Annotated in this window: 105 protein-coding genes, 2 pseudogenes and 1 CRISPR repeat array (2 of these 108 only partly in view); of the genes and pseudogenes, 92 read left to right on the top strand and 15 right to left on the bottom strand. The window is 46.2% G+C overall.

Going from position 1 to position 115,343, the window contains the following annotated elements; translation table 11 throughout:
- The 3 genes from MHB54_RS02140 to MHB54_RS02130 form a co-directional block, all read left to right on the top strand.
- Positions 1-269, top strand: partial view of a DUF2087 domain-containing protein gene (locus tag MHB54_RS02140; protein WP_023988258.1) — the 3' portion only. Its footprint begins 328 nt before the window's first position; only the last 269 of its 597 coding nucleotides appear in the window; the start codon falls outside the window, past its left edge; its stop codon occupies positions 267-269.
- A gap of 483 nt (positions 270-752) precedes the next feature.
- Positions 753-1,850 (top strand): ribosome small subunit-dependent GTPase A, encoded by a 1,098-nt coding sequence (rsgA, locus tag MHB54_RS02135; RefSeq protein WP_023988259.1) that lies wholly within the window; start codon positions 753-755, stop codon positions 1,848-1,850.
- A gap of 82 nt (positions 1,851-1,932) precedes the next feature.
- Entirely contained in the window at positions 1,933-2,271 is a 339-nt protein-coding gene (locus MHB54_RS02130; protein ID WP_023988260.1) for a L,D-transpeptidase, read from the top strand.
- Between the two features lie 118 nt (positions 2,272-2,389).
- On the opposite strand, the gene MHB54_RS02125 is transcribed toward MHB54_RS02130, so the two are convergent.
- Positions 2,390-3,409, bottom strand: a complete 1,020-nt coding sequence (locus tag MHB54_RS02125) for a hypothetical protein (protein ID WP_023988261.1) — start codon at positions 3,407-3,409, stop codon at positions 2,390-2,392.
- Positions 3,410-3,625: 216 nt separating this feature from the next.
- Here MHB54_RS02125 and MHB54_RS02120 point away from each other — a divergent pair, with 216 nt between their 5' ends.
- The gene (locus MHB54_RS02120; protein ID WP_023988262.1) at positions 3,626-3,775 is read left to right on the top strand and encodes a hypothetical protein; all 150 of its coding nucleotides are present in this window, start codon (positions 3,626-3,628) and stop codon (positions 3,773-3,775) included.
- Between the two features lie 128 nt (positions 3,776-3,903).
- Here MHB54_RS02120 and MHB54_RS02115 read toward each other — a convergent pair whose 3' ends face one another.
- Positions 3,904-4,143, bottom strand: coding sequence for a hypothetical protein (locus MHB54_RS02115; RefSeq protein WP_013370782.1), 240 nt, complete (start codon positions 4,141-4,143; stop codon positions 3,904-3,906).
- A gap of 389 nt (positions 4,144-4,532) precedes the next feature.
- Here MHB54_RS02115 and MHB54_RS02110 point away from each other — a divergent pair, with 389 nt between their 5' ends.
- The 19 genes and pseudogenes from MHB54_RS02110 to MHB54_RS02020 all read left to right on the top strand — a co-directional run bounded on the left by MHB54_RS02110 (position 4,533) and on the right by MHB54_RS02020 (position 25,936).
- Positions 4,533-4,853, top strand: coding sequence for a hypothetical protein (locus MHB54_RS02110; RefSeq protein WP_023988263.1), 321 nt, complete (start codon positions 4,533-4,535; stop codon positions 4,851-4,853).
- 67 nt (positions 4,854-4,920) lie between these two features.
- Positions 4,921-8,916, top strand: a complete 3,996-nt coding sequence (gene essC / locus MHB54_RS02105; protein ID WP_264453873.1) for a type VII secretion protein EssC — start codon at positions 4,921-4,923, stop codon at positions 8,914-8,916.
- Positions 8,917-8,932: 16 nt separating this feature from the next.
- Positions 8,933-9,775, top strand: coding sequence for a hypothetical protein (locus MHB54_RS02100; RefSeq protein ID WP_023988265.1), 843 nt, complete (start codon positions 8,933-8,935; stop codon positions 9,773-9,775).
- Between the two features lie 5 nt (positions 9,776-9,780).
- The gene (locus tag MHB54_RS02095; protein WP_023988266.1) at positions 9,781-10,317 is read left to right on the top strand and encodes a WXG100 family type VII secretion target; all 537 of its coding nucleotides are present in this window, start codon (positions 9,781-9,783) and stop codon (positions 10,315-10,317) included.
- 248 nt (positions 10,318-10,565) lie between these two features.
- The gene (locus tag MHB54_RS02090; protein ID WP_013309990.1) at positions 10,566-10,841 is read left to right on the top strand and encodes a WXG100 family type VII secretion target; all 276 of its coding nucleotides are present in this window, start codon (positions 10,566-10,568) and stop codon (positions 10,839-10,841) included.
- A gap of 200 nt (positions 10,842-11,041) precedes the next feature.
- A complete protein-coding gene (locus tag MHB54_RS02085; RefSeq protein ID WP_264453872.1) occupies positions 11,042-13,087 on the top strand; it encodes a hypothetical protein in 2,046 nt (681 codons plus the stop codon).
- A gap of 84 nt (positions 13,088-13,171) precedes the next feature.
- Positions 13,172-13,924 (top strand): vWA domain-containing protein, encoded by a 753-nt coding sequence (locus MHB54_RS02080; RefSeq protein WP_013309992.1) that lies wholly within the window; start codon positions 13,172-13,174, stop codon positions 13,922-13,924.
- A gap of 12 nt (positions 13,925-13,936) precedes the next feature.
- Positions 13,937-14,773 (top strand): hypothetical protein, encoded by an 837-nt coding sequence (locus MHB54_RS02075; protein WP_264453871.1) that lies wholly within the window; start codon positions 13,937-13,939, stop codon positions 14,771-14,773.
- 265 nt (positions 14,774-15,038) lie between these two features.
- Positions 15,039-15,848, top strand: a complete 810-nt coding sequence (locus MHB54_RS02070) for an SDR family oxidoreductase (RefSeq protein ID WP_023988269.1) — start codon at positions 15,039-15,041, stop codon at positions 15,846-15,848.
- Positions 15,849-16,560: 712 nt separating this feature from the next.
- Positions 16,561-18,045 carry an aminotransferase-like domain-containing protein gene (locus tag MHB54_RS02065; RefSeq protein WP_254348142.1) on the top strand — a complete coding sequence of 495 codons (1,485 nt, stop codon included), beginning with the start codon at positions 16,561-16,563 and terminating at the stop codon, positions 18,043-18,045.
- 108 nt (positions 18,046-18,153) lie between these two features.
- A complete protein-coding gene (locus MHB54_RS02060; RefSeq protein WP_254348143.1) occupies positions 18,154-19,083 on the top strand; it encodes a D-alanine--D-alanine ligase in 930 nt (309 codons plus the stop codon).
- A gap of 1 nt (position 19,084) precedes the next feature.
- Positions 19,085-20,269, top strand: coding sequence for an aminotransferase class I/II-fold pyridoxal phosphate-dependent enzyme (locus MHB54_RS02055; RefSeq protein WP_264453870.1), 1,185 nt, complete (start codon positions 19,085-19,087; stop codon positions 20,267-20,269).
- A 484-nt stretch (positions 20,270-20,753) separates the two neighbouring features.
- A CRISPR array of direct repeats spans positions 20,754-21,190; the repeat unit is 32 nt.
- A gap of 137 nt (positions 21,191-21,327) precedes the next feature.
- Positions 21,328-21,890: pseudogene (gene cas1 / locus MHB54_RS02050) on the top strand (CRISPR-associated endonuclease Cas1); the annotation flags it as partial.
- A gap of 7 nt (positions 21,891-21,897) precedes the next feature.
- Positions 21,898-22,188 (top strand): annotated as a pseudogene (gene cas2, locus MHB54_RS02045) (CRISPR-associated endonuclease Cas2).
- A 566-nt stretch (positions 22,189-22,754) separates the two neighbouring features.
- Positions 22,755-22,937: a hypothetical protein gene (locus MHB54_RS02040; protein WP_034095018.1), complete on the top strand. Its 183-nt coding sequence runs from the start codon at positions 22,755-22,757 to the stop codon at positions 22,935-22,937.
- A 332-nt stretch (positions 22,938-23,269) separates the two neighbouring features.
- The gene (locus tag MHB54_RS02035) at positions 23,270-24,685 is read left to right on the top strand and encodes a helix-turn-helix domain-containing protein (protein WP_071558835.1); all 1,416 of its coding nucleotides are present in this window, start codon (positions 23,270-23,272) and stop codon (positions 24,683-24,685) included.
- A gap of 280 nt (positions 24,686-24,965) precedes the next feature.
- On the top strand, positions 24,966-25,133 hold the full coding sequence (locus tag MHB54_RS02030; protein WP_071558834.1) for an aspartyl-phosphate phosphatase Spo0E family protein: 168 nt from the start codon (positions 24,966-24,968) through the stop codon (positions 25,131-25,133).
- A gap of 110 nt (positions 25,134-25,243) precedes the next feature.
- Positions 25,244-25,438, top strand: a complete 195-nt coding sequence (locus MHB54_RS02025; protein WP_053326560.1) for a Rha family transcriptional regulator — start codon at positions 25,244-25,246, stop codon at positions 25,436-25,438.
- 123 nt (positions 25,439-25,561) lie between these two features.
- On the top strand, positions 25,562-25,936 hold the full coding sequence (locus MHB54_RS02020) for a DnaJ family domain-containing protein (protein WP_053325287.1): 375 nt from the start codon (positions 25,562-25,564) through the stop codon (positions 25,934-25,936).
- A gap of 64 nt (positions 25,937-26,000) precedes the next feature.
- Here the strand turns inward: MHB54_RS02020 and gluQRS are convergent, their stop codons facing one another.
- Positions 26,001-26,996 carry a tRNA glutamyl-Q(34) synthetase GluQRS gene (gene gluQRS, locus MHB54_RS02015; RefSeq protein WP_023988291.1) on the bottom strand — a complete coding sequence of 332 codons (996 nt, stop codon included), beginning with the start codon at positions 26,994-26,996 and terminating at the stop codon, positions 26,001-26,003.
- A gap of 321 nt (positions 26,997-27,317) precedes the next feature.
- Between gluQRS and hrpB the strand changes: the two genes are divergently transcribed.
- The 6 genes from hrpB to MHB54_RS01985 all read left to right on the top strand — a co-directional run bounded on the left by hrpB (position 27,318) and on the right by MHB54_RS01985 (position 34,445).
- Positions 27,318-29,846, top strand: coding sequence for an ATP-dependent helicase HrpB (hrpB, locus tag MHB54_RS02010; RefSeq protein WP_340981378.1), 2,529 nt, complete (start codon positions 27,318-27,320; stop codon positions 29,844-29,846).
- A gap of 117 nt (positions 29,847-29,963) precedes the next feature.
- On the top strand, positions 29,964-30,548 hold the full coding sequence (locus tag MHB54_RS02005) for a general stress protein (protein ID WP_028542417.1): 585 nt from the start codon (positions 29,964-29,966) through the stop codon (positions 30,546-30,548).
- Between the two features lie 270 nt (positions 30,549-30,818).
- Entirely contained in the window at positions 30,819-31,991 is a 1,173-nt protein-coding gene (locus tag MHB54_RS02000) for an acyltransferase (protein WP_076294863.1), read from the top strand.
- A 164-nt stretch (positions 31,992-32,155) separates the two neighbouring features.
- The gene (locus MHB54_RS01995; protein ID WP_340981377.1) at positions 32,156-32,794 is read left to right on the top strand and encodes a CatB-related O-acetyltransferase; all 639 of its coding nucleotides are present in this window, start codon (positions 32,156-32,158) and stop codon (positions 32,792-32,794) included.
- Between the two features lie 264 nt (positions 32,795-33,058).
- Complete coding sequence (locus MHB54_RS01990) at positions 33,059-33,421, top strand: helix-turn-helix transcriptional regulator (RefSeq protein WP_013310011.1); 363 nt, start codon at positions 33,059-33,061, stop codon at positions 33,419-33,421.
- A gap of 19 nt (positions 33,422-33,440) precedes the next feature.
- Positions 33,441-34,445 carry a Gfo/Idh/MocA family protein gene (locus MHB54_RS01985; protein WP_023988295.1) on the top strand — a complete coding sequence of 335 codons (1,005 nt, stop codon included), beginning with the start codon at positions 33,441-33,443 and terminating at the stop codon, positions 34,443-34,445.
- 92 nt (positions 34,446-34,537) lie between these two features.
- On the opposite strand, the gene MHB54_RS01980 is transcribed toward MHB54_RS01985, so the two are convergent.
- Positions 34,538-35,107 carry a TraR/DksA C4-type zinc finger protein gene (locus tag MHB54_RS01980; protein ID WP_340981376.1) on the bottom strand — a complete coding sequence of 190 codons (570 nt, stop codon included), beginning with the start codon at positions 35,105-35,107 and terminating at the stop codon, positions 34,538-34,540.
- A gap of 144 nt (positions 35,108-35,251) precedes the next feature.
- Between MHB54_RS01980 and MHB54_RS01975 the strand changes: the two genes are divergently transcribed.
- From MHB54_RS01975 to MHB54_RS01945, 7 genes are all read left to right on the top strand, one after another.
- Complete coding sequence (locus tag MHB54_RS01975; protein ID WP_023988297.1) at positions 35,252-35,629, top strand: DivIVA domain-containing protein; 378 nt, start codon at positions 35,252-35,254, stop codon at positions 35,627-35,629.
- A 97-nt stretch (positions 35,630-35,726) separates the two neighbouring features.
- Positions 35,727-36,161, top strand: a complete 435-nt coding sequence (locus MHB54_RS01970) for an Rrf2 family transcriptional regulator (RefSeq protein ID WP_013310015.1) — start codon at positions 35,727-35,729, stop codon at positions 36,159-36,161.
- Positions 36,162-36,184: 23 nt separating this feature from the next.
- Entirely contained in the window at positions 36,185-36,685 is a 501-nt protein-coding gene (locus MHB54_RS01965) for a metallophosphoesterase family protein (RefSeq protein ID WP_023988298.1), read from the top strand.
- Positions 36,686-36,720: 35 nt separating this feature from the next.
- Entirely contained in the window at positions 36,721-37,047 is a 327-nt protein-coding gene (locus MHB54_RS01960; protein ID WP_023988299.1) for a (2Fe-2S) ferredoxin domain-containing protein, read from the top strand.
- 130 nt (positions 37,048-37,177) lie between these two features.
- The gene (locus MHB54_RS01955) at positions 37,178-37,456 is read left to right on the top strand and encodes a hypothetical protein (protein WP_013310018.1); all 279 of its coding nucleotides are present in this window, start codon (positions 37,178-37,180) and stop codon (positions 37,454-37,456) included.
- Positions 37,457-37,562: 106 nt separating this feature from the next.
- The gene (locus MHB54_RS01950; protein ID WP_025722870.1) at positions 37,563-38,165 is read left to right on the top strand and encodes a nitroreductase family protein; all 603 of its coding nucleotides are present in this window, start codon (positions 37,563-37,565) and stop codon (positions 38,163-38,165) included.
- A gap of 236 nt (positions 38,166-38,401) precedes the next feature.
- Complete coding sequence (locus MHB54_RS01945) at positions 38,402-39,325, top strand: NAD(P)/FAD-dependent oxidoreductase (protein WP_340981375.1); 924 nt, start codon at positions 38,402-38,404, stop codon at positions 39,323-39,325.
- Between the two features lie 10 nt (positions 39,326-39,335).
- On the opposite strand, the gene MHB54_RS01940 is transcribed toward MHB54_RS01945, so the two are convergent.
- Both MHB54_RS01940 and MHB54_RS01935 read right to left on the bottom strand, forming a co-directional pair.
- On the bottom strand, positions 39,336-39,665 hold the full coding sequence (locus MHB54_RS01940) for a hypothetical protein (RefSeq protein ID WP_340981374.1): 330 nt from the start codon (positions 39,663-39,665) through the stop codon (positions 39,336-39,338).
- A 142-nt stretch (positions 39,666-39,807) separates the two neighbouring features.
- On the bottom strand, positions 39,808-40,128 hold the full coding sequence (locus tag MHB54_RS01935) for a winged helix-turn-helix transcriptional regulator (protein WP_007430161.1): 321 nt from the start codon (positions 40,126-40,128) through the stop codon (positions 39,808-39,810).
- Between the two features lie 290 nt (positions 40,129-40,418).
- Between MHB54_RS01935 and zwf the strand changes: the two genes are divergently transcribed.
- The 8 genes from zwf to MHB54_RS01895 all read left to right on the top strand — a co-directional run bounded on the left by zwf (position 40,419) and on the right by MHB54_RS01895 (position 48,542).
- Positions 40,419-41,921 (top strand): glucose-6-phosphate dehydrogenase, encoded by a 1,503-nt coding sequence (gene zwf, locus MHB54_RS01930; protein WP_340981373.1) that lies wholly within the window; start codon positions 40,419-40,421, stop codon positions 41,919-41,921.
- Positions 41,922-41,975: 54 nt separating this feature from the next.
- Positions 41,976-42,869: a phosphogluconate dehydrogenase (NAD(+)-dependent, decarboxylating) gene (gnd, locus tag MHB54_RS01925; protein WP_053325295.1), complete on the top strand. Its 894-nt coding sequence runs from the start codon at positions 41,976-41,978 to the stop codon at positions 42,867-42,869.
- Between the two features lie 156 nt (positions 42,870-43,025).
- Positions 43,026-43,700 (top strand): SOS response-associated peptidase, encoded by a 675-nt coding sequence (locus MHB54_RS01920; RefSeq protein WP_071558831.1) that lies wholly within the window; start codon positions 43,026-43,028, stop codon positions 43,698-43,700.
- Positions 43,701-44,080: 380 nt separating this feature from the next.
- A complete protein-coding gene (locus MHB54_RS01915) occupies positions 44,081-45,289 on the top strand; it encodes an MFS transporter (RefSeq protein WP_340981372.1) in 1,209 nt (402 codons plus the stop codon).
- 55 nt (positions 45,290-45,344) lie between these two features.
- Complete coding sequence (locus MHB54_RS01910) at positions 45,345-45,791, top strand: OsmC family protein (RefSeq protein ID WP_013310026.1); 447 nt, start codon at positions 45,345-45,347, stop codon at positions 45,789-45,791.
- Between the two features lie 69 nt (positions 45,792-45,860).
- A complete protein-coding gene (locus MHB54_RS01905; RefSeq protein WP_025723669.1) occupies positions 45,861-46,946 on the top strand; it encodes a lactonase family protein in 1,086 nt (361 codons plus the stop codon).
- Between the two features lie 757 nt (positions 46,947-47,703).
- Entirely contained in the window at positions 47,704-47,859 is a 156-nt protein-coding gene (locus MHB54_RS01900; RefSeq protein ID WP_023988309.1) for a hypothetical protein, read from the top strand.
- A gap of 173 nt (positions 47,860-48,032) precedes the next feature.
- Positions 48,033-48,542, top strand: a complete 510-nt coding sequence (locus MHB54_RS01895) for a hypothetical protein (protein WP_071558829.1) — start codon at positions 48,033-48,035, stop codon at positions 48,540-48,542.
- A 145-nt stretch (positions 48,543-48,687) separates the two neighbouring features.
- Here the strand turns inward: MHB54_RS01895 and MHB54_RS01890 are convergent, their stop codons facing one another.
- Positions 48,688-49,314 carry an FMN-dependent NADH-azoreductase gene (locus MHB54_RS01890; RefSeq protein WP_025723667.1) on the bottom strand — a complete coding sequence of 209 codons (627 nt, stop codon included), beginning with the start codon at positions 49,312-49,314 and terminating at the stop codon, positions 48,688-48,690.
- Positions 49,315-49,554: 240 nt separating this feature from the next.
- On the opposite strand from MHB54_RS01890, the gene murI reads away from it, so the two are divergent.
- The 6 genes from murI to MHB54_RS01860 all read left to right on the top strand — a co-directional run bounded on the left by murI (position 49,555) and on the right by MHB54_RS01860 (position 55,075).
- A complete protein-coding gene (murI, locus tag MHB54_RS01885) occupies positions 49,555-50,409 on the top strand; it encodes a glutamate racemase (protein WP_053325296.1) in 855 nt (284 codons plus the stop codon).
- A 92-nt stretch (positions 50,410-50,501) separates the two neighbouring features.
- Positions 50,502-51,350 (top strand): phosphotransferase, encoded by an 849-nt coding sequence (locus tag MHB54_RS01880; protein WP_338533503.1) that lies wholly within the window; start codon positions 50,502-50,504, stop codon positions 51,348-51,350.
- Positions 51,351-51,364: 14 nt separating this feature from the next.
- The gene (gene fosB, locus MHB54_RS01875) at positions 51,365-51,787 is read left to right on the top strand and encodes a metallothiol transferase FosB (protein WP_340981371.1); all 423 of its coding nucleotides are present in this window, start codon (positions 51,365-51,367) and stop codon (positions 51,785-51,787) included.
- A 71-nt stretch (positions 51,788-51,858) separates the two neighbouring features.
- Positions 51,859-53,253, top strand: a complete 1,395-nt coding sequence (locus MHB54_RS01870; protein WP_023988315.1) for an MATE family efflux transporter — start codon at positions 51,859-51,861, stop codon at positions 53,251-53,253.
- Positions 53,254-53,454: 201 nt separating this feature from the next.
- Positions 53,455-54,435 (top strand): S8 family peptidase, encoded by a 981-nt coding sequence (locus tag MHB54_RS01865; RefSeq protein ID WP_053325298.1) that lies wholly within the window; start codon positions 53,455-53,457, stop codon positions 54,433-54,435.
- A gap of 154 nt (positions 54,436-54,589) precedes the next feature.
- Entirely contained in the window at positions 54,590-55,075 is a 486-nt protein-coding gene (locus MHB54_RS01860) for a tetratricopeptide repeat protein (RefSeq protein ID WP_061830331.1), read from the top strand.
- A 156-nt stretch (positions 55,076-55,231) separates the two neighbouring features.
- Here MHB54_RS01860 and budA read toward each other — a convergent pair whose 3' ends face one another.
- Both budA and alsS read right to left on the bottom strand, forming a co-directional pair.
- On the bottom strand, positions 55,232-55,978 hold the full coding sequence (gene budA / locus MHB54_RS01855) for an acetolactate decarboxylase (protein ID WP_025722973.1): 747 nt from the start codon (positions 55,976-55,978) through the stop codon (positions 55,232-55,234).
- A gap of 162 nt (positions 55,979-56,140) precedes the next feature.
- Positions 56,141-57,844, bottom strand: coding sequence for an acetolactate synthase AlsS (gene alsS, locus MHB54_RS01850; protein ID WP_172828313.1), 1,704 nt, complete (start codon positions 57,842-57,844; stop codon positions 56,141-56,143).
- A 518-nt stretch (positions 57,845-58,362) separates the two neighbouring features.
- Here alsS and uxaC point away from each other — a divergent pair.
- From uxaC to MHB54_RS01835, 3 genes are all read left to right on the top strand, one after another.
- The gene (gene uxaC / locus MHB54_RS01845) at positions 58,363-59,787 is read left to right on the top strand and encodes a glucuronate isomerase (RefSeq protein ID WP_071558825.1); all 1,425 of its coding nucleotides are present in this window, start codon (positions 58,363-58,365) and stop codon (positions 59,785-59,787) included.
- 150 nt (positions 59,788-59,937) lie between these two features.
- Positions 59,938-61,338, top strand: coding sequence for an MFS transporter (locus MHB54_RS01840; RefSeq protein ID WP_071558824.1), 1,401 nt, complete (start codon positions 59,938-59,940; stop codon positions 61,336-61,338).
- Positions 61,339-61,425: 87 nt separating this feature from the next.
- Positions 61,426-62,430, top strand: a complete 1,005-nt coding sequence (locus MHB54_RS01835) for a LacI family DNA-binding transcriptional regulator (RefSeq protein ID WP_028542397.1) — start codon at positions 61,426-61,428, stop codon at positions 62,428-62,430.
- Positions 62,431-62,528: 98 nt separating this feature from the next.
- Here the strand turns inward: MHB54_RS01835 and poxB are convergent, their stop codons facing one another.
- A complete protein-coding gene (gene poxB, locus MHB54_RS01830) occupies positions 62,529-64,253 on the bottom strand; it encodes a ubiquinone-dependent pyruvate dehydrogenase (protein WP_053325300.1) in 1,725 nt (574 codons plus the stop codon).
- A gap of 314 nt (positions 64,254-64,567) precedes the next feature.
- On the opposite strand from poxB, the gene MHB54_RS01825 reads away from it, so the two are divergent.
- The 3 genes from MHB54_RS01825 to MHB54_RS01815 all read left to right on the top strand — a co-directional run bounded on the left by MHB54_RS01825 (position 64,568) and on the right by MHB54_RS01815 (position 68,670).
- Positions 64,568-66,061 (top strand): tagaturonate reductase, encoded by a 1,494-nt coding sequence (locus MHB54_RS01825; protein ID WP_023988325.1) that lies wholly within the window; start codon positions 64,568-64,570, stop codon positions 66,059-66,061.
- A 17-nt stretch (positions 66,062-66,078) separates the two neighbouring features.
- Positions 66,079-67,578: a UxaA family hydrolase gene (locus MHB54_RS01820; RefSeq protein ID WP_053325301.1), complete on the top strand. Its 1,500-nt coding sequence runs from the start codon at positions 66,079-66,081 to the stop codon at positions 67,576-67,578.
- A gap of 234 nt (positions 67,579-67,812) precedes the next feature.
- Positions 67,813-68,670 carry a DNA-binding protein gene (locus MHB54_RS01815; protein ID WP_340981370.1) on the top strand — a complete coding sequence of 286 codons (858 nt, stop codon included), beginning with the start codon at positions 67,813-67,815 and terminating at the stop codon, positions 68,668-68,670.
- Positions 68,671-68,865: 195 nt separating this feature from the next.
- Here MHB54_RS01815 and MHB54_RS01810 read toward each other — a convergent pair whose 3' ends face one another.
- On the bottom strand, positions 68,866-69,756 hold the full coding sequence (locus MHB54_RS01810; RefSeq protein ID WP_028542394.1) for a hypothetical protein: 891 nt from the start codon (positions 69,754-69,756) through the stop codon (positions 68,866-68,868).
- 253 nt (positions 69,757-70,009) lie between these two features.
- Between MHB54_RS01810 and MHB54_RS01805 the strand changes: the two genes are divergently transcribed.
- The 6 genes from MHB54_RS01805 to MHB54_RS01780 all read left to right on the top strand — a co-directional run bounded on the left by MHB54_RS01805 (position 70,010) and on the right by MHB54_RS01780 (position 77,262).
- Entirely contained in the window at positions 70,010-70,972 is a 963-nt protein-coding gene (locus tag MHB54_RS01805; RefSeq protein ID WP_053325304.1) for an ABC transporter permease, read from the top strand.
- Between the two features lie 14 nt (positions 70,973-70,986).
- Positions 70,987-71,874 carry a carbohydrate ABC transporter permease gene (locus MHB54_RS01800; protein ID WP_028542392.1) on the top strand — a complete coding sequence of 296 codons (888 nt, stop codon included), beginning with the start codon at positions 70,987-70,989 and terminating at the stop codon, positions 71,872-71,874.
- A 26-nt stretch (positions 71,875-71,900) separates the two neighbouring features.
- On the top strand, positions 71,901-73,547 hold the full coding sequence (locus MHB54_RS01795; protein ID WP_028542391.1) for an extracellular solute-binding protein: 1,647 nt from the start codon (positions 71,901-71,903) through the stop codon (positions 73,545-73,547).
- Between the two features lie 46 nt (positions 73,548-73,593).
- Positions 73,594-75,558 carry a sensor histidine kinase gene (locus MHB54_RS01790; RefSeq protein ID WP_340981369.1) on the top strand — a complete coding sequence of 655 codons (1,965 nt, stop codon included), beginning with the start codon at positions 73,594-73,596 and terminating at the stop codon, positions 75,556-75,558.
- Complete coding sequence (locus tag MHB54_RS01785; RefSeq protein WP_075154112.1) at positions 75,530-76,318, top strand: response regulator transcription factor; 789 nt, start codon at positions 75,530-75,532, stop codon at positions 76,316-76,318. Before MHB54_RS01790 ends, MHB54_RS01785 begins: the two co-directional genes overlap by 29 nt.
- A gap of 131 nt (positions 76,319-76,449) precedes the next feature.
- Positions 76,450-77,262: a DUF3891 family protein gene (locus tag MHB54_RS01780; RefSeq protein ID WP_028542388.1), complete on the top strand. Its 813-nt coding sequence runs from the start codon at positions 76,450-76,452 to the stop codon at positions 77,260-77,262.
- 115 nt (positions 77,263-77,377) lie between these two features.
- Here MHB54_RS01780 and MHB54_RS01775 read toward each other — a convergent pair whose 3' ends face one another.
- The gene (locus tag MHB54_RS01775) at positions 77,378-77,515 is read right to left on the bottom strand and encodes a hypothetical protein (RefSeq protein ID WP_023988334.1); all 138 of its coding nucleotides are present in this window, start codon (positions 77,513-77,515) and stop codon (positions 77,378-77,380) included.
- A 257-nt stretch (positions 77,516-77,772) separates the two neighbouring features.
- Here MHB54_RS01775 and MHB54_RS01770 point away from each other — a divergent pair, with 257 nt between their 5' ends.
- The 7 genes from MHB54_RS01770 to MHB54_RS01740 all read left to right on the top strand — a co-directional run bounded on the left by MHB54_RS01770 (position 77,773) and on the right by MHB54_RS01740 (position 88,671).
- Positions 77,773-78,918 carry a glucose-1-phosphate adenylyltransferase gene (locus MHB54_RS01770; RefSeq protein WP_023988335.1) on the top strand — a complete coding sequence of 382 codons (1,146 nt, stop codon included), beginning with the start codon at positions 77,773-77,775 and terminating at the stop codon, positions 78,916-78,918.
- A gap of 23 nt (positions 78,919-78,941) precedes the next feature.
- Positions 78,942-80,045, top strand: a complete 1,104-nt coding sequence (glgD, locus tag MHB54_RS01765) for a glucose-1-phosphate adenylyltransferase subunit GlgD (RefSeq protein ID WP_023988336.1) — start codon at positions 78,942-78,944, stop codon at positions 80,043-80,045.
- A gap of 45 nt (positions 80,046-80,090) precedes the next feature.
- A complete protein-coding gene (locus MHB54_RS01760; RefSeq protein WP_340981367.1) occupies positions 80,091-82,544 on the top strand; it encodes a glycogen/starch/alpha-glucan phosphorylase in 2,454 nt (817 codons plus the stop codon).
- Between the two features lie 190 nt (positions 82,545-82,734).
- Positions 82,735-83,286: a DUF2062 domain-containing protein gene (locus tag MHB54_RS01755; RefSeq protein ID WP_279830686.1), complete on the top strand. Its 552-nt coding sequence runs from the start codon at positions 82,735-82,737 to the stop codon at positions 83,284-83,286.
- Positions 83,287-83,439: 153 nt separating this feature from the next.
- On the top strand, positions 83,440-84,456 hold the full coding sequence (locus MHB54_RS01750; RefSeq protein ID WP_340981366.1) for a hypothetical protein: 1,017 nt from the start codon (positions 83,440-83,442) through the stop codon (positions 84,454-84,456).
- Positions 84,457-84,613: 157 nt separating this feature from the next.
- Positions 84,614-87,289 carry a YhgE/Pip domain-containing protein gene (locus MHB54_RS01745; RefSeq protein ID WP_340981365.1) on the top strand — a complete coding sequence of 892 codons (2,676 nt, stop codon included), beginning with the start codon at positions 84,614-84,616 and terminating at the stop codon, positions 87,287-87,289.
- 407 nt (positions 87,290-87,696) lie between these two features.
- Positions 87,697-88,671, top strand: coding sequence for an aldo/keto reductase (locus MHB54_RS01740; protein WP_023988341.1), 975 nt, complete (start codon positions 87,697-87,699; stop codon positions 88,669-88,671).
- A gap of 146 nt (positions 88,672-88,817) precedes the next feature.
- Here MHB54_RS01740 and MHB54_RS01735 read toward each other — a convergent pair whose 3' ends face one another.
- The gene (locus MHB54_RS01735) at positions 88,818-89,798 is read right to left on the bottom strand and encodes a DMT family transporter (RefSeq protein ID WP_053325309.1); all 981 of its coding nucleotides are present in this window, start codon (positions 89,796-89,798) and stop codon (positions 88,818-88,820) included.
- Between the two features lie 192 nt (positions 89,799-89,990).
- On the opposite strand from MHB54_RS01735, the gene MHB54_RS01730 reads away from it, so the two are divergent.
- Entirely contained in the window at positions 89,991-91,181 is a 1,191-nt protein-coding gene (locus tag MHB54_RS01730) for a GTP-binding protein (RefSeq protein ID WP_023988343.1), read from the top strand.
- 2 nt (positions 91,182-91,183) lie between these two features.
- On the opposite strand, the gene MHB54_RS01725 is transcribed toward MHB54_RS01730, so the two are convergent.
- A complete protein-coding gene (locus tag MHB54_RS01725; protein ID WP_071558822.1) occupies positions 91,184-92,083 on the bottom strand; it encodes a LysR family transcriptional regulator in 900 nt (299 codons plus the stop codon).
- Between the two features lie 94 nt (positions 92,084-92,177).
- Between MHB54_RS01725 and MHB54_RS01720 the strand changes: the two genes are divergently transcribed.
- From MHB54_RS01720 to MHB54_RS01700, 5 genes are all read left to right on the top strand, one after another.
- A complete protein-coding gene (locus tag MHB54_RS01720) occupies positions 92,178-92,507 on the top strand; it encodes an antibiotic biosynthesis monooxygenase family protein (protein WP_025722950.1) in 330 nt (109 codons plus the stop codon).
- A 177-nt stretch (positions 92,508-92,684) separates the two neighbouring features.
- Positions 92,685-93,704, top strand: a complete 1,020-nt coding sequence (locus MHB54_RS01715; protein ID WP_340981364.1) for an ATP-binding cassette domain-containing protein — start codon at positions 92,685-92,687, stop codon at positions 93,702-93,704.
- Positions 93,701-94,516 carry an ABC transporter permease gene (locus tag MHB54_RS01710; protein ID WP_028542381.1) on the top strand — a complete coding sequence of 272 codons (816 nt, stop codon included), beginning with the start codon at positions 93,701-93,703 and terminating at the stop codon, positions 94,514-94,516. Before MHB54_RS01715 ends, MHB54_RS01710 begins: the two co-directional genes overlap by 4 nt.
- 61 nt (positions 94,517-94,577) lie before the next feature.
- Positions 94,578-95,252 carry a response regulator transcription factor gene (locus MHB54_RS01705; protein ID WP_023988348.1) on the top strand — a complete coding sequence of 225 codons (675 nt, stop codon included), beginning with the start codon at positions 94,578-94,580 and terminating at the stop codon, positions 95,250-95,252.
- Positions 95,249-96,373: a sensor histidine kinase gene (locus MHB54_RS01700; RefSeq protein WP_023988349.1), complete on the top strand. Its 1,125-nt coding sequence runs from the start codon at positions 95,249-95,251 to the stop codon at positions 96,371-96,373. Before MHB54_RS01705 ends, MHB54_RS01700 begins: the two co-directional genes overlap by 4 nt.
- An 87-nt stretch (positions 96,374-96,460) precedes the next feature.
- Here MHB54_RS01700 and MHB54_RS01695 read toward each other — a convergent pair whose 3' ends face one another.
- Positions 96,461-97,330 carry a DUF421 domain-containing protein gene (locus MHB54_RS01695; protein ID WP_023988350.1) on the bottom strand — a complete coding sequence of 290 codons (870 nt, stop codon included), beginning with the start codon at positions 97,328-97,330 and terminating at the stop codon, positions 96,461-96,463.
- A gap of 271 nt (positions 97,331-97,601) precedes the next feature.
- Here MHB54_RS01695 and MHB54_RS01690 point away from each other — a divergent pair, with 271 nt between their 5' ends.
- From MHB54_RS01690 to MHB54_RS01610, 17 genes are all read left to right on the top strand, one after another.
- Positions 97,602-97,871 (top strand): glutaredoxin family protein, encoded by a 270-nt coding sequence (locus MHB54_RS01690; RefSeq protein ID WP_023988351.1) that lies wholly within the window; start codon positions 97,602-97,604, stop codon positions 97,869-97,871.
- A gap of 142 nt (positions 97,872-98,013) precedes the next feature.
- Positions 98,014-99,354: an LLM class flavin-dependent oxidoreductase gene (locus MHB54_RS01685; protein ID WP_023988352.1), complete on the top strand. Its 1,341-nt coding sequence runs from the start codon at positions 98,014-98,016 to the stop codon at positions 99,352-99,354.
- Between the two features lie 17 nt (positions 99,355-99,371).
- Positions 99,372-99,902, top strand: coding sequence for an NADPH-dependent FMN reductase (gene ssuE, locus MHB54_RS01680; RefSeq protein WP_029519116.1), 531 nt, complete (start codon positions 99,372-99,374; stop codon positions 99,900-99,902).
- A gap of 108 nt (positions 99,903-100,010) precedes the next feature.
- A complete protein-coding gene (locus MHB54_RS01675; RefSeq protein WP_013310069.1) occupies positions 100,011-100,901 on the top strand; it encodes a LysR family transcriptional regulator in 891 nt (296 codons plus the stop codon).
- Positions 100,902-101,061: 160 nt separating this feature from the next.
- Positions 101,062-101,910, top strand: a complete 849-nt coding sequence (locus MHB54_RS01670) for a transporter substrate-binding domain-containing protein (protein WP_023988354.1) — start codon at positions 101,062-101,064, stop codon at positions 101,908-101,910.
- A 76-nt stretch (positions 101,911-101,986) separates the two neighbouring features.
- Complete coding sequence (locus MHB54_RS01665; RefSeq protein WP_023988355.1) at positions 101,987-102,766, top strand: amino acid ABC transporter permease; 780 nt, start codon at positions 101,987-101,989, stop codon at positions 102,764-102,766.
- Entirely contained in the window at positions 102,763-103,473 is a 711-nt protein-coding gene (locus MHB54_RS01660; RefSeq protein WP_061830372.1) for an amino acid ABC transporter permease, read from the top strand. Before MHB54_RS01665 ends, MHB54_RS01660 begins: the two co-directional genes overlap by 4 nt.
- Complete coding sequence (locus tag MHB54_RS01655) at positions 103,470-104,222, top strand: amino acid ABC transporter ATP-binding protein (protein WP_023988357.1); 753 nt, start codon at positions 103,470-103,472, stop codon at positions 104,220-104,222. Before MHB54_RS01660 ends, MHB54_RS01655 begins: the two co-directional genes overlap by 4 nt.
- 15 nt (positions 104,223-104,237) lie before the next feature.
- The gene (locus tag MHB54_RS01650; protein ID WP_340981363.1) at positions 104,238-105,254 is read left to right on the top strand and encodes an LLM class flavin-dependent oxidoreductase; all 1,017 of its coding nucleotides are present in this window, start codon (positions 104,238-104,240) and stop codon (positions 105,252-105,254) included.
- 56 nt (positions 105,255-105,310) lie between these two features.
- Complete coding sequence (locus MHB54_RS01645; RefSeq protein ID WP_023988359.1) at positions 105,311-106,468, top strand: amidohydrolase; 1,158 nt, start codon at positions 105,311-105,313, stop codon at positions 106,466-106,468.
- Positions 106,469-106,655: 187 nt separating this feature from the next.
- A complete protein-coding gene (locus MHB54_RS01640; RefSeq protein WP_023988360.1) occupies positions 106,656-107,591 on the top strand; it encodes a dockerin in 936 nt (311 codons plus the stop codon).
- Between the two features lie 371 nt (positions 107,592-107,962).
- On the top strand, positions 107,963-109,372 hold the full coding sequence (locus tag MHB54_RS01635; RefSeq protein WP_338533519.1) for a discoidin domain-containing protein: 1,410 nt from the start codon (positions 107,963-107,965) through the stop codon (positions 109,370-109,372).
- 250 nt (positions 109,373-109,622) lie between these two features.
- Positions 109,623-110,558: an ArsR family transcriptional regulator gene (locus MHB54_RS01630; protein WP_028542373.1), complete on the top strand. Its 936-nt coding sequence runs from the start codon at positions 109,623-109,625 to the stop codon at positions 110,556-110,558.
- A 200-nt stretch (positions 110,559-110,758) separates the two neighbouring features.
- Positions 110,759-112,480 carry an ABC transporter substrate-binding protein gene (locus tag MHB54_RS01625; protein WP_209435658.1) on the top strand — a complete coding sequence of 574 codons (1,722 nt, stop codon included), beginning with the start codon at positions 110,759-110,761 and terminating at the stop codon, positions 112,478-112,480.
- A 107-nt stretch (positions 112,481-112,587) separates the two neighbouring features.
- Positions 112,588-113,541, top strand: coding sequence for an ABC transporter permease (locus MHB54_RS01620; RefSeq protein WP_023988364.1), 954 nt, complete (start codon positions 112,588-112,590; stop codon positions 113,539-113,541).
- Positions 113,542-113,556: 15 nt separating this feature from the next.
- A complete protein-coding gene (gene opp4C, locus MHB54_RS01615; protein ID WP_023988365.1) occupies positions 113,557-114,483 on the top strand; it encodes an oligopeptide ABC transporter permease in 927 nt (308 codons plus the stop codon).
- Positions 114,484-114,496: 13 nt separating this feature from the next.
- Positions 114,497-115,343: the 5' portion of an ABC transporter ATP-binding protein gene (locus tag MHB54_RS01610; RefSeq protein ID WP_023988366.1), read on the top strand. It continues 137 nt past the right edge of the window; 847 of the gene's 984 nt are visible here — the first part of the coding sequence; the start codon lies at positions 114,497-114,499; the stop codon falls past the right edge of the window.

The following is a 115,343-nucleotide window of genomic DNA, read 5'->3' as shown; positions in this document are numbered from 1 at the left end:
TACGCAATTTTTTTTCCAAGGACGGCAAGTTGCGCCAAATCCCTGCGCAGTATAAGAAAAAATTAATCGTCCTTCAGATGCTGGCAGAAAAGCTGGAGCCAGGCCGCATGTATCCTGAACGTGAATTAAACGAGTGGATCAAGCAATACCATGAGGATTTTGCAACGATTCGGCGTGAGCTGATTATGCATCAGTTTATGTACAGGGAACGGGAAATGTACGAATTGAACCCGCGTGAGATGTGGACGCGCTGGGATCAAGTACACTAAACAAACTTGACAAAGATTTCAAAAAAGTTTCGTGGGCAGCCTTGACAGACAATTGATGGACTTGTATGATAAAGGAAATTTTAGGAGGAGGCGATGTTATATGCGTACGAACATGAATGGATGGGTTCAGCAGCAGAATGACTTGTCTCCCGCACGGACGATGCACGGTTAAAGACTGTATAGATCTATAGTCTTGGCTTAGCAGTTGGTTGGCAGTAGAACCAACGAAATCCGCAGGGAGTGATTCCCTGCGGATTTTTTATGGTTAGGCATCTTGTTATCCAGTTGCTGGTTCTGGGGAGTGGTCTGTGAAGACTGCTTGCTTAAGTGAACGAACGGATCACATCGGCCTGAATCGTATACCCTCCGCAGGGAAACCCCTGCGGATTTTTTGCGTTGTTTGCATGCGGGGAGAAAAATGTATACCGATCGATCGAATAACACTACGATCAAAAAAATAATAATGATTTCAGGAGGAAAACAATGAGTATACATGAATACGGTTGGTCTGATTACTGGAACGGTTTTTGGGACCAATGGAAGCAAAGTTTTGAGGAACGCGTAGGAAATACACAGATACGTCCTGCCCGCTTGATTGCCGATTATGGACAAAAGGTGAAGCTTATCACAATGGATGGAGAACGCTGGGGAGCGGCTTCAGGTAAGCTACGACATGCTATTGTCGATCCGGCGGAAATGCCTGCCGTAGGGGACTGGCTAGCAATCACTACGCCAGATGAAGTGTCGGATGCAGTCATCCATGCCGTCTTGCCACGGAAAAGTCGAATATCTAGACAGGCCGCGGGCTTTGAGACGAAGGAGCAGCTGATCGCTACCAATGTGGATACGTTGTTCCTTGTTAATGCGTTGAATCATGATTTTAATATGCGCAGACTGGAACGGTATTTAATTATGGCTTGGAACAGCGGGGTAAACCCAGTTGTCGTTTTGAGTAAGAGTGATCTTTGTGAAGATGTCGAACAACGGGTTGCTGAAGCGGAGGGAGTTGCCCCTGGTGTACCTGTTATCGTTATTTCTGCTTTGCAGAACGAAGGCAGAGAGCAACTGGAGGCGTTTCTTCAACCTGGCTGTACAGTTGCTTTGACAGGCTCTTCCGGTAGTGGAAAATCCACGATAGTAAACTGGCTCTCTGGGTCTGAAGTTCAACTGACACAGGATGTGAGGGAGGAAGACAGCCGGGGCAGGCACACAACCACTCACCGACAGCTTTTTCCCATCGCAAAGCAAGCCGTTTTGCTGGATACACCTGGTATGCGCGAGTTAAATCTGTGGGATGATTCCATGGGGGTCGCTCATACCTTTTCGGATATTATGGAAACGGCGCAGCAATGCCGTTTTGCAGATTGCAAGCATAAGGGCGAAGCTGGATGTGCAGTGGAGGAAGCTATAGAGAGAGGGGAATTGTCGGAATCCAGAGTGAACAATTATCGCAAAATGCAGCGGGAACTGGAATATCAGGCGCGTAAGGAGGCAGACCGGCGCAGGAAAGATAGCCGTTCAAGCACAACCCCGGGTCGTAGGGATCAGCGAAGCGGCTGGCGACGTGATGTGGAGTGGTAAGCCGAACTGCAGTGAAGCATCAAATGTAAAAATATAAGAAAATCTATGTTGTAGTCGGCATATGGTATAAAGGGGTGAATATATGCCGAACTACAGCATTGTGGTGGATTTATCGGATCGTCGTTTATATTTGAAAGATGGAGATCAGATTGTTCTTAGTTATCCAGTCGGTATTGGCAAGCTGGCTACACAGACACCGCATGGGCAATTTACGATTATTAACAAACAGCCCAATCCCGGCGGCCCTTTCGGAGCGTTCTGGATGGGGCTGTCCAAGCCGCATTATGGCATTCACGGCACCAATGAGCCATGGTCCATTGGCAAGATGGTGTCACATGGCTGCATTCGAATGCAGAATAAGGATGTGCTTGAGCTTCAGGAAAAGGTAAGTATAGGCACGCCAGTCACGATACAGCCGTAGCGGCTAGACGATACTAGATTCTGTATCTACTCAGACGTGGATACCGCGTCATAGGCTGTATCTGTGAAGTATATTTCATGGCGAACGGCCGTAACTTTAAGTTAGATGCTGCGTTTAGTTACGATTTGGGTTGGATAGGGATACGGGCTTCAATCTGTTTGGAGCCCTCTTTGTCGTCTGCGGATTTGACTAACGGTCCCGAAAGACGTTCTCCTTGTGTACCGTATGCCTGTTTGGCGTTGGTCCACATATCTTCGTTTGGTTCGAAACTTATGACTATGGTGTAGCGGTTGGCAAGGCTCGGCTTTTTGACCCTCATGCTGAAGGAGCCGTCAGGCATAACTTTGGTTTGATCATCGTAGCCGAACTGCCATCGTCCCGGAAAATCAATCGTGAGTTTGACGTCCGACCCTTCCAGCAAATTGCTGCGCGCATATACATGATAATAGTTACCTTCTTGCTTCACATCAGGCTTAATCCACACTTGAGGACTACCGTAGTCCTTAGGTTTGTTCCAGACGGGCTTAACTAAAGGGGTATTGCGTTCTTGTTCAGGATCAAATTCAGCCCCAATCCGAACTTCATGCAGAAGCTGTTTGTTTTCTTCGTATTGATATACATAAGGACCTTCCAACTTGTTGCCACCGCTGCCATACAGATTTCGTATTTCATTGTCTTGGTCATCCGGACGGAACAGAACAGTCAGATCCATACTGCCCTGTATTCCAGGGCGTTGCACTCGGAGTACAAAACTTCCGTCCTTTTGAATAGTGGTCTCATCCGTGTACCCAGTTAACAGGGAGTTTTTGACCGCAAGATTCCCTTTGATCCGTGCTCCGGCTGGGAGGTTGGAATGTCCTGTAACTTTCACGGTATTTTTATCAATGCTAACGCCACCTGATATTTCGACATAGCTGCTGCCTTGCTGATGAACAGGTGTATGATTGGCAGCTCTTTCATCAAGGGATGATGCGCCTTGGTTGGGATTACCCGTTACGGTGTAGGCACGTGCTTCAGCTTCATGTTGGGCCATACTCCGGGTTGAAGCTTTTTCCCTGCTGCATGCAGCCAGCATCGTTAGGATTAAGAATGCACATAAAAGGTTCCAGCCTATTTTGGTAATCATGTGTTTACTCATGGTTTCTGCTCGCTCCTTGTCCATAGCTTCCAGGCTTAACGTGATAAAATTTTCGAAACTTTATGTATTTACCCTAATTAAAGGGTATGTAATCCCGCCTGCTTTATCCTATAAGGAACGTACCTGTTTAAACAACGTACAGAATGGTTAAAAATGGATAGCCTGATCATCCCCTTGAAAAGCAGGGGCAGCTTGCTGTAAAGGAGCCTGAGTCATATGTCCATTGACCGTTTTATCTTAAAAAAGCTGGACAACTGCCGGGAAGAGCATACACGCGCTAATTTACTAGAACTGTTTAGAATACGGATTGAGAAGGCGCAGAATAAGGAACGAGGCGGTAAAAAAGGTTATCGCAGAATACTTTAAATAGAGTCTGATCAAATGCATAAGCTGCGGTAAGTCACATGTATCATGTTTCAAAGCTGCTGATATGGAGAGGGTGCTGAAATGCCCCTCTCTTTTTTGTGTCTAATATGGACAAAAAAAAGTCCCTCTTAATAGAGGGACAATGCCAATGAATCATTTTCACTAACGCTATGCAGGATGGCTTCACAACCGACAATCTCTATACTGATCAAAGAGTTAAGACATTTTTGAAGGGCACGCTTGCCGCTGGAGATTTTATTCTCCAAAGTGTTACTTAGAAGTTTTAAAGTTTTTTGTACCGGTTGCTTATTTTCTTGATTGAAGTATACGGGAATACGTTTGTTTTGAAATGTAATTAATGTTCTCACAAAAATCACCTCGCCTGAGTTATTTCATGGCTTTATTGTAGTGCCCGTTTCTTAAAATTACCTTAAAAACACCTTATAAAAACATAAAGGTCTGAAAAATTTACAAAGTGTTCACAACAATCTAGGGAACAATCGAATTTAGTTCTAACTAATCGACAAAATGACGTATATAGCCGTATTAGAAATGATTAAATACATATTATTGATACCAATGACTCTACTAATGTGAGAGAATATGACTAAAGTCGCTGTTTTATTTTTAGAGTGGGTATTTTGTAACAAATTGACAGTCTAATAGTCGGATGCTACAGTTACGATAGCCATATTTCCGTTGAAATAGGCTTTTTGCGTGAACTTTGCTATATATTAAGGATCGGGAGGGATGACAGATGATCCTGACCGTGCTTTCAGGACGACAGGAAACAGAGTGGTTTGACATCGAGGTAGCTGATGAATACTCGGTGGAACATTTAAAGCTGATGCTGGGTGTGCGCATTTTCGGCGAGCCTCCGGCGGAAGGCATGCAATATATTATGGAAGCAAAGTTCCCAGAAGGGCTTTGGTTCAGGGTGGGGGATAACCAGCTACTCACAGGATCAGGCTTACGGGAAGGCTGTACTGTGCGTATTCAGCGCGCTTTTTCGACAACTCAGGACGAAGCGCCTGTGTATGGAAGGCGTTCTCTGTTTCAAAGTGAAAAAAATGGGTAAATACACACATGAAATTATATGAAACCTTGGTAAAATGAAATAGTAAGCGAAAAGGGGGACTTTTGTCTTGAATGCATTATACCAGCGATCCCCGAGATTAAGGCCGGCGCTCCGAGAGGAGAAGCTGGAGATTTTACGGCCTCCGGCTGAGCCGAGCAAGCCGTCTTTTTCTATTATATCTATACTTATTCCGTTAATGATGACGTTGGTGACTATAGGCTTTTACGTATATATGAGCAAAACAGGCAAGATGGGTAACAGTAACTATTTGATGTTCCAGATGGTCACCGTGGTCATGATGCTTACATCTTATACGATTCCTTTTTTCGTCTATTTAAATAATAAGAAGGAATACAAGCGTAAGCTGGAGGAACGGGACCGGATGTACCGAGAACAACTCCAAAAGCATCGTGAAGAACTTGAAATGAAACGCGAGGAGCAAATTCGCACACTATATGAAATTCACGGTGACCCGCAAATATGCACTCAAATCGTCAAAAACCGCAACAGTTCACTTTGGGAACGATCACCGGAGGATGAGGACTTTTTGCAGGTGCGTATTGGGACTGGACAAGTTCCCTTTCATATTAAATTGCAAATTCCACGCCCAGACGGTTATGACCGAGATCCTTTGTTGGGAGCTGCGGATGAACTGGAAGAGGAATTTCGTCTGGTAGACGCTGCTTCCATTGCATTACCGCTGTTTCAATCCAAAGTGGTTGGATTGGTCGGCGACCGGGAGCATACCCTTGCTGCGTTAAGAGTCATTTTGGCACAGGTGACGGTTCGTCACTCGCCAGATGAAGTGAAAATTGCTTCCTTCTATGACGAGCGAGAGGAAAGTGAATGGACTTGGATGCGCTGGCTCCCACATGTGTGGGATGATGACCGCATCCAGAGAATGATGTCAGACCGCAGTAGCAGTGCACATCAATTAGCTGATTTTCTGTTTGCCAGACTGAACCGTCGTAAAAATAATCGCAATGATCGCCAGGGCAAAGGAATGGAAGTCCCGTGTTATATCGTTGTTTTATCTGACACCCAGCTGATTGAGGAAGAACCGTTGCTGCCGTTGTTACTGGAGGACGGTCGAGCCATTGATGCGTGTACGATTGTGCTGGCTTCTCGTAAAGAGGCTTTGCCGATGCAGTGTCAGCTGATTGTGGAGGCTTCCAAAGAGCAGGGCGTATATGCCCGCAAATCAGAATCGGCGGAGGTTGAACAGCAAAGTTTTAAACCGGATCGTTTGTCAAAAGAGGAAGCCGATGCATTGGCGAGGTACATGGCTCCTATTCGCTTGAAGCGTTCCTCTGCTTCTGACATTCCCGCTGTGCTACCTCTGTTTGATATGATGAGCGTAGCGAGTGTGGAAGAACTGGACGTGGCAGATCGGTGGCGACGTAACCGCCATCCCGATACCTTACCTGTGCCGATGGGCGTGCGAGCAGGCGGTAAGAGGATTATGATTAACCTGCATGATAAGATAGAGCGTCAAGGACATGGTCCCCATGGCTTGATCGCCGGTACAACGGGTTCAGGGAAGAGTGAGGTTATCCAGTCCATCGTAGCCTCGCTTGCTGCCGAGTTTCATCCACATGATCTTGCTTTTATGCTGATCGATTACAAGGGTGGAGGCATGTCCAACACGTTCGTTAACTTGCCGCATGTTGTGGGTACGATCACGAACTTGGACAATAATTTGATTGAACGTGCCAAAATATCTCTTAAAGCAGAACTGGTTCGTCGACAGAAGATATTGAACGATGCAGGCAATTTACAGCATATTGATGAATATTACAGACTACTCCGGCAGCGGCAGGAACAACCGCTGCCTCATCTGGTTATTATTATTGATGAATTTGCACAATTAAAGCGAGATCAGCCAGAGTTTATGGACGAGTTAATCAGTATTGCCGCGATTGGGCGGACACTAGGTGTCCATTTGATTTTGGCGACGCAAAAGCCCGCAGGTGTCGTAGATGATAAGATCTGGAGTAACTCCAGGTTCCGCATCTGCTTACGGGTGCAAAGCGAAGGTGATAGCCGTGACATGTTGAAAATACCGAATGCCGCGTGGATTACGAAGCCGGGACGAGGATATTTCCAGGTCGGTAGCGACGAGGTGTTTGAAGAGATGCAGTTTGCTTGGAGCGGTGCGCCGTATATAGGCAACAGCGATATTTCTTCTGCACTACCTGTACATGAAGTGAGACTGAACGGGAAACGTGAAGCGCTACTGACGGGCGGCGAACGGGCAAGCTCAGGCTTAAAAGGAGAAGAAGCCCCTAAACAGCTTCAAGTATTTATTGATTATATTGCGAATGAGGCTGCTAAGGCAGGGATCGAACGACTTCAGGGACCGTGGCTTCCACCGCTGCCTGAATTGCTGGATTTAACAAATCTGCCGGTATGCACCGAAATAGATAGTACATCATCACCTTTGGAGCTGAAGGCTCTTATTGGTCTGGTGGATGATTTGCCGAATCAGCGGCAGGAGCCAATTTATGCATCGCTGGATCATGGTCATTGGGCTGTGTATGGCATGCCGGGTATGGGAAAAACGACCTTTTTGCATACATTGCTGATGTCCACGGCTCAGCGTTTTGCAGCGAATCATTGGAACGGGTATATCATTGATATGGGTCGAACGATGCGCGACTTTGGGGAACTTCCCCAAATCGGGGCTGTTATGATGGCTGAGGAGGATGACCGGATCAAGCGACTGTTCCGTTATCTGTTCAAGATGGTGGCCGTACGCAAGGAAATGCTTTCCGAGGCTGGTGTCAAAACAATAAGCTCTTATCGACGTTCTGCTGTTGAGGATGTTCCGCAAATTGTCGTAGTTATTGATGGATATCTTAATTTCCGTAATGCTTATCCAGATGAAAATGAACTGCTGGAATCTCTTTTGCGAGAAGGAGGCAGTCTAGGTATTACTTTTATCATTACAGCGAACCGGATTACCGATGTGTTTGAGAAATTCCGCAGTAACATACCGAATGCTGTTTCTTTTGAAATGTCCGACCCGAGTGACTATTACTATGCGGTAGGACGACCAGCCAAAACGCCAGGACCGTTAATTCCAGGCCGCGCTCTGGTTAAAGGGCATGTTCCTCCGCTGGAGTTCCAGACGGCATTGCCTTCACCAGGAGAAGATGAGGCGGAGCGATCAGCACGGTTACGCCGCAATATTGCTGGCATTGTGCAGGAATGGAAAGGCAAGCACGCACCAGCCATCCTCCCATTACCTGAGCGGATTCCATTGTCGGAACTGCTTCAGCAGTGGGATCAGACGAGTGGACCTTCGGGTGCACTTCCTTATGAAGTACCTGTAGGTCTACAGAGTGACGATCTTGAGCCTTTTCTCCTGAATCTGAAAGAAGGGCCCAATTTTATAGTGGGTAGTCCAATGGAGGGTGGAAAAACCTCTTTTCTAATGAGCTGGATTATATCGCTTGCTTATTACACATCACCCGATCAATTGGAAGTCTATACGATCGATACACGCTATGGAGGCGGAGGACTATCTAGATTACGGCATCTTCCTCATGTTAAGGCTGCTGCCGAAAGCGAGGAAGAAATGGGACCTCTGGTACAGAAAGTGTATGATATCGTTCAACAGCGGAACAAGGAGGGGAATGATCCCGAATTGCTCCTGGTCATTGATGATGCGGATATGTTAAGTAAGCAACTGAACGATTTTATGATAAAGGATCAGCTCTCCGCCATTGTACGGTTGGGACGTGATCGCAATGTGCATGTCGTGCTATCGGGTGTGCCATCTGATTTCCCTACCTTTGGTGTGGACTGGTTTAATGATGTCAAGGCAAGCCAAAGCGGTATGCTATTTGGAACACTAGATTCGAATGATCTATCGTTCTTTCGTATCCCTTATTCGGAGGCGAACGCCGCTGCTGGTGGCCTAAAAGTCCTGCCACCTGGGCAGGGATACTACGTACGGCGCAAATTTACCAGGATAAAAGCGGCAATTCCCTTCTCAGAGCAAGTGAGCTGTGAGGATTGGATAACGAAAATTCGTGACCGATGGCATGTTGTAGTTTGAAGGGAGGTGGCTCATAATGTTAACGTTTCAAGCTTCCAAGCAGAAGTTAATAACCCTCAAGGCGAAGGAACTGTTTTTTCTGGCAGGCGTATTGGGTTCTGACAGACTGCTTGGGGTGGAAGATCCGTTTAAGGGCTATCTAGCAGAGGAGTTGGCGGAAGAGTGGGAGCAGGTAAAAGCTACTCTTTTGGAAAAGGGGTATCTAAAGCGGGTAGATAAGGGCAAAGAGCTAGCAATGCCTCCTACCGTTTTTTCAAGAGTCGCTATCGCGGGATTATCCAACAGGGCTTGCCGTATACGCTATGCGCGGGGAGGTAAGCGGTTTGAAGGCTATCTCCATTGCACGAACGAGCGTGTAGTGGAACTCGTGAAATCCGCTGATGAACCCGATGAGTATCGACTGTACGATCTGGGTAATGTGGAAAAGGCTTGCGAGACATTGATTGATAAAATGGGTTGGGTAGATCGACTTGTGCCTGAATCCCCCGCACTTATGTTCTCCAAGCAGGCATTTAATAAAATTTATGAGCAATCGGCAGGAGAAAGTGTGTCTCTGATCAGCAGTAAACTGACCGAGGCTAGCGGAGATGCAGAGGGGGCTGCAAGACTGGCTCAGTCTTTGAGTTCTCGTGTAGCCGAAGGAGAACTGCAATTGCTGGTATGGAATGGCAGGGAGTGGGAATCACAACGGGCAGCCTTTGTCCTGTGTCCTGCAATGAACTGGATATTTCGGATGAGCTCAAGTGGTAACGGAGACTGGCTGATTGCAGCTATGGCTTCAAGGGATCAGTTTGTGGATTTATTATTAAATTGGTTGAAACAGTCGGCAGTGAATGAAGAAGTGACAGAAGAAGGGTGATGGATATGCGCATTCGAGTTGAACCGGATGTGCTTCGGGGGCTTAGCGGGCAGCTACAGCATGCGGCGGAGCAAATTCAACAGTTAACAGCAGGTTTGGAGCAGGCGTTACAATCGCTGGATTGGGATGTATCTGCACGCGAGGCGATCTTGAATCATTGGATGCAGGCCAAGCGGATGTCAGAACAGATTCATGCTTACCTCCATACATCAGGTACACAACTGAACCGAAAGGCAGAGCAGTTTCAGTCTGTTGACCACAACTATCAAACGATTCTGTCATTTGCCAGCCAACCATTGGGACGACCCGTCACAATGCTCGATTGGTCGAATCAGCAATCACCGTCTATTCTGCCTGGGCAAGCTTCGGAAACAGGCAGTCTGATTTCAAACCCGCAGTCTGTCGTACATGCCATTGCTGGTGTACAGTCTTCGGATGTAGAAACGTTGCATCAGGATATTCTGATGCAGGCGTCTTCTAGCAGTCCGCAGGATTGGTATTTTACTGATCCGTCTACAACAAGAGATCAGCCTGTCGCTTAGTTGGGATCGCGTTCCGGGACAATCTGGATCGACTGCAAAATTTACTTGATTCGTTTCGCAATTCCCGACTTTATGGGACTTATTAGGTGGTTGTTTTGTTAATATTATACTGTTAGGTGCTGTTTTATAGTTAAAAAGTGGGATTGTTACAATTAGGTCCTTTGCCTTTTGTAGGGAATTAAATAGCCATAGTACAATTTGAACTAGATAAAACAAAAACATTTTTATCATCAAGGAGGACGCAAAAAATGGCAGGACGCATTTTAATTACCCCAGAACAGGTTGATCAGGTGGCTAACCAATTTAAACAAAGTGGTGAGCAAAGCCAACAGATCGTTTCCAGTTTGACACAGTCCATCTCAGGTATGGAAGGTCAATGGGAAGGTATGACTAAACAACGCTTCTTCCAAGAGTTTCAGGAAGCTAGCAAACAAATGCAAGCTTTTGTAACGACTTTGAACAGCATCAGCCAAGAATTGACAGCTATCGCTAACAAATTCCGTACGGTTGACCAAACGAAATAAGTTGCCTTGCCTGATAGGCATTAACTTGTCATATACCACTCTATAAGAAGCAATATGTGAGCCATTCCTCACGGTTTGGCACAGGATGTTCAGGAAAAACCGGGCGATCTTCGGATACCCGGTTTTCTTGCCATCCATAGATGTATATAATAAGGTGAGGAAAACTAGCATACTGAATGATGTAAGGAGAGGGATGTTTCATGTCTTTTCAACCGAATCCGGGAGACGAATTGATCATAAACGGCACAGCTTATGTGGTTGGACGACATCCCGCTGCACCCGGTTTAGCCTATGCTCAAGCAGGGCGGCAGGGAATTGTATACCAACTGAATGCCAAAAACGGAGCACCGCATGAGGCAAAAGCCCTTAAAGTGTTTTTTCCGAAGTTCCGCATCCCGGCTATGGTTTATCAATCTGAGCATATGGAAGCATACGGGGATATTCCCGGTTTGCAGGTATGCAAGCGTGATGTGCTCACTCCAGAAAGAAACGGAAGTCTGATCGCCGAGCAGCCTGATTTGCTGTATGCGGTGCTGATGCCATGGGTTCACGGTATGACATGGTTCGATTGTCTCACAGATCAGCGTCAGCTTGAGGCTTCCGATAGTCTGGCTTTAGCCAGAGCATTGGCAGGGATCGGTTCAGCTATGGAGCAAAAAGGATTGGCGCACTGTGATTTATCGGCGCCGAATGTGATGCTTCCGTTTTTTTCTGAAGTGGAACTGCCTCAAGGCACGTCAGCTGTGGAATTGGTGGACGTGGAACAAATGTATAGTACTAAAATGGATCGTCCAGACGCTCTATTGGCAGGTTCGCCAGGGTATGCCGCACATCGTACCGTCCACAGCGGTTTATGGAGTGCGTATGCAGACCGTTTTGCAGGGGCAATTATTATAGGAGAAATGCTAGGCTGGTCTGACCGTGTTGTAGTCGACAAAGCGTGGGGCGAAAGTTATTTTGATCAGCATGAAATGCAGACGCCTTGCGAACGTTATTTTATTTTACGAAAATCACTTGAATCCCGCTGGGGCAGCAAGGTGGTAGAATTGTTCAGCCGCGCCTGGGATAGTCAGGATTTAAGCAGTTGCCCTACTTTTGGCGAATGGTTGGTTGTACTTAATGCAGTTACTGAGCAGGAAATTCCAGTTGAGGCTATAGAACCGGAGCCTGCTGCGACAGAAACAATAGAATCGGCAGCGGTGAGTGGCCTTTCCAGTGAAGCTGCATCTTCTTTGTCAGCACCTGCACCGCTCAAGGCTGAACAGGCTGCCCTGCTAAATCAGGCTGCCCTGGAGCAGGGAGAGCGTGGGGTAACGGACAAGCTGTTCCGACAGGCACGTGATTTGGAGCAGCAGAACAAACCTGCTGCAGCGCTGGAAGTATACCGGTCGTTGTATCATTTTGTAGAAGACGGCAGTCCTCTGCATGTGGAGGTGTCGGCTGCGATCACAGGGCTAGAGGAGCAGTTGAATCCCAAGACGCCGGAGCAACCTGAAAAATCAAAAGCCTGGTATCGCTCCAAAGCGTTTATCGTGACAACTGCGGCCGCAGTCGTTCTGTTGGCAGCTGGAATCCCAGCCGTGAATATTCTTGCAGATCAGTCCAGTCAGCGACAAATCGAGGCAGCCAAGCAGGAAGAGGCAGCGAAGGCTGCAAAGGCGGCCGAGGAAAAGCTGGCAGCCGAGCAGGAAGCCGCTCAAAAATTGCTGACGGAGAAACAACGCCAGGAAGCGGAACAGCAGGCCAAACAGCAGGTACTTGCCGCTCAAAAGCAACAGGAAGAGCAGAAGAGACAGCAAGCCCTTATCGATCAACAGGTTAAATATGAAGCTTATCTCGCCCAAAAGGAACAAAATAAGCAGGCGGCTGCCAAGTTGGCGAAGCAAAAAGCGTATGATCAACAGGCAAAGTATGAAAAATACTTGGCTTTGAAAAAGGAGCAGGAAACCCGTGCCGCCCAGGAAGAGGCAGCTCGTAAGGCAGCAGCCGAGGCGGAACAAAAGCAAAAAGAGTCTATGCATGCACGAAACAAGGAGAACGTTCTTCAGCTTATTTCCCTGTACAACAAGGCATATGCCTCTCAGGAAGGTGGAAGCGCTGCGAAGGCAAAGAGCTTTGCGAAGCGTTTTAGAACACTATATGATAGTAATCCTTCTTATTATCGTTCGGTAGGCGAAGTGGGATATCGGGCTTCCTCGATCTATAATTTTTTAGGCGATACGAATTTTAGACTGCCTAAAATTTAATATTTCATATGTTTATATATGGGCGGAATGATAGCTACAAAACAGATGAAGATAGAAGGTAACTGAGGGGAGCATGTACAAACCATGAATTATACAATACAGGCTTCACAACGCACTCCCGCCCTGATCATTTACCTGATTGACATCAGCGCGTCGATGAACATGCTGATGGAGGGGCGGCGGCGTATTGACGTTGTATATGAAGCTATATCGTTGGCGATCCGGCAGATGGTTTTCCGTTCAACCAAAGGAAATCGGCTGACAGCACGCTATCGGATTGCGATTTTAGCTTATAGTGACGACGTGTATGACCTGCTGAATGGTGTCAAGGGAATTGATGAAATCGCGGCCATTGGTTCGTTGCCCGATTTGACACCCAAACGATTTTCAGATTCAGCAAAAGCCTTCCTGCAAGCTGAGCGTATTTTGCAGGCAGAATTACCAGGGATGCAGGACTGTCCTGCACCTTTGGTCTGTCATATGACAGATGGGGTTTCCACAGGCGATGATCCGGAACCGATTGCGAAGCGTATTATGAGCATGAGTGTACCGGACGGTAATGTACTGGTGGAAAATATATTTTTATCCGACAGGTTGCTGGAAACGCCTATTCAGGACCCCCGTCGCTGGAAAGGTCTGACGCATAATACGCCTTTGCAGGATGAACATGCTGTGAAATTGCGTGATATGTCTTCTGTACTGCCTGAAAGCTATCGAGAAATGCTGTTTGAGGCAGATTATCAGTTAGGTGAAGGAGCCATTATGATGCTGCCCGGAACCTGTGCGGAACTGGTGTCCATTGGGTTCCAAATGTCGGCTGCAACGCCTGTACGGTAAGGAGGTAAAAGCATGAATCCACTGCTGTCCCTGCTCCCCGCGAGCAAAAAAAAGGGAATGAATGCAAGGCTGACTCAGCAATTTGCTTACATAAGCTCTCAGACAGGCGATCAGCCTTTATCATCTCATCACAGTCGTTTTATGTGTCGTTATGGCTATGGAAGATCTGCCGAATCTGCCAGTATGGGGGAAAGCGGACAGGATTTCGCCGCAGTACGTATTCATAAATCCGTCTGTTGTTTTGTCTTGTGTGATGGTGTCGGGCTCAGTTACCGAGGAGATTTTGCAGCCCGCTATCTGGGTTCCTCTTTACTGGATTGGATGGAACGGGGACAAGATCTGTCTGTTGATCAATTAAGAGTGTACCTTGAACGTTTGGCAGGTACAGCGGCAGAGGAACTGGATCGGCAGCCTTTGGATCATGAATCAGGCTTAATGCGCTCGGTATTGGAAGATAAACGTCGTCAGGGAAGCCAGTCCATGTATATTTGCGGTAAAATCGAACTGCCGAAGCGTGGTAGCCGTGGCCGTCTCCGACTTGCCTGGCAAGGGGATTCACGTTTGCGACTATGGAACGGTGCCGAGGAAATTAGCGAGCTGTTCGATCATACTTTTTCTACAGCGGAGCGCTGGTCAACAAGTCGTGGGCCGATTGGTGGGAAGCCTCATTGGTACGAAAGAAGTATACCCGCAGATATGCCGATGAGATTACAGGTGTATACGGACGGTTTATCCGATTTGGACCCCATTCGCGAGCCTGTCCCTGATGAGCAGATACAGGTATTGCTGGACGCATCCCATACCGGGGGACTTGATGATGATGCTGCATTTATTGAGCTTCAGTGGTAAATGAATAAGCAAAAGGACGTATGCATCCATATCCATGGTTGTATAACGTCCTTTTTTTGATGAATACATAGAAAAATACGATTCGTTAAGATATTTATAGAATGTAACGAGGAGGAGAAGGAAATACGCGCTAATGCGCGTAATATTCGTCCTTTTCTCAAATATCGCAAAGGAATAGCAAAAAATGCGCAAAAATGGTGATTATAAAGTATATCCTTTTGGGTAATCTTGTGATTATACAGATTACTGAAAGGGAGCGATACATATGAGCTACACATATGCAGGAGGCGCACGCTTTGAAGGCAAAACGGCTCTGATCACGGGGGCTGGTTCTGGCATTGGCAAGGCAACGGCCATTCAAATGGCTAGAGAAGGAGCGAATGTCGCTCTTTTTGACGTAAGTAATGAGCGTATTTTGGAGACAGAAAGAGAAATTAATGCTATACGTGAAGGGTCGGCGCGGGCATTTGACGTGGACATTGCCGATCCGGTGCGTGTGGAAAAAGCAGTTCTGGAAGCGGTTGAATTATTTGGCGGTCTGCATATCATTTTTGCTAATGCCGGGATTAACGGGGTCGTCGGACCGATCGAGGATCTGAGCATTGAGGATTGGCGGCAAACATTGTCCACGAATCTGGATGGTACCTTCCTGACGGTGAAGTATACAATACCACATTTGAAAAAGAACGGTGGCGGCAGCATTATTATTACCAGCTCCATTAATGGAAATCAGCGCTTTACCAGCTTTGGAATGTCAGCCTACAGCACATCGAAGGCGGGTCAAACCGGTTTTGCTAAAATGGCTGCGCTGGAGCTGGCTAAGTTCCGTATTCGTGTCAATGTCATCTATCCTGGGGCCATTTCGACCAATATTGATGAAACCACGGAGAAATCGGAAGGGTTAAAGCAAATTACCATCCCCGTCAAGTTTCCCGAAGGAGGGCAACCGTTGGCAGATGGACCGGGTCAACCCGAGCAGGTAGCTGATTTGGTAACATTTTTGGCCTCAGATCATTCGCGTCACATTACTGGTGCACAAATTGTAATTGATGGGGCAGAGTCGTTATTGTTTTAGAAAATAGAGCATGCTCTGGGACGGAGAAATGTTTTGTGGTATCCTGAGTGTATTGTCTTGGTTACGGTGCGAATGTGAAGCTCACATAAAAACCCCGGGTCCTTCGCACCTCGAAATTTGTCGAAATGGATTCGGATTAGCTTTCTTCGTTAGAAGTCAATAGTCGATTCAAGCTTTTTTAGCATCGTTTTTTTCGAAAATGCATGGAATTGATATCATTAGGGTATGAATTCCTTCATTTTCGCTGTCGCACTCCATATGAGTGCGTGGATTGAAATCGACCATTCAGCGGTAGTCGCTCATGTATCCGGTCGGGTCGCGCTCTATATGAGTGCGTGGATTGAAATATGATGAATGGAGGACGTCCTCAAGAAAGAAATAGGCGCACTCCATGTGACAATTGACGATGCGGCAGGATTCACGGTCAGTCGTTACGGCATATGGTTTTGTTTGACTGGTATGCTTTGCATAGTTCTCAGGGCTTCAGCCGCAGAAGGAAGAAAATAAAATCGAAGTGAAACGATCTTTGTGATATGTACAATGCTCGCAATGGGCGCGATGAGAGGCAATGATGCGGGGGAATGAGGCAAGAATATGAGGGCGTACAGGGGATAAAATGCGGAAGAACCACCGAAGGATGAAAAATCCAGTGCGGTGGTTCTTTTTTTTCACTCGTCTTGTATGCCATCATTATAGGGGGAGGCGATGAAGAATGTTCCAGGATTTCAAGCTCGTAAGTGACCGCCCGGTCTCGATACAAGTAAAAGAATACGTCAATCGTTTAATTATAAAAGGGGCGCTTCAGGCGGATCAGAAGCTGCCTTCCACACGAGAAATGAGCGTTCTGCTTAAGGTGAGCCGCAATACAGTCATTGCAGCCTATGAAGGCTTGGAGGATGACGGATTTACGTATGCGATTCCCGGAAAGGGGAGTTATGTGGCCGCCATGGTGGGCCAGTCGGCCGTAGATAACGGAGGATCTGACGGTTCTGCCACCTGGGAGGTCGACTGGAAGGCAAGAATGAACGAGTATGCTGTATCGGCTGTTGATCTGGATATGATGAAGCAGGGCATTCGTGCCCAAAAGGGAACTATCTCGTTCACAAGCATCGCTCCGGATGAGCAGCTGTTTGATCTGGGGGATGTAAGGCGAGCTTTTATGGATCGGATGGCAATCGAAGGGCAGGTGCTGCTCAACTACGGCTATGCCAAGGGCTACAAGCCGCTGATTGATTACCTGATGCATTATATGGAGAACAAAGGCGTCGATATAATTGGCAAGGATATGCTGATTACAGGCGGGTTTACAGAAGGCTTTGACATTGTGCTGTCGGCTTTACGCCCTTCTGCACGCCGTGGAGCGGCAATTTGTGAAAATCCGACCCATCACACAGCGATCAAAAATTTGAAGTTGCAAGGATTTGAGATTACCGGCATTCCGATGAAGTGTGACGGTATTGATGTAGAGCGGCTAGAGGAGGTATTACAGACCAATAGCTTCGATTTGGCCTATTTGACTCCTTCCTATCATAATCCGACAGGCATCGTCATGTCGCCAGCAAAGCGTAGCGCTGTTATGAAATTAATGATGCGCTATCAGATTCCGGTGATCGAGGATGGATTCAATGAGGAGCTACGCTACTCGGGAGCGCATGTTGCGCCCTTAATAGCGACAGCAGGCCAAGGGAACGGAGTAATCTATATTGGCAGCTTTTCCAAGGTGCTGTTCCCTGGCTTGCGTGTAGGCTGGGTGCTTGGAGACCGAGCACTGATTGACACTCTGGAAAGCATTAAGCGTGCGCGCACCATTCATACCTCAACAATCGATCAATCGATTTTATACCAATATATGCTTAACGGAAATTTCGATAAACATGTAAAAAAAGCACGTACAGAGTATAAGCGCAAATATGAGCTGACAAAGGCATGCTGTGAAGCACATCTTCCTGAGGCGCATGTGTCAGGTGACGGGGGCTTGCATTTGTTCCTTACCTTCCCGACAGGCGTAAATACACGCCAGCTGCTAGAAGCTTGCACAGAACAGGGCGTCATTTTCACACCGGGAGACAAGTTTTTTATTCAAGAAGGCGAAGGGACGAATACATTGCGGCTTGGGTTTTCACGAGTAACAGATGAAAATATCGAACGGGGTATTCAAATAATCGGTCAACAGACGCGTAACTTTCTTAAGGCATAAGGATTAAGAAAAGAGCTATAGAGACGGAATATTGTTCTGAAGAAGCACTAGCGATCGGATGAACATCCGTAGCCACATAAAGATTTTGAAGAAAAATGAGGTGTCATGATGAAAATTGGCGTTATTATGGGCGGTATTTCCTCTGAGCGTGAGATTTCTCTGCAGACAGGTCAAGAGATGATCAATCATTTGGATCGCAGCCGTTATGAAGTGGTTCCAATGGTGATCGAGCAGCGAGCGGATTTAATCGCGCAGGTCCAGCAGACAGGCATTGATATCGCGCTGTTGGCACTGCATGGTCAGTATGGCGAGGACGGCACGGTGCAGGGAGCGCTGGAGACGCTGGGCATTCCCTACACAGGCAGCGGTGTCCTGGCAAGCAGCTTATGCATGAATAAGCAGTTGTCCAAGATGCTGTTGAAGGCAGCGGGTGTGCATACGCCTTCAGGCCTTTACTGGCAGGGGATGGACGATTATGATCCGCAGGTGGTGGAGCGTTTGGGCTACCCGGTTATTGTGAAGCCGAATACGGGGGGATCCAGCATCGGCATCCAGCTTGTACAAAATGAGAAGGAACTGCTGTCGGCTGTTCAGGGGGCTTGCAGCTTGGATCAAGCGATCTTGATTGAGTCCTATTATGAAGGGACGGAGATTACCTGCTCCATCGTAGATGGCGAGGTATTACCAATTATTAGCATTAGCTCCGCTCGTTCGAAGTGGTTCGACTACAAAGCAAAATATGAGGTCGGCGGTGCTGAGGAGAAGGTGGTCGAGCTTCCCACCGTTATTGAACAGCGTGTGCGCGAGGCGGCACTGGCCAGCTACCGGCTGCTGCAATGTAAGGTCTATGCAAGGGTCGATATGATTTTGTGTCAGGATAGACCTTACGTGCTGGAAGTGAACACATTACCGGGAATGACCGCCAACAGCCTGCTTCCGAAGAGTGCGGCAGCTGCGGGTATAACCTTTACACAGCTACTGGACCATATTATTGCCAGCTCGCTCCATGAGCGGAAACAGGAATGGGGGATGGCGTAATATGTTTAGTGAAAAGGGGACAGGGCGGTTTGTATCCTCGCGTGTACGGGATATTCGGCCATCGGGAATTCGCGCTTTTTTTGATCTGAATGCAGCAGGCGGAGGTACAATCGCCCTTGGGGTCGGAGAGCCTGATTTCGTTACACCGGAAAAGGTACGTGAAGCTTGCATTCAGGCATTGCGTGAAGGACAGACGAAATATACTTCGAATGCCGGCTTGATGGAGCTGCGGGAGGAGATCTCGGCTTATTTTTCCAGCAGCTTCGCGCTTTCCTATGACCCTGAGCAGGAAATCATTGTGACGGTGGGGAGCAGTGAAGCCGTCGACCTGGCGCTGCGAGCAGTGATCGATCCGGGTGACGAGGTGCTGATTCCAGCACCAAGCTATATTGCCTATGAACCCATTACCCATCTGCATGGCGGTAAAATTGTAGAGGTGGCGGCTACGGCAGAGGAGCAATTCAAGCTGACCCCGCAAGCGCTGCAAGCGGCAATTACACCTCATTCAAAGGTTTTAATGATCAATTATCCCTGTAATCCGACTGGAACAGTTATGACGGAGCAGGATTGGCTGCCGATGACAGAGCTCATTATCAAACATAATCTGGTCGTCATTTCGGATGAAGTGTATGCCGAACTGACTTACGGGAGAAAGCATGTCAGTATCGCCTCTTTGCCGGGCATGAAGGAGCGTACGATTGTCATCAGTGGTTTTTCCAAAGCATTTGCGATGACAGGCTGGCGGGTAGGCTATGCGTGCGGTCCGCATGAGCTGATTGCCGGCATGCTGAAAATCCACCAGTACACAGCCATGTGTGCGCCCACCATTGCACAGATTGCCGCGCTGGAATCATTGCGCCATGGCTTGGCTGCCAAGGATGAGATGATGGCGAGCTACAATGAACGTCGCAAGCTATTTGTGGCCGGCTTGAATGCAATCGGGCTTGCTTGTCATGAGCCTGAGGGGGCTTTCTATGCCTTCCCTTCAATTACTTCTACTGGCATGTCATCTGAGCAGTTTGCACTTCGTATGCTGAAGGAAGCAAAGGTGGCGGTCGTACCAGGACATGTATTCGGATCAGGCGGAGAGGGCTTTATTCGCTGCTCATATGCAGCCTCGCTCGTCGATTTGGAGAAGGCGCTGGAACGGATGGGAAGGTTTATGCAGGTAATGCAGCCGGTATGATGAACAGGATTAATAACTCAACTTTTGCCGAACGTTTTCATAAAATATTTTACAAATACCTTTATGATTTTCGAAAATATAAAGGTATTTTTCTGATCAATGTAGTCGATATTTCCGGATGTATTTACCCAAAGCCAGAACGTTCAGCTTTGGTGTTAACTGGTGGGACCCTGCTTTTAAAAGCGCTATCGATGAATTAAATATATTCGAATGTGCGCTTACTCCTTCACAGGTGGCAGAACTGGCAGAGGTGAAATAAGTCCAGGCAGGTATTTGTTGCTAAGCCAAAAAGCGAGTCTGTCCAGGTGCGAATGTGAAGCTCACATGAATTCTCCGAGAGATTCGCACCTCAGATTTTGTCGAATTATATCGAATATGAACAAGTTTTAAACGATCGCAAGAGGATGAGGTAATATTAGATGCGTTTTTGCCAAAATAACGCTAGAATGGTACTTAAATAGGGGGCATTTGACCCATTTTCGCTGTCGCACTCTATATGAGTGCGTGGATTGAAATTTCCTGGATGTGAATGTCCATTTAATGCGTCCAAAGGGAGTCGCACTCTATATGAGTGCGTGGATTGAAATTTTGCGAAACAAGCCCTTTTTGATGGTACGTTCAGAGTCGCACTCTATATGAGTGCGTGGATTGAAATTGAAAAATTCGTCCAGGGTGTCCGTGGTCTGGACGTCGCACTCTATATGAGTGCGTGGATTGAAATACAGATGGAAGTTATGTAGTGATCAGAAAGAAGATGTCGCACTCTATATGAGTGCGTGGATTGAAATACGAACAGCGTTCTCGCTCATGCCTTCGGTGTTGAGTCGCATTCTATATGAGTGCGTGGATTGAAATCTTCAACGACAAAAAAGGCTCATACCGAATAATTGTCGCACTCTATATGAGTGTGTGGATTGAAATGTTTCTCTGCCATCTCTGCTTTTAAGAGTTTCGGTCGCACTCTATATGAGTGCGTGGATCATGACGGAGCAGCCGCCACTTGGTCGTACGAGTGGAGAGCGCCTCTTTATCCGAAATCATGAAGGGGTCCGTGAAGTGAGGAGCTGGAGATTTTACGTGGTTTGGAGGGAGACGGCGTTGGTTCAGTACAATTCCGTGTGGGATGATCTGATCTTACAGCAAAAAGATGATTTTTATTTCCATGGACGCCATAAGCGCCCGTCGTTAGATAACGTGAATGCCCTATTATCTTTTGCCTATACACTGTTGTCCAACGATATGAAATCCGCACTGGAAGCTGTCGGTCTGGATGCTTATGTAGGTTTTCTGCATAGAGATCGTCCAGGGCGAGCCTAATTGGCACTGGATGTGATGAAAGAGCTTAGAGGAGTAAATACCGACCGTTTTGTTCTTACATTATTAACAAAAAATGATTCATGGCAAAGGATTTTACAAAAAAGAAAACGAGGCTGTCATGATGGACGATGATACGAGGAAAATCGTATTGAAGGCATGGCAAGAACGGAAACAGGAAAAAATGATTCATCCTTATTTGAATGAGAAAATGTCTTGGGGGCTTGTGTCCTATTCACAGGCTTTGCTCTTGGCTAGATATATTCGGGGAGATCTGGACGAGTACCCTCCATTTTTGTGGAAGTAGGTTGATCTTGTTAATACTAATTACGTATGATGTAAGTACATTAGATAGAGAAGGCAGAAAAAGACTGGAAAAGGTTGTGAAAAGGTGCGTAGATCACGGACAAAGGGTGTAAAATTCCGTGTTTGAGTGCATTTTGGATTCGACCCAGTTCCGCCGTTTAAAATATGAATTAGAAGAATTGATAGACAAAAAAGAAGACAGCCTGCGTTTCTACAACTTTGGAGATAGCTATAAAAAGAAAGTAGAGCATATAGGGGCTAAGGAAGCTTACGATATGGAAAGCCCACTGATTTTATAAGGTGCGAATGTGAAGCTCACATAAAAACCCCGGGTCCTTCGCACCTCGAAATTTGTCGAAAAGTATTAAATTTGCTATTTATCCGTAGAGTCAATAGTTGATCCAAGCTTATTTGACATCAGTTTTTGCGACAATGTGTAGAATTGATATCATTAGGGTATCAATTACTGCATTTTCGCTGTCGCACTCCATGTGAGTGCGTGGATTGAAATTACTGATCGGATACATGAGCGACTACCGCTAAAGTCGCACTCCATGTGAGTGCGTGGATTGAAATCTGACAGATGGAGGTTATATTTCACCGGGTCTATGTCGCACTCCATGTGAGTGCGTGGATTGAAATTTTCGGCAGCGGTAAAGCTCCGATAATTGTTTTGCGTCGCACTCCATGTGAGTGCGTGGATGGTATGAAAAAGAAGGCTTGTTTCGTGGCCTGCCCAGCAGTGAATAGGTGCAAATTTCTTCTTAACGGATTTCTTATTCGACAAATTCCCCCTTACTTTTATGCAACAATTAACTAACATTTACAATGGTTGAAGTATAAATTAAGGTGGGAGTTGCTGCTTATGAGAATTTCCATGAGTAAGTTTTTAAAGCGCTATGCAGCTATTTTGTTGGGCTACGCAATATGTATAGGGTTATTTTACGCTTTGGGATATAAGATGAGCGCAATGGGAATCTATGCAATTTTGACAGGAATTGTGACTGGAGAAATAATCAACTTCGTAATATCAAAGCGAGAGAAATGAACCTAGGTATCCCCTGATTGCATCAACATCAGGGGATTTTTCATGTAATTAAAAGGTCCAACAGAGTTTCTGCATGGGACCTCTATATCATTACTGGTGAGAATCCACATGGGGAAATGAATTAGTCATGTCAACTCTGTGAAACCTTTTACTTGGATCAACCCAATCATTTCAGGATGCCACTCGTCCAACATGTCCCAATATGTGTAAGTTATGCTGAATTTTCGCTATAAACATTAGTTGCATAATATATTGACAGATGGTTAATTATGGAGAAGAATAGAGGGTGATTTTTAAAATAATGGAATTTTTATGTGAAGGGTGGTTATGACTTGAAGCATACACCTACGATTTCAGCGGAGTTTGAGGATTATCTAAAACAAAATGATATGACATTGAGTCAATTTGCCGAATATTCAGGGGTTCATCAAAGAACGCTTAGTAATTGGATTAGTCAGCATCGTCCTGTTTCCGTACAGCAGCTAGACCGAATTACTGCGGCTATGGATTTGCCAGAAGGCTATTTTTATGACCTATACATAGAAAATTACATCATTGACCTTTCCCCGAATTTTAGGCGAATCGAGCCATTATTGTATCGTTGTGCGGAGCTGGACAAGCTGGATGCAATCCGTCGAATGGTTGGACATATCATGGATAATCCGCTGTATGCGTCCAGGCTATTTGATGTTGCAGAAGCATTATTTGAACAGGGACGACATGCTGCTGCGCTGCCTCTTTATGAGAATGTCGCAGAAGTGGAGAAATATCAGCATTCTGAACGCTTGGCCACCTGCCAATATCGTATATTCTCAATTCAAGTTGGAGACGACCAAAGCCGTAATCTCAAGGCAGCAACGCTATTTGAACCCTTCGTGGAACGTCTGGATGAAATAGACCAGCTTGATGCGCTTAAAGATTTGGCGAATGTGTATCGATCTTTGCGCTTATGGGACAGGCTTGATGTGACCGCTCGAAAAATGAGAGATAAAGCGGAAATCCAATATACATTAGAGCATCAGCAGAAAAAACGAAAGCCTGCGGAAATTGAAAAGAGGCTGAGCCGTCCATTGTTTGTGTATATCACCTATTCTGATTTACTGTGTGCCAGTGTATATGAGGCCAAAGGCGATTATGAGCAGGCATTAGAATATACATACGCCTACGCTAATTTAGATTGGGTCAAAGAGACTGACGAGGATACTCTGCATTGGATTAAACAGTTTCAAGATTGGGCCTTATGTAATACTTACGTTAATAAACTACTGTTTGGAGATATAAGCGTGCTTTCGGATTATGTTGAATATATTGCTGTATCAAAAGCCGATAAAGAAATGGTTACTAAACTACTGAATGTAATGTTTGCTGCAAACCGATATCAGTTAAATGTGAATCACGTACTTAAGCGCTTTGAAACCCTTATTGACTTTTTCGTGAAACAGGGGCAGTCATCATCTGACATGTATACTAAACAAGTTATACCTGAACAGTTTGCACGTCTTGGATATGAGTTAGCTTATTATTATTTGTATCAAGGAAAGTATAACGATGGCTTTAAATACTTGATGTATGCAATGCTAAGGTCACATATAATAAATAATGAGACTTATTTTATAAATTGTATGGGTTTGTTTTTACATTTTCGGGAATATGCGGTTCCTGAAACCAAAGCAGGTTTTTTAAATCTTATTGAAAAGGTGTGGTTAGAGAATGTTGAAAAAAATGGTACTGCTGATCATCGCAGCTAGTTTTTTGTTTATTGTTACTGTGCCGGTTCATTCGCATAGTCACATCCAACTTAATGACCAAGTCGGAGGAGCCTAAAGGTAATTGGTTAAACTTACTGTTTAACGGGTATTGTTGGTTCCAAAGTTTAACTCTGAACAACTTGAAACCAACTGAAAATAAACATATACCGACAAAAAGTGCCTCTGGAATATTCCAGAAGCACTTTTTTTTGTTAAGCGTATTTTAAAAAAATTCAAAAATTTACGTTTTGCATTAGGATATGACACAGAAGGGGGAATCATGCTGATGAATCCAGGTGTGACTTTACTTCGTGTCGAACGGGCCAGAAAAAGACTGTACCAAGTCCAGAAGAAATACGGATTTTTAACGCATCCCAAAGTGATTGAACAATCCATGAAACTGGATGAACTATTGAATCAATACCAAATATACAAAATGAAATCTTAACAAATGAGTTCATGACATGTTGCTAAAGGAAGAGTGTGAAATCCAATCTCCAATCTCCAAACCCCAATCAAAATTCTAAATCCTATACTTATGAAGAGGTGGTAACGTTGTTGAACAAACGAAATCCTGTAACCCCTTTTGGTTGGAAAATCAAAGAAAAGCTAGTCGAGAGGCAAATGGATCAGAGAACATTTTGTGATACCTACCATATTCCTGCTAGCCGCTTGTCCAATCTCATTCATGGAACACGTAAGGCCAAAAAATATAGAGTGCAAGTATGTCAATTGCTTGGGATCGAAGAATAACCCTCTTTCTCCTTTATGTAAACAGGACATACTAATGATATGTAAGCTACAGTGGCAAAGGGCTCCAGGTTTCTTTAATATAGATTGTACATAGGATGTTTAATACAAGAGTGGAAAGGATCGATGGAAATGTTCTCCAGAATGGCAGAGCAGAAGATTGCTGAGGCGATGGCCAAAGGTGAGTTTGATCATTTACCGGGAGCGGGCAAGCCACTGGTGATCGAGGATTTGTCACATGTTCCAGAGGAGCTGCGGATGTCGTACAAGCTGTTGAAGAATGCAGGCATTTTACCGGAAGAGCTTCAGTTACAAAAGGAATGTGTCCAGTTACGTGATTTGCTTCACGCTTGTCATGAGGCAGGAGAGCAACAACGGATCAGTCGCAGGCTGACTGAAAAATCACTTCGTCTCCGTATGCTGCTGGAGGAAAGAGGGCTAAATACGTCGTCTGTATTTTATGAATATGAGTCCGCTATGCGTAAGCGACTGGAGGAATAGAAGCGAGCGGAGCAAAGGGCGGAATGCCCTTGCCCGTACACTTTGATTTCCGCGCTTTACCTCATTACCGTTGCAGTGCAGATAATCTCATGAGGCATTGTTTCGTCAGGATGACGGGTTCTTTGGGCAGTTTGTCCAAATGAAAGTCATCGATTAAATCCACAGCCTTCACAGGCTCAGGTGAATCCAGCAGCCCGGAAAAATAGGCGAGCCAGCCAATGACTGCTTCCGGTGTGATACCTTGTCGGCGCATAGCTCGGAGTGCTACGCCACCATGTCGTTTGGCCAGCCTTCGCCCATCAGGGCCCAGGACAAGGGGAACGTGTGCGAAACGTGGCGACTGCAACCCCAAAGCTTGGTACAGCAATAGCTGACGGGGAGTCGAATCGAGAAGATCATACCCACGTAGTACGTCGGTCATATACATATCTGCATCATCGACAACGACAGCCAGCTGATAGGAAAACATGCCGTCCGCCCGTTTGACGATAAAATCGCCGCCCTCTGCCGCACCGAAGGTCACATGGCCTGCTACCTGATCATGAAACGAAATAACGGCATCTGGATTTTGCGGTACTTTAAAGCGAAGTGAAGGGAGTTTATGTTGTGCTTTGGCTACGACATCTTGAGAGCTAAGGTTACGACATGCACCTGAATATGCGGGTCCTTCACCAGACAGTCCATGTGGAGCATGGGCGGCAGCCACAATGTCGGCCCGACTACAAAAACAAGGATACAGCAAATCTTGCTCCTGTAGTATCTCCAATGCAGATTGGAAGCGTTCCAGCCGCTGGCTTTGAGTGTAGGGACCGTAGGGACCGCCTACGTCGGGTCCTTCGTCCCATTCCAGCCCGATCCAGCGCAAATCTTCCATAATCCCTTGCGCCAACTGGCTGCGAGCTCGCGTCATATCGATATCTTCCATGCGCAAAATATAGGTTCCACCCAGGGAGCGAACGTGCAGCCAGGATAATAAGGCGGTGCGAGCGTTTCCTAAGTGTATCCATCCCGATGGTGTTGGGGCAAATCGCCCTCTGATGGGTTGGGCCTGCAATTCCATACGAAAGTGACCTCGATTCTATATTCCGTCCTTCAGCAATCCATATCAACCATATTATAAAACGAACTTGCCGCGAGTGCATCTCGACAGGTATAGAAGCTAAACACGAAGCATACATAGCCGCGATGGCCAGACGGGAAATTTAAATATCTGTATAATAGATTTAGAAGAATTATGCACGACAGACCGAAGAGAAGTCCCAGAGTGCAGCTTAACATTTTTAATTCAATATTCAATAATTACAGGTAATGAAAAATTCACAATAATAAAGGAATTAAAACTTAGATTCTACGCATCAAGCGTATCATTGGAGAGATTTCATTGACAGATAAACAACTGCCTATTATGCAAGTGATCCCCGAGCTTAAACATATACTGCAATCCCATTCGGCGGCGGTACTGATTGCACAGCCGGGAGCGGGGAAAACGACGGTAACACCGCTGGAGCTGCTGCATGAGCCGTGGCTGGCAGGGCAAAAGATGATTATGCTGGAGCCGAGGCGTTTGGCAGCACGTGCAGCAGCAGCGCAAATGGCGAAAGCGCTGGGAGAGCCCACCGGGAAGACCGTGGGTTATCGGGTTCGTATGGATACAAAAGTAGGACCAAACACGCGGATTGAAGTGGTTACGGAGGGCGTACTGACCCGGATGCTGCAACATGATCAGGCATTGGAGGGAGTCGGGCTGATTATGTTTGATGAGTTTCATGAACGCAGCCTGCATGCAGACTTGGGATTGGCACTTGCCCTGCAAAGCCAGGCGCTGTTGCGACCGGATTTGAAGATATTGATCATGTCTGCCACCCTGGAGGCAGAGCCTGTATGCAGACTATTAGGGGATGCGCCATTGCTGGAATGTCCAGGCACCGTATTTCCAGTAGAAACCTTTCATATGTCCAAACCTTCATCAATCTCTTTAGAGTCTTTTACGGCTGAGACGGTAGAAAAGGCGCTTGATGTTCATGAAGGCGATCTGTTGGTGTTTTTACCAGGGGCTAGAGAAATTCATAGAACGGAACGAGAATTGGCTTCAAAGCATTTACCAGCACACGTCAAGGTAATTCCGCTGTACGGCAGCATGAAGCTGGAGCAGCAGGATGAGGCAATACGTTCATCGGCTTTGGGCAGTCGAAAAGTGGTATTGGCCACATCGATTGCCGAGTCCAGCTTGACCATCGCCGGGATTACGGTGGTGATCGATAGCGGACTGTCGCGGGAATCGGTGTTTTCCGCGCGAACTGGTATGAGCCGTTTGACCACCGTCAAGGTGTCCAAGGCCTCCGCCGACCAGCGGCGCGGACGGGCGGGCCGTCTCCAGCCGGGCGTATGCTACCGGCTGTGGAGCGCGCAGGAGCATGCGGCGCTCCCCGAGGCCAGTCGCCCGGAAATCGCGGCGGCGGATCTGGCCCCGCTCGCGCTGGAGCTGGCGGCCTGGGGCGTGCGCGAGCCCGCCGAGCTGGCCTGGCTGGATGCCCCGCCTGAGGCCGCGTACCGCCAGGCCACAGGTCTGCTGCACCAGCTCGGCTGCCTGGATGAAGCAGCCGATGGCACTACAGGCGGCATCACCGCGCATGGGCGCGAGGTGTCCGCCCTAGGCACGCACCCGCGCCTTGGGCACATGCTGTTGCGCGCAGCCGCCCTTGGCCTGGCCCCGACTGCCAGCCGTCTGGCTGCGCTGCTGCAAGAGCGGGACCCGTTCCGCGCTCATGGCGGAACGGATTTGCGCCCGCGGCTGGATGCCCTGCGCGAGGCGGCCCATGCCCGCAGTACGCACAGCCTGCTGCGGGCAGCAGACGATACGGTGATTCGCCGTATCGTGCAAGAGAGCCGGCAGCTGCTAGCCACGCTGCCGACAGCAGCCGCAGCGCAGGACGAGCCTGACGGCTCCGCGGCTTGCGGGCTGCTGTTGGCCTTTGCGTACCCGGATCGGATCGCGCAGGGCCGGGGGGATGGCCGCTTTTTGCTTAGCGGCGGTCGGGGGGCGCGACTCCGACAAGTGGAGTGGATGTCGCGTTCGTCCTATCTCGTCGCCGCTGAAGTGGACGACGAGGGAGCAGACGGTGCTATTCAGTTGGCGGCACCAATTGAACTGCAAGAGCTGGTCGAACATTGCAGTGAAATGCTGTTGGAACAAGCTAACGTATACTGGGATAGCTCCGCCTCAGCAGTGAGAGCCCGCAAAGTACTGCGGCTGGGCTCACTTGTCTTAAAGGAAACGTCCTATGAGCGACCTCCGGCAGAGGAAGTAGCTGCTGCCTTGATGCAGGGTGTCCGTGAACGAGGTCTAAAGCTGCTGTCATGGAATCGGCAAACCCTCCAGTTGCAGGCGCGTTTGATTTTTATGCACTTCTCGGCCCCTGAGGACTGGCCGGATTGCACGGAATCGGCATTGCTGGATTCTCTGGAAGCGTGGCTGCTACCTTTTGCTATAGGAGCCAAAAATGTATCCGATCTGCAACGGCTGGACAGTGCTGCATTGCTGCTTGGCAGACTGGATTGGGAACAGCGGCAGCTGCTTGATCAGGAAGCGCCGACGCATATCCGCGTACCCAGCGGTTCCCGCATTCCTGTCGATTATTCAAATCCTGAGGCACCAGCGCTGGCCGTACGACTACAAGAGTTGTTCGGTATGGGGGATACGCCTCGTATTGGACGCGGACGCGTACCCATTGTATTGCATTTACTGTCACCTGCCCAGCGACCTGTCCAAGTGACTTCCGACTTGTCCAGCTTCTGGAGCGAGGCTTATTTTGAGGTCAAAAAGGACCTGAAGGGTAGATATCCCAAGCATTATTGGCCGGATGATCCACTGGAAGCTGTGGCGACCAACAGAGCAAAGCCAAAGCGTTAAATAGAAGCTATTTTATGCTAATCGACTTTTGAATTTTCATAAAATCGTTTAAACGTCATAATGGCGGGGTAATGAAAGACGAACCACTCAACACCAAAATATTGGGAGGTAACTATTATGGCTAATAACTTAAACGATTATAATGAAAAGAAAATTGTTGGTGTTTTTGATACAGAGCAGGAAGCATCTCGTGCGATAGGACAATTGCAGAGCAAAGGAATCCCAAGCAGTGAAATTTCTGTGATCACCCGTGACCGTGACGAGCTAAGGACGATTAGTGAAGAGACAGGCACCAAAGCACCGGAGGGTGTAGCGACAGGGGCGGCTACCGGCGGTATTGTGGGCGGCGTTGCTGGCTTGCTGGCAGGCATCGGGGCCTTGGCTATTCCGGGTATCGGACCGATCCTTGCTGCTGGACCTATCGCGGCTACTCTTACCGGAGCAGCTGTCGGAGCGGGAGCAGGTGGCTTGGTCGGTGGACTGGTCGGGCTAGGCATTCCAGAAGATGATGCACGTCAATACGAGACATACGTCGATCAGGGCAAGATTTTAGTGCTGGTGGATTCTGCTGACCATCACAGGGATGTTTATGATATTTTCCGCACCAACCGTTCGCTGAATGCGGATCGTTACAGAACGTATGATGATACGGTGGCGGATACGCGGACAGATGCGTACACAGATACTAGAAGGAACCTGTAAACAACTAACGGCTAGTTGAGAACGTGATTTAACAGGCTTTCCTATCTCCTTTGTATATAGGTTGTTTCTACAGCAGCAGTCTCCCCGAGAGGGAAGACTGCTGCTTTTACATGTTAGTGAAACATAGAATAAACCTGAGATAAATGATGCTTTGCTTGCTGTTGGCACGTTTATCCTTCTATATATTTTTACAGAATTGTCGTTATAATAGATTTGAGGATTTTGAAAAATCCTGGATTTATAAATTGCTAGATGTAACAGGAGAGTGACATGAGTCAAAAAGAGAGAATTTCCGAAGTCGCTTTGCTAAGAGGGCTGGCTTTTGCCGCCGTTGTTCTTCAGCATTCCGTCGCACATTATGCGGTTGCGCAGGGGGCGCGCATCCAGGACGGGGTTTTGATGACACTTTTACTGCTGTGTTCCAAATTTGCAGTTCCGGTGTTTGTGTTTATCACGGGCATGGTGCTATTTTACAATTATGATGGGGTCTTAAAGTACGGAACGTTTTTACGTAAAAGATTCATGGACATCATCGTTCCGTATATCATATGGTCTCTTTTATACGAATTGGGAAATCAGCTTGCCCAAAGTGGTGGATATATTCACCCGCTGGATTTTTTCCAGAAGCTATTGAACGGGAAAAGCAGCTATCATCTATGGTACATCGTTATGATTATCCAATGTTATGTGTTATTTCCCGTGTTTCGTTATGCGGTCCGTCATTTGTCTGCGCTACTGCCGTCAAAATGGCGACCCGCTGCATTGGCTGGATTCGGCGTGCTATATATTTTGCTCATGTTCGCCGTTGGACCCGTATACCAAGCGATGGATAAGCTCCAGCTTCCGGTCATTACCTCTTGGTTTACCCTGTACGCTGACCGGAATGTGATCTACTTTTTCTTTTATTTTGTGTTAGGAGCGGCAGCCGGGATGAACGTCAAGCGTTGGAATGCTTGGGTAACCAAAGCACAGATGATATACTGGCCGTTGTTTATCGTGATTACAGGCTACTTACTGTATGAGATGATCGGTCAGTTCCAGACGCCGCGAGGTACAGTTCTTTCCTTTAACTATTTGTCTTTGCTGCGTCCGGTCATGGCTGTATATTGCGTCGCGTCTATTTTTGTAGCTTATCGGGTAGCGACGTGGATTGCTCATAAGGGGGGACGTGCGGCGAGTATGCTGACGGCCATCGGAACGTTGTCCTATGGAGCGTATCTCATGCATGCCTTTATGCTGCGTGTGACCTATTATTTTGACGAGACGTTTTTTGCAGACTGGAGCCACGTTCTTCGTTCGCTGGCTTCGTTCGTTCTCTGTATGATCTTTTCCGTTGCCGGAACATGGCTACTGGCACGCTTGCCTCTGGGCAAATGGATCGTGGGGCTTCGGGTTCGTCCTCGCCCGACTGGAGGTCCGCCAGCCTTACAAAAGCAAGCCTGATTTGATAACCCAATCACATATGTTCACATGAGTATCCCAAAGCCAAGAACTAAGGCCAAGGGATACTTTTCTATATCTACATTTGTTTAATAGTATGCATACTGATAGACTGGATGTTCCTTTACCAGTTAGGTGAAGGAACATCCATATGGGAGGGTCGCAAAATGAGTGGTCCAGATACAAGAAGTGTTTTTCCAATGAAAAATATTAGAAGTCTGTGTTTTTTGAACAATGTAGTGGTTAATCCATATATCGAAATCGGGGATTATACTTATTATGACGATGATGATAACCCTTTGGATTTTGAGAAAAATGTCCTTTATCATTTTGATTTTATAGGGGACAAATTAAAGATTGGTAAGTTTTGCGCGATTGCAGCCAAAACCAAATTTATTATGAATGGTGCTAATCATAATACAAATGCATTTACGACTTTTCCTTTTGGAGCGTTTGGCGGAGATTGGGAAGTTGGTTTACCCAATTTAAGTGGGGGCTACAAAGGGGACACTGTGGTTGGAAATGATGTTTGGATTGGTTACAACGCTACCATTATGCCCGGAGTTCAAATTGGTGATGGCGCGATCATTGCGTCAAATGCCGTGGTGACTAAAGATGTTCGGCCATATTCCATTGTAGGAGGAAATCCCGCGAAGTTAATTCGTTATCGGTTTGATGAGGAAACTATAGCTATGCTCCAAACCCTGAAATGGTGGGACTGGGACATCCAAAAAATAACAGAATATATTCCTGTTTTGACAAGTAACGATACGGAGGCCTTAAAACAATTAATCCAGTCTTCGTAATCTGTAACTCTATTTTTTTAGCTTTAGTTATATTATTTCAACATATGAAAAATTCATAATAGAAAAAACAATAAAATCATTTCTCAGCGCTTCGCACACTACTCTATATCGCCTCATTCTATATCTCTCGCCATCTTAAAACAGGTCACAAGAGATGAAGGGTTCTCATACGCTCTCATATCATCAAAGGAAATAGTGTATGGACGCAGAGTGGTTTATAATGGAAGATAAGGTGCACGAATAAGGTGTGGAGGAGGCTGTGAAATGGCGTTTATGATATCCCAGCGGGCTTTTATCAAAATTTATCTGATCACAATGGTGGAGAGGCATCGCGGTTATGGATATCAGATGCTCGAATCGATGAAGGATGAGTTTAGTGGCTTTGGGTATGTTCCGCCTCAGAGCGAGGTTTACCGGGCGCTGCATGAGCTGGTACAGGAAGGTGTTTTTTACCGTACCAAGCGATTGAAAGGAACAGACCCGCGCGTGGATTTTCAGGAGATTGTACTCTATCACTTTACAGATGATGGGGAGGAGAAAGCCCGATTGTACAAGAAGCAGGTCAAAGCCGATTTGGACCGTTGCTTAGGTATGCTGCATAAAGCGGAACAAGACAACTATTCCTAACCACGAAAGGATGAGAATGATGGGTAGAAAGCTGAAATGGGGAATTTTAGGCACTGCAGAGATCGCCCAAATCGCTGTAATTCCGGCAATTCAGCAATCCGAACGCGGAGAAGTGCTTGGGATTGCTAGTCGTAATGCGGATAAAGCCGCTGAGGCCGCCCGGGAGTTCGATATTCCGAAAAGTTATGGAAGCTATGATGACCTGTTGGCTGATCCCGAAATCGGAGCGGTGTACATTCCGTTGCCGAACCATCTGCATGAAGAGTGGACCATTCGGGCAGCGGAGGCTGGGAAGCACGTTTTGTGTGAAAAACCATCTTCTCTTAGCTCGGCCGGGACAAGCCGCATGATTGAAGCATGTCAACGTGCAGGAGTGATCTTTGCAGAGGCTTTTATGTATCGCTATCATCCCAAACATCGAAGAATTAAGGAAATTATCAATAGTGGGGAAATTGGTGACATTCGCGGCATCCATTGCACGTTTACGTTTAACAATACCGATCAGGCAGATAATGTGCGCTTTAATAAAAACATGGGCGGCGGCTCGCTATATGATGTGGGCGTCTATCCGATATCAGCCGCTCGTATGTATTTGGATCGGGAACCGGAGGCAGTGACGGTACATGCCTTATTTTCCCCGGAGCATGACAACGTCGATATGATGGCTTCCGGTTTGCTGGAATTTCCGGGTGGAGTCAACCTTACTTTCGATTGTGGCATGTGGGCAGCTAATCGTTCCAACATGGAAATTCTCGGTAGCAAGGGTACGATTGCGATGCCCAAAATGTTCGGTTGGGAAAGAACGTCTGTTGTACCGCAAATTTTCGTCCACGTCGGTTCGGTCACGCGTGAGGAACGTCTGAAAGGTTTTAATTCCTTTGAACTGCAAGCGGATGCTTTTGCTAAAGCGGTGCTTGACGGTGTCCCGTTGCCGTATGAGCCAGAAGATGCGGTGAGCAATATGAAGGTAATCGATGCTTGTATTGAGTCAGCTCGCAGTCGGAAACGGATAGAAATTGGATAACGGGATCACTGTATTCCCGTAAAGACATAAAAAGCAGCCTGTCCAAAGGACAAGCTGCTTTTTTAGATGAACGAATACATAAGCATATAGCATTACATATATTCATCATAATCAGTGACATCACGCTTGGCGGCAGTTGCAGGCGAGTTCGATGTACCGTATTTCTCCACGGCGTCCCATGCGCCCGCATCGTCAAATCGTCCTGCATTCCGTTGGCGAACCTCACCTGCACCCTTGGGCGGCGGAGTCATGACCTGTTCCTCTACAGGACGGTCATTCGATAATTCTCGAGTTGGCGTGTGCTCGACTGTATAGGCTGTATATGGAATGGCTTGCAACCGTTCAAAAGGAATTTCTTCCCCGCTCTCCACACATATTCCGTACGTCCCATCCTTCATCCGTTGAAGGGCTGCATTGACTTGCTCCAGCTCGTCTTGCAGCGAATCATTAATCGCCAGATCACGGGACCGTTCAAAGGTTTCTGTCCCTATATCAGCGGGGTGGTTGTCATAGGACGAGAGCTCACCTGTGGAATCTGTCAGTGTTTCTCCCAATTGAGCGTTTTCCTGACCGTTTTGTTCAAAATGCTTTTCTAAATCCTTTTTCTGCTCCAGCAACATATGTTTCAGCTCTGCAAGCTGCGAATCGTTCAAATGGTTCATAATCATCTCTCCCCTTCGTGGTCTGTATAAGTGACACGTATGCTCTTTTATACCCGTTCATAGGGCCGGGCAATCAGCAGAGACTTTTATTCCCAGCCTAGAATGTGATATAAAAAGAATAGTGTGTTAAGGAGGGAATAACCGATGGATGAACATATGAAGCGTCGTCTGGATAAACAAAAGCAGTTGTTTAAACAACTGGGCATTCAGCTGGACGCGCTCTCCATTCATGAGAAACAGTTTAAGAATAAAATGCGCGGCTATGATCCGGACGAGGTGGATGCCTTTCTGGATGAAGTGATCAAGGATTATGAACGCTTTTATGCGAATATAGCCGACCTGATGGACAAGTGGCAGGAGCAGCAGGCAACCATACGTGATTTGAAAAATGCACCCAAGCCTGCGGCCGACCTTAATGGACTGGACCGTCGTCAACTGGAGGATATCGTTAAGCAGTTGGAATATAGTGTACGCCAATTAAAAGTGCGAGTACGTCCTGAAAATGACTATTTTCCGGAGTAAGGTGCAGTAAGCACTGTGTTGGTGCCTCTATTGTGGTATGATGGAAACAAGCATTTTTCCAAACATTTAATGAGGCACACACATAAAGGTGGTTAACATGAGTACCCATTTTTCCGTTAGTATCCATTGTCTGCTTCTTCTGGCTGAAGGGGCACCGGAGCGAATGACATCGTCACTTATTGCTTCCAGCATCAATACAAACCCAGTAGTTGTGAGAAGGATTATGAGCCGACTCAAGCAAGCGGGTTTGGTGGATTCGTCGCCTGGAGCACGCGGCTTTCGTCTAAGCATGTCCAGTTCAAACATCAATCTGAAAATGATCTATGAGGCGACCAAGGATGAAGGTCCGTTGTTCGCCATCCATACCGACAGCAATCATAATTGTGAGGTAGGCAGGAACATAGACGCATTATTGGATGGTTTATATACCGTGGCAGAGCAGAAAATACAGGCGTTTTTCGAGACCGTTACGCTGCGAGATCTGGAGCAGGCACTTCAGCAGCGCGTGGGGCAACAAAGTTCATCCGTGTAAAGACGCTGGTAAGGAGAATTTATATGAAAATCATCGTACTTTCAGACACTCATATGCCGCATAGAAGCAAAGCGTTGCCTAGTCGGCTTGTACAGGAGTTAAAAGGCAGTGACCTCATTCTCCATGCCGGAGACTGGACGGATTGGTTCGTATATGAATGTCTAGCTGAATTTGCGCCTGTGCAAGGCATTGCCGGAAACAATGATGGAATGGACATCGTGGAGCGTTTAGGCTATCAGCGAATCGTTGAAGTTGAAGGCAAGCGGATCGGTATGGTTCACGGTCACGGCTGGCGAGGAACGACAGAAAATATCGCATTGAATACGTTTAAGGGAGAAACGCTGGATTGCCTGATTTATGGACATTCGCATATTCCGGTGGTCAAAACGATTGACGGTCAGCTTGTCCTTAATCCAGGGTCTCCGACGGACAAACGTGGCGAAGACGAATATTCATTTATCGTGCTGACGATTGAAGCTGGTCAGATGGAAGCACAGCTTGTTCTTTATCCAGATAAACATTGATTTAAAACCAACAACTGTTGATTAAAGGGGAAGCTATGGCCATTTTTGAATTAGAACCGATGAAGCATCATGTGTTGATCTGCAATGGAGGCACATGTATGCGACATGAGGGTGAAGAAGTTACACAGGCAATTCGGGATGAAATTCGTAAACAAAATGCAGAAGCATATATTCACACGACCAGAACTCGCTGTAATGGGCGTTGTCATGATGCTGCGGTTGTGATCGTATATCCTCAAGGGGACTGGTATGGTCAAATGACCCCCGACTCGGGGACTCAACTGGTGCAGAAGCTCGTAACGGGAGAGAAGCTGGAACCTCATCTTTTTCATGAGTGTACAGGTAAATCCAGCTCGGAATAATCCAATCAACCATCTATAAGAACATGAGTAGAGAAAATCTTTGCGGAGATTTTCTCTTTTTTGCGTTTAATCCTCGATGTGAAAGGTAAAAGTATACTGTGAACATCAATCCGATAGGGAGGGAAGTAAAATGGCCCCATTTGAAGATAACCTGCACGATCAGAATGAGCAGAAAGGACAGACGGGGAAAGGAACAACGGAGTCTAAACATCAGGAACAGTCGATCAATCGAGATCATGCAGAGCAGTATCCGACAGAGCAGGAAAGCTTGTTTGACCGTTTTGAGATTGAGCAGACGGTAGACGCCATTCCCGTAGAGGATTTGAAGATGGAAAGGCAGGAGGAGAGAGACAAGGATGCAACCAAGCACACCTCTTCCAGTGAGAAAAAATATAATGGTGGCGTATAATCATCAACTAACTGGTAATATTTAAAAAGAAATCTCTTGACTTTAAGATATATGTAATGTATATTAAGTTACGAAAAGTAATTAATTTTTCTCAGGAGGTAACAAAATGGCTAAAGACTTCTTCACAGCTCTGAAAGACAGACGCTCCTATTATGGTATTAGCAAAGAACAGGTCATTTCTGACCAACGGATTCAAGAGATTGTAGAGGAAGCTGTCAAGTACACACCTACCTCTTTCAACTCCCAAACTTCACGCGCTGTAGTGCTGCTTGGAGAGCATCATGACAAACTATGGAATATTACAGAAGATATTTTGCGTGAGGTTGTAGGCAATGAGGAGCAATTCAAGTCTACTGCCGAGAAGATGAACGGTTTCCGCAGCGGATACGGAACAGTCTTGTTCTTTGAAGACAATAACGTGGTGGCTGGTCTGCAACAACAATTTGAAGCCTATGCGGACAATTTCCCGATCTGGTCCAACCAATCTAATGGTATGCTGCAATTGGTTGTATGGACGGCTCTGGAGCAAGAAGGACTGGGCGCATCCCTTCAGCATTACAACCCATTGATTGATGAAAAAGTGAAAAACGAATGGAACATTCCTGAGCATTGGAAACTGATTGCTGAAATGCCATTTGGTAAACCGACATTCCAACCAGGTGAAAAAGAATTCCAGCCTGTTGAGGAACGCGTAAAAACATTTAAATAATGTTCACGATAAAATGACGTTTAAGGTTCAGCCTGATTAGAGCACTGTGGTTATCTACAGTGCTCTTTGTCATTCCATTTTTAAGGCATGTAAGCTTTTGATATATACGGACACAGGGGTTAATTCATCCGTTAGTGGGTGATATTATGTTTAAAATTGGATGAGAAGTTTACATAGGTGTTATTGCGATTTTATGCAGATGTCTAGGATAACGCGCATTCAAAGGAGGAAAAGTTATGAACTATGATTGCATTATTGTTGGTGGGGGAATTGCCGGATTGCAAGCAGCGATTCAATTGGGGAGATACAGCAGTCATCGAGTTCTAGTGATAGATTCGGGCAATGGTCGATCTACGCTGTGCCACCAGTATCATAATATTTTGGGCTTTCCTGACGGAATTTCTGGTGAAGAGCTGCGACGGCTTGGACGCAGTGAAGCCACGAAACTAGGTACTGAATTTGTTGAAGGGAAGGCGGTAAAAGCCACCAAAAGAGATGAGCTTTTTGACATTCAAGTGGAGGCAGGATCCGTCTATTCGTCAAAAACGCTGCTGTTGGCGACAGGGCTAACGGACCGTTTTCCAAAGCTGGATGGGTTACAAGCCTGCTTGGGCAACAGTGTATATGTATGCCCGGATTGTGACGGTTATGAGGTTCAGGATCGCAGCACGGTCGTTATGGGGGCAGGCAAAGCAGGAGCTTCCATGGCTCTGACTTTATCAGCGCGCACCGATCAACTTGTTTATGTCAATCATGAGCGTTCAGAGGTGCCGGACGAGCTGATCGTAAAGCTGCGGGAAAAAGGGATTGGCTATAAGGAAGCAGCCATTTCAGAGATTATAACCGGAGAATGGGGCTGTTTTGAAGGAGTGCGGCTGGCTGATGGACATGTGGTTCGAGCAGAGCGGGGCTTTTTAGCCTTTGGCAGCAATCACGTTCATTCAGAGCTGGCGGAGCAACTGGGTGTACATCTGCTGCATAATAAGCATATTGAGACTCATCCTCGCAGCAAAATGACAAATGTGGAAAATGTATGGGTAGCCGGGGACTTAGGAGCTCATGCCGAGCAAGCGACTGTGGCGATGGGAGAAGGAGCTATGTCAGCGATTTGGATACACAAGGTATTAACTGGTATGAAAACAAAAGAACCGCAGCTCTGAGAGCTGCGGTTTAGAACGATGGGTGTGTACTCGTTGGGAGTTGAAGTTCGAAGCGTTTTAATTGATCGCTCATGCCGTACTTACGTAAAATTTCCGTCTGTTTGTTGCCGATAAGATCAAAATGCGGATAGGGCTGACGCTGATGAATATATTGGGGGTTCAATCCGTTATGGTTGCACCATAAGCGCAGCTTGTCCAAATCAGAACATCCCACCTTGGTGACGGTTGTAATGCCTGGAAAGCGATCATCCAGCCAGTAATGTGTCAGGAAAGCAATTTCACCACGACTGACCTCTCTTATCCAGGCCATAAGCTCCTGCCGGGTAATGCCAAATGCCATCGTTCTCATCCTTCCTTGGCTCATTCTGAAATCATGAGCTGCTGCGCGGTTGTTCCATTATTTTCGTACTATAGTTTGTATTATGATCCACATGGGGTAACACAATAACAGGAGACCCTGTGTGACGACCTCCTGTTAGCGGTTAAAGCCATCTCTCGGCCCAGCTCTCCACACCATTTAATGCATCACCTAGCTCTTTACCCTTGCGTGTCAGCGAATACTCGGTACGCACAGGCCGCTCTGTGATGACATTGCGAAGGATCAGGCCGGAAAGCTCTAGTTCCTTGATGCGTTCGTTCAGCATGCGTTTACTAAGATCAGGTATGGAGACGTGAATTTCACTAAATCGTTTGGGATGTTCCATCAAAGTATGAATGATGAGAGCGGTCCATTTTTTGCTGATGATCTGAAAGGACTGTTCCACCTTACCGCACAAAAGCTTAGGCTGCCTGTCGTCGCTCATCTGAATCCCCTCAATTTCATTGTTGTTTTAAACAGTATACTAAAAGTAACTCTGTATACCAATAGTAACTATAACGCTTTGTATCAACTGTGACATATTTAACAGTTTTTTCTCTTTCCTTTTGTCAATCATACCACAGAAAACGTTATCATTACAGGATGTATCGAATGTTCACGATTTCGCTAAAATTTGATTGACTTGCCCCTTATTTTGGGTGTATTATGGGTTACGTTAATTCCTCAGGTAACTTTTAATAACCTCATCTTTATAATGGGAAGAAGGAATATTTCATGGATTCAATGACATTTGTCTTATTTGGAGCGACAGGGGATTTGGCGAAACGCAAAATTTACCCTGCCTTGTATAATTTGTTTGTAGAAGGTAAAATTCCGGCTTCCTTTTCTGTAATTGGGATGGGGCGTCGTGAAGTGGCGGACGAGCAATTTCAAAGTAATGTAGAGCAATCCATTAAGGATTTTTCCAGACACGTGAATGAAGACCGTGCACAGATGGACCAGTTCTTAAGTGCTTTCCGTTACAGCGCATTGAACGTCAACCACCCGGAAGATTATAAAAAGCTGCTGCAGCTTGCTGAGCAACGTGAAAATGACTTGGGAATTCCGGGGAACCGCATGTTTTACTTATCGGTGGCACCGGAATTTTTTGATGTGATTGCCCTCAATATTCGGGAGAGTGGTTTAGCTGAAACAAAGGGTTGGAAACGGCTCATTATCGAAAAACCATTTGGACATGATCTGGAATCAGCACGTGAGCTGAATGATCGCCTGAGCAGAACATTTGCTGAGGATGAGATTTATCGTATTGACCATTACTTAGGTAAGCCCATGGTACAAAACCTGGAAGCCTTAAAATTTGCTAATCCATTGCTTCAAGGGATATGGAACAATCAATACATCTCCAATGTGCAAATTACCGCTTCCGAGACTGTAGGGGTGGAGGAGCGAGCGGGATACTACGATCACTCCGGCGCTATTCGTGATATGGTACAAAATCACATGCTACAGGTGTTGATGATGACGGCTATGAACAAGCCGGGACATGTCACGGCTGATCAGGTGCGTGACGAAAAAAGCAAGGTGATGGACGCGCTTCGTGCACTTGATCCTTCCGACATTGCTTCCAACGTGGTTAGAGGCCAATATACCAACGGTGAGATCAACGGAAAAGCAGTTCCTTCCTATAATGAAGAGCCGGACATCGGTCCTGATTCACAAAATGATACTTTCATTTCAGCTCGCCTATGGATTGACAACGAACAATGGTCGGGTGTACCTTTCTATATTCGTACTGGCAAACGCATGAAAGAAAAATCTACTCGTATCGTTGTGGAATTCAAAAAGGACAGCACAGATCCTTATGCCGCTCAAGGGCAACCGACTGACCCGAACTTGCTGATCATCCATGTTAACCCGGATGAAAAGGTAACGCTGCGTCTGAATAGCAGAGACCCGCTAAACGCTGGTCAACTGGAAACGGTTCTGATGAATTATCATTCCGAGGCCAAGGATGTACCAGAAGCCTATGAGCGCCTCATCTTTGATGCGCTGCGCGGCGATTCCACCTTTTTTGCTCATTGGAACGAAGTTGAGCTTTCATGGGTGTGGGTTCAACCTGTACTGGAAGCTTTTGCTCGTGGTGAGGTTCCACTTCATACGTATGCAGCAGGCACTTACGGTCCAGAAGCTTCAGATCAATTGTTGGAAGAGCAAGGCTTTACATGGTGGCTGGACGAAAAGTCCGAAAGCACTGAAAAAGCAGTCGCTCGTTCTTAACATCAATAAGAAAGTATATACAAAATATGTTTGCTACGGCAGGAGGCCTTTACAATGCAAGTAGGATTAATTGGTTTGGGAAAAATGGGCTTAAATCTCGGGAAAAATTTGATCGATCATAAGCATGAACTTGTGGCTTACGACGTCAATGCAGCCGCCATCCAAGAAATGAAGGATTATGGAGCTACAGGTGCTTCCACATTGGAAGAGCTTGTACAGGCAACTCAATCCCCTAGAGTATTGTGGATTATGGTTCCTCACCAAATTGTGGATTCTGTGCTGGATCAGCTTCAACCGATGTTGTCCAAAGGGGACATCATTATTGAAGGTGGTAATTCTCATTACAAAGAGTCTATTGCTCGCCATGCCCGTCTTCAAGAATATGGTATCAGCTTCATGGATGCTGGGACCTCAGGCGGGATGGAAGGCGCACGCAATGGCGCTTGTTACATGATCGGTGGCGATCCGGAAGCTTGGGCGGTTGTTGAGCCTATTTTCCGCGACACAGCAGTGGAAAATGGATATCTGTATGCAGGTAAATCCGGAAGCGGACATTTTCTGAAAATGGTTCATAACGGTGTGGAATACGGCATGATGGCTTCCATCGGTGAAGGATTTGAAGTGCTTGAAAAAAGCAGCTTTGACTTTGATTATGAACAAGTAGCGCGTGTGTGGAACAACGGTTCTGTTATTCGCTCTTGGCTGATGGGCTTGACTGAACGTGCATTCTCCAAAGATGCAAACCTGGACGAAATCCGTGGGGTTATGCACTCTTCTGGTGAAGGAAAATGGACGGTTGAGGAAGCACTGGACATTCAGGCTGCAACTCCAGTCATTGCTTTGTCCCTGCTGATGCGCTACCGTTCTCTTGATGCGGACACGTTCAACGGGAAAGTGGTTGCTGCGCTGCGCAATGAATTTGGCGGTCACGCGGTAGAAAAGAAGTAATAACGATATAAGCTAGTATCTATCCCCGTAGCTTCACAACTGCGGGGATATTGCTATATGTTTTGTCGTTTATTGGATTTTTGCAAAACCTGCATATGCATATTTTTCCTTGTATATCCGCACAATAGGTGAAAAAGGCGGAAGGGTGAATAGCATATGTGCAAAAGGTTTTCGTTATCGGCTGATTTGAATGAGGTTAGGGATCATTTTGGTATACAACGGGTGATGTATTATTACAAAACACGCTATAACATGAGTCCCACTCAGCATGTTCCAATTGTGCTGCATCAGGATGGAGAACGGGTACTTGATGAATTTCGCTGGGGATTTATTCCCTACTGGGGCAAGGATTGTGTCAATGCAGACTTGAATACAGTTCGGGTAAATCCGAGTTATCGCAAGATGGCGGAAACCCGACGTTGTATCATTCCATGCAATGGATTTTATTATTGGCGCAAATTGGGTAAACGCATGTGTGCTGTACGGGTGGTACTGCCGGAACAGAAGATGTTTGCGGTCGCGGGGCTATATGAAGTATGGCAGGATAGTCGTAAGGAGCCTTTACGCACCTGTACGATGATGACAGTTCATGCCAATACGGATATACGTGAATTCGATACCCGTATGCCAGCTATTTTGGAAGCTGATCATATAGATTCATGGCTGGACCCGTCTGTCCAGAACATAGATGAGCTGTTGCCTCTACTGCGCACGTATGAGCAAGGCGACATGAGCATCTATCCAGTGACCCCACTGGTGGCCAATGATGAACATGATAACCGTGAATGTATTCAGGAAATGGATTTGCAGTGGTCCTGGATTAAACCTTAAACGTATGGAGATTTTCATCCATTATTGATCATAAGCTTCCCGCCACCTGCATAGGTATGTATTGGGGAACAAGCGTCATGATCCGGGGAGAGGGGAAACGGCCGAAGGAGTATCTCATATGGGATGGAGGCGATTGGAATGAGTAACGATACACTCATCCAGCTGCTAGTGCTCATGGTGACGATCATCGGTCTGGTCCAAAACCGGTAAGTGGCAGGTTCCAGAAGGCGGGAGAATTGCCGTAGGCAATCTTCCGTTTTTTTCTGTGTTAAAAAGCTCGCAGATTAAGGAAGCTTACGGTACAATAGATGCTAGGCTACAGGTGACAAGACACCTGAATATACGTCTACATACGATATATTTTTAAGGGAGAGCGAATCATGAGTGAATTAACTTCATTACCACCAGCCAAAAAAAGAAAATTACTGTTTAGCGCAGGGCTCAGCTGGTTGTTTGATGCTATGGATGTGGGGCTGCTTTCATTTATAGTCGCAGCGTTGGCAAAGGAGTGGCATCTGGGATCTGAGCAAATTGGACTGCTGACTGCAATGAATTCGATAGGAATGGTGTTCGGAGCCGCTTTGGCGGGGATTTTGGCGGATCGTTACGGCAGACGCGCCATATTAGTGTGGACATTGTTGATCTTTTCTATTGCCAGCGGCTTATCCGCTTTTGCGACAGGTCTCGGAATGCTGCTGGTGCTGCGTTTTATTGCTGGTGCAGGCTTGGGCGGGGAATTGCCTGTTGCTTCGACGCTGGTGTCAGAATCAGTGCCTGTGAAAGAACGAGGAAGAGCGGTTGTGCTGCTGGAAAGCTTCTGGGCGGCAGGCTGGATCCTTTCGGCTCTTATTGCTTATTTTGTTATTCCAAAGTATGGTTGGCAAATGGCATTTATTCTCGGCGCAGTACCTGCGCTGTACGCTCTTTATCTGCGCAGAGCTATTGAGGATTCACCGCGTTACAAGCAGCAAAGCGTTAAACTTCCGCTGCGTGCACGATTGGCTGCGATTTGGTCGGGACCCAATCGCAAGTCTACGCTGATGCTGTGGATTTTATGGTTCACAGTTGTATTTTCATACTACGGCATGTTCCTGTGGCTACCGAGCATTATGTTTATGAAAGGTTTCGAACTGGTTAAAAGCTTTGAATATGTACTGATCATGACGCTTGCGCAACTACCAGGTTACTTTACCGCCGCCTATCTAATTGAAAAGCTGGGGCGCAAATTCGTACTGATCATCTACTTGCTGCTCACAGCAGTGTCCGCCATTTGGTTCGGCACCTCGGAAACGGCGGGAATGCTGCTAGCTGCTGGTATCTGCTTGTCCTTTTTTAATCTCGGTGCTTGGGGAGCCATGTACGCTTATACTCCGGAATTGTACCCGACAGCGGTCCGTTCTACCGGTGTGGGTATGGCGGCTGCGTTTGGCCGTATTGGAGGCGTTATCGGGCCTTTTGCGGTCGGTATACTCGTAGGACAAGGCGTAGCGTTACCATCTATCTTTGTGATTTTCTTCGTAGCTATCTTGATCGGAGCAGTGGCTGTATGGTTGCTGGGTACGGAAACCAAAAACCAGGAGATTGACTAACCTTTACATTCACCTGTGTAAAGATTCATAATATAAGAGAGAGGAGTGACCTGAAATGGAGCATACCTTTCTGCTCAAGGCAGACTGGAACGGGGGGCGCAACAGCGACGGCCGTATTGAGGCTGGACAGTTGCGGACTGCAATTTCGATCCCGGCTGAGATGGGAGGCCCTGGTGTGGGCACCAATCCAGATGAAATGCTGCTCGGTGCCGCCGCTACCTGCTATTTGATTACGTTGGCGGCTATGATGGAGCGCGCGAGTCTCCCGGTGGCATCACTGGCGCTGGAATCCGAAGGGATTGTCGATGTAACGAACAATATTTTTACATATCGCCGAATTGTGCATCGTCCGCAGGTTCAATTGGCCGCCGATGCGACAGAATCGCAGATCGAACAAGCATTGCGACTGGCAGAGCAGGCAGAAACCTCATGCATGATCTCGCGTGCCGTAGCGGGAAATGTGGCGTTGTCCACAGAGCCCGTGGTGGAGCGCGCCTCTTAAAGCGATATTTGTAACAGGAGCAATCATTCCAATTGCCCATCATTTTTTTAATCCAAGGAGGACACAACCATGACAGCACAACAAAAATTGCTCGTATTCGCAGGCTCTTACGCCGAATTGGAAGGTAACGGAGTTTATTCGTACACTTTTAATGAACAGACAGGAGCACTTACACTACAGGATGAGTTCTCCGGCTTGAAAAATCCTACATTCCTGAATGTGGACGTCAAAAATCGGAAGCTGTATTCCATTGGAGAGACGACTTCTGCTGCAGGAGCGAAAGTAGGCGAAGCCTCTGCTTTCGAAATTGACCCAGTTAAAGGAACATTTACATTGCTGAATCGTGCGGAAAACGTGGGTGCAACAACTTGCCACATTCAGCGTGATCCATCTGATCGTTACCTTATTGTAGTCAGCTACCACGGAGGTATGGTGGGACTGGTGTCTCTGACTGAGGACGGACGTATCGGTGAGTTGCTGGATGTTAAACAGCATGAGGGCAAAGGAGCGCATCCTGAACGTCAGGATCGTCCACATCCACATTCCAGTTTCTTTAGTCCGGATGGCCGCTTCCTGTTCGTACAAGATCTCGGCCTGGATCTGATCCGCGTTTACACCATTGATGACAGCAAAGGACAACTGGTGCTTCATGGTGAAACGAAAACTCATGCAGGTGCAGGTCCACGTCATTTGACGTTCCACCCGAATGGTAAATTTGCTTTTGTCATTAACGAAGTGGATTCTTCCATTACTTCTTTTGCATACGATGCAGAGGCTGGCAAGCTCACTGAGCTTGAGAGCGTACCGACATTGCCGTCTGATTTTACAGGTGAAAACACAACTGCTGAAATTGCGATTTCGGGGGATGGAGCTTATCTGTACGGTTCCAACCGCGGGCATGACAGCATTGTGGTATACGCTGTAGACGGAGCAACTGGCAAGTTGAGCTTGGTCGAGCATGTATCTGCCGAAGGAGAGCATCCACGCCATTTTGCTTTGACTCCAAATGGTGACCATATGCTCGTGGCCAACCGCGACACCAACAACATTGTTACGTTCAAAGTGGACAAGGCAAGTGGACGCTTGACCTACACTGGGCAACAAGTAACCGTGTCCAAGCCAGTATGCGTACAGCCTTTTTACTTTTCCGTGTAAAAATTAGGAAAACATTAGGGGTAACTAAGTAACGGTATGCGGCTTGTGACCGCTACGAGAACGGATCATTCTTCCGGTCGCTGTTGCCCCCGGATTTCTCGATTGTATGTTCAAGGGTAGAAATCCGGGGACAAAGGCGAACGCTCCGCTTCTTCAGAACAATTCCGTCCTCTCCGCTGCTTTAGTGCTTTTGGCGACCATTTTTTTATGCAGAAACAATAAATGAATACGTATATGTTGATGGTACTGATAGATTAACCAAGCATAGAAAATTTTTTAGTGAAAACGGCTCGTAGGATAACCTACAGCCGTTTTTATTTTAGGGCTTAGTCATTTCAAAAGAAGTCACTACCTACAAAAATAATATAAAATTTTATGGTTACAAATAAGATACGAATAATCTCGGCAGGAAAAGGGTACATATGTTATAAGCGGGACAAGAATCTCTCAATCCGATAATGCAAATCTAGGACAAGCATTGTGAGTTCCATATAAGGGTTAGAGGCTTAAAATAAAAGTATTATATTTGGCCTAAGTATTAGTTTAGGTCGTTGGCTTTTTTAGAGGCAAACTCATGAAAAATGAGCAATGGCAAGGATAAACTGAGTAACGAAGCGGGCAGATGGATTTCGGAGAAGCGATAGCGTTCGCCTTTGGAACTTGATTTTAACCATTAAAATATATAGCGATCGGAGAAACCATCTGATCGCGAAGTGGGCCTCACAGACCGATAAGAGTATATAAAGGAGGAAACGAAATGAAAATTATCATTACGCAAAAGGAAGCCGTCGACAAAGGAATATGGACAGAGATCATGGGGATGTTTGCTGTGACCAAAGAGGACGAAGTATGGCAAAATGAAGAGTTTATTCTCACCGAAGAACAGGCACGTCAGGTCGGATTATTAAGATAGCAAAGACAAATAGGACATGTTATCAAGTTTTAAGACCAAGTCTTAAAAAATCGTAACTTCTTTTTTATGTATCTGATACACTTTTTAACCGTGCAACGTTTATGATAAGTACACAAGGGTAATGAAGCTTACAGACACCGTGTACATACCCAAACGGCAAGGAGAGATCAGACATGATGAAACTAGCTTCGAAATGGACCGTATTGGCTTTAATGATGATGCTGATTACGACGGCAGGGGCAACAGCGCAAGGCTACACGCCTGTAGCAGCTGCTGAAAATCAGGAGACCGTATATATAAACCAAATGGAGATTCGTGAAGGACAAATTTATTTGTCGGCAGACCCGATTGAATGGTATGAAGGCGCGGCAGCTGACAAAGCATTTGTGGAGCATGAAGGAAATACAGGATTGGATGGAGCTCCGGATGGCTACTACATCGTAAACAATTCCGTGCAAAATGACGTGTATCAGGTTGCACCAGATGCTTCAGTAGAGGTGCAGATTTATGATCACACGGGTAACATAGAAGATACAGACGTGCAATGGAACGAATCGATTCCTCTGGCACAGTTTGAGAAAGATTTTGCTAAAAAGGACGTTCTGGACCTCAGTCAATTTCCATACCATATTACGCTTCGTGAGGGTAAAGTTATAAAAATCGTGCAGCAATTCATTCCTTAAAATAGAAGTAATCTCATTTCACAAACACGTGCTTTCACTTGATTATAGATCAGGGGAGCACGTGTTTTTTTATACTTTATAACAAAAAAAGAGGATATCCAGCCCATATAGGGCGCGGATATCCTCTTCTCTTCATAATATATGATTAGAACGATTTTGCTGTGTCTACTGCACGTTGTACAGCAGAAGCAACGATTTCTTGTGCTTGATCTGGAGATTGATTATGTCCTTCCAGAACAACTTTCACGATGTCTTTCACTCCGAAGAAGGATAAGATGTTGTTCATGAAGTTCAAAGACATTTCAGCTGCAGCAGCTGGTCCTTCGGAATAAACGCCGCCTCTTGCATTCAGCAGGGCTACTTTAGTTTCAGTTACGAGACCAACAGGACCTTCAGCAGTGTATTTGAATGTTTTACCAGCTTGGTTCAGATAGTCAATGTACGTATGCAGTACAGCTGGAATCGTCATGTTCCAGAGCGGGAAAGCAAATACGACTTTGTCTGCTGCCAGGAATTGATCCAGGTAGCCATTAGCAATGTTTGCCAGGCGAGCTTCTTCTGCGTTCAGCTCCATGCCTCTAGCGGATTTGAACGTGCCGTTGATCATGTTAGCGTTCAAATAAGGAAGCTCGACGGAGAACAGGTCCAGCTCAGTGATTTCATCAGTTGGGTGGGAAGACTTGTAGCTTTCTACGAAGGCGTTATACAATTTAACTGTTGCAGATTCTTCAGCTGTACGATCATTAGCTTTGACAAATAATACTTTAGACATGATTTATTTCCCCCTAAGTAAGTTGAATAAGTAAGTTAAGTTAGTAAGTTACCAAGTAATATTACAATATAAAGATAATATCTGTCAACACTTTTATATTAAATTTACTTTGAAAAGCTACTTTATTTTTTACACTGAAAATTTTACGTGTTTCTTTTGCAAAATATCAGTTTTGCGGTAAAATTTAAATGTAAAGTTTAATGAAGAGAATGGTTTGAGTAGGCGAAGAAGAAAATGAACATGGTGCCAGCAAGATATAGCACAATAGTTGAACGAAAAAAGGTGAGTAGCTTGAAGATAGGTTTTTTTGATTCAGGATTGGGTGGAATTACAGTATTGTCCGAGGCACTAAGACGTTTGCCAAACGAAAATTTTGTATACATGGCGGATACCCTTCATGTGCCTTACGGGACGAAAACTCCCCAAGAGGTGCTTGGTTATGTCAAGGCTTCAGTACAAACGATTCTAAAAGAAGATGTTAAGGCATTGGTAATTGCCTGCAATACGGCTACAAGTATCGCGGTTGCGGAGCTAAGGAAAGAATATCCTATTCCGATTATTGGTATGGAGCCAGCAGTGAAGCCAGCGGTCGAGATGAACCGATCCAATGGTAAAAGAGTTCTGGTGTTAGCCACACCATTGACCTTGAAACAATCCTGTTATGCAGCGCTGGTATCCAGAGTTGACGATCATGGGAGCGTGGACTCACTACCTCTGCCGGAGTTAGTACAGTATTGCGAACAGTTGAATTTTGACCGGGCAGAAATGTCCGAATATTTTAACCGGGAGCTGTCTTCGTTCAATCTCGACATATACGGTACGGTGGTATTGGGGTGTACTCATTATCCTTTTTATAAGGAGATTCTAAGGGAACTACTGCCTTCTCATATTCAGTTAATTGACGGGAGCCAGGGAACAGTTAGACGGTTGAAACAGGTGTTGTCTGAGCGTAATTTGCTGGAGCCTTCGCCAAAATCCGGTCCATCGCAGGAGGGACACATTACATTTCTATGTTCTAGTCAGGATGAGACCTATGTGCATAAGATGGAGCGGGCGCTTGAAATCTATGCGGAGCATGAAAAGATTTATTTTTAAAAGAAGAGCGGCTGGCGAACGTGTTGGATCTTAATGAAATATCCAAATCGCCAGCCGCATTGTTGATCAGACGCATGGGGGGAGGGCGTAAGATGGATGTTCAACTGATCCTGAATGAGCTTCACGAAACGGGCGTGCTTGAAAGCCATATGCGAAATCTCAAACCGCTGACCGGCGGAACTTCGAGCAAAGTGGTTGTTGTCATGGACGGAACTAAGCCGCGATACGTGATTAAGCAAAATGATCCCGCTGTCGTAGAAGCCGAGGCAGAATTCTTACATACCTATGTACAGGTTGAGAAGCTATCGCGTTTGGTTTATGTAGATCCGTTGCACCGTTATTTGGTGTACACGTTTAGGTCAGGGCTCACACAGTATCATGGACGAAACAAAAGCGATTTGTTACTTCGTCTGGCGACGGAGGTGATCTCGCACTATAAGCCTTTTGGTGAGGAACGTCATTATGGTTATCCGGACCACCCGTTTGTGGAATGGAGAGATTTTCTGCTGCACAGAACGAAGGAATCTGAAAAGATCATACAAGACGTTTTACCCCCAGAGGATCATCGGTTCGTCCATACCCTTGTGGCCGGATCGCCGCAACGGAATATTAAATATTTGCTTCATGGTGACTGTGGAGTACATAATTTTGTGTTTGCCGAAAATGGTACGTTGACAGGCATTATTGATCCTGACCCAGTCGTGGGAGAGCCTCTGTATGATTTGATATACGCCTTTTGTTCTTCACCCGATAGGCTGATCGTCGATACTATTTTGCCTGCCTTAGAGAAGCTTGGGCCGGAGATGACAGGGGAATACGAGCTGAACAGGGAGGTACTACAAGGATTATACTTTCGTATTGCTACCTGCATTCGGCATCATCCGGGAGATCTAGATCAATATACAGAAGCGTGGACCTATTGGCTAGACAGGATTTGCTGAAAGGAATAGGGAACATGAGCATACAAGGGTGGAATCATATTTGCTTTTCGGTGTCTGATTTGGAGAAGTCTATACATTTCTATCAGAATATACTAGATGGAAAACTGCTCGTTAAAGGATGTAAGTTGGCTTACCTGGACTGCTTGGGAATGTGGCTGGCCCTCAATGTGGAGGAGGATATCCCAAGAAATGAAATTCATCAATCCTATACGCATATTGCATTTTCGGTAGCGGAAGCGGATTTTGAGAGCATGCTTAACAAGCTGAGAACTTTTAATGTCACCATTTTGCCCGGAAGAGAGCGGAATGAACAGGACAAAAGGTCGGTCTATTTTACAGATCCAGACGGACATAAGTTTGAATTCCACACAGGACAATTGCAGGACCGCTTGAACTATTATAGAAACGATAAAAAGCATATGACTTTTTATGATTGAGTAAGTGTTATCGATATTGACGTGTAGGTATTAAGTAATAATTGGGTCGCATTTAGGAGGAATACGGAAGGATGTCACTGTCGCAGGAAAACGGTTCCAAGCAAGCACAAGCCGTTAAAACGATGACGGTTTTCGCAATCACTTGGCCGATCTTTATAGAGATGTTGTTTCACATTTTGATGGGTAGCGTGGATACGTTCATGCTAAGCCATGTTTCTGATGAGGTTGTATCGGCTGTAGGTGTATCAAGACAGTTGATTGAATTCACGATTATACTTTTCAATCTGCTTGGTCTTGGTGTAGGTGTGATCATTGCTCAGCTATTGGGGGCGCAAAAGCATGTGGATGCAAGCCGTGTTACGGCTTCGGCACTAACCTTTAATCTGGTGTTTGGTCTGGCGCTGAGTTTGATGTTTATTGTGAGCCGGGATTTTTTACTATCCTTTTACCATATTACCCCGACGATTAAGGAAAATGCAGAAATCTATATGATGCTGGCAGGGGGTTCGCTGTTTCTGGAAGCGCTCATGCTAACCGCAGGTCCGGTTATTCGCTCGCATGGTTTTACTAAAGATACGATGATCGTGGGCATTGGTATGAATATTTTACATATTGTAGGAAATGCATTGCTCATTTATGGCTGGTTTGGTCTGCCGCAAATGGGAGTGGCGGGAGCAGCGATTTCAACGGTTATTAGCCGTGCTGTAGCATGTGTCTGGATTTTTCTACTGCTGTACAAGCGTGTAAGTGCGCCGATTCGCATACGGTATTATGTACAGCTCCAATGGAGTAAGCTGGTAGCCATCCTGAAGATTGGTATTCCTGCTGGGCTGGAATGGTTGTCTTATCAACTTAGCCAAATGATGGTGACCCGGTTTGTCAGCTTTATGGGTACAACGGCGATTGCAACTCATTTTTATACGAATACGATTGTATACTTCTTTATGGTATTTGGAATGGCCGTAGGTGAGGGGACAGAGATTATTGTTGCCCGCCTGATTGGAGCAGGAGACAAGGAAAAGGCCTATCATCAACTTTTACGGAGCCTGAAATGGTCTTTGGTCATTACGATTGCTGTGATCGTGGTAGTATCCTTTTTCCGATATGAAGTGATGGCGATCTTTACAGATGAGCCGGCGATCATTCAATTAGGGGCAGCGATTTTGCTATTCTGTATATTGCTGGAGCCGGGCCGTGTGTTTAATCATGTTGTCATTAACTCCTTGCGAGCAGCGGGAGATGTTCAGTTCCCGTTAATGATGGCCATTATTTCAATGTGGGGGATTAAAATCCCGCTAGCATATGTGCTGGGCATTCATATGGGATATGGTGTGCTGGGTGTGTGGATTGCACATGCCTGCGATGAGTGGGTACGAGGCATTTTCCACTATTTACGCTGGAAGGGTCGGAAATGGCAGCACAAATCGCTGTTATCTAAGGCTGAACTTCAGGCGGAATCAGCCTAAGGCTGAAAGAGATTCTACAACAGACATTCTCCAAGCGAATTGGGGGATGTCTGTTTTTTTACAAAAATAAGCAAAATGGGGATGTTCAAACTTTTCAAAAATTGCTAGAATATAGTAACCTCGAATGTAATAGAGGTTTTCAAAGTTTCAAAGTTTCAAAGACGGATGGTTTCCGATTGTATCCATGAAGGAGGGAATAGGATGGAACGTAAAGTGCATATCATTCCTTACCAAGTGATCAAGCAGGAGCAACAAGTGAATGAAATACCGCGAGGTGTAGAGCTGATTCAGGCTCCTGCGGTATGGAACCAGACTCGAGGCCGAGGCGTGAAGGTGGCGGTGCTGGACACGGGCTGTGATTCGGACCATCCTGATTTGAAGGCGCGCATTATTGGCGGCCGGAATTTCACGGATGATGATCAAGGTGATCCGGAAATTTTCAAGGATTACAACGGTCATGGTACGCATGTAGCAGGAACCATTGCGGCAGCAGAAAATGCGGAGGGTGTCGTGGGTGTTGCTCCAGAGGCAGACCTGCTCATCATCAAAGTGCTAAACAAGCAGGGCTCCGGTCAATATGACTGGATTATTCAAGGCATCTATTATGCGATTGAGCAAAAGGCAGATATCATATCGATGTCACTTGGCGGTCCTGAGGATGTGCCAGAGCTTCATGAAGCAGTAAAAAAGGCTGTAGCTAGCCAAATCTTAGTCATCTGTGCAGCTGGAAATGAGGGAGACGGTGACGACAGAACGGACGAGCTCGGCTACCCCGGCTGCTATAATGAAGTGATTAGCGTAGGTGCTATCAATTTTGACAGGCACACCTCAGAATTTAGTAATTCTAATAATGAGGTGGATTTGGTTGCACCGGGAGAAGATATTTTGTCCACCGTTCCGGGCGGCAAATATGCGACCTTTAGCGGAACTTCGATGGCTACACCGCACGTAGCAGGTGCATTGGCGTTGATTAAGCAGCTGGCGAATGCGAGCTTTGAGCGTGATCTCACCGAACCGGAATTATACGCACAACTCATCAAACGCACGATTCCACTGGGCAATTCTCCTAAGCTGGAGGGCAACGGTCTACTGTACTTGACGGCAGTGGAGGAGCTTTCTCGTATTTTCGACGCGCAGCGTGTAGCGGGAATACTAACTGTAGGATCATTGAAGGTTAAATAAACCGTAACTTCAATTCGGAAATATAGCGGCTCTCCTAAAGGGAGGGTCGTTTTTTTGGATTTCAAATCTTAGGAAAAACTCCATTTACATTGCATTCAAATGTCGGGTAACATATACCTCAAAGATAGGCATGAGTCAGAAGTGGAGGATGAATATGAACGATATCATGGCGCAAGCTGACGAGCTTAGACGAACAGGGCAAGCAGAGAAAGCACGTAAGCTTCTTTTAAAGGCATTAGAACAGCAGCAAAATGATGCAGAATTGTGGTATCAGACAGCTTGGACACATGATTCATTGGGCTTAGAGAGGGAAGCGGTTGCCTATTATGAAAAAAGCCTAGGTATGGCGTTATCCGCAGAATCAAGGAAAGGAGCCATCCTGGGATTAAGCAGTACATATCGTGTATTGGGAGATTACGCCAAGGCGAAAGCGTGGTTGGACACAGGAATGAACGAATTTCCGGATTACAGACCGTTTCGGGTATTTTACGCGATGGTGTTATACAATCTGGGGGAATACGGGAAAGCCATGCAGGAGCTGCTAATGGAGGTGGCTGAGACGACCTCGGATTTATCTACACAGGAGTACTCACGTGCTATTCAATATTATGCAGATAAACTGGATCAGATCGAGGCATAGGTGAACCGGAGTGAGAGCATAAGCAGTAACGTATATATATGCTCGTACATAAAAAGATCACAGTCAGAGAGCAGTAATTCTCTTCCCTGACTGTGATCTTTTACTGTTTATTGTTTAGCTATAGGGTCCGTAACTTGATGAGTTAAATAACTGTGATTACTGCGCACCTTCAGTAACGGCAATTTCTTTCTCCAGGTTTTCTCTGGACAGGTTGGCCTTCAAGTAATCCGGCGTATCGGGCAGGACCAGGTGCAGATTGGATTTTTGACAAATGCGGATGGTACACTTTTCGACGATAAAATCAAAGACATGCCCGCCTCCGGTGCGTTCATCGTTAATAAAATGCAGATGAAATCCGGCTACCCCAATACCTTGAGCATAGGCAGGTGTCCAAAAACCTGTAATCACGCCGGAAGCCTCATTAAAAGTGAAGGTAGGCTGTGATTTGGTCGCTTCGATAAAAGGTTTGTATGGTTTAACTTGGTGAGGCACGGTCCGTGTCTTTACTTCATGAAAAGTGCCATCCATACGGAAGGCATAGAACAGATTACGGCTTGGAAACAACGTTAACAGCAGAGCTTCCAGCTCTTCACGATGCATAGGGCGGTCAATAGTATATGTGAAATCTTCCTGGAAAAAGGTGACAGTGGAAAAAGGTGTAGTTTCTTCCGGTTTTACGCGATGGGCCGTACCGTCTGGAAGCAAGTGATAAAATTCACCATCGAACGCGATCATCTCGCCATTCAGTTGATCAAAGGTACCAATTCCGAAATCCCCGTGCTTTTGCAACTCCTCAAAGGCAACAACTCCGTCATAAAGACCATCTAATAGAGCAAGCATAGTGGATGTTTGGTAAATATCATGATCAGCTTCTTGCTTGGTTTCCAATTGCGCAACGGTCATGGCAATACACTTCCTTTTATAATTGTATGCATTTATTTTCTTTCTTTTTCAATAATAAACGTAAAATTTCAGTAAATAACATGAATAACTCAAAAAAATCATTAAAAAAACGTTATACTCCATAATTGTCATAAAGCCGTCACGACTGAGGCATGGTTAAGGTTAGTTTAATTGGTTAGGCAGCAGTTTACGTCCCAACTGGATGTTATCCTGATAATCAATCGGAATATCGACGACCACAGGACCATCGGTATGAAGTGCCTGCTGCAATACACTTTCTAGTTCTTCAGGAGAGTGCACGCGTAATCCAGTGGCGCCGAAGCTTTCAGCATATTTCACTACATCAACATCTCCAAATTTTACACCAGACGTTCTTCCGTATTTAATCTGTTGTTGAAAAGCGACCATGTCATAGGAACCATCTCTCCATACGATATGCACCAACGGTGAGTTAAGACGTACGGCGGTTTCGAGCTCCATGGATGAAAAAAGAAATCCTCCGTCTCCAGAAATAGAAACGACTTTGTGACCGGGATTGACGAGCGTGGCAGCAATCCCCCAAGGCAGCGCTACGCCTAGCGTCTGCATTCCGTTGCTGAATAGAAGGCGCCGCGGTTCATACGAACGGAAATATCGTGCCATCCAAATATAGTGTGAACCGACATCACAGGTGACTGTGACGTTATCATCAATCAGGCTGCGCAGTGTACGAATAAATTGCAATGGATGAATCAGAAAATCATGCTTGTGTGCGGGAACAGCCGCTTGCTCGTTTAGATCATGGCGCAGACGATTCAATTGGTCGCAGGAGGATTTAGGTAGCTTTAAGGTAGGTAATTCTTCTGCAAGGCTACCCACAATCAGGGCTATATTTCCGATTAGCTCGTAGTCCGGTTGATAATCATGATCAATATCGGCTTGATGGTCATCCAGATGAATGAGTGTTCGGTTTGCCGGAATGTTCCAGTTTTTTGGATCGTATTCGATAGGATCATAGCCAATCGTCAGTACCAAATCTGCGGCTCCAAGAAGCATATCACCCGGTTGATTGTGGAACAGACCCACTCTTCCAAAATAGTGGTCTTCTAGTTCACGGGAGATGGCTCCAGCGGCCTGGAAGGTTTCGACAACAGGCAGATCTGTATCTCGGATGAGAGCACGGATAGCTGCGGTGGCTTCAGGCGTGCTGGCTTTCATGCCGAGAAGAAGTACGGGCAGCTTGGCTTTTTTGATTTGCTCTGCGACTTGTTTGATGAGTCCGGCGGGTGCGGTTCCGAGTTGGGGAAGAGAAACCTTCTCAATGACTGTTACTTCAGATGACGAAGTCAACACGTCCTGCGGCAGGCTGACGAATGTGGCTCCAGGCTGGGCTGAGGTCGCAATTCGAAATGCATTAGCAATTGCTTCCGGTACATTATCAGGATGTTCTACTTCTACACTGTATTTGGTGATGGGTTCGAATAGTCCGGCGTTATCCATAGATTGGTGCGTGCGTTTCAAGCGTTCGGATCTTGGGACTGCACCCGCAATGGCGACGACAGGATCACTTTCTGCATTAGCGGTGACAAGTCCTGTCGCCAAGTTAGATGCGCCTGGACCTGAGGTAACAATGCATACGCCCGGTTTACCGGTTAATCGACCGACTGCCGCTGCCATAAAGGCGGCATTTTGTTCATGACGACATACGATCAATTCGGGCCCCCGATCTTGAAGAACATCAAAAACAGAATCGATCTTGGCACCTGGAATGCCAAAAATATGGGTAACCCCTTGCTTGATCAAGCAATCGACAACAAGGTCGGCTCCTTTTGTATCGGATATAGTTTTAGTTTGAACAGCTTGCACTTTTGTACTCAATGCTACCACCTCTTCTTCTTCTCTGTGAAATAACTAATGAAATACTTTTAATGTAAATCAATGGATGTATATTGCAATTATAATACAATAACTGGTATTTTCAAGAAAGAAATTTTCAGAAAAAAAGAGAAAAATATATAAAACGTTTTCAAAGTTTGATCTATCACGGAAAATTAAAATTGTGGAATTTTCTTGTGGTGTCGGTCATCGAGAAGGTATAGAACAGATCTGTCCCAAATGGAGGCAGATCATTTTTATCCGCTCACATGATAAAAATCACTTTCCTCTACAAAGGATAGCGGTTACAATGTAATTGTTGTTAACGTAAACATTAAATTTAAGGTGAAGCAAACCAGTATGACATGATGTACAGGTATCATTTTATAGTTGTATTGTCCTGTACAAATCATATGGATTTCCCACTGCTATGGGGAATGTAATTGTTAAAAGGCAAGTAGTATCTCGAACATTTTTGTTAACGTTAACAATTTATTAGGAAACACGATTATAGAAGGGATGAGAGAGTAATGACTAAAGCGTTTTTAGACGAAAACTTTTTGTTGAGCAATCCAACGGCTGAAATCTTGTACCATCAGTACGCCAAGGATATGCCGATTATCGACTATCATTGTCATTTAAGTCCACAAGAAATTTATGAAAATAAAGCGTTCAAAAATATTACGGAAGCCTGGTTGTACGGAGATCATTACAAGTGGAGACTTATGCGGGCTAATGGGGTTGAGGAACGCCTGATTACGGGGGATGGTGAAGATTATGACAAGTTTTTGGCTTGGGCCAAAACCGTACCTACACTAATAGGCAACCCGCTGTACCATTGGACGCATTTGGAGCTTCAACGCTTTTTTGGTGTCTATGAGCTGCTGAATGAACAGAACGCACCAGTGATCTGGGAAAAGGTAAACCAAAAGCTGCAGGGAAAGGGATTTGGCGCACGTGATCTGATTGTGAACTCGAAGGTAACTGTGGTGTGCACCACGGATGATCCGACGGACCATCTCGAATACCACAAACAAATCAGCAAGCTGACCGATTTCCCAGTGGCAGTGCTGCCAAGCTTCCGCCCCGATAAAGCTTTGGAAATTAATCGTGAAACTTTCCAGCCTTGGGTGGCTCGGTTGGGTGAAGTCAGCGGACTGGATGTTTCTGGCTTGGAAGGATTTTTGAATGCGTTGGCGAGCCGGGTGCGTCATTTCCATGCTGCCGGAGGCCGGGTATCTGATCATGCGCTGGATACTGTAGTCTATGAAGAAACGACACTTGAGGAAGCGGTAGCCATATTCAGCAAGGCGCTGGAGGAAGGCCATGTGACTCCTTTAGAGGAGGCGAAATATAAATCGTACGTTCTGGTTTTCCTTGGCAAACAGTATGCAGAACATGGCTGGGCTATGCAATACCACATTCACGCGCTGCGTAACAACAACACGGCTATGTTCCGTCATTTGGGACCGGATACAGGCTACGATGCCGTAAATGATGGCTCCATCGCTCGTCCATTGGCGGCATTGCTGGACGCACAGGAGCTGGCAGGAGGATTACCAAGAACCATTTTGTATTCGCTTAATTCGGTTGATTATCCAGTACTGGCAAGTCTCGCGGGCTGCTTCCAATCCGGTGGAACTGTAGGGAAAATCCAGTTTGGCACGGCATGGTGGTATAACGACCATATCGAAGGCATGCAGGAGCAGATGAAGTTGCTGGCTAACTACGGGGTGCTGTCCCGCTTTATTGGTATGCTGACGGATTCCCGCAGCTTCCTCTCCTACACACGCCATGAATATTTCCGCCGTATACTCTGTGACTTAATTGGGACGTGGGTTCAGGAGGGTAAGGCGCCTGAGGATCTGGAACTGCTCGGAGCAATGGTACAAAACATTTGCTACAATAACGCTGAGCAATATTTTAATTTCCCAACGGTTGTTCATAGTAAGTGAAGCTACCGCCTAAGGTGAGAACTCACTAACTTTATAAAAAATTGCTCTTGCCAGGAGCTTGTTTCAAACTCCCGGTAAGAGTAATTGAAAACAAAATAGTTATCAACTAGATATGTGAAAATAATTACAAACATAGAGGAGTGTGTAGGTATGGGAGTGCCTATCGTGCAGGAGAGCGTCCAAACTGACAACAAGACAGGCGAGCATATTAGCCTGAAAGAAAAGATTTCGTATGGTATGGGTGACTTTGGAAACGGATTCATGTTTGATTTGGGGCAGTTGTATTTGCTGAAATTTTTTACAGATGTAGCAGGGGTTTCTGCAGGAGCCGCCGCAGGCATTTTCTTGGTCAGCAAGCTGTTTGCCGCCATCTGTGATCCCATTGTCGGGTCCTTTGTTGATTATCGCAAACATATCGGTGCACGTGGAAAATTTAGGCCTTTTCTTATCGTTGGAAGCGTTATCCTTGCAATTCTTACGGTTCTAACCTTTATTTCGCCGAATATTTCCCCCACAGGAAAACTCATTTACGCCTATGCGTCCTATATGATCTGGGGGATCGGCTACTCTATTGTAAACATTCCATACGGCTCGCTGGGTGCCGCCATTACGCAGGATACTCATCAGCGTGCTTCATTGTCATCTTTCCGTCAGGCAGGATCTCTGGGCGCATTATTCGTCACCAGTGTCGTTGTCATGCCGCTTATTTTACTGTTTCCTAACCATCATGTTGGCTATCCGGTTGTGATGGGGATTATGTCACTCATTGGTGTGATCGCTTTCATCATATGTTACCGAGGAACGAAAGAACGTATTATTAGCCAGTCCGGGCCAAAAGAGAAGCTATCTATAGGCGTTATCGTGCATACCTTTACGAATAACAAGCCTTTGCTGGTACTCGTTTTGATGACGATTTTCACCATATCCGCGTACAATATTAAGTCCGCACTGCTGATCTATTTTGCCGAATATAACTTGGGGCATGTAGAATTAATGGCTTATATGAATTTTATTATTATCGGTTCGTCGCTACTGGGTGTGTTGTTCCTGCCCAAGCTGGTACGGCGCTTCGGTAAACGAAAAACAGCTATACTGGGGATGCTGGTTAGTGTCATTGCCGACTCTATTAACTTTTTCATGCCTTCAAATGTATATATTTTCACAATCCTGGCCAGTATTTCGTTCATTGGTATTAGTATTCCTAACGGGGTTACTTGGGCATTCGTGTCCGATATCATTGATTATGGCGAATGGTCATCCGGGGAGCGTAAGGAAGGGATTACTTACTCGTTATTTAACTTTTCACGTAAGTTGGCTCAATCCTTGTCTGGCTTTCTATCGGGTATTGGACTAGCGCTCATCGGGTATGTTCCGAATGTGGTTCAGTCCTCTGGAACGCTGCTTGGGATCAAGGCATTACTTTGTCTCTATCCGGCTGTTGCCCTGGCTTTGGCCATGCTGGTCATCGGTAAAATGTACAAGCTGACGGACAGTAGACATGCAGAAATGGTTCAAGAGTTACAGCGTCGACATGCGGACAACCACGTATAATTTGTGAAAGTCTTCTTTTCCGGGCGGCTCCTGTGGTATGGTGGGTATATAATTTTTTTAGAGCCTCACTAAGGAAAGGATACGTATATGGCAGCTACCATTAAAGACATTGCCAAATTGGCTAATGTTTCCCATACAACCGTCTCCCGGGCGCTCAATAACAGCCCGCTGATTAAAGAAGATACGAAACGCAAAATTATGGAGTTGGCAGAGCAACTCAATTACATTCCAAATTTTAATGCCAAAAGCCTGGTTCTCCAGCGCTCGCATACGATTGGCCTGTTTTTCACCAGTATTTCAGAAGGCACCAGCTCCAGTTTTTTTGCGGATACCATCCGCGGAGTTAATCATGTCATCGGGGTGGATTACAATTTGTTTGTGCGAGGAATTGACGATTACGCCGATTTTTCGGCCATTCACCGCAAGCGTTTTGATGGTATCATTCTGATGAGCCAGAGCGAGGCGGACAACCCTTTTATTTATCATGTGCTCGGTCAAGGTATTCCGCTTGTTGTACTGAATCGGCAGGTGTCCGGTGCGGGGATTGTAAATGTGATTTCTAATGATAAGGAAGGGTCCTATGAAGCGGTCTCCTTTCTCGTTGAAAGCGGGCATGAACGCATTGCGATCATCGAAGGGGTAGAAGGCTTCAAGTCTACCCAGCAACGCCGTGAGGGTTTTATGAATGCGTTGATTGATAGTGGTAAGCCGATTCGACATGAATATATCGTGCAAGGTCATTATGATACTGAAAGCGGAAGCCAGGCAATGAAGCAACTGCTTTCCTTGCAGGAGCCGCCGACAGCGGTATTTTGCTCTAACGATGATATGGCTATTGGGGCCATGAATGCGGTATTCGAAAACGGCTTGAAGGTACCAGAGGATATCTCAGTCATTGGTTTTGACGATATCGGGTTCTCAATGTATACGACTCCACCGTTAACAACGGTCAAAAGACCGATTGAGCAGATAAGTGAGCGCGGAGCCGCCTGCATTCTGGAACGAATTCAGTCACCGTCCAATGAGGGTGAGCTTATATTTATGGAGACTGCGCTTATGAAACGGAAATCAACGGCAAGCAGACCACGCTGAGTTTCGTTTTATTAACAGCAGGCCAAAGGGGCAGAAACCATGCTAAATGTATGGTTTCTGCCCCTTTTAGGTTGAAATGCGCTCTGCTTCGTCTGGATTTAACGAAAGAGATTGGTTTTAGCCAGTTCTACAATCTCGTCACCGCGTCCGTTCAACATCGCTTTCATCATCCACAGTGTAAATCCTTCTGCTTGTTTAAGATTAATTTTGGGTGGCATAGATAGTTCCTGACGGTTCACCACCACGTCTACCACAACAGGGCCATCATGAGCCAATGCTTGCTGAATGGCATCCTCCAGCATTGCTGGATCTTCAACCCGGATGCCCTTGAGCCCCATGGCTTGCGCTACAGCACCAAAATCAGGATTCACCAGTTCAGTGCCGTTTTCCAGGAATCCGGCTGCTTTCATTTCCAGCTCGACAAAACCGAGAGCGCCATTATTGAAAACAATGACTTTAATAGGCAGCTGATGCTGCTTCAGAGTGAGCAGATCGCCCATCAGCATCGTGAGCCCGCCATCGCCTGAGAGGGCAATCACTTGTCGGTCAGGCTCAGTAGCCTGCGCTCCGATTGCCTGCGGCAGCGCATTTGCCATCGTGCCATGGTTGAACGAGCCGAGAAGCCGACGCTGACCGTTCATCTGCAAATAACGCGCAGCCCATACAGTGGGAGTACCGACATCACAGGTGAAAATAGCATTTTCCTGCGCGGCGTCACTGATGACCTTGGCGAGATATTGGGGATGGATCGGCGTATGACCTGGTTTACCGACGGCAAGGTCATCCAACTCCTGGCGTACCTTGGTATAGTGGGAGACGGTTTTCTCTAGATGCTTGGAATCATGCTCTGACGTTAAATGCGGTAGCAGCATTTCCAATGTGGCTTTTACATCCCCGCATAAACCATACGTCAACGGAGTACGTCTGCCGAGATGGGCTGGCTCTATGTCTACCTGTAGGACAATCGCATCTTCAGGGTAAAATTGTCTGTAAGGGAAGTCTGTTCCGAGCATAAGCAGGACGTCACAATCCATCATCGCATGGTACCCGGAAGAATACCCGATCAGTCCCGTCAATCCAGCATAGTAAGGGTTGTCATACTCCAGATATTCCTTGCCTCGCAGAGCAGATACCATAGGGGATTTTAACTTGTCGCATAGCTGCATGAGCAATTCATGAGATTGTGCACAGCCGGCGCCGCATAGTAACGTAATTCGTTTGCCTTTATTCAAATATTCGGCCAGTCTGGAAATTTCGGAAGCTGACGGATGCACTACAGGTGCAGTGGGATGATAGACATGTTCAGGGACAGGTACCTTTTCCGCCTCCAAAGCTGCTACATCACCGGGAAGAACAATGACGGAGACACCTGAACGTGAAATTGCCTGTTGAATGGCCATGGTCACCGTTCTGGGAATTTGACGCGGTGTCGTAATAACCTCACAGAAGTGACTGCATTCTCCGAAAAGATGCTCAGGATGCGTAGCTTGAAAATATTCACTTCCGATTTCGTCGCTTGGAATATGAGCGGCAATAGCCAGTACAGGCACCCGATTGCGGTGGCAATCATATAAACCATTAATCAGATGCAAATTTCCGGGACCACTACTTCCAGCACATACAGCAATGCTACCACTAAGGTCAGCATCCGCTCCGGCTGCAAAGGCAGCCACTTCTTCGTGCCTTACATGAATCCATTCGATTTGACCATTGCTACGAATGGAATCAACCATATTATTTAGAGAGTCTCCAACAATGCCATAAATCCGCTTGACCCCTGCATTGACCAAAACTTGTACAATAGTATCTGCGATTGTCTTCATAGATGTTCCTCCTGCCTAGTAAGTAGTGTTATCCTGCCCGTGCTTTCTTGCGTCTATTCTCCTGAAATGTATATAAGAACAAGGTCTCGGGATAGGGTGATAGTTAGCCTTAACCGTCTTGGATCAGGTGCGAAACAACAGAAAAAGGACGATATACTTGCAAATTTTTATATAAACGTATATGTTAACGTGTTCATATTATTGTCATTATTATTTTTTTAAACTAAAAATATTGATAAAACTATTTTGTTAACGTGTGCATTGTGATAAAATAACGATGAAATCATTATGGTAATTGTGGGAGGTTACTCCGGATGAAACAAGTAGATGAATTAGACCAATTAAACAGAAAAAGCTTTATCGTAACAGACCCGCATCCTGTGAGGGTGCTGCAATTCGGGGAAGGGAACTTCCTGCGTGCTTTTGTAGACTGGCAATTTGACAAAATGAATAAGCTGGCAGAATGGAATACGGGAGTTGTGATTGTACAACCGCAGCCAGGAGGCCTCGTGGAGAAGCTTAACGAGCAGGATGGCCTGTATACGGTTATTCTTGAAGGGATTAAGGATGGGAAGGCCATGAAGGAGCATACCGTTGTGGAGTGCGTCACTCGTGGGATTAATCCATACGGCTCTGATTTTTCCGAGTATGAAGCATTATCCCAAAAGCCGGAGCTGCGTTTTGTCGTGTCGAACACGACGGAAGCGGGGATCGCTTATGCACCAGAGGATCAATTGGAAGATCGTCCGCAAAAGAGCTTTCCAGGCAAGCTAGCCGCCTTTCTGTACAAGCGCTTTCAATTCTTCGGGGGCGATCAGAGCAAGGGACTGGTGATCATTCCGTGCGAGCTCATCGACCGTAATGGAGACGCTCTCAAGGAAATCGTACTGAAATATGCGGACCAATGGAAGCTTGGGGCTGAGTTTATTGCATGGTTGGAGGAATCGAATACGTTCTGCAACAGTTTGGTCGATCGGATTGTACCTGGTTATCCCAAAGACCGGATTCATGAGATTCAAGCAGAATTGGGTTACAAGGACGATTTGGTTGTTGTGGGCGAACAGTATCATTTATGGGTTATTGAAGGGCCACAGTGGCTTAAAGAAGAATTACCTGCTCATTTGGCCGGATTGAATGTACTGATTGTCGACGATATGGCGCCATACCGTACACGGAAAGTACGCATTTTGAATGGAGCACATACGGCGCTTACCCCTGTAGCTTATTTATATGGCCTGGACACGGTGGGGCAGGCGGTCGAGCATGATATTATGGGAAACTTTATCCAGTCGCTGATTCGAGAAGAAATTATTCCGACGCTGGACTCGCCAGAAGCGGAATTGAATGTATATGCCGACGATGTTATTGAACGATTCCGTAATCCCTATGTAAGTCATTATGTTATGAGTATCGCACTAAATTCGGTGTCCAAGTTCAAGACACGGAACTTGCCATCCTTGCTCCAGTATGTGACACAGCGTAAGGCGTTGCCTGCCAAAATTGTATTTTCGCTGGCGTCCTTGCTCGTATTTTACCGGGGTGACAGAAATGGCGAGTCGATTGCGTTGGCAGACGAAGCTGAAGTGTTGAGTACGTTTGGTGAACTGTGGAGTAAATATGACGGTACTCTCGCCGGGGCGAAGCAATTGACTGCGCTGGTACTTGGCCGGCAGACATGGTGGGGGCAAGACCTGAACCAGATCGAAGGACTGGCTGAACAAACGGCACAGCACGTGTATGAAATTACAAGCAGAGGAATGAAGGAGACGCTCGATTCTCTAACCGGGAACAGCGTGCCCAGAGCATAAGCAAGGAGGAGACCGGAATGCTGGAGTTCATTCAAATTCATGATCAAGATAACGTGGCTGTCGCCTTGCGTGATTACAAGCAGGGAGAGACACTGGCGTGGGGAGCACAAGAAGAACAACGAGTGGAGCTAGCCGAGGATGTAGCACGTGGGCATAAAATCGCCTTGCAGGATATAGCTGAAGGTGGGCATGTTCTGAAATACGGATATCCCATCGGTCATGCCATTCAGCCCATTCAGGCAGGACAGCATGTGCATACGCATAATACGAAGACGAACCTGACAGGCGTGGAGGAGTACACTTATAAGCCTAAGCCAGCTCCTCATTTATATGAACAGGAGAGTCGTACGTTTCAAGGTTTTCGGCGAAAGGACGGCCGTGTGGGGATTCGCAATGAGTTGTGGATTGTGCCGACGGTCGGCTGTGTGAACGGGATCGCTGAACTTATTTTAAACCGTTTCAAGCAGGAAGCGGGAGATATTTCACCTTTTGAAAATGCACTGGTGCTCAAGCATAACTATGGTTGTTCTCAGTTGGGTGACGATCATGCACATACGCGCACGATTTTGATCGATGCTGTGAAACATGCGAACGCAGGTGGTGTACTTGTACTGGGTTTGGGCTGTGAGAACAATGAGATGAAAGAATTTAAGGAAGCCATCGGAGAATATGATTCGGAGCGGGTAAAGTTTTTGCTTTCCCAGGATGTGTCGGATGAAGTAGAGGAAGGGGTAAGGCTGCTTCATGAAATTTTTGCGGCCGTGCAAGAAGATCGGCGGGAACCTGTACCTTTGTCAGAGCTGAACATCGGCTTAAAATGCGGTGGATCTGATGGCTTATCGGGTATTACTGCCAACCCACTACTCGGACGATTGTCGGATTATATGGCCGCGCAAGGTGGAACAACGGTATTGACAGAAGTACCTGAAATGTTCGGGGCGGAGACAATTTTAATGGAGCGCGCTGCCGATGAGCAAGTATTTAATAAGATCGTACATCTGATTAACGATTTCAAACAATATTTTCTGGATTACAAGCAGCCAGTATACGAAAATCCGTCACCGGGCAATAAAGCAGGGGGCATCACGACGCTGGAGGATAAATCACTGGGCTGTACGCAAAAATCCGGGTCTTCCACGGTCACTGATGTCATTCAGTACGGGGAGCGTCTCAAGACCAAGGGACTCAACCTACTCAGCGCGCCGGGGAACGATCTAGTGGCATCTTCAGCTCTCGCCGCAGCGGGCTGCCAGCTCGTCATCTTCACAACTGGACGCGGTACGCCGTTTGGCTCCTTTGTTCCGACGATGAAGGTCTCAACCAACTCGCCGTTGTATAAGGCTAAACCTCATTGGATCGACTATAACGCCGGTTCATTGGTGGAGGATGTCAGTATGGAAGATGCGCTCCGCAACTTTGTCGATTACATCGTCGATGTAGCCAACGGAACCTGGGTGAACAATGAGAAAAACAATTTCAGAGAGCTCGCTATTTTTAAAAACGGTGTTACGTTGTAAAAGGCTGAAGTGTAAGGGAGGCGGAATTATTCCGCTTCCCTTTTTGAGTTTGTATGCTTCTAAATAGGCATGTTAGAAAAATTGGAATATATTATCATAATGTACTTGTCACATGCTTGAATTTATGGTATAACTTAATTACGTAATAAATACGTAATTAAGTTATTTTTAGATAGGATTTAGATTTTACTTTTGTTTGGTGAATATAAAAAGTCGGACAAGGAGGCGGGAACGGTGGATGATCTTGTTCACTCCGACATCACAGATCTAGACACACTTGTTAACATGATTAAGCTGTCTTTTTCATTTGCGGATGGTGCCAATATGATTGCTTTATGCGACCGGCTGTATAGCCATGTCAACCAAAAGTATCAGGAATTGCAGCTCTACAAAGCGCGCAAGAAACCTATACAACCCATACATACCAAACGGCCGCTAGTCTACTACTACGGCTACAGTCATCTTATGAAAGGCATGGCCTTCCAAAAACAGGGCAAGTATGAGGCCGCTCGCGATTGCATCGAAAAATATGCAGAATTGGGCTGGTTTAATGGTCTCGATCAATATGGGGAGGCAGAGGTAGAATATTACCGCTATGCTGCCAGAGCTAATTTGTATGCCCTTGATATTTTGTCAGGCCATGCCGAAGTGTTGCAGGAATACATCGAATTTCTTCGTAACAATCCGGAAGAGCTGTTACCGGGGCTTCTTTCCATCGTTGAGGGAGCGTCGAGATACGATTATCCTTTAGAGGCTGTGCTAGAATCATTTGCCGAACAAATTGAAGGTTTTACATATTTTGAAGAGCCTGTGAATGTATCTTATTATTTTCGCTTCTGCTATCAACTGGCTCTTTATTATATCAAGCAACAACAGTTTAAGGTTGCGTTGGGCTATATCCTGCAATCTCTCATGCTGTCTGATACCCTGGGTATGAAACATGAACATGAGTTTAGGAAATGTACCGCTATATTTGAAATTTTCAGATCCCAAGCTACAGCAACACAGCAAGACCAATATATAACTATTTTAAAAGGAGTGTTAAAGGATGAAAAAATTGATTTCACGCCCTCTGTCGCTCAGTCTGTTTAGTTTGCTAGTGTTTGTTACAAGTCATGACCTCATCACGGTGTTCTATCATGGAGCCAATCATTAAGAAGGCAGAAGTAAAGTAGAAGTACACCCAATAGCAAGTAAGCTCATTAAGATCAGGGCTTACTTGCTATTTGGCGTATTATGAAGACCGATCATAACGTATATATAACGTGGCACATGTCCCAAAAATATTTAAGCTGTTGTAGGTTTATGCAGCAAACCTTGTTCTGATGGATGCAATGAAATCCTTGTCTGTTGGTAAACGGCGAATGGTTCTTCCGTACTGTATGGTCTGCTTTTTAACGCTGCATCCAGTGCCCGTAGCAAGGAACCTATGAATTGCTCTGGAGAAAAGAAAATGCTTTTCCCGACCATATGAATGTGAAGCTCGTTATGGTCACGGTTGCTTACAGACAGCAATATACCTTGACCCTGGAAACCCGTACCGATTGCGCGTATTTTGTTTATACCCGAGAGTAGCATTTCCGTTTTCACCGCACGCCCCTGTTCCTCTACAAATACAGAAATCAGGCGTTTGTCTGTAACGATAACAATTTGGTTACCCCGAAACGTATGGCTCAGGTGTAGAAAATCTTTATATACCCCAATAGTCTGCTCATGCGGAGAAACAATCCCCATCCGTACAAACTCCTCCAGCTCAGTGACATCGGGTTCCTGATGATTTTTAATTCGTTTTTTGATACTGAACTGAATAGTCAGGATGCCCAAGATAGCTATGAGAAAAGCGCTAAGTCGGACATTAAATATAAAGAACATCAGGACAATAAGGCCGCCTACTAACCACTGTCCCCAAGTTAGATAGCGCAGCTTTTGTTGTACCGTACGGCGATAATAACCGTAGCCCTTTCCCGGTTGATACTCTTTGGTAAACTTTGTCATACCACGCATCATGCTTAATCCATAGACGGATAAAATTGTCATCGCGAGCGCCAAGAGCGTCATAAGCCATTCCTGAACTGCAACGCCAACTAAAGTACACAGACCAAACATGATGAGCCCCGCCCAGCAGGCAACCTTTTTAATTCGAACCTGTTTCTGAATCGAACGAACCAATTCTTCCATTCTTAATCCTCCTGATCTAGGTATATAGGTAATGATTGGAATCACATATAGTCTTATCGTACCATCTGATAGTCTTTTTCGTAAATTAATAGATGTAAAAATCCAAAGGATGGAAGAAGATTTTCGCGTATAGTCAGATCCCCACCTGAACTTTAGATACCAAAATCGAAAAATCCAGTACTACTCATTCGAAGCAGAAGCCTCTAAAATAATAAATGTAAGTGCTTACATTACAAAGAAGGGAGGTCTTCGTATGAGAACAGGATGGAAGAATCCGCAGCCACAGCCACCGGTTCGATCGGGTAGAGGGGCATCACTAGCGCGCAAATGGGTTCAACAAAGACATTTGCAGACTATGGCGCTGCTTGGGGTGGTTTGGATGATTATTTTCCATTACATTCCGATGTACGGCATTTTGATTGCTTTCAAACATTTTGACATCATTGGTACCCTATCAAGCGCACCTTGGGCGGGGTTAGAGCATTTTCGGGCCTTTTTGGAGGATGATAACTTTTGGTACATTGTCAAAAATACACTGGGCATTAGCCTACTCAAGCTGGCCATCGGGTTCCCGTTGCCTATTGTATTTGCTCTATTCCTGAATGAAATACGATCTACTCGGTTCAAAAAATCTATTCAGACCATTTCATACCTTCCTCACTTTTTATCTTGGGTCATTCTTGGCGGGATCTTAACGACGTGGCTGGCAGATACCGGGATGATTAATCAACTGTTGCTAGCCTGGGGTTGGATTGACCAGCCGATCAGTTATTTGGCAGAGCCGAGCTATTTTTGGGCTATCGTCGTTAGCTCGGATATCTGGAAGGAGCTTGGATGGTCAGCTATTATCTATTTGGCAGCAATGGCGGGGGTATCTACAGACATGTACGAAGCGGCCACCATTGACGGGGCCGGACGGTTTCAGAAAATGTGGTACGTCACCCTTCCCGCTATCAAGGGGACAATATCTATTTTGTTTATTTTGGCGGTTAGCGGCATATTGAACTCCAACTTCGATCAAATTCTCGTCCTGCGTAACTCGCTGAATGAAAGTACAAGTAATGTAGTTGATATTTATGTGTATCAGGTGGGCATTCAGCAGGGCCGTTTCTCGTATTCTACCGCGGTGGGTTTGCTGAAATCGGTTCTTGCTCTCATTTTGCTGCTAATTGCCAATTCGGTGACCAAGCGGGTGAATAATACATCTCTATTTTGAAGGAGGACGGCTGCATGCAGCTATTGCAACGCAGAACAGCAGGCGAAGCGATATTCGATTTCATGAACAACGTCTTCATGCTGATCATTTGTTTTGTCACGTTGTATCCCGTGTGGTATGTGCTGGTGAACTCCTTTAACGAAGGAGCAGACGCTATGCGGGGCGGCATTTACTGGTGGCCGAGGGTCTTCAGTCTGGGCAGCTATCAGGCTGTGTTTGCCAACAACGGTATTATGACCGCGATGGGGGTGACTATTGCCAAGACGCTTATCGGCACGATTGTTCATGTGTTTTTTACTGCCATGATTGCATATGCATATTCCCGTAGGGAGCTGATCGGGCGCAAGTTGTATATGCTGATTGGCACCATTACCCTGTTTTTCGGTGGGGGATTGATTCCAACCTATTTGCTGATACGTGATCTTGGACTGCTGGACAGCTTTTGGGTGTACATCATTCCTGCGATGTTCAGTTTTTTTGACCTTATTATTTTTATGGCTTTTTTCCGAGAACTGCCGGATGCACTGGAAGAGGCGGCGAAAATAGACGGTGCGAATGATTTTGGTATCTTTTGCCGGATCGTGCTTCCTGTATCTATGCCGGTAGTAGCGACGATTGCGTTGTTTCATGGGGTATACCAGTGGAACGATTATTTTACCGGAATGATTTATATTAATAATACGGATCTTCAGCCGATTCAAACGTATTTGTACCGGGTTGTTGCCCAATCTAGCTCTAATCAGATGATGGCTGCTGCACCGGGAATTGTTGCCCAGTCCGTCACTTCGCAATCGATCAAGCTGGCGACGATGGTCGTGACGACACTGCCTATTGTACTGGTATATCCTTTTCTGCAAAAATATTTCGTCAAGGGTCTGATGATCGGCTCGATCAAGGGTTAGCACATCATCCAAGGGGGAGATTTATAATGAACATTCGCAAATGGCAGAAGGGGCTGTTGGCCTCTGTTCTGCTGGTGGGTTTGCTCGCGGCATGTACGTCCGGTGGAGGCGGTACTGTCACGGAATTGAAGGACGAGAAGACCAAGGCTACGGCAGATGCACCGGGATGGAAGGCGGATATGGAGCCGATTACGTTTGACTGGTATTTGAACTTTTCCTGGTTCCCGAACAAGTGGGGGACGGATATGACCTCGAAGTATGTTACGCAAAAGACCGGGGTCAGCGTCAATTTTATCGTACCCGCAGGGAATGAAAATGAAAAGCTCAACACCATGCTGGCCTCCGGCAAGCTGCCTGATTTTGTCACGCTTGGTTGGGGAGAGGACGCGGTCAAAAAAATGATTGAGGGCAAGATGGTGCTTCCGCTCAACAAGCTGGCCGAGAAATACGATCCGTATCTGATTAAAATAGCTGATCCGGCGAAAATGTCCTGGTATCGCCAAACGGACGGGAATGTTTACGGGTATCCTAACGCTTCTTCTTCGCCACAGGATTATCAAAAATACGGCCAAAATTTTGTTTCCAACCAGACGTTTATGGTTCGGAAGGATATGTACGAGGCGATCGGCAAGCCGGATATGAGAACACCGGAAGGATTTTTGAAAGCGCTTCAAAAAGTGAAAGAGAAATTTCCAGAGGTGAACGGTCAGCCTCTTATCCCGATGGGATTCCACGAATTTACGGATAACGGAAATTATTCTTTTGAAGACTATTTACTTAACTTCCTAGCCATTCCTCATGAAAAAGACGGCAAGCTATACGATCGTCGTTCGGACGAAGAGTATATTCGCTGGCTCAAAACATTCCGTCAAGCAAATGAGCAGGGCCTGATCGCCAAGGACGTATTTATCGACAAACGTCCGCAAATGGAGGAAAAGGTGGCACAGGGCCGATATTTTGCCATGTTATATCAGCGCTCTGACTTTGCCACACAACAGGTAATGTTATATGCGAAGGACCCGAACTCCGTCTATATCGCGGTGGATGGACCTTCGAACAGTAAGCTGGACCCGCCGACGCTGGCTGGGCCGGGTATTTCCGGCTGGACGGTGACGCTTATTTCGAAGGATGTCAAAGACAAGGAGCGGGCTATTGAATTTCTGACTTATCTGATTAGCGAGGAAGGAAACCGCGATCTGTATCTGGGGGAGCAGGGCAAGCTGTGGGACATGGTTAACGGTAAGCCAGCCTTCAAGCCAGAGGTGCAGGAGCTGCTGAACAAGGATCGTTCTGCTTTTGATAAAAAATATGGAGCCTCCTTCACCTTCTGGATGCTGATGGATACGAATATGAATTTGCAGTGGGCGCCGCCCAGCGTCGAGCCGTATAAGCAGCCAGAGGATTGGACGAAAGGCAAGACGAAAGGCTTCTCCCAATATGACAATATCAAACCGACCGGAACTTCGGCGGAGGGCATTGCGTCAGGCCAGATAGATAAAATTTGGGGCAAGACATTGCCGAAGCTGCTGCTGGCTTCCTCAGATGAGGAATTCGACCAGCTGTTTGCTCGCTTTTTGGAAGATCGCAGAAAAGCAGGATATGACAAAGTTATGGCCTATCAGCAAAAAGCCTATGAGGAAAACCTTAAGAAAATTGAACAGTTCACCAAATGATTTAATTCGATGACTTAATCTATTGAACTCCTAAGGATGTGATTTCATGCCAGGCCGTGCACGTTCACAGATGAAGAGCCTGCTGCGCCGCACTATATGGCAGTGGATGAAGGGGACGGCCGATCGGCTTGGCGGTTGCTCTCTTCAAGTTAAGCTCATTGTCGCGTATATCGGAGTCATTTTAATTCCGGTGGTATTGTTCTCGCTATATACCTTTCACCAACTGTACGAGAATACCATGCAAGACATTACCGTACAAAATCATTATGTGTTGGATACAGAGCTGGCCCATATTCACAGCAATATGGAAATTATGGAGCGAACCGCACAGCTTGCGATCTCAGATCGCAACGTACTTCGTTATCTGACCGAGGAACGTGAAATAAGCAGCGATGAGCTGGTCCAATTCAACTTGAATGTGTTTCCAAATTTACAGCACTTGCTGTACAGTAATCCCAATGTAGAGAACATTCGACTGTATACGAGTAATCCTCAGGCACATGAAATATGGCCAATGATTTTTAATGAATCACGACTGCCTAAAGCTTCCTGGCTGAAAACGGCCCAACTCCGACAAGGGAAAATATGGTGGGAAATGTACAAGGGGCCGAAAAGCTTACTTCTGGGGCAATCCCGGCAGGAAAGTGAGACAGTGCAGTATATGGCACTGCTGCGTGAAATTCAGTCTACCGGAGGAAGACACGCAGGGTTGGTAGAAACAAACATGAGGCTGGAGCTATTTTCACCTAGAGTATTTGGAATCCCACAACGTGACCGCGCATGGCAAATGTTCATTCTAGACGGCGACGATTCCAGCTCAAGGAACGCTGATAAACCAATGTCTTCTACCGATATAGCTACAGCTTCCTCTCAATCAGATTCAATTTCGATCCCTCTGTCCCATGTGCACCATCTGTTTCAGTCCCAGGTTCAGGGACCGGGTGGTGCTTTTGATTTTTCCTATGAGAATAAGCCTTATCTCGGCATGTACCGTTATATAGAAGGGTTGGACGCCTATTTGCTAAATGTGGTGGCGCTGGACGGTCCGCTGGGTGATCTCCGTCAGAAACGCAATGCCATGCTGCTCATTATTAGTTTGCTGATTTTGTTTATGTCCGTCATTTCTTATACCCTGCATGCCTTCATTCTCAAACAGCTACATACACTGCGTGAATCCATGAAAAAAGTAGAGCAGGAGGGTGACTTTCAGCTTAGAATTCCAGTATATGGGCGGGGAGAAGTGGCTGAGCTGGCTCTATATTTTCGCAGTCTACTGAGTCGGATAAACGGACTCATTGCCGAAGCAGTACACAAGCAGGCCGCTGCTCAGGAGGCTGAGCTGCTAGCGCTCAAGCATCAGATTGATTCCCATTTTCTCTATAATACATTGGAAAATTTAAAAATGATGGCGGAGATAGAACGACAGTATCCGCTGTCGGATGCCCTTACTTCCCTTGGCTCGATGATGCGTTATAATCTCCAATGGTCGGGATCGTGTGTTGCTTTGCGGGATGAAATCCGCCATATTCAGCATTATGTGGCCATCATGAACATTCGCCACGATAACCAAATTGGATTGGAAATTCATCTATCGTCGGCGTTTATGGAACTGGAGATGCTGAAAATGTCGCTGCAGCCTGTAGTCGAAAATGCTATCAAGCACGGTTGGAGTGCATTGCAAAGCCCATTCAGCATCACGATTGAAGCCTGCCCTAAGCAGGATATTATAGAATTGCGCATACAGGATAACGGAGTGGGGATATCTGAAGAAAGAAGAAACGCCATCATGGCTGGTCTAGCGCGAACGGAAATGGATTCCCACGAGCCCGGGATGAATGGGGGAATCGGTTTGTATAATGTGCATCGCCGTTTGAGTATGCAGTATGGCGAAGAGTATGGCATAAGACTGGACAGCATCCCCGGACAATCGACGACAGTGACCCTGATTTTGCCTAAACGTTACATGATGAGGGGGGCAGACCATGACGACCAAGCTGTTGATTGCGGATGACGAGAAAAATATTCGAATGGGACTTCAAGCTATGATCGAACGGGAATTTTCCGGTCTCTATGAATGTGTACTGGTCAAGGACGGAATGGAAGCCTGGCAGCATGTGAAGCAGTTTTTGCCCGAGTTGGTGATAACGGATATCCGTATGCCTGTTATGGATGGCATTATACTGATGCAGCATATTCACGAGCTGGAGCCGGGTCGCAGACCTTTGGTAATCATTCTCAGTGGATATGACGAGTTCCAGTATGCGCGCGAAGCGATTCGCTGTGGGGCACGGGAGTATTTGCTCAAGCCAATCGTAAGGGAGGAACTGTTTGGTGCGCTGGCAGTTTTGAATGAGGAATTGAAGCAGAGGAACCACCTCATATACGATGGTGTTGTCAGCGTAGATAAAGATAGACTAGCTGGCGCGAGTGCCATCGTCGATAGAAGCGGTAGTATGACACGTGCTATCCAATACATCCATGCTCATTACAGCGAGGATTTGAATATGGCAGTAGTATCCAATTCAGTATCCTTGAATTATACGTATTTTAGTCAGGCGTTCAAAGCCTATACAGGCCTTAGCTTTGTTCAATATGTAAAAAGGCTGCGCATTACAGAAGCCAAAAAGCTGCTGGAGTGTCAAGGGGGCAAGATTTATGAAATTGCGGCTAACGTGGGCTTTGACAATGCAAAGCACTTTAACAAAGTGTTTCGTGAGCTGGAGGGGATGACCCCGCAACAGTTTCGAGTGCAGAATCAAAGGGGTAATTAGATATAAAGAGGCGGAAAACTTCACTGCCTTTTTAACCTTATCCTGATATAATAAACGTAAGCATAACCATCGCCTTCAATCAGAGAGTTTGTACACAATCACACGAATCGCCGAACGGAAGGGGAGAGCATATGGTTATTTATGAAACGGACCAAGCTTATATCATGACGACGCAGCATGACCATGCCCATATTTCAGGTGAGTTGGCTTCACAATGGGAAGAGAGTGCCTTCAAGAATAGACGTCATAAGCAGGATTTTGTATATGCAGCAAGGGAGCATGATCGGGGCTGGATACAGTTAGACGCTGCTCCTTTCTGGAATGATCATGTGTCTGCACCTTATACGTTTATTGATTTTCCGCTCAATCCTCGTTTTGTTTTCTATCGTCTTGGGATTGATGAAGTCGAACAAGGTAATACGTATGCGGCGTTGCTGTGTAGCTTGATGTACAAGGAGCTAGTCGGACGGACCGAGCATCAAAACGCTCAGGACAAGCAGATTACGCATGCTTATCAGGAAGCGGAGGCACAGCGTCGTCAGAGGCTCAAACAGGAGCTGGCATGTGGCGTAACCTTCGACCATCAAGTGCGGACGGATGTACGGAGAATGTTGTTTTGTGACGAATTGAGTCTGTTTTTGTGCAGCCGAGAGCCGGGCACGCCTACAGCAGATTATGAATGGTTTGCTGAAGGTTTAAGCTTCCCGGCTGTTCGACATGAAAGCGGGCGAGTTTGGGCCGAGTGGCTATCGGATCAGACTGTAGGTCTTTCCTTTTTTCCTTTCAGGGGCAAGGTAGGGATTACTCATACCTTTAAGAAGGTGGTCAAGGAGAAAATTCGTACCTTTGGTCTCCTAGAGGCTTACCGTTCTTCTGAATGGACGCATCGAACCTTTACCGTTGAACATATCATGGAAGTAGAAGAACATAAGGAGAATGCCTGACCGTCTACGGATACAGCCTCGAACAATATTTTGTTCGTAGACGCAGAGAAAAGTCAGAGCAAAGCCTCCCTGAACCATGCTTCAGAGAGGCTCGCTTTTTTCTAGCTTTAACATTTTACGATTTTGCAGATGTTTTCGCACGATTGACAATAGTCTGTACCTTATTCAATACCTTATCGCGTGCCCCTTTATTTTTCATCAGATACGTAACACCCATTCCCAATGCGGCTACCACCCATTTTTTATTCTTCATGAATAACGCCTCCTTATGATCATGTTGTCATACACGCTTGCTTTAAAAGCATCCAAAATGTGAAAAGATGAACGGGATTTTACGATTTAGTGATTCCTTGCACTCGTTCCGCATAACTATGATTTTACCCTTCTCCATCAAATCTTACCCGTTCCTTCGCCAATGAAACGATTACGACTGTCTTTTCATGTTTAATGGATATTATTAAATATCCCGCCACAATTGCTTCAGACGCACATGACAGGGAGGTCTTTGTTATGAGAAAGAAGGAAGTGGTTGCCATGCTGCTCGCCGGCGGACAAGGCAAAAGACTCAAAGGACTTACCCGTACACTAGCCAAACCGGCAGTATTTTTTGGAGGAACTTACCGCATTATTGATTTCCCTCTCAGCAATTGCACTCATTCTGGTATAGACACCGTAGGCGTATTGACCCAATACGAGCCGTTGGTGCTTCATTCCTATATCGGCGTTGGGAGCGACTGGGATTTGGATCGCCTGGATGGAGGAGTTTTTGTTTTACCACCGCACGAGAAAGAAAATGGAAACAACTGGTACAGAGGCACGGCGGATGCAATTTATCGAAACCTGCATTTCTTGGATCAGTATGACCCAGAGCATGTACTCATTCTGTCAGGGGATCACATTTATAAAATGGACTACAGTCGAATGCTCCACTATCACAAGGAGAAGGAAGCAGACTGCACCATTTCTGTCATCAATGTCACGATTCAGGAAGCCAAACGATTTGGGATATTGAACGCCGATGATGATCTGAAAATATATGACTTTGAGGAGAAGCCTGATCAGCCGAAAAGCACATTGGCCTCCATGGGCATTTATTTGTTCAAATGGGAGGTGTTACGTCGCTATTTACTGGAAAGTGCAAGCGATTCTGAATCCTCACATGATTTTGGCAAGGATATCATTCCATTGCTGCTTCAGCATGGCCGGTCGTTGTATGCGTACCCGTTTGCCGGGTACTGGAAGGATGTAGGTACCATTCAGAGCTTGTGGGAGTCCAACATGGATCTTCTGGTTCAGGATCCGCCTTTGGATCTGAACGATCCTTTCTGGCGCATCTATACCCGCAGTCCCAATCAACCGGCCCAGTATATAACCCAACGGGCAATCCTCAAAAACAGCATTGTAAATGAAGGCTGCATGGTGGATGGAGAAGTAAGACATTCTGTACTATTTTATGGGGTCGAAGTAGGTGAAGGGAGCGTCATTACCGATTCTGTCATCATGCCAAACGTAAAAATTGGGCGCAATGTACGTATCCACCGGGCTATCGTGAATGAGAACATCGTTATTGAAGACAACGCGTTTATCGGACCTGAAGATAGTTCTGATGAGATTATTTTGTTCGATCAGGAAAGCCAGCTTCATGCACGAATTTAACCCGGATAAGGACGGTGTCTGCTATGAGCCGACTCATTGGAGTTATCAACCTGGATCACGAACTGGATCAGTTGAAAGAGTTGACCTATTTCCGGTGCGGGGCCGCAGTCCCCTTTGCCAGTCGATATCGGCTCATTGATTTTACCTTATCCAACATGATGCATGCAGGGGTGCATGATATTGCACTGTTTATCCGCCGCAAATACCGTTCGCTGCTGGACCATCTGGGTGAAGGTCGGCCTTGGGATTTAGACCGCAGACGGGGCGGGTTGTTTATTTTGCCACCGGACTGGAATGATCCGACGGATGCATCACGTGGGGATTTGCAGCATGTGCACAACAATCTGGACTTTTTCCATCGCTCATCGGGGCAAACCATTGTTCACGCAGGAACTCAGCATGTCAATAAGGTTGATATCGAGGATGTATACCGTTATCATCGGGAGAAAAATGCAGATGTTACCCTCGTATATAAACCCATAGACCAGCTCGAATCTGAGCATGCTCCTTGTGCACGACTGGAGATTGATGAGAACGGACGAGTGACTGGTATTCATCAGGAGCAGGATCATCATAATATTTATCTGGAAATGTTCGTGATGGACAAAGGCTTGTATCTGGATCAGGTGAAGCATTGCATTGCCCATCAGGATAATCATTTCTTTCGCGATGCCATCCAGAAAAACCCAAGTGGACTGCGCATTTATGCGTATCGTTATGAAGGTTATCATGCGGTCATTAATTCTATCGAGAGCTACTATAAAAATAGCATGAAGCTGCTGGATCAGGAGCAGTATCATGCACTGTTTCAGAATCAGCCGGTGCATACCAAAATCAAGTATGAAGCCCCGACCCGTTATACGCACAGCGCCGAGGTGGATCATTCACTTGTTGCCAATGGCTGCACCATTGGGGGCAAGGTCGAGAACAGTATTCTTTTCCGTGGAGTACGGGTGGAGGAGGGTGCGCGGGTAAGCAACTCGATTATTATGCAAAAATGCGTCATCCGTAAAGGGGCAGTTGTGGAGAATGTGGTTTTAGATAAAGATGTACAGCTTTCACCAGATCGAACTCTGATTGGAGACATTAGAGTTCCCTATGTCATTGCCAAGAATAGCGTAATTTAAAGGATATACTTAGCCATTAAAACGGAAATAACAGGAGGTACAACTTTGTTCAGCAATAAAGAAGCATTTAAGCAGGCTTTTCGAGAGCAACTGGTCGGAAGGCTGGGCAAACCGATGCAGGAGGCTCAGTCGGAAGACGTATATAAGGTTTTGGGTGGCATGATTCGTGAACAAGTCGGCAAGAATTGGGCAGAAACGAACCAAGCCTACAAAGAAGGACAAGAGAAGCAGATTTATTATTTTTCACTGGAGTTTTTGATAGGTCGTCTATTGGGCAGTAATCTGTTGAATTTGGGCGTACTGGATATGGTTCGGCAGGCATTGGGTGAACTGGGCTGGGATCTGGAGGAAATTGAAGAACAGGAGGCGGACGCGGGGCTAGGCAATGGTGGCCTCGGCCGTCTGGCGGCTTGCTTCATGGACTCGCTGGCATCCCTTGGCTATGCAGGACATGGTTGCGGTATCCGATATAAATATGGTCTGTTTGAACAGCGTATTGTGGACGGCAATCAGGTTGAACTGCCGGATTACTGGCTACAGAAAGGGAATGTCTGGGAGGAACGCCGTCCTGACAAAAAGGTCGAGGTTCATTTTTGGGGAAGAGTGGAAACCCGTGAACAGGAGGGACGTCTTGTATACGAGACACAGGATGCCGAAACGGTCTGGGCTGTCCCTTACGATATTCCGCTGGTGGGCTATGGTCATGCGCAGGTGAATACGCTGCGGATTTGGAGTGCGGAATCAGCGCTTGATCCCGTTCGAGGACCGATTCGAGGCGAGGGCGGTTATTACCGCTTTCTCGACTACAATCGATCGGTGGAATCCATCTCGGCATTTCTATATCCGGATGACTCCAATTATGAGGGGAAGCTGCTTCGCTTGAAGCAGCAGTATTTCCTGTGCTCGGCCGGCCTGCAAAGTATTTTGCGTACGTTCGAGAAGCTTCGTTTACCTTACGCCCAGTTGCCCGATAAAATAGCACTGCACATTAACGATACACATCCGACGCTGGTTATACCGGAACTGATGCGTATTCTGATGGACGTGAAGGGCTTGGGCTGGGACGAAGCATGGGATATTACGACACGAACCGTTTCATATACGAATCATACGATATTAAGTGAGGCGCTGGAACAATGGCCTGTCAATATGGTACGGGAGCTGCTACCTCGTATTTCCTTGATCATTGAAGAAATTAACAAACGTTATTGCGCTATGCTACTGGAGCGTTACCCAGGCCAGGACATCAAAATTGGTGAAATGGCGATTATTCATGGTGAACAAATCCGTATGGCTCACTTGGCAATCGTCGGCAGCTACAGCGTTAATGGGGTGGCTGCGCTGCATACGCAAATATTAAAGGAACGAGAGATGAAGTCGTTTCACGAGCTGTACCCTGACCGTTTTAATAATAAAACAAACGGGATTGCCCATCGCCGCTGGCTGATGCACGCTAACCCGGAGCTGGCAAGCTTGTACGATGAGACCATCGGCACACGTTGGAGGACCCGTCCAAGGGAGCTCATCGACCTGCTTCGTTACAGTGGGGACGAGTCGTTCAAAGAACGGATACAGGCGATTAAGCGAAATAATAAAGTCAGGCTCGCTGAGCATGTTTTTGCAAAACAGGGCGTGCGACTGGATACGTCCTCCATTTTTGACGTACAGGTCAAACGGTTGCATGGTTATAAGCGACAGCTGCTCAACATTTTGCATGTGATGCATCTATACAGCCAGCTTAAAAGTAATCCTGGCCTGGATGTGACGCCACGCACGTTTATTTTTGGAGCCAAAGCCGCTCCCGGTTATTTTCTCGCCAAACAGACAATCAAGCTCATTAACAACGTGGCGGACACGATCAATCGGGATGTAGATGTCAAGGACAAGCTGAAAGTCGTTTTCCTTGAAAATTATTCTGTCTCGCTAGCGGAGCTGATTATTCCTGCGGCGGATGTCAGTGAGCAGATTTCCACGGCAGGCAAGGAAGCCTCTGGCACAGGGAATATGAAATTTATGATGAACGGTGCGCTCACAATAGGTACATTGGACGGAGCCAATGTTGAAATGCATGAAATGGTAGGGGATGCCAACATGTTCATTTTTGGATTGAAGGTGGATCAGATCGAGGCATATTACCGGGACGGCCAGTATTCGGCGCGCAAAACAGCCAATAGCGACGAAAGACTGCGTGAAGTGTTGGATCAACTCGTGAACGATGCTCCTTTTACGCGGCATGAACGGGAATTTGAGGCCATTTATCAATCCCTGATTGATCATAATGATGAATACTTTGTGCTCAAGGACTTCGCAGCCTATGTGGATACACAGGTTCATATTGAACAAGTGTATCGGAATCCCTCGGAGTGGACTCGGCGTGCTATTGTCAATATGGCGAACTCTGGTAAATTTTCTAGTGATTGTACGATTCAGCAATACGCGGCTGAGATTTGGGACATTGTGCCTCTCCAAAACGATGTCAACAAGCGAATTCTGTCCTAAAACGGCGAAACAGGCGGAATAACATTGCTTTTCGAACGCTGAGGGTTATAATGACAGTATAGACATAAGTAAGGATGGGAACTGTATATACTCATTCCTGAACTTGAATTGTACTGTTGAAGGAGTCCTCCTATTGATAAAGCTCAATCCGAAAAGGCTCAAACCTCATAAATCGAAGAAGAAATATAATATGTTTCAAAATATATGGCGTGCGATTCGGCTGAATTTCATCAAGCTATTGCGCGCCCCTGGTGGAGTTAAAAAGATCTCTTTGGGCTTCGCCATTGGCTTTGCGCTGGAGATGATTGTGATTTCCACGGCTTCTCTGGTATACCTTGTTTTTTATCCGATTGTTCGTCTGTCCGGCGGCTCGTTGCCTGCGGCCATTGTGGGTAACGTTGTAGGTAAGCTAACCTTTTTGCCAATTGTACTGATGCCATTCGCCAAGCAAGTGGGGGCTTGGATTTATCCATCCCATTATCCGGTACATGTCAGGGGCGGACGACTTCACGAGCATTCTTTTATGGAGCTGTTTCACGGCAACTGGTCTGTATTCAAAGACTTGCTGCACGGAGGCTTGCACATCCTGATCGGCATGTCGATTTTCGGTGTGGTGCTGGGCATTATCTCGTATTTTGTCATTCAGGTTCTGTATAATCGTTCGCTGCACAAACGGTTGGAAAAGCGGAAGTTGCGTCATGGTGCAGCATTTTCGGCGGCCAGACTGCTGAAGAATGGATAACGATGCATAAGAAAGAAGCTCTTCGAGCCTATTTATTAGGTCCGAAGGGCTTCTTTGAGTTGGGGCAAGCAACTTTTATTTTTGTATTACGTCTAAGGAATATATGTATCCATTCTTTTAAGTCTCTTTTGAGACATCAGGAGGAATTGCCCCATGAAAAAATGGAATTCTATCACTGCAACAGTTGCGGCAATATCCATACTTTTGGGAACGGCTCCAGTTGCATGGGCACAGCAGCCCGCCGCTGCCATAGCTCAAAACGCACAAACTTCTGTTAACTTGGGCCCAACCGCCACTAAGCGTTTAACAGATGTGCTGAACACATTAGCGGGGAAACAAACAATAAAGTTTACAAGCGCTGATACTGCTTTTGACTCATGGACGGTAAACGGTACTTTGAGCGGGACAGCTAATGCTGATTTCATCCAAAATTACGATTCCAAAAAGGGAATCGTGCAATCCACCAGCATTATTTATGATGCGGCTGATCTCAACAAAGTTATGGACAATAATCTACGCAGCAAGGTTGCATCGTTCCTGAAAACATTTGATTCTGATGGAGTGTTTAAAACGGATGCTGTCTGGCGTGTATATTCACCGGATGACGAAGGAGAACTCAAAAATTATTGGGTGCTATGGGGGCATGACCAGAGTCTCTACATTGACCTTGATCAAGGAAATAAAATAACGGCCAGCATAATGTATTCGCTTAAAGACGTTAAAGCTTCACTGTCCAACAAAGCGAATCGTTCGCTTAAAACAGTTGGTATTGCTTCGAGCAATCCGTTTGAATATGTGTTTCGTCAGCATGAAGGCAATGATACCGTTTGGAATTTCCGAGACGATAATGATTTAAACAACGTGCTGATTGGCGTGAAAACCGGTAAAGTGTGGGCCGTAAAAAACGAGCTTGGCATGGATTGGACGGGGGAAAAGGATTTTGTCAAAGCATTCGCTAAGCCAAAGCTCAGCCAAACTCAGGCTCTTTCAGCCGCGAAGTCGAAAGTGCAATCTCTTTTCGGAATTAACCTAAAAGGATATACCGTAAAAATTAAGGATAACGAGTATACGTTCTCCCAAAAAGGCGCGGTTACTGTGGTGGGAAAAATCAATAAAAAAGGAGCATTATATTCCCTAGAGGCTATGCCCGCGAATGGAGTTCGAAATTAAGCAGAATGATTTTATTGAAAAGCGTATGATCTCTATAAGAGGCATACGCTTTTGACATATTTTGTAACAGGATTGGCTTCATTCGCTCGAATCGTTTACAATACGTGTGCATACAACAATGGACGACAGGTTAATGTACATACAAGGAGTGATGAAGTTGCGGAAGATATGGCAAATCTACTTAACAGACTGGAGAAATGTATTCAAAGTATCAACCGGGACTTTATTAGTCATTGGCATTATTCTTTTGCCTTCTGTCTATGCATGGGTGAATTTGAAAGCGATGTGGGATCCGTATGCGAATACATCTGGGATTAAAATTGCAGTAACCAGCCAAGATCAGGGTGCAGAAGTGAATGGTAAAAAGATTAATATCGGCGATGAGGTTTTGCATAACCTTCAAAATAACAAGAAGCTGGGTTGGACTTTTGTCAATGAAGCGGAAGCACGAAAAGGTGTGTTGAATGGTGATTATTATGCCAGCCTGCTGATCCCGAAAGATTTTTCAGAGAAAATTACGAGTGTGCTGACGGAAAACCCGCAAAAGCCGGAAATTGATTACGCCGTAAATGAAAAAATTAATGCAGTAGCTCCGAAAATTACATCTTCGGGGGCAACCTCTCTAACGAACCAGATTAGCCAAAACTTTATTGAAACTGCCAGCCAGGCGGTATTGACGAAGTTGAAGGAAGCCGGAGTCAAGCTGGAGGAGGAGCTCCCGACGATTCGTAACATTGAGAACCGGGTGTTGGAACTTAATAATCGATTACCAGATATCGATAGGTTGGGCAAACAGGCATTGGAGCTGGAGCAAAATCTGCCCAAAATTAAGGCACAGGGACAAAAGATCATTGCATTGAAGGAGAAAATTCCTGAAATTAACCGTGCCGGTGACCTGGTGCTCAAAATTGACAAAAACATGCCTGAGCTGGACAAGGTAGCCGCTGTTATTTTGGATATCCAAAAAAGACTACCTGATATTCAAAAGGCCGGTGATCGAATTGTTGAACTAGATCAAAATTTCAGCAAGGTAGAAAGCGCACTGGCCACCGCCCTAGAGGATACGCAAACGGCTCTTAAAGTCATTAATGCTGCCCAGAAAGCACTGCCGGAAGTACAGAAAATAGCGGACACAGGCAAGGATTTTACAACCGGTTTACTCGAATTTCTGGACAAAAACGAGGGTGCGCTTGATTCGATTGGTACAGTAGTTAAAGAAGACTTACAACTGGTACAACAAATCGCGAATGAAGTTTCTCAGATTACAGACATTGTTCGTGGTGTGGATTTTGATCCTAAAGCAGCACAAGCTGCGGTGAATCGTGTCAGCGGTAGGCTGACAACTGCCGTGGGAGTGTTGGATCATATTTCTCAATTGCTGAACCGTGTGAACGGATACTTGCCAAGTCAACCTCTGGATTCACTTATTTCCCGTGTGAGCGGGGTAGAGGATCGTTTCCGTCGTCTGAATAGCACAGTAACTAGCATCGGGGATGCCATTCAGCGCGGCGAAAAGCCTGCGCAAAATCTGCTGGATGACACTGATCGCCTTGCAGGAGAAATCAGTAGCGGAATTGACAGCATTTTGGGCAATTATGATACGGAGTATGCACCCGCCATTCAAAAGGCGCTGGATCAGATCAAATCCGTTGCCCGCAATTCTGCCAATGTGCTGACTACAGCTCAAGAGCAGCTACCGAATATTGAAAAGCTATTAAATGACGCACAGGCTGCAGCAGAATTCGGTCAGCAAGAGCTAACACGTCTCCAGCAGGATCTGCCACAATACCGTCAAAAACTGCATGAAGCGGCGACGACGATTCAGGGGCGCATGGGCGAGTTTACGAATGCTGTGAACAAAGCGGCAGACTTTGTAAATAACGATTTGCCAGCGGTTAAAAGTAAAATTCATCAGGCAGCAGATTTTGTGCGTAATGATTTGCCTAAAGCGGAACAACAGTTTGTCAAAATGGCTGACTTAATAGAAAATAAATTTCCTGATGCAGAAAAAGCGGTACACCAAGTAGCCAATTTTGTAAGGACCGATCTTCCAGCTGCCGAGGATTCCATACGTCAGGCTGCAGACACAATTCGCAAGCTTAAGGGCGAAAATGCACTCGGACGCGCTATTGCATTGCTCAAGGGGGATGTGAAAAAGGAAAGTGATTTTCTCGGCAGTCCGGTATCGTTGAAGCAGGAGCGGATATACCCAATTCCCAACTATGGTTCTGCGATGTCACCTTTTTACACTACATTGTCGATTTGGGTAGGTGCGATGCTACTGGTCTCGATGTTCAGGGTAGATGTGGATGACCCGGAAGGACAATTTAAAAGCTACCAAGTGTATTTCGGACGGCTTATGACATTCTCCACGATTGGCATTTTTCAAGCGCTGAGCGTATCTCTCGGTGACTTGTTCCTGCTCGGGGCGTATGTGGATGCCAAAGTAGCTTTTGTACTATCGTCTATGCTGATCAGTCTGGTGTTTACGGCGATGACCTATACACTAGTTTCTGTGTTCGGCAATATCGGCAAGGGACTGGCAGTCATCCTGCTGGTGCTTCAATTCTCCAGTTCAGGAGGGACATTCCCGATTGCGACGAGTACACCGTTTTTTCAGGCGCTGAATCCGTTCGTACCATTCACCTATGCGGTTAGTCTGTTACGAGAGACAGTAGGAGGGATGTTGCCTTCAACGGTGATACGAGATGTGGTGATGCTGTTTGTATTTATCGGTGTTTGCTTCCTGTTTGGATTGGTGTTTAAGAAGCCGCTCAGCAAGCATACGAAAAAAATGGCCGAGCGAGCAAAAGAAACGAAATTGATTCCTTGATTGTAAAAAAAGAATGAGTTACGGTGGCTGAAGTGAGCCGCTCCGCGAAGGATTTGATCTTACGATCGCTGTTGCCACGGGATTCTTTGGATTGGATTAGGACATGACAAGGTAAGAATCCCATGGCAAAGGCGAGCGCTCCGCTTCTTCAGATTCAAATTCTCCTCTCCGCTAGCAACCACCGTAAAGTCACTTCTTTTAATATTCGGCGGGTAGTATAAGGGGAGATGGCCTCGCGTTTAATGCTTCGGCGGTGCGTGGGGCTTTTTTGCATGCGCTATCCAACCTTAAATTGCATTTGGGGTTGTTTCAATGTGGTTTTTTCTGGTGAATAAACGAAGTATGGTCTTTTTTGGTATGTAATTTTGCGGAATTTTTAAAATCCTTAGGCAAAGGCGGGAAGCAGTATGGAGTATTCATACTTAGGAAAGTCAGGCTTGAAGGTTAGTCGGTTATGTCTGGGGACGATGAATTTCGGACCGGAAACCGAAGAAAAGGATGCGTTTAAAATTATGGATGCCGCACTGGATGCGGGCATTAACTTTTTTGATACGGCTAATGTATATGGCCATGACCGTAAAGGTTGGACAGAGGAAATTATCGGACGTTGGTTCCAGCAGGGCGGCGGAAGACGCGAGAAGGTCGTGTTGGCAACGAAGGTATACGGAGACATGAAAAATGAACATGACGGACCCAATGCAGGATCAGGCTTGTCTGCTTACAAAATTCGCCGTCATTTGGATGCGTCGCTGAAACGTCTTCAAACCGACCATGTAGAGCTATATCAAATGCATCACATTGACCGAAATGTGTCATGGGATGAACTGTGGGGCGTATTTGAGTCCGTGGTGGATCGGGGACAAGTTGATTATATCGGTTCCAGTAATTTTGCAGGCTGGCATATTGCGGTGGCGCAGGCAGAAGCGAAGGCACGGCGTTTTCTGGGGCTTGTATCTGAGCAGCATTTGTACAACCTGAACGAACGTTCCGCCGAGCTTGAAGTATTACCAGCAGCTCAAGAGCTGGGTCTGGGTGTGATTCCATGGAGCCCGCTGGCGGGCGGACTGCTGGGACGGAATGCGTTAGCAGGTACTGGTTCTCGCAGCGCACGCGCCAAAGAAAAGGTGGAGCAGAATCGTGCGAAGCTGGAGCAATTTGCAGCATTGTCCCGCGAGCTGGGTGAAAAGGAAGACGTGATTGCACTGGCTTGGGTACTGTCCCATCCGGCCGTAACGGCTCCAATTATCGGACCACGGACCTTAGAACAGTTAGAGGATGCTCTACGGGTACCTGAGGTCAAATTGAGCGAAGATGTGCTTGCCAAGCTGAATGAGATTTTCCCCGGTCCGGGAAAACCTGCGCCAGAAGCCTACGCTTGGTAATAATACTTCGTACTCGTAATAAAACATCATTCTTTGTGAGAAATAATCGGCAAAAAGCAGCAGATCAGGAGCTTCCTCTTTGATCTGCTGCTTTTTTTCTGGTGCCTGATCCACACTTGAACGACCGTGACAAGAATAAATATGCGCTAAATGGGATCTATCTTTTTAGATATGATTTGCTGATTGGTTTTCTTATGATGTGTTGCATAACTGTGCAGAATCATGCCGAGGATGACGATGAACATACCCATCCATGATAAAAGAGACGGCATGGGGATAGACAAAAAGATTAATTCTCCCATAAATGCAAAAAGAACTTCCAGAGATTGTGTTGCTTCTACGGTCGCCAGCTTTTGCATATTTCCACGAACCTGATCTGTAGCTTTAAAAAATAAAACCGTAGCGATCACCCCTGAAAACACAGCCACCAAAGCAGACTGTATCGTCTGATCCTTACTTGGCATTCCCGCGCTGAAAACTCCATATAACGAAAGCAATAACCAGAAGGGTAAGCTGGCTAATGTCATCCCGAGCACACGCTGATAGGCATCCAATCGTCCTGCACAGACTTCCATCATTTTACGATTACCTAATGGATAAGCGAATGAGGCGAGTATGACAGGCAGAATACCGAATAAAAAATCTTGGGTAGAAATGGATTGCGACTGTTCGACTTGCATAACAATAATGCCGATTAAAATAACGAGAGACATCAACAGTCCCTGGAGGGGGATTTTTCCTCGTATTTTGACAGGGCCGTTCTCCGTTTGGACAACCTCAGCAAATAAAGGGACAAGCAAAGAACCAGAAATGATGGTAATTTGCCAGGTTCCCGCGATCAACCACCCTGGTGAATAAGCCGATGCGAAGCATAACGGAGCATAAAATAAGCCAAATCCGATGAAGCTCCACCACAACCACGTTCCTGGTTGTTCCTTCATGACTTTCCAAAGAGGCTTAAGCTTTTGTTGGGTCATCACAATGACGACTAGAATAGGAACCATAAACAGATATCGCAATGAAGCACTCCAGATCCAGCTCCCGCCAGACAGCTCCATAGACCGGTTCAGAACAAATGTAAAAGCAAAAAAGAAAGCCGCCAACACACCTAACCAGATTGAGCGCATAGCATTCACCTAATTCTTTAAGTATCGTTATTTCTCATATTAATAACTTTAGATCATTCAATTCAAGAGTTTCTTACAGTTGACAAGGTAAGAGGGATGCTGTATATTACTGAAAGTTAATGTTAATAGTAATTATTACGATTTAAAAAAGAATGAAAATGAAAAGCCAATATTCAAGGGAGCGTAACAGCGATGAATAAGAAAGCAATACCGGTAACAGTGTTGAGCGGATATTTGGGTGCAGGAAAAACAACGATTTTGAATCATGTATTAAACAATCGGGACGGAATGAAAGTGGCAGTCATCGTCAATGACATGAGTGAAGTGAATATAGATGCTGAGCTGGTTAAAAAAGAGGGCGGCTTGTCCAGAACAGAAGAAAAACTGGTCGAGTTGTCAAATGGTTGTATTTGCTGCACATTGCGTGAAGATTTATTGCTGGAGGTCAAGAAGCTGACGGAACAAGGCGATTTTGATTATATTTTAATCGAATCTACAGGCATCAGTGAACCCGTGCCAATCGCTCAAACTTTTACATACGTTGATAAAGGAACTGGCATTGATTTGGCTTCGCTGGCAAAACTGGATTGCATGGTGACCGTAGTCGATGCGAACCGTTTCTGGCATGATTTTGAATCGGGAGAAACGCTACTGGATCGCAGGCAGGCTACTGGTGAAGACGACACGCGTGATATCTCGGACTTGCTGATTGACCAGATTGAAACCTGTGATGTATTGATTCTGAATAAGTGCGATCTGGTTCAGCCTGCGGAGCTGGACAAGCTGGAGGGTGTGCTGCGGAGATTACAGCCTGAAGCCCGAATCATTCGTACTTCCAAGGGAAAGGTCGCTCCTTCGGACATTTTGAATACAGGGCTGTTCAATTTTGACAAGGCTAGTCAATCCGCTGGATGGATTCGTGAGTTGGAGCTTGAAAGCCATACACCGGAAACGGACGAATATGGGATCAATTCCTTTGTATATCGCCGTAGAAGACCATTTCATCCTGCGAGATTGGCTGAATTTATGAACTACTGGCCGGAGGAGGTCGTTCGCGCCAAAGGTTTGGCCTGGATTGCAACCCCGCAGGATTGGGCAGCGAGTATTAGCCAGGCAGGACCATCTATTCAATTTGGCCCTGCGGGAAGCTGGCTTGCTGCGTTATCAGAAGAAGAACGGCAGGAGATCGTCGCAGCCGACCCTGAGGCTCTGGACCATTGGGATGAACAATGGGGCGACCGCATGAACGAAATCGTCATGATAGGTATCGGAATGAATCGATCGGACTTGGAAGAAGAGCTAGATGAATGTCTACTGAACGATAACGAAATGGATATGGACTGGTCCAGTTTTGAGAATCCGCTTCCTTGGCCGACATGCTGAAGCTAGTTGATCCATTCAGTAATAAAGTCCATACATTTTTTAGCTGCTGGAGAAACATTTTTTAAGGAAGCGGTAGCGATACCGATAGTACGGGAATGCCTTTCGTCCAAAGGTCGAATAGAGATGTCGTAAGGAATGTGAGACAGGATCATTTCAGGAAGAATACTCACGCCTAGGCCATTCTGCACCATAGCCATAATCGCATGGTCATCTTCTAATTCATATTTGATTTTAGGTGACATATTATGCTGTGAAAAAATATTTCTTACATCGGTGTCACAGCCTGCAACAGGCATAATGAAAGGCTCATCTCTGAGCTGTTCTACTCGAATTGAGGCTTGCTTTCCAAGAATATGATCGGAAGGAAGTAGACAAAGCATGCTTTCTTCTTTTAATGGCAACGCCTCTAATGTGTCTAACGTGGGTAGGTTCACAAAGCCGAAATCAGCTTCCCCACTGACTATCCAGCTCTCAATTTCATGGTAGTTCCCATCGAGCAGTTTTACTTCAATAAGAGGAAACTGCTCATTGAATTTTTTTAGAATGCGCGGCAGCCAATGAATAGAGACGCTTGAAAATGTGCCGATCTTTACGGTTCCGATTTCCAATCCTTTAATTAAAGCTACCTCTTGGTAGAGCTTTTCGTCCATTTGTACAATCTCTCTAAATCGCTTCATTAATCTTTCCCCGTTATTGGTCAATCTGATGCCTGAACGACCTCGGATCAGAAGAGTCAGCCCTAGTTCATGTTCCAATCCAGAGATCGCATGGCTGATTGCTGATTGTGTAAGATTTAAAACTTCCCCGGCCTTTGTGAAACTTCCCATTTCAACTACGCAAAGAAAAATCTTATATTTAAACAAATTCGTGTTCACTCCTATTTTTTTATGAAATATATTCATGCATCATATCAGATATATTCATTTTTTTTATTTAATATTTATGATTATAATCAAATTAAAGAAAGGTTATTTAATTTTATTTTAGGAGGAACATATGAACTCAATTGCTAAAACTCCTCGGCCGCCCTATTATGCGGCTATCTTTACTTCTGAACGTACGGAAGGAGATGGCGGGTACGGAGTGATGGGAGACAAAATGGTGGAACTGGCTGCCCAACAGCCTGGTTTTCTAGGTGTGGAAAGTGTTCGTGACCACAATGGAGTAGGCATTACAGTTTCCTATTGGGAGTCTCTGGACGCTATAAAAAATTGGAAACATAACGAGCTGCACAAGGTAGCGCAGGAAAAAGGGAAATCCGAGTGGTATAAAACATTTGGGTTAAGAGTGAGCAAGGTAGAACGAGATTATTTTTTTACAGTGTAAATAGGTTCAATATCAAAGTTAGTGCTTAGCATGAAGCCAAAGAGGTCCCATATGGGACTTCTTTGGCTTCTCTGTCAGAAGGGCATCGTCGACAATTTTGGAAAACGTAAACGGTTCTATTCATATTCAGTTCATAAACGTGGGTTATCCTCTCTGTAGAAACCGTACAGGGAGGATATGAATGTGGATTATACAGACAGAAAAGAGACCTTAGCCATTGAAGCAAGGGGACTCGTAAAAGCTTTTGGTGACAAGCAGGCGGTTGACGGTGTCGACTTGAACGTGCGTGCTGGCACGATCTACGGTGTGCTTGGTCCTATTGGAGCAGGCAAAACGACTACCATCCGAATGCTGTCAACGTTATTGCGGCCCGATGGGGGATCAGCCCGTATCTTCGGGCACGATGCAGTAAAGGAGCCGCAGGTTGTGCGTCAGTTAATCGGAGTGACAGGTCAGTACGCATCGGTCGATGAGTCGCTTAGCGCTACCGAGAACCTGATCATCTTCTCCAGACTGCTTGGACTGGGACGTGCCGAGGCGCGTCATAAGGCAGCGGAGCTGCTGGAGGAATTTGGCTTGGCCGAAGCGGCCAAACGACCGCTAAAGCATTTCTCCGGAGGTATGCGCCGTCGGCTGGATTTGGCCGCAAGTCTCATTGCCAAGCCGCCGCTGATTTTCCTGGATGAGCCGACTACCGGACTAGACCCGCGCACGCGTGTCCAGATGTGGGACACGATCCGGAGTTTGGTCAAGACCGGTTCCACCGTACTGCTTACAACCCAGTACCTCGACGAGGCGGATCAACTTGCTGATCGAATCGCGGTGATCGATCATGGCCGGGTAGTCGCTGAGGGTACGGTGGATGAACTGAAAGCGGCAGTGGGGGCGTCGACTCTGCAACTCAAAGTGCAAAATCAACAGGACATCGAGAGAGCTGTTCAGATCGTTGAACAGGTGCTTTCAGTTAAGTCCAGCGTGTCAGTGGAAGCTGGAAAGATTATCTCTCCGATGGCCAACGCAGATCGGGTAACGGACCTGCTGATCGCCCTCCGTACCGGAGAGATTCGTCTAGCAGAGATGAGTGTGCAGAAGCCGACGCTCGACGAGGTGTTTTTGTCCATCACTGGTCATGGGGCACAAGTAAACAGACAGCAGACGTCCCAAGGAGCGCATGCTGTGGAGGGGGTGAGAGCATGAAGAGTACTACTGTTATGACAGGTTCTGATCGCACATTGAAGAAGTCTGTGAGTTTCAGGCAGGCGTTTTTCAATTCCATGACGATGGCCTACCGGGGCATTCTGAAGATCCGGCATACTCCCGAGCAATTGTTTGATGTCACGCTCCAGCCAATCATTTTCACCCTTATGTTTACCTATATCTTTGGTGGCGCCATCTCAGGAGACGTGCAGCATTATTTGCCGGTTATTATTCCAGGCATCCTCGTGCAGACGGTGATCTCGACCTCCGTCGTTACCGGCGTCCAACTACGTGAGGATATGGACAAAGGAGTGTTCGACAGGTTCAAGTCACTCCCAATCGCACGCATTGCGCCTTTGGCTGGAGCTCTGCTGGCTGACAGTATCCGGTATACTATTGCGACTGTACTTACCTTCGCCATGGGGTATATTTTGGGGTATCGGCCAGAGGGAGGACTGCTGAGTGTCGCTATCGCCGCGCTTTTGGTCATCGTGTGTTCCTGGGCAGTCAGCTGGATTTTCGCCTTCTTTGGCGTGATTGCCCGCACTGCTTCCAGTGTACAGGGCATCTCCATGATTGTTCTGTTTCCGCTCACTTTTGTTTCCAATGCATTTGTGCCTGTGGACACCATGCCTGGTTGGCTACAGTGGTTTGTAAACGTCAACCCGATTTCACATCTTGTGAACGCAGTCAGGGAGCTTGCGAATACGGGAACGATTGGCGAGGAACTGGCGATCTCACTGCTTGGCGCTACAGTCATTGTGGCGATCTTCGCGCCGCTTACGGTGCGTGCTTATATGCGTAAAGCATAAGATGGCGGTCTTCTTGACGAGGACGAGAGATTTAAGGCAGAGTTAGTTAGGGGGGATTGAAATGACGTGTGTATTAGTCGTTGATGATGATCCGCATATTCGTGAACTGGTCGGACACTTTTTGAGAATGGAAGGTCTGGAGGTAGTCGAGGCGGTGGATGGTTTGGACGCGATGCGCATTTTTGATCAAATCAAGGTCGATTTGCTTGTTCTTGATATCATGATGCCGGGAATGGATGGTTGGGAGCTGTGCCGTAAGCTGCGAGAGCAGACCGACCTGCCGCTGCTTATGCTTACAGCCAAAGGCGAGACGTCACAGATCGTGAAAGGCTTCGCGCTCGGAACGGACGACTATCTTGTCAAACCATTCGACCCCATGGTGCTTGTCGCACGCGTGAAGGCTTTATTAAAACGTTATCGTATCATGGCTTCAAAATCAGTGACTGTCGGAGATCTTGTCCTGCGCAGCGATACATTTGAGTGTCGGGCTGGAGAGAAGGAGATTACCCTGCCGCTCAAGGAGTTTGAGTTGCTCTTCAAGCTGGCCAGCTATCCTGGCAAAACCTTTACCCGCGACCAGTTGATCGAACAGATCTGGGGTTATGATTATGAGGGAGACGAAAGAACAGTTGATGTCCATATCAAGCGCCTTCGGGAACGGTTTCCGGAGGCAAGGCACTCCTTCCGGATCAGTACGATCCGGGGATTGGGTTATCGGCTGGAGGTAAGGCAATGAAGCGGGAACCGGGATTCCTCCATATCCTTGCGAGACTCATGCTGGTGTTAGTGGTGCTGTATCTCAGCTGGACTGCCGCGTACTTTATTACGGCGGCGATCTATTCGCGCATGTCATGGGCTTTTCATGATTTGTTCGTCTTTCTTATTAATGCGACGCTTGGCTTTTTCTTCTTCGGTATTTTCAGTATGACGGTAAGGCGCTTCATCCAACCTAGAGAGCAGCACGCTTTTACCGAAATGATCGATGCTTTAAAACGTATTTCGCAAGGAGACTTTCACATTAATCTGGATTGGGACCTCGGCGGGCGGAACGGAAAACATCGGAGGCCGCATCCTTATGTACAGTTGGTGGACAGTATCAATGATATGGCTGCAAATCTGAAGGCTATGGAAAAACTGCGGGAGGAGTTTATTTCGAACGTATCCCATGAAATCGGCTCACCACTGACCTCGATAATCGGATTCGCCAAGGCGCTTAAGGATGAGAATCTGGATCGTGAGCAGCGAGACCGGTATTTGTCGATCATCGAGACGGAGTGTATTCGTCTATCCAAGCTAAGCGATAATCTCATGAAGCTGGCGATTCTGGATTCGGAGCGGCATCCGTTTCGTCCGTCCCTTTATCGGCTGGACAAGCAGCTGATTTCGCTTATTCTCGCCTGCGAACCGCAATGGGAGGCTAAAAAAATCGAGATGACTGTTGAGGTGGATATAGTTGAGGTCAACGCGGACGAGGATCTGATGGGCCAGGTTTGGGTGAATCTTCTTCACAATGCCATTAAGTTTACACCACAGGGTGGAAGCATATCTGTTTCTCTTTCAAGTAACGGTGATCAGGCGGTTATCTGCATTGCGGATACGGGACAGGGCATCAACGAACAGGATCAGCAGCGCATTTTTGAACGTTTTTATAAAGCAGACCAGTCACGGGCCCGAACTGCAGGAGGCAGTGGTTTGGGACTTTCCATTGCTTATAAAATAACAGAGATGCATACCGGCTCTATCTCTGTATCCAGCAAGGTGGGAGAAGGAACGGTATTTACAGTTATGCTGCCGCTGCGCCAGAAAGTAATGAAAGGCAGCAGCAACTGTGAAATGTACAACGGCACAGTAATTTAAAAAGGAGCGTCTTCAAAGCCACAAACGGCTGAAGGCCGCTCCTTTTTAGTTCCCATACTTATACTCTTATGGCATATGCGTATGTGCTCAGGACTTAGATGTATTTACCGGCTGCATCTCCTGTATAGCTTCTTTCAAGCTTTGTGAGCATTGCTCATATAGCTGTTTTCTTTGTTGCTCACTGGAACCAGATGCGAGTTTTTGCAACTCCGTTGTGCATTGTTCCAGCAAAGTCAGCACGGTTTGATTCGAATCCTGCACCTTGTTTAGCTGTACATTGTCACTATATTGGTCAATGTACAGTTCTCCTTGCGGGTCCACCTGCGCGAAAAATACATCTTTGACCGTTAGACTCTTTTCCTTTAGCTTGGCATCCAGCCATTGTTGAGTGATCCCCATATATGCCATTTGTTGCTCCATAAGTTGTCCATCCATAATGACTGCTGTTGGTTCCTTCTCCGGTAATTGCTGCATATTCAGATCCTTAAGTGTCACAGGCTGCTTGTCTTTGGTTAATAACACATTGACTTCGCCACTGGTTTCCATAAGAGCAAATTCCACGTCAGATACTTTGAATACATTTTTGCTTCGAAGCTGCTCCATGAGTTCATCCAGGGTGAGCCGTTCTTTTCTCAGATTATCCTCTAAAATTTTGCCGTCTTTGATCAGGATTGTTGTCCTTCCATCTGTTATATCTCTGATTTTCTTGCTTTTAATTTGCAAATATTCAATGCCAAGTGTTGTCAGTACCCATACTGACAAGGCTATGAGGCCTAGATACCAGGTGGATTCACGCTCCATAGGAATGGTAGCAGCCAGGTTACCTATCGTGATTCCTGTTATATATTCGAACAAGGAAAGCTGGGATACCTGACGTTTTCCAAGAATTTTGGTGATTAAAAATAATATAGCGACAGCCATTAATGTGCGTATAGCAACCTCGGCCCAATCCTGCATTTGCTCAACCTCATTTCATTTCGCCACAAGGACGCTACTATTCCAAGGATATCCGCGTCAAGGCACATTTAAACTCCAATTCCCCTAAATTTAAATAACCAAGCTGCCAATAAGCGATGAAATACAATATATAATTAAAATTTTCTATCGATGAATTATCATTGTCTATTGCACAAGCGATTGACGGAAAGGAGGGGGGAGGATACATTATAGATATAATTCTTATTTAATTCATCGGGATTATAAACATTAAGCTCACGGAGGTATGTATATGTCGTCCAAACCTAAAGTTGTATTGTGGAGTAAAACCGGCTGTCATTTTTGTGGAGAGATCAAATCGTACCTGGAATCCCAAAATCAGCCGTATGAAAATATCCAAGTGGACGGAAATGATGCGCTGCGTGACGTGCTGGAGACCAAATATGGTATTCGTTATGTCCCTGTCGTCGAGGTAGGCGGGGATAATAAATATGAAGCACTGCTCAACCCGGATCTGGAAGAGTTGGGTAAAGTGCTGGAAAGTTACAATCAAGTAGTATAGGCCAATAGGAAAAGGATCAGTTACTCCGCTGCCTATACAAAATAAGTAGCGGAGACTGCCCTACAAACCATTAGCAGCCTAGCTGCCCTAAAAAAATGATAGCCGTAGGATAACAATTATGTTCAAGAGAGGTGGAAGAGTTATGGCTAAGAATAGACAAATTAAATTTGGTGCGATTATTCACGGTGTTGGGGGAAGCATGACGACTTGGCGTCACCCTGAAGTACCTGCGGATGCGAGTGTTAACTTTGAATTTTATAAAACGCAGGCGCAAAAGGCAGAGGAAGGAAAGTTTGACCTCGTATTTATCGCAGATGGCCTGTTCATTAACGAAAAATCTATTCCCCACTTTCTGAACCGTTTTGAACCAATTACGATTCTGTCCGCTTTGGCTGGGGTGACGAAGCATATCGGACTGGTCGGCACACTGTCGACTTCCTATAGCGAACCGTTCACGGTAGCACGCCAGTTTTCTTCCATTGATCATATTAGCGGAGGTCGTGCAGGCTGGAATGTGGTAACTTCTCCGCTGGAAGGCTCTGCCCTTAACTTTAGCAAAGGCGAGCACCCGTCGCATCCGCAGCGCTATAAAATTGCAGAGGAATATTTACAGGTTACCAAAGGACTGTGGGACTCGTGGGAAGAGGATGCGTTCGTTCGTGATAAGGAAGCCGGCGTATTCTTTGATCCTGAAAAGCTGCATACATTGAACCATAAAGGTGAGTTTTTCTCTGTGCAGGGCCCACTGAACATTGGACGATCCAAGCAGGGACAGCCGGTTATTTTTCAGGCAGGTTCCTCGGAGGATGGCAAAAACCTGGCCGCCAAGGAAGCGGATGCTGTATTTACAGGACATGAAACGTTAGAGGAAGCGCAGCAGTTTTATCGTGATGTGAAAGAACGTGCGGTACGCTATGGTAGATCCGAAGAGGATATTGTCATTTTGCCGGGCATATCGCCGATTATTGGCAGCACGACGGAGGAAGCGGAACGTAAGTATGAAGAGATCACTAATCTGGTGACGATTGAGGCTGCGTTAAAATATTTGGGACGTTTCTTCGATCATCATGATTTCTCACAATATCCGCTGGATGAGCCATTCCCTGAGCTTGATGGTATTGGCAGCAATGCGTTCCGCAGCGGTACAGATAAAATCAAACGAGTAGCCAAGGAACAAAATTTGACCTTACGCGAGGTTGCGTTGCGTTCAGCTACGCCGAGAACCTCTTTTATCGGAACCGCTGAGCAGGTGGCGGATCGAGTGCAGGAGTGGTTTGAAAGAAAAGGAGCAGACGGATTCATCATTGGTTCTGATGTACCCTCGGGTCTGCATGACTTCGTAAATCTGGTTGTGCCTATTTTGCAGGAACGCGGTATTTACCGTCAGGATTATGAATTTAGCACACTACGTGAAAACCTGGGCGTGCCTATTCCTGAGAACCGCTATACAGCAGCCAAATCTAAAGTGAAGGTTGACGCATAACAGAAGGAGGAAAAAATATGTCCAAGGTTGTCATCCTATCAGGCAGTCCGTCTACACAATCCCGTTTATACGGCTTGATTAACTATACAACGGAGCAGTTGCAGCAGGCTGGAGCGGAGGTCACACTGCTGAATGTGGTCGACTTGCCGGCGGAGGATCTGGTCACAGCTAACTTTAACAGCCCCGACGTCACAGCATCACTTGCATTGATTGCAGCAGCGGATGCCGTTATTGTGGCTTCTCCAGTCTATAAGGCGTCCTATTCAGGATTATTGAAAATATTCCTGGATTTGGTTCCGCAGGAGGGGCTAAGAGGGAAACCTGTCCTGCCTTTATTTATCGGAGGTACGCTGGCTCATCTGCTGGTCATTGACTATGCCTTGAAGCCGGTTATTAATGCACTGGGCGGAAGACATATTCTTGGCGGGGTGTATGCAGTGGATCAGTGGGTCGAACGTCTGCCAGATGGAGCATACGGGTTGTCCGAAGAATTGGTTGCACGGTTGGAACGTTCTGTTAAAGAACTAAATGAGCTATTAAAATTATAGATATTTTCAATATTTCCATTGACAGGTCGTTCAGTGAGTTTTATGATACAAAAAAACCAAGTTAACATATTGGATAAATGTATATAAAACTTACTGGGGGACTTGCGTATGAATATCGAGAATATGGAAGCCTTTGTATACGTGAATCATTATGGGAGCTTTAACAAGGCGGCAGAAGCCTTGTTCTTGTCCCAGCCCTCCGTTACAGCACGGATTCAGACGCTAGAGCGCGAGCTAGAATGCAAGCTGTTCGACCGCCAAAGCAAGCAAACGGTTCTGACGGAGGATGGACGAAAGTTTCTTCCTTATGCGGAGCAGATGCTTCAGGTGCTGCAAAAAGGGAAGCAAAAGCTCCAACAGCGTAAGAAAGCCCCTCAGCAAATTCGAATTGGCTGCACGATATCGGTGTCGAACTACATCATTCCTGAAATATTAAAGCAGCTTCGTGCCCGTTATCCAGAGGTTAACTACAAAATTGTGACGGCTACGACGGATCAACTGGTACATAAACTGTTGAACCGTGAGGTAGACATTAGTTTTGTCCGTAAAGTGATGCATCCGGCTATCCGTACGCTTGCTTTTTATGAAGATCCGATTTCCCTGTATGTATACGACGGCCATCCGTTTATGAAAACAGGAAAGGCAAGCATACAGGATATTCAACGTGAAACACTGGTATTTTTCGAATGCGGATCACTAGATTGGATGAGGATTCATCGCGCTTTTGAATCACTGGAGCAGCCACCGGACATTGCTTTTCAGGTAGACAATGTGGTCACGGCCAAAAAGCTGGTATTGGAAGAAGCGGGTATTGCCTTTTTGCCGGATGTCTGTGTGAACCGTGAAGTGAAAGATCAGAAACTGTTCCGTATCCATGTTCCAGAGGTAGCTGGGGTGTCTATGCAGATTAGCATAATAGCGACCAAAGAAGACTGTGCAGTGACCTCGGATTTTGCAGATGCACTGACAGAAGGTTTCCGGGGGGCTGTTTTGTTATAGAAATGTTCTATAGCTTGGTGGATTGACGTATAGGTTTCCAGGTGTTAAATTAATCACATCCTAAAACCAATTAAGCTTATAGGAATTATAAATTATTGGATGTTGTAGCTACCATGTATGTCGCAAACTGCTGATATACAAAGAGATGAGGGGGATTCATATGAAAAAGTGGTTTGCAATATTGTCTGTTATGGCAATCATCCTGGTGTTGGCTGGCTGCGGTTCCTCAGATAACGCGTCTAGCGCATCAGGTTCAAGTGGAGACGTGAAGAAAATTATCGTAGGCACAGGTACTCAATTCAAAAATGTATGCTTTATTGACGAAAACGGAAACTTAACAGGTTTTGATGTGGAGCTGATTAAGGAGCTGGACAAGCGCCTGCCTCAATACGAATTTGAATTCAAAACGATGGACTTTGGAAATTTGCTGCTAAGTCTCGATGCCGGCAAGATTGATCTGGTATCGCATCAAATGGAAAAAAACCCGGAGCGCGAAGCCAAGTATCTGTTCAACAAAAATCCGTATAGCATTTTTCTGAACAGAGTTGCTGTAGCGAAGGATAACAATACCATTCATTCAATTGATGATTTGAAAGGGAAAAAGGTACTCACCAGCCCAACCAGTAATGCGGCGTATGTGCTGAAAGAGTATAACAAAACCCACGGAGATGCCCTGAATATCGTTTATACGAGTGGTGCAGCCAATGATACGGTGCAACAAATTACGAGCGGCCGTATAGATGCTACCGTTACGACAGACTTTGCGAACCGTTTTAACACCGATGAAAAAGGAGAAGTAGCTCTGAAAACCGTTGGTGATCCTTTGACTCAATCGGATGTACTGTATGTACTGAACAAAAATGAGCAAGGGTTGGCGGATGACCTGGACAAAGCCATTCAGGAAGTGAAGGACGACGGTACGTTGTCGAAGCTGAGCATTAAATGGCTTGGAGAGGATTTCACTAAGTCTCTGGAAGATGTGAAAAAAGAAGGTAGCAGTAAGAAGTAAGGATAGACTTGGACATTTCAGCGGTCAGGGTACTCTATGTATTCTGACCGTTGATGTATAGAAAGGAGGCAGGCATATGAGCAGAGAGTTCAATATTGACTATGTTTTTAGCTTTATCCCGAAAATGCTGTCTTACTTACACATCACCTTGTTTATTGTGGCAAGCTCGCTTGTATTGGGGCTTATCATTGGTCTGTTGGTTGCGCTGCCTCGCATGTATAACATTCCATTTCTCAAACGTGTTTCTCAAGTGTATGTTTCCTTTTTTCGCGGAACACCTATTCTAATCCAATTGTTTCTGGTGTATTACGGCCTGCCAGAGCTACTAAAGCTGGTGGATATCAATTCCTCCAGATGGGATGTGCTGTGGTTTGCCGTAGCAACCTACGCGCTCAATAGTGGAGCCTTTATTTCCGAAATTATCAGGTCAGGAGTAGAGGCAGTAGATCGAGGACAAATCGAGGCTGCGCAGTCCGTCGGCATGTCAGGCTATCAGACCTTCACACGTATCATAATGCCGCAAGCGCTGGCTGTGGTGGTTCCGGTATTTTCCAATCTGGTGATTGGCAATCTGAAGGATACTTCGCTGGCATTTACGATCGGAGCGATGGAGATGACAGGGAAATCACAGACATTAGGGTCGGCTACCCAGCATTTTGTTGAAACCTATATCGCGTTATCCCTTATCTATCTGGTGATCAGTCTGATTTTACAAAAATTGTTCAAGGTGCTGGAAAATACGCTTCTCCGGCACGAGCATCGGGATGCAGTACAGAAAGAACCCGAGAAACGAAAAAGTTTTGTGGTGCGCTACCTGAGAAGTCCTCGTCTTAGTAAAGGAGGTAAAGGCATATGAGTCTGGATTTTGGCTTTATATATACTGCCTTTTTAGGGTTGTTCTCCGCGTTGCCCAACACTTTAATTATTACGGTGGTTTCCGTACTGGCAGGGTTGGTCATCGGTATTATAACGGCGCTGGCGCGAATCTATAAGGTTCCTGTGTTGTCCCAGATTTCTCACGGTTACGTCACCTTTATCCGTGGCACACCGATGCTGATGCATTTGCTGCTTATTTATTTCAGTTTGCCTTTGTTGATTGATGCGGGAGCGAAGCATTTCGGCTGGCCGCTGCAATCCAAAGATGTTCCTTATATGGTATTTGCACTCATTTCGTTTTCCATTACCAGTGGCGCGTATATGTCTGAGGTCGTCCGTTCTGGAATTCAATCGGTCAACAAGGGACAAATCGAGGCGGCTTATGCCGTCGGTATGACGACGTGGCAAGTGCTGAGACGGATTGTATTTCCGCAGGCGTTCGTGGTGAGTTTGCCAAACCTGACGAATTCCGTTATTGGGATGCTTCATGGCTCTACCTTGGCCTTCACGGTTTCGGTCACAGAAATCCAGGCACAGGCTGAAATTCTGGCATCTACCAACTGGAAATATTTAGAGGTATATATCGCGGCTGCACTGCTATTTTGGGGCTTGACGGTATTAATTGAGCGAATATCCGGCTTGGTGGAGAAAAAAATCAATGTGTTTAATGGAGGTCGAGCATCATGATCCGTCTGCAAAATATTACGAAGTCGTTCGGCAAACATGAAGTGCTCAAAGGCATTGATTTGACCGTGAACAAAGGCGAGGTCGTCGTTATTTTAGGCCCGAGCGGTTCAGGAAAAACGACTCTGCTACGCTGCATTAATTATCTGGAAAAGCCGAATGATGGGGAAGTCAGCATTGGCGATTTTACAGTGAACTGCAAGCGACCTGCGAAGAGGGATGTTTTGGCTCTACGTCAAAAGACGGCTATGGTTTTCCAGCAGTACAATTTGTTCAAGCATAAAACAGCACTGGAAAATGTCATGGAAGGGCTTGTCGTTGTCCGCAAGGTCAAGCAGGAGGAAGCGAAAAAAATTAGCATTGAAGTGCTGGAAAAGGTCGGTCTGGGTGAAAAGCTGAATCATTATCCAAGCCAGCTATCCGGCGGGCAGCAGCAGCGTGTCGGCATAGCGCGTGCCTTGGCGCTGAACCCGGAAGTGATTTTGTTCGATGAGCCGACTTCGGCGCTGGACCCTGAATTGGTGGGTGAGGTGCTGTCGGTGATCCGCAAGATTGCGAAGGAAGGCATTACAATGATTGTCGTTACACATGAAATGGGCTTTGCGCGCGATGTTTCAAATCATGTGGTATTTATGGATGGCGGTCATATTATCGAGGAAGGCACACCGGACGACATTTTTAACCACCCCAAAGAGGAACGTACCAAACAATTCCTGAAACGGATTACACCGGAATATAACTATTCAATTTAGACGGGAGAGGGAGACATGAGTATTAAAATCGGAGTATTGGATCAAAGCCCTATACACGAGGGGGAAACGGCAGCGCAGGCCCTTCGTAATACGATTAAGCTAGCACAGCGTGTAGAGGAATTGGGGTTTACGCGTTTCTGGGTATCAGAGCATCACGATTCCGAGCAGGTTGCGGGCTCTTCGCCAGAGGTACTCATTTCCCATTTGCTGGCACGCACTGAACGTATTAAAGTCGGTTCTGGTGGAGTGATGCTTCAGCATTACAGCCCTTATAAAGTAGCTGAAAACTTTAATGTGCTGTCCTCTCTTGCACCGGGTCGCGTAGATTTGGGAATTGGACGCGCGCCGGGCGGGTTGCCGAAATCCACACAGGCGTTACAACGAAACGTTCATGACGCGCCTTCTCTCGAAGAAAAAATTGATGAAGTAAGTCGCTATATTCATAAGATTCCGTCTGAAGAAGGACCGTTAGCCGGGTTACAGGCGAATCCGATTCCAGAAACACCAGCGGATATTTACGTTTTGGGTACAAGTACAGACAGTGCTGGAATTGCTGCGCGTTTGGGGTTGCCCTACGTTTTCTCGCAATTTATCAATAGTAATGAGCAGATTGCATTGGAATCATTCCGTACGTATCGGGAGTCTTTCGATTATAGTTGTGGACGTGAGCCGAAAGCTCTTTTTGCGCTTTCAGTCATCGTAGCGGACACTTCCGAGGAAGCTGCGGAGTTAGCAGGGGAGCACAAGCTGTACAAAATTCATCTGGCCAGTGGCAAGACGGCTACGGTGGGCACGCTGGAAAGTGCAGAAGAGTTCGGCAAGCAATCAGGTGAAGAATATACAATTGAAGCTACACAAGCGCAAATTAACAAAGGGAATAAAGACGAAATCTATGCTGTGTTGACGGAAATTCAAGCGAAGTATCAGGCCGATGAGCTAATTGTTACGACAGGAATAAGGGATATACACAAGCGCGTGCGCTCGTTCGAGTTATTGCATGAAGCTTTTGCCGGGTTGCCTGTGCAGTCCTAGATGTTGTTGGTCTGAGAGAATTGTAACTATTTTGGGTTCACGAAGGAGGAATAGGGATGAGTGGATCAACCGGGACGAAGGAGCAGGTTTTGGAGCAGAAGCTGGTGGACATTCGCCGCCATCTGCATCGAAATCCCGAGTTATCTAACGAGGAGGTTGAAACTACCGCCTTTATCCGCCGTCTGCTGGAAGAACAGAACATAACCATTCTGGATGTGCCGCTGCGTACCGGATTAGTAGCGGAAATCGGCGGACAGCAGGAGGGACCAACTGTCGCGCTTCGTGCAGACATTGATGCGTTGCCTATTCAGGAAGAGACGGGATTGCCTTATGCTTCGGTGCATCCCGGCAAGATGCATGCCTGTGGGCATGATTTTCATACCGCATCCCTGTTAGGAGCAGCCGTATTGTTGAAGCAGCGGGAGCAGGAGCTGAAAGGCACGGTTCGGCTGGTGTTCCAGCCAGCTGAGGAAAAGGCCAAAGGCGCTGCCCAAGTGCTGGACAGCGGTGCGTTGGCAGGGGTGCAGGCCATATTTGGCCTACATAACAAGCCGGACCTGCCCGTAGGCACGGTCGGCATCAAAGAAGGTCCGCTAATGGCAGCGGCGGATGGTTTTTACATCGAGGTGGAGGGTCTGAGCACACATGCGGCAGTGCCGCATGCAGGGATTGACCCCATCGTGGTATCGTCACATATCATTACGGCGCTGCAATCCATTGTGAGTCGGAGCGTTAATCCGCTGGATAGCGCGGTCATTAGCGTCACGAAGCTGCACAGTGGCAACGCCTGGAACATCATTCCTGACCGCGCCCATTTGGACGGAACCATTCGCACATTTGACGAAAATGTTCGCGCCCAGGTGACTGAGCGCTTCGAGCAGGTCGTAAAAGGCGTTGCGGATGCTTTCGGCACGAAAGCATCCATCCGCTGGATCGAGGGTCCGCCGCCTGTGCTGAACGACGGTAAGTTGGCCGTCATCGCGGAGGAGGCGGCAGAAGCGGTCGGCCTGGACGTAGTTCGTCCCATACCATCCTCGGCGAGCGAGGATTTTGGGTTTTATCAGAAGAACATCCCCGGTGTATTTGTCTTTGTCGGCACTGCGGGAAGCCAGGAATGGCATCATCCTGCCTTTGATCTGGACGAACGCGCGTTGCCCGGAACAGCGAAGCTACTGGCTTCACTGGCAGAATCGGCATTGATATCCATAGAGTAGGAGTGCGAGCCTAGTCTATGGATACTTATCCCCTCCTTGTAGAGGGGATATTTTTGTTTGACGCTATATCATTCCAATGATAGTATAAAATTGTAATTTTATTCAAAAACGAGAGTGGGTGTAATAAGAGAGTAGGCGTTGTCCTTTTAGATGTCTCGTAAAAATAAAAGGTATGGAGGTTAAATAAATGCCGAAGAAAAATGGAATGATCATGGCTTCTTTTTCATTAGTAGTGGCTGCTTCTTTACTGGTTGGCGGGGCTAACGTTGGTTCAGCAGCCTCAGATTTGGAAAGCACTTCTGATATAGCGTCGACAAATATTAATTTGGCTGCTGCTGATATACCTGCTAAATTTAAGCCATCGGTAGAATGGGTTTGGAAGAATAGAATGGTCAAAGAAGGCTCCACCAACCGTAAAAATTTGATTTTTGATCAAATCTATGCGGGAAAAGGAACGCTAAATTATGTAGTGCGTTGGCAATCCTCTAAAAATATCACTCTTCAGCAGCGTAAAGATATGGCTTCCATGCTGAGTCGCCAAATCAATAATTGGAATAAGCAGTTGAAAGGGTATGATGGCTGGCCTTATAACAATATTACAGTAAAAATAGTAGGCTGGGCCGTTGCGAATCCATCACAGATTCTTAACAAACAATCTAATGAAATCGTTTACACGGATACCATTACGGATGACTTAAGTAAAACAGACCCGAATATTCCAGCTAAACTTCCGGTTGCTCCTAACGCACTATCGAGATTTGAACATTTTATGGACCCTAACTATTCTTACCCAGGTGGCCTGGACAAGCGGTTTGATATGTACTTATGGGGAACGTCCAATTTTCAAGGCGGAGCCGGCGGGGATTGGGGGCAACGTATGCCTGATGATTATATCCTGAACACCTTGAATTCGGATGAAATCCAGATTACAGAGCACGAGATGGGGCATGGATTCGGCTTGCCTGACTTCTATGAAGAACATGAGCGTCCACCCGGTGGGTTTCCTGTGCCAACTATTATGTGGGCCGGAAATTCCCCCAAAATAACAGAGTGGGATACCTGGATGTTGCGTTATACCTGGAGCCAGGTTAAGAAGGATACCTCTCGTTTTCCTAACCGCTAAAAAATGCTAGAGTAGTGTGAAAAAAGCTTATAAATAGAGCTGTTTGTTCCAAAATCAAATTCTATGGTGGAATTGATTTAGTGAATAAACGGTTTTTTCATTTTATAAAATACCAGTTTTGTGCATGCAAAGATCAAGTATATGTTCCAAGATACGATTAAAATGACTAATTTAAATCATTAAGGAAAATATTGACGATGCAATAATCCAGTGATAATATGATTTGTGATTATTTACAAAAAACGACAAGGAGATTTGATAGTGTACTCTTAATCTCCTAGATTAGTTCGCAAACACGAAAAGAGAGGTGATAGAGATAGTTATTTCAAGAAAACTATTGCAATAATACAAATGGATATGGAGGTACATACATGTTGAACAGAAAAGGAATGATGATGGCTTCTTTTTCAGTAGTCATTGCTAGTTCATTACTGATGGGAAACGCTAGTTTTGTATCAGCGGATTCTCATCTAAACGGGGATTCTGTGGTTGCGGCAACAGCTGATTCGACGTTAGCTGATATGCCAGCTTATCTCAAATCCTCAGTGGAATGGGTTTGGAAGAATAGAATGTTGACCGAAGGCTCGACGGCTCGTAAAAATACGATTTTTGATCAAATTTTTGCGGGAAAAGGGACTCTTAATTATGTTATACGCTGGCAATCCTCTAAGCCCGTCACACTGAAGCAACGCCAGGATATTGCTAAAATGATAGATCGGCAGATGAACCATTGGACAGATCATCTTCAAGGATATGACGGCTGGCCCTATAAGAATATTAAAGTAAAAGTAGTAGGCTGGGCTGTTGCCGATCCTTCACTGCTCCTGGACAAGCAGCCTGACGAGGTCATTTATACGGATACCATTACTGATACACTAGCTTCTGAAAAACCGGAAATTCCTGCTGCGCTTCCAGTTGCGCCTAATGAAATATCCCGATTTGAGCATTTTTCGGACCCGAACTATTCGTATCCAGGTGGATTGGATAAACGCTTTGATATGTACCTCTGGGCCACAGAAAATTTTGGCGGGGGGGCCGGCGGCGACTGGGGACAGCGTATGAATGATGAATACGTTCTGAGTACGGTGAACGCTGATGAGATTGAGATTACTGAACATGAAATTGGTCACGGATTTGGATTAAACGATTTTTATGAAGAACATGAGCGTCCACCAGGTGGATTCCCAACGAACACCATTATGTGGGCCGGCAATTCCGATCATATCACCGACTGGGATGTTTGGATGCTGCGTTATACCTGGAGTCAAATCAAAAAGGATACGGCTCGTTTCCCAATCACGACTAAAGACGACGATGGCCCAATTGAAACAGATCCTGATGAAATCGTGAACATAGCACCTGCGGCAACGGCTAGCAGCTCTTATACTTCATCTTGGGAAAATGTAAGCGCGCTAAACGATGGATTTGAACCTGCCAATTCCAACGATAGAAGTCATGCTGTATATGGTAACTGGCCTGAGACAGGTACACAATGGGTCCAATATGATTTTGATCAAGAATATACGATATCCCAAACCGATGTATATTGGTTCAAAGATGGCGCTGGCGTTGATGTTCCTAAATCTTACAAGATTAAGTATTGGAATGGTCGTAGCTGGTCCAATGTCAAGCAGGCTAATGGATTGGGTACTTCGGCAGACCAGTATAATACGACCACTTTTACGCCTGTAAAAACAACGAAATTAAGAATTGAAATGGTATCCAAAGGTTCAGCATCCACAGGAATATTAGAGTGGAAAGTAGCAGCTAACAAACTTTAAGCATCATATTATTTGTCCAAAGGTTGTCTCCTGCGATATTTGTGGGAGACAACCTTTTTTAATTCATAGCTGAACAGTTAGAGTCTGATGAGATCAGGCTTTTTTTTCGTCTTGATTATGATGCTTGTTTCCTTCATATTTGTATCTGTGTTTTGCTAAATTCTCGTATGAATGGATCACTAAGAATGAACGGGTGTACGATAGTATGTATAATGGACATCAGACATGAAAGAAAAGAGGACAGAAAGCGATGAGTCACGACGTGAATGCTCCTTACGATGTACATGTAGCATATGGACCGGTGTTTGAGCTGCTCAGCAGCTTACACACCTTTATTTGCCGCAAGGCTTACAAGAAGACCGATTTATCAGCCGGGTGGGCGGAGCAAGTGCGTAGAACGCTGTCTCCAGGTTTGTCCAAATTGCTGGAGTCCATGGAAATCAATGCAGATTGGAAGGTTATTTATGGACTCGTCTGTATGCTTTCTGATCAGGGGAACGTTAAAGAAGTCGTAGATCGTCTGGAGAACCGGACTGTACAGGAATTAAATGAACAGGCATCAGCCTATGGGGTCTCGCTGCCTGACGACATGGAGAAGCTTCGCAAACTTGCTTTGCAACTGCTATCTGGCTGGGACGAGGAGTATTTCCGCCATGTGGATACAAGTATTCTAAGCGGTCTGGAACAGGAAGCTGAACGGAGAAATAAGGAGAGGGGCGTATATAGCTCTATGGAGTGGGTGGATCGTACCACTAATGGCTTCCGGTTCGAGCCTTCCGAAGGGCTGACACGGGTGTTGCTGGTGCCTCAATACCATTTTCAGCCGATTAATATCATTTATCGATTTGGGTCGCTCCTGTTGTGCCATTATTCGGCAGGGATTTATGTTCAGGAGGACGATTTTTTATCCCCACAGGAATATCGAATGATCCGAAGTTTGGGGGAGAAGAGCAGGCTTAAGATTTTAAAATATTTGTATCAAAGCCAGTCTCCACGAACCTTTATTGAGATTGTCCGTCATCTCAAGCTGTCCAAGGGAATCACCCACGACCATATTTTTAAGCTCCGGGCCTCTGGCTTCATCCATGCACATTTTGATGGCGAAACATTACTCGGATATAGCGCACGGCTTTCGGCTGTGGATGAAATGCATCGGAGCATTCTTGGCTATATGGAGCGAAATTAGGCTACACGCACCAGTTAGACTTTAACACTTTAAACAAATAGACGTCGATCATTTGGAATCCAGATGAGTTGACGTCTTTTTTTTTATAAAAAATGGAGTTCTCTCTTTACAGAACCGGAATAGATTCCTATAATGAGATTTATCTTATTAATTACAACTTGTTCGATCGGAATTTACTAAATTAACTCGGGGGGATTATTTTGAAAAAGGGAATTATTCTACTCAGCAGTCTATTTCTGGCAAGTTCTACCTTATTAGCAGCTTGCTCTAGTGGTGGATCAGATAGCGCTAATGATGCTACTTCGCAAAATAGTGATGTCGCACAGACAGCCGCTACAGCGCAGCCATTAACAAGTCTGGTACAAGCTTCAGATTTATCCAAATTGCCGGAAGTGTCCAAAAAGAGAAGCGACACGATTATTGTTGGTCTGACTGACCCAGCCGGGGTGTTTACTCCGTATTTTAACCAAAGCGGCTATGACGGCAACGTGATTTCGCAGTTGTGGACTCCGCTGGTCACGGTAGACGAGAAGGGGCTTCCGCTGCCCAATCTGGCTAAGAGCTGGGATATTTCTAAGGATAATCTAACGTACACGTTTCATCTGGTTCCCGGTACAAAATTCAGTGATGGCTCTCCTTTGACAGCAGAGGATGTCGCTTTTACCTGGACGTTGATCTATGACAAAGCCTATCCTGGTGACAGCCAAATCCGAAAGCTGAACATTAAAGGCGGCAAAGACTATACGGAAGGCAAGGCAAAACAAATTGAAGGAATCAAGGTGATTGATGCGCAGACCATTTCTGCGACGTTAGAAAAACCAAACGCGCTGGCTCTGCCGATTCTGGGTGACTATGTACTGTCCAAAGCCTACTACGGCAAGGATTACAAGTTCGGACAGCTGGATTATTTTAAAAATTTACATAGTAGCCCTCTGGGAAATGGGGCTTATAAGTTGGAAAAGTTCATTCCAGGGCAAGAAGTTCGTCTGGAGGCGAATGATCACTTTTTCAAAGGCAAACCGAAAACACAGCATTTCATTTACAAAACAGCAGAAGGCGACGCTTGGCAATTCATAGAAACAGGCGATACCGATTTTGCTCAATTCACCGCAACTCAGGAAAATATCGACAAACTAAAAGGGCTTGGCTTTTTAAACATTTTGCCGTATACCCCTAGCACTTACGGATATTTGCAAGTAAATCTTGAAAATGAAAAGCTTAAGGATAAAAAGGTTCGTCAAGCATTGACCTATGGACTGGATCGGAAAAGCATTTATGTCGACGCAGCTCAGGGAGCAGGGGCGGTCGCAAACATTCCAGCTTCCCCAATATTCTGGTCTTACACGACCGATGGAATCAATCCATATAACTACGACCCAGAGCAAGCGAAAAAGCTGCTGGATGAAGCGGGCTGGGCAGAAGGTAGTGATGGCATCCGTGAGAAAAACGGTCAGAAGCTGACCATTCACCTGCTGACCTCTAAACGTCCAGAAACAGATACCTTTATTGCGCTTGCGGCTGAAAATTACAAAGCGATTGGCGTTGACCTACAGCCGGAAATCTTTGCAGACTTTAATGCAATGGTCGCCAAAGTAGAAGGTAAAGATTATGATCTTGCCGCCTTTTCGACAGGCATGCTGACAGATCCATCAGATGGAATCGAGCAATTCGTCAATGGAGAAGTCAAGGGATATAACAATCCAAAGGTAAAAGAGCTATATGAAAAAGGCTTGTCTACGACGAATATGGAAGAACGCAAGAAAATATATCAAGAATTATATGTGCTGCTAAACGATGAACTGCCCGTAATTTTTACCAACTATAAGAAGACGGTGTATGCCTACAATGGTCGGATGGAACATGTAAAGGTCAGTCCGTTCATTGGCTTGTCTGGTAATCTGTTCGAATGGTCCCTTAAATAAGCCACATTTGCAGGCCCCTTGTGAAGAACATCAGGTTCGGATCAAGGGGCCTCCCAAATAGGGGAAACGTAATGAGTAGCCTGACCTTGAATTGAAAGGAGTCTGTCATGAGCTCGTTTTTAACGAAAAGACTGACGTATATGGTTATTATTTTGTTGGCCGCTTCGATGATGATTTTTTTCCTGTATGCCATGACACCGGGAGATTTCATTAGCGGCAATCTGAAGCTGTCGCCAGAGAGAAAGGCGGAGCTGAGGGAAATTTACGGCCTGAATAAGCCTATTCTTGAACGCTATGGAAATTGGCTGGGCAATGCGCTGCATGGAAATTTTGGTTATTCGCTTGCCCAGCAGAAGCCGGTGCTGACCTTATTTAATGAGTATATCTGGAACTCGTTTTTGCTGGCCGTTGTATCGACCTTCCTGACCTGGTTTATCGCGGTCATTATCGGTGTGGTTGCTGCTTATAAGCAGTATTCATGGTTTGATACTTTGGTAATGGTGGTGATTTTCGCTGCCATGTCTGTGCCCTCATTTTTTATCGGGTTGTATCTGATTAAAATCGCAGCGGTTGACCTGAAGTGGTTGCCACCCGGTGGCATGCTTAATACGGGGAGTAACGCTACAGGTATGGAGTATGTGAAGGAGGTTCTCCAGCATATGACCTTGCCAGTGATCGTTATGACGCTGCTGGGACTGGGGTCGTTGACCCGCTACTTCCGTAGCAATATGATCGACGTGATCCAGCAGGATTATATACGCACAGCCCGTGCAAAGGGCTTAAAGGAAAGAAAGGTACTTTTTACGCACGCATTGAGAAATGCATTGCTGCCTGCCATTACGCTCGTTGGCTTCGAATTACCTGCGCTGTTTGGCGGGTCCCTGATTATTGAAAAGATTTTTAATTGGCCGGGAATCGGTCAGTTGTACATGCAATCCTTTTCGCTCCGGGATTATCCGCTACTTATGGGCTTTACGATGCTAATTGCCATATTGAGCGTTATCGGGACACTGTTGTCCGATATTTTGTATCGCATCGCGGACCCGCGTGTGAAAGTGTAAGGAGGGGGCTAAGGAATGTCATCCGTGAGCAGTAATTTGAGCAAGAGCAGCGGCAGACTGCGAACAACTGTTAAATCTTCAATGTGGCAGCAAGCGCTCCGGCAGCTGTTCAGAAACAAGCTTGCTATGGCTGGTCTGCTTGTCGTGGTATTTATGTTTTTGCTCTGTTTTATCGGTCCGTTATTTTCTCCTTATTCCGATAATAAAACAAATATATTAATGATGAACAAGGCGCCAAATATCCATCACTGGTTAGGAACAGACAAGCTGGGGCGGGATGTGCTGACACGTGTGATGCAGGCAGGTCAAATTTCTCTTACTGTGGGTTTGGCTTCTATGGTGTTGTCTGTCTTTTTGGGAGCTACGCTGGGGGTCATATCCGCATATTTTCGCGGGATTGCAGATCAAATCATTATGCGCGTTGCTGATTTGCTGCTGACGATTCCCAGTTTGCCCCTGCTATTTATTATGGGCGCGCTGCTATCTGACTGGAAGGTTCCGCCCGACCAACGGATGTATATCGTCATGCTGATGCTTAGTCTGGTCAACTGGCCGGGGATTGCACGGATGGTGAGGGGCCAGATGCTTAGTTTGCGGGAACGTGAATTTATGCAAGCCGCGACGGTACTGGGACTCTCGAATCGTCGAAAGCTGTTCAAGCATCTGCTGCCGAATATTTTACCGTTGTTGATCGTTATCGCTACATTGAATATTGGCGGAGCCATCCTGAGTGAATCTGTGCTCAGCTTCTTTGGCCTTGGCGTGCTGCCCACAACACCGACTTGGGGCAACATGATTGATGCCGCTAACAATGTGCTGGATTTTCAGCAACGTCCGTGGTTGTGGATACCGCCAGGACTGTCTATTTTTGCTACAGTCATCGCTATTAATATTTTTGGTGACGGGCTGAGGGATGTACTTGACCCGAAACATAAGAGGTAGGTGATCATACACCATGGACAATTTACTTTCTATTGAACATTTAAGCACTCATTTTTATACAGAAGAAGGAACGGTTAAAGCGGTGGATGATATCAGCTTCCGTGTGAAGCCAGGGGAAACGGTATGCATTGTCGGTGAATCGGGATGCGGCAAAAGTATTACCGCGATGTCCATCATGGGTCTGATCCAGAGTCCCGGTGGTAAAGTGGCAGGCGGAAGCATCCGCTTTGAGGAAACCGATCTGCTAGAGCTTAGCAGAAATGAGATGCGCACGATTCGCGGACATGAAATATCCATGATCTTTCAGGAGCCGATGTCTTCATTGAATCCGGTCATGACCATTGGTGAACAGCTATCCGAACCACTGATTGAGCATTTGAAAATGGGCCGTAAGGAAGCTCGTAAGCGAGCACTGGAGCTGATCGAACAGGTCGGTATATCCCGGCCGGAGCAGATTTTAAAAAGTTATCCGCATGAGCTGAGCGGGGGGATGCTGCAGCGAATTATGATTGCAATTGCTGTTTCTTGTGGTCCCAAGCTGCTTATCGCGGATGAGCCAACCACCGCTCTGGATGTAACGATTCAGGCGCAAATCCTCGATATGCTGCGTGAATTTAAAGCCCAATCCAATATGTCGCTCATGCTAATCACCCATGATCTGGGTGTTGTCGCCGAAATGGCTGATTACGTCATTGTGATGTATGCAGGCAAGATCGTCGAGGAAGGCGAAGTGGTACAGCTGTTTAATCATCCCAAGCATCCTTATACACAAGGGTTACTAAAATCCAAACCGGTGCTTAATCAGCGCCAAGAGGAACTGTATTCCATTCCCGGGCAGGTACCTAATCCGCTGGAGCTGA

This window comes from Paenibacillus sp. FSL M7-0802 (assembly GCF_038004945.1).
GTDB classification, from domain to species: domain Bacteria; phylum Bacillota; class Bacilli; order Paenibacillales; family Paenibacillaceae; genus Paenibacillus; species Paenibacillus polymyxa_B.
Note: the sequence above shows the minus strand (reverse complement) of the source record. Positions and strands in the feature narration are given on the sequence as shown.

Bases quoted from the DNA above. Each gene is read 5' to 3' on its own strand.
- rsgA (WP_023988259.1), top strand. From the start codon at position 753: ATGAGTATACATGAATACGGTTGGTCTGATTACTGGAACGGTTTTTGG.
- MHB54_RS02130 (WP_023988260.1), top strand. From the start codon at position 1,933: ATGCCGAACTACAGCATTGTGGTGGATTTATCGGATCGTCGTTTATAT.
- MHB54_RS02125 (WP_023988261.1), bottom strand. From the start codon at position 3,409: ATGAGTAAACACATGATTACCAAAATAGGCTGGAACCTTTTATGTGCA.
- MHB54_RS02120 (WP_023988262.1), top strand. From the start codon at position 3,626: ATGTCCATTGACCGTTTTATCTTAAAAAAGCTGGACAACTGCCGGGAA.
- MHB54_RS02110 (WP_023988263.1), top strand. From the start codon at position 4,533: ATGATCCTGACCGTGCTTTCAGGACGACAGGAAACAGAGTGGTTTGAC.
- MHB54_RS02100 (WP_023988265.1), top strand. From the start codon at position 8,933: ATGTTAACGTTTCAAGCTTCCAAGCAGAAGTTAATAACCCTCAAGGCG.
- MHB54_RS02095 (WP_023988266.1), top strand. From the start codon at position 9,781: ATGCGCATTCGAGTTGAACCGGATGTGCTTCGGGGGCTTAGCGGGCAG.
- MHB54_RS02090 (WP_013309990.1), top strand. From the start codon at position 10,566: ATGGCAGGACGCATTTTAATTACCCCAGAACAGGTTGATCAGGTGGCT.
- MHB54_RS02085 (WP_264453872.1), top strand. From the start codon at position 11,042: ATGTCTTTTCAACCGAATCCGGGAGACGAATTGATCATAAACGGCACA.
- MHB54_RS02080 (WP_013309992.1), top strand. From the start codon at position 13,172: ATGAATTATACAATACAGGCTTCACAACGCACTCCCGCCCTGATCATT.
- MHB54_RS02075 (WP_264453871.1), top strand. From the start codon at position 13,937: ATGAATCCACTGCTGTCCCTGCTCCCCGCGAGCAAAAAAAAGGGAATG.
- MHB54_RS02070 (WP_023988269.1), top strand. From the start codon at position 15,039: ATGAGCTACACATATGCAGGAGGCGCACGCTTTGAAGGCAAAACGGCT.
- MHB54_RS02065 (WP_254348142.1), top strand. From the start codon at position 16,561: ATGTTCCAGGATTTCAAGCTCGTAAGTGACCGCCCGGTCTCGATACAA.
- MHB54_RS02060 (WP_254348143.1), top strand. From the start codon at position 18,154: ATGAAAATTGGCGTTATTATGGGCGGTATTTCCTCTGAGCGTGAGATT.
- MHB54_RS02055 (WP_264453870.1), top strand. From the start codon at position 19,085: ATGTTTAGTGAAAAGGGGACAGGGCGGTTTGTATCCTCGCGTGTACGG.
- MHB54_RS02040 (WP_034095018.1), top strand. From the start codon at position 22,755: ATGAGAATTTCCATGAGTAAGTTTTTAAAGCGCTATGCAGCTATTTTG.
- MHB54_RS02030 (WP_071558834.1), top strand. From the start codon at position 24,966: ATGCTGATGAATCCAGGTGTGACTTTACTTCGTGTCGAACGGGCCAGA.
- MHB54_RS02020 (WP_053325287.1), top strand. From the start codon at position 25,562: ATGGAAATGTTCTCCAGAATGGCAGAGCAGAAGATTGCTGAGGCGATG.
- gluQRS (WP_023988291.1), bottom strand. From the start codon at position 26,996: ATGGAATTGCAGGCCCAACCCATCAGAGGGCGATTTGCCCCAACACCA.
- MHB54_RS02005 (WP_028542417.1), top strand. From the start codon at position 29,964: ATGGCTAATAACTTAAACGATTATAATGAAAAGAAAATTGTTGGTGTT.
- MHB54_RS02000 (WP_076294863.1), top strand. From the start codon at position 30,819: ATGAGTCAAAAAGAGAGAATTTCCGAAGTCGCTTTGCTAAGAGGGCTG.
- MHB54_RS01995 (WP_340981377.1), top strand. From the start codon at position 32,156: ATGAGTGGTCCAGATACAAGAAGTGTTTTTCCAATGAAAAATATTAGA.
- MHB54_RS01990 (WP_013310011.1), top strand. From the start codon at position 33,059: ATGGCGTTTATGATATCCCAGCGGGCTTTTATCAAAATTTATCTGATC.
- MHB54_RS01985 (WP_023988295.1), top strand. From the start codon at position 33,441: ATGGGTAGAAAGCTGAAATGGGGAATTTTAGGCACTGCAGAGATCGCC.
- MHB54_RS01980 (WP_340981376.1), bottom strand. From the start codon at position 35,107: ATGAACCATTTGAACGATTCGCAGCTTGCAGAGCTGAAACATATGTTG.
- MHB54_RS01975 (WP_023988297.1), top strand. From the start codon at position 35,252: ATGGATGAACATATGAAGCGTCGTCTGGATAAACAAAAGCAGTTGTTT.
- MHB54_RS01970 (WP_013310015.1), top strand. From the start codon at position 35,727: ATGAGTACCCATTTTTCCGTTAGTATCCATTGTCTGCTTCTTCTGGCT.
- MHB54_RS01965 (WP_023988298.1), top strand. From the start codon at position 36,185: ATGAAAATCATCGTACTTTCAGACACTCATATGCCGCATAGAAGCAAA.
- MHB54_RS01960 (WP_023988299.1), top strand. From the start codon at position 36,721: ATGGCCATTTTTGAATTAGAACCGATGAAGCATCATGTGTTGATCTGC.
- MHB54_RS01955 (WP_013310018.1), top strand. From the start codon at position 37,178: ATGGCCCCATTTGAAGATAACCTGCACGATCAGAATGAGCAGAAAGGA.
- MHB54_RS01950 (WP_025722870.1), top strand. From the start codon at position 37,563: ATGGCTAAAGACTTCTTCACAGCTCTGAAAGACAGACGCTCCTATTAT.
- MHB54_RS01945 (WP_340981375.1), top strand. From the start codon at position 38,402: ATGAACTATGATTGCATTATTGTTGGTGGGGGAATTGCCGGATTGCAA.
- MHB54_RS01940 (WP_340981374.1), bottom strand. From the start codon at position 39,665: ATGGCATTTGGCATTACCCGGCAGGAGCTTATGGCCTGGATAAGAGAG.
- MHB54_RS01935 (WP_007430161.1), bottom strand. From the start codon at position 40,128: ATGAGCGACGACAGGCAGCCTAAGCTTTTGTGCGGTAAGGTGGAACAG.
- zwf (WP_340981373.1), top strand. From the start codon at position 40,419: ATGGATTCAATGACATTTGTCTTATTTGGAGCGACAGGGGATTTGGCG.
- gnd (WP_053325295.1), top strand. From the start codon at position 41,976: ATGCAAGTAGGATTAATTGGTTTGGGAAAAATGGGCTTAAATCTCGGG.
- MHB54_RS01920 (WP_071558831.1), top strand. From the start codon at position 43,026: ATGTGCAAAAGGTTTTCGTTATCGGCTGATTTGAATGAGGTTAGGGAT.
- MHB54_RS01915 (WP_340981372.1), top strand. From the start codon at position 44,081: ATGAGTGAATTAACTTCATTACCACCAGCCAAAAAAAGAAAATTACTG.
- MHB54_RS01910 (WP_013310026.1), top strand. From the start codon at position 45,345: ATGGAGCATACCTTTCTGCTCAAGGCAGACTGGAACGGGGGGCGCAAC.
- MHB54_RS01905 (WP_025723669.1), top strand. From the start codon at position 45,861: ATGACAGCACAACAAAAATTGCTCGTATTCGCAGGCTCTTACGCCGAA.
- MHB54_RS01900 (WP_023988309.1), top strand. From the start codon at position 47,704: ATGAAAATTATCATTACGCAAAAGGAAGCCGTCGACAAAGGAATATGG.
- MHB54_RS01895 (WP_071558829.1), top strand. From the start codon at position 48,033: ATGATGAAACTAGCTTCGAAATGGACCGTATTGGCTTTAATGATGATG.
- MHB54_RS01890 (WP_025723667.1), bottom strand. From the start codon at position 49,314: ATGTCTAAAGTATTATTTGTCAAAGCTAATGATCGTACAGCTGAAGAA.
- murI (WP_053325296.1), top strand. From the start codon at position 49,555: ATGGTGCCAGCAAGATATAGCACAATAGTTGAACGAAAAAAGGTGAGT.
- MHB54_RS01880 (WP_338533503.1), top strand. From the start codon at position 50,502: ATGGATGTTCAACTGATCCTGAATGAGCTTCACGAAACGGGCGTGCTT.
- fosB (WP_340981371.1), top strand. From the start codon at position 51,365: ATGAGCATACAAGGGTGGAATCATATTTGCTTTTCGGTGTCTGATTTG.
- MHB54_RS01870 (WP_023988315.1), top strand. From the start codon at position 51,859: ATGTCACTGTCGCAGGAAAACGGTTCCAAGCAAGCACAAGCCGTTAAA.
- MHB54_RS01865 (WP_053325298.1), top strand. From the start codon at position 53,455: ATGGAACGTAAAGTGCATATCATTCCTTACCAAGTGATCAAGCAGGAG.
- MHB54_RS01860 (WP_061830331.1), top strand. From the start codon at position 54,590: ATGAACGATATCATGGCGCAAGCTGACGAGCTTAGACGAACAGGGCAA.
- budA (WP_025722973.1), bottom strand. From the start codon at position 55,978: ATGACCGTTGCGCAATTGGAAACCAAGCAAGAAGCTGATCATGATATT.
- uxaC (WP_071558825.1), top strand. From the start codon at position 58,363: ATGACTAAAGCGTTTTTAGACGAAAACTTTTTGTTGAGCAATCCAACG.
- MHB54_RS01840 (WP_071558824.1), top strand. From the start codon at position 59,938: ATGGGAGTGCCTATCGTGCAGGAGAGCGTCCAAACTGACAACAAGACA.
- MHB54_RS01835 (WP_028542397.1), top strand. From the start codon at position 61,426: ATGGCAGCTACCATTAAAGACATTGCCAAATTGGCTAATGTTTCCCAT.
- poxB (WP_053325300.1), bottom strand. From the start codon at position 64,253: ATGAAGACAATCGCAGATACTATTGTACAAGTTTTGGTCAATGCAGGG.
- MHB54_RS01825 (WP_023988325.1), top strand. From the start codon at position 64,568: ATGAAACAAGTAGATGAATTAGACCAATTAAACAGAAAAAGCTTTATC.
- MHB54_RS01820 (WP_053325301.1), top strand. From the start codon at position 66,079: ATGCTGGAGTTCATTCAAATTCATGATCAAGATAACGTGGCTGTCGCC.
- MHB54_RS01810 (WP_028542394.1), bottom strand. From the start codon at position 69,756: ATGGAAGAATTGGTTCGTTCGATTCAGAAACAGGTTCGAATTAAAAAG.
- MHB54_RS01805 (WP_053325304.1), top strand. From the start codon at position 70,010: ATGAGAACAGGATGGAAGAATCCGCAGCCACAGCCACCGGTTCGATCG.
- MHB54_RS01800 (WP_028542392.1), top strand. From the start codon at position 70,987: ATGCAGCTATTGCAACGCAGAACAGCAGGCGAAGCGATATTCGATTTC.
- MHB54_RS01795 (WP_028542391.1), top strand. From the start codon at position 71,901: ATGAACATTCGCAAATGGCAGAAGGGGCTGTTGGCCTCTGTTCTGCTG.
- MHB54_RS01790 (WP_340981369.1), top strand. From the start codon at position 73,594: ATGCCAGGCCGTGCACGTTCACAGATGAAGAGCCTGCTGCGCCGCACT.
- MHB54_RS01785 (WP_075154112.1), top strand. From the start codon at position 75,530: ATGACGACCAAGCTGTTGATTGCGGATGACGAGAAAAATATTCGAATG.
- MHB54_RS01780 (WP_028542388.1), top strand. From the start codon at position 76,450: ATGGTTATTTATGAAACGGACCAAGCTTATATCATGACGACGCAGCAT.
- MHB54_RS01775 (WP_023988334.1), bottom strand. From the start codon at position 77,515: ATGAAGAATAAAAAATGGGTGGTAGCCGCATTGGGAATGGGTGTTACG.
- MHB54_RS01770 (WP_023988335.1), top strand. From the start codon at position 77,773: ATGAGAAAGAAGGAAGTGGTTGCCATGCTGCTCGCCGGCGGACAAGGC.
- glgD (WP_023988336.1), top strand. From the start codon at position 78,942: ATGAGCCGACTCATTGGAGTTATCAACCTGGATCACGAACTGGATCAG.
- MHB54_RS01755 (WP_279830686.1), top strand. From the start codon at position 82,735: ATGTTTCAAAATATATGGCGTGCGATTCGGCTGAATTTCATCAAGCTA.
- MHB54_RS01750 (WP_340981366.1), top strand. From the start codon at position 83,440: ATGAAAAAATGGAATTCTATCACTGCAACAGTTGCGGCAATATCCATA.
- MHB54_RS01740 (WP_023988341.1), top strand. From the start codon at position 87,697: ATGGAGTATTCATACTTAGGAAAGTCAGGCTTGAAGGTTAGTCGGTTA.
- MHB54_RS01735 (WP_053325309.1), bottom strand. From the start codon at position 89,798: ATGCGCTCAATCTGGTTAGGTGTGTTGGCGGCTTTCTTTTTTGCTTTT.
- MHB54_RS01730 (WP_023988343.1), top strand. From the start codon at position 89,991: ATGAATAAGAAAGCAATACCGGTAACAGTGTTGAGCGGATATTTGGGT.
- MHB54_RS01725 (WP_071558822.1), bottom strand. From the start codon at position 92,083: ATGAATATATTTCATAAAAAAATAGGAGTGAACACGAATTTGTTTAAA.
- MHB54_RS01720 (WP_025722950.1), top strand. From the start codon at position 92,178: ATGAACTCAATTGCTAAAACTCCTCGGCCGCCCTATTATGCGGCTATC.
- MHB54_RS01715 (WP_340981364.1), top strand. From the start codon at position 92,685: ATGAATGTGGATTATACAGACAGAAAAGAGACCTTAGCCATTGAAGCA.
- MHB54_RS01710 (WP_028542381.1), top strand. From the start codon at position 93,701: ATGAAGAGTACTACTGTTATGACAGGTTCTGATCGCACATTGAAGAAG.
- MHB54_RS01705 (WP_023988348.1), top strand. From the start codon at position 94,578: ATGACGTGTGTATTAGTCGTTGATGATGATCCGCATATTCGTGAACTG.
- MHB54_RS01700 (WP_023988349.1), top strand. From the start codon at position 95,249: ATGAAGCGGGAACCGGGATTCCTCCATATCCTTGCGAGACTCATGCTG.
- MHB54_RS01695 (WP_023988350.1), bottom strand. From the start codon at position 97,330: ATGCAGGATTGGGCCGAGGTTGCTATACGCACATTAATGGCTGTCGCT.
- MHB54_RS01690 (WP_023988351.1), top strand. From the start codon at position 97,602: ATGTCGTCCAAACCTAAAGTTGTATTGTGGAGTAAAACCGGCTGTCAT.
- MHB54_RS01685 (WP_023988352.1), top strand. From the start codon at position 98,014: ATGGCTAAGAATAGACAAATTAAATTTGGTGCGATTATTCACGGTGTT.
- ssuE (WP_029519116.1), top strand. From the start codon at position 99,372: ATGTCCAAGGTTGTCATCCTATCAGGCAGTCCGTCTACACAATCCCGT.
- MHB54_RS01675 (WP_013310069.1), top strand. From the start codon at position 100,011: ATGAATATCGAGAATATGGAAGCCTTTGTATACGTGAATCATTATGGG.
- MHB54_RS01670 (WP_023988354.1), top strand. From the start codon at position 101,062: ATGAAAAAGTGGTTTGCAATATTGTCTGTTATGGCAATCATCCTGGTG.
- MHB54_RS01665 (WP_023988355.1), top strand. From the start codon at position 101,987: ATGAGCAGAGAGTTCAATATTGACTATGTTTTTAGCTTTATCCCGAAA.
- MHB54_RS01660 (WP_061830372.1), top strand. From the start codon at position 102,763: ATGAGTCTGGATTTTGGCTTTATATATACTGCCTTTTTAGGGTTGTTC.
- MHB54_RS01655 (WP_023988357.1), top strand. From the start codon at position 103,470: ATGATCCGTCTGCAAAATATTACGAAGTCGTTCGGCAAACATGAAGTG.
- MHB54_RS01650 (WP_340981363.1), top strand. From the start codon at position 104,238: ATGAGTATTAAAATCGGAGTATTGGATCAAAGCCCTATACACGAGGGG.
- MHB54_RS01645 (WP_023988359.1), top strand. From the start codon at position 105,311: ATGAGTGGATCAACCGGGACGAAGGAGCAGGTTTTGGAGCAGAAGCTG.
- MHB54_RS01640 (WP_023988360.1), top strand. From the start codon at position 106,656: ATGCCGAAGAAAAATGGAATGATCATGGCTTCTTTTTCATTAGTAGTG.
- MHB54_RS01635 (WP_338533519.1), top strand. From the start codon at position 107,963: ATGTTGAACAGAAAAGGAATGATGATGGCTTCTTTTTCAGTAGTCATT.
- MHB54_RS01630 (WP_028542373.1), top strand. From the start codon at position 109,623: ATGAGTCACGACGTGAATGCTCCTTACGATGTACATGTAGCATATGGA.
- MHB54_RS01620 (WP_023988364.1), top strand. From the start codon at position 112,588: ATGAGCTCGTTTTTAACGAAAAGACTGACGTATATGGTTATTATTTTG.
- opp4C (WP_023988365.1), top strand. From the start codon at position 113,557: ATGTCATCCGTGAGCAGTAATTTGAGCAAGAGCAGCGGCAGACTGCGA.